Genomic DNA, 82,584 nt, shown 5'->3' with positions numbered 1-82,584 from the left:
ACTACTCGTGGCTGCGGGTCTGCCGATGGCTGCGGAAACACCACAAGGGCCTGTCGTGGAGAAAACTGCACCCACGGGCCTTCACCGGCTCGACCAAGTGGGAAATCAGGGCAGGAGAGGTCACCTTGTTCGACCCGACCTCGATACCGTCCAAGCGCTACCGGTACCGAGGCGCGAAAATCCCCACACCCTGGAGCAGCAACGCGGCGTGAACCAACGAGACGCTGTGGAGAGCCGGATGCGGGGAAACTCGCACGTCCGGTTCGGCGGGCGGGGCATGGAAACGTACCAGAAGCAATTCCGGCAACGCGCCATGCCCCGACCCACCCTAGCCTCAACCACAGAAGGCGGGGAAGGCGCGAGCACGGCCGGGGTTCCCGTGGGAGAGCAAAGAAGCCAAGGGGGAACGGTTACCGCGACTTACCTCACCAATAATCTTCAGCCTGGCGACGAGTTTCTGGTTGTGATATTGAACGCCAGGCAGATACCAGAGAGTGACTACAAGGGATAAATATGCTGATCATTCGAGTGCCGCTTATACCGGGTTTCTCTCAGATTTTCATCGGTGACGGTCGGACCGGCCCCGAGGCTGACGTGCCGGAGTGGGACAACGAGAGTGAGAATCGAGGCTATGCGGCCTCGCGTAGTACAGTGCTCGTAGCGACTGGGGACCGGTCCGATTACGTCGTGGTTGATGTACTGAATGAGGTACCGGCACCCGATGCCATCGTGCTGTTCACTGCAACCCTGCGACTGCGCACGCTCGTTGTGTCACCTCCTGACGAGGTTCCGACTCGACCGGTGCTGTTCCTTCCAGATGAGGCGGACTGGCGAACGGTGATTACCGTCGACAGCAGCGAAAGCGAGAACATCCGGCGGATCTTCGTACACCTTCCGGAACTCGCCGACCCGCGCCTGCCGGACGGTCTGTAACCAGAGTTTCATCACTCGGCCGACAGCGGCCCCGTACGGATCGGTAGTTCCCGTACGGGGCCGTCTGCGTAGTTGCGCGTGTTGCTGCCGCTGCCGATTGCCGACCACACTCGGCAGCGCACGGTCCAGACATAAGCGCGATGGGAGTCACGCGAGGGCCCAGTAGAGACCTCCGCCGACGAGGACATCGACCCCGCAGGACAGCGACGAGATCACTTGAAGTGAGAGGCGCCTGCGGAACGGGCGGCTTTTGCGGGAGGCGGGTGTGCCGCTCCTGCTCCGACTGATCGGCGGCCGCCTGCGTGGGGGCGGCGATGGCCGTACCCGCCAAAGTCGTTCCGACAAGGCTCGCGAGGTATGCGTTCCGCATTCTCATAGTGCGGATCGAACAATTCCGAACCTGCCGGGATAGCGCCGAGCGGCCTACGGGAAGCGAAAGTTTCGCAGTCGCCGGTCAGCTTCGGTGGGGAACGGCGGCCAGGGTATTGACCGCCATGTGCGGACTGGTCGCCTGATCTGGGGAGAACACCCCATCCCGACTTCCGCGTTCGGGTGATGGAAGGTGACGCGACGTCGACCTTGAGTGGCATCCGAGTGTCCCCCCGACGGTATCGCAGTCCACTCATTCGGGCAAAAGTTTCCGGCTATCGTCAGAAACGACCAAAGGAGGTCCAGGATGCCGTTCCGTTTCCCGAAACTGTTGCTCGCCACCGTGCTCGCCATGGCCGCGGCCGTAACGCCCGCGACAGCGGGCCACGCCACTCCCGCCGCCGATCCACACCGGGTCATCGCGTTCTACCAGACCCAGTTCGTCGCTGGCAGTCAAGGCAAGGTCTATGTGTCGCCGCTGAAGTTGAAGGGCAAGGCCACCCATATCGAGGTCGCGGCGCTGCATCTCAACGACGGCGGCAAAGTCACGCTCAACGACGATCCGCCGTCCGATGCCAAGTACGACCAGATGTGGAAAGACCTGGCCAAACTGCGGCAGGGACCCGATGCGGCGAAGGTCATCATGCTGCTCGGGGGCGCGGCCCAAGGCACCTACAAGCGGCTGCACGAGGATTTCGACCTCTATTACGGCGCGCTCAGGGACGTGTTGCGCGCCTACGACCTCGACGGCGTCGATATCGACATCGAGGAGGAGTTCTCGCTGGCCGACACCCAGAAACTGATCCGCACGCTGCGCGCCGACTTCGGGCCCGACTTCCTGATCACTCTGGTCCCGGTGGCCAGCGACCTCAGCGGAAAGACCAAGTTCTCCGGCGGGTTCGATTACCGGAAACTCGAAGAGACGACGGGCGCCGACATCGACTGGTACATCGGGCAGTTCTACTGCGGTTGGGGGACCCTGGCGAGCAGCACTGATTACCAGGCGGTCATCAACAACGGCTTCAAGCCCTCACGGGTGGTCGCCGGAACAGTGACGAACCCGGCGAACTGCGCGGGCTACGTCGCGATACCCAATCTGGTCCCGGTGCTCAAGAAACTCGTCGGGCAGTATTCCGACTTCGGCGGCGTCGCGGGCTGGGAATACTTCAACGCGGTCGGCGAAACGGGCAAAGGACCGGAATCGTGGTACGCCGCGGTGCGGGAGGCGATGAACTGACCCCGGCCTCAGCCTCGCGGGAAGCGGCCGATGCGGCGCATCCCCTCGGCGAGGTCGGCCTCGGCGGCGGCGAGGGAGACGCGGACGTAGCCCTCGCCGCCCGGGCCGAACGCGGTGCCCGGGGCGACCGCGACCTGTTCCTCGGCAGGCAGGCGCAGCGCGAAGTCGCGGGCGGCACCGGGCTCGGCGCGGCCGATGTCGAGCCAGCCGTGGAACGCGCCCGCCGGGGTGGGCATGGGGATGCCCGCGGCGTCCGCGTGCTTGGCCACCAGGCCCCGCCGGGCCCGGTAGCTCGCCAGCATGTCCGCGACGCAGTCCTGTGGCCCGGTCAGGGCGGCGTGCGCGGCGTGCTGCGCGGGGCGTTCACGCAGGCCACGATCGTCTCCTGGCACTTGGCCACCGCGGCGACGGCGTCGGGCGGCACGGCCAGGTAGCCGATGCGCCAGCCGGTCATGGCGTAGGTCTTGGAGAAGCCGTCCGCTCGGGGGCGAACACGGCGGGGCTGGTGCAGGGCAGGTCGAAGACGATCTCGTCGTAGCACTCGTCCGAGATCAGCCACAGGTCGTGGCGGCGGGCGAACTCGGCCAGCGCCGCGACGCGCTCCCGGTCTGCCACGGTCCCGATCGGTTTGACGGGGAGTTGACCACGAGCACCCGGGTGCGCGGCGTGACGCGCGCGCTCAGCGCGGCGACGTCCGGCAGGAACCGGGTTTCCGCGTTGAGCGGGTACAGCCGGGTCATCATCAGCAGGTTGGGCCACGCCGGGTCCGGAACCAGGACCTCGTCGCCCGACAGCGCGGCGAAGATGCCCTGGGTCGCGCCCTGCGTCACGACCATCCGGTCCGGTGTGAGCGGGAAACCGTTGCGGGCGGCGACTTTCTTCGCGAGCGCGGCCCGCAGGAACGGCAGGCCCGTGTTGGGCGGGTAGTGCGTCGCGCCGTCGGCCACCGCGCGGGCGGCGGCCTCGGCGATTGTGCGGCGGGGTGGGGAAGTCCGGGTCGCCGACCTCCAGCCGGATCACTGCCGGCCTGCCGAACGCGATGTCCATGACTTCCCGGATGCCCGATCGGGGCAGTGTTTCGGCGGCGGGGTTGGCGCGCATCATGTTCCTCCCAGGGCGGCACGGCGACGGATGGCGGGCCGCGTAGTCCACTGCGGACTGGACCAGCGCGGTCGCGCCGAACCCGGAGAACAGGTTCTGCCGGGCGGTGATCGCCCGCAGCGCGGCCAACGCCTGTTTCGGTATGTCGCAAACGACACTCCGTCGCCGCCCGCGCTGCGGCTGGGCTTGACCACGATCCGCCCGCCGAGCGCGCGGTGCCACGCGGCCAGTTCGGCGGCGTCCGCGGTCCGCGACTGCTGCCCGCGCAGCCCGGCCGCGGTCACCGCCTCGACCATCGCGGCCTTGTCGCGGCGCATGTGGCTGCGCGCGGTCCCGTTCGTCGGCACGCCCAGCGCCGCGCTGAGCACGTCGGCGAAGGCCACCCCGTACTCGCCCCCGGCGGGTCCGGCGCGCTCCGCACCCGCACGCACTCGGCTCCCGCCGCCGCGAACGGGCGCGATGTGCCGAGCGGTGGCCGAGACGAGCCTGTCGGTCGGCGGCCCCCTGGGCCACGAGAACTGCCCGCTGGTGCCCACTGTGGACGGTTGGTGGTCGATAGTTGGCGTCTTGCCGCAGGTCAGGGCGGTCTTCGGGGAAAGTGGCACGGAAGATTTCCGATGCGTTCCGGCGGAGCTTTCCCCGACCCGGTTCTCGCTTTTCTTTCTCGCGGGGCAGGATGGCGACTGCCCGTGTGGTGCTTCGGCGCCGTGCGGGCGGGTCGGGTCGGTCAATCCGCTGGTCGGACGGCCCCGACAGGCGACACGCGGACAAGGAATGACGAGACTTCCCAATCCATTCCGCGATAGAGTAACGGCCTGTCAACATTTGTCATTCGTATCGAACGCGTGAGTCTTTCATTCTGAATGTAGGACCGGCGTCGGGGAGAGGTGGGGTGAAGGGTGTCTCAAGAGGGCGCGACGGGGTCGACGGTGGCACGCCGCCAGTTGGGCCGCTACCTGCGGGATCTGCGGAGCAGGGGGCGGTTCTCGGTGCGGGCTTCGGCCACGCACTTCGAGTGGTCTGAGACCAAGATGTGGCGGATAGAGTCCGGGATGACGTCCATGCGCAGCCATGAGGTCAAGATGATGTGCGAGTACTACGGTGCTCCGGCGGAGACCACCGCCGCTCTCATGGCGCTGGCCAAGGAGACCAGGGCGAACAGTTGGTGGGTGAGCTACAGCGACGCCATCCCCGACTACTTGGATCTCTACATCGGTCTCGAAGACGCGGCGGTCAGCTTGGAGGGCTACTGGACGGAGTTGGTGCCGGGTCTGCTCCAGACCGAGCGCTATGCCCGCGCTGCGATCGAGGCTTGCACGGCCCCAGAGCGGGTCGAGTCGCAGGTGCAGCTTCGCATGGCCAGGCAAGTGCTGATGTCCCGGACACTGGGTCCACTGTGGGTGAAGATCGTGCTCAACGAGGCTGTCCTGCATCGCCCGGTCGGTGGAATCGAGGTGATGATCGAGCAGCTTCGGCATCTCGTCGTGATGAGCCAGCGCAACAACGTGGCAATTCGGGTGATGCCCTATTCCGCTGGTTTCCACCAGGGTGCCAGGACCGGCCCGTTCATCAAGCTGGACTTCCCGACCGTGGCGAACGGCGCTCCCTCCGAACCATCCACGGTCTACGTCGAGGGTTACACCGGGTCGCTCTTCCTGGAGCAGCCGCACGAGATCGAGCGCTACAGTGAGGCGTTCGCGGGCATCTGGGAAGCCTCGATGAGCGAGGTGGAGTCCGTGAACTACATCGCCAAAGTGGCAAGGGAGATGCAGCAACAATGAGCAGTGACAAGCTGGCCGACGCCCGCTGGTTCAAGAGCAGCCGGAGCGCCGGCGACGGTGAGTGCGTCGAGGTGGCCTTCCTGGGCGACGGCGAGATCGCGACCCGCGACAGCAAACTGGGCGGCACAGAATCGGTGCTGCTCTTCGGCACCCACCAGTGGGACACCTTCGTCCGCACCCTGAACGCCTGACTTCACCCGCGTAGACCCCGCCCGCACCGCCGACCGGGGTCTACGCGGCAATCCGGTAGTTCGGCAAGCCACCCAGGCTCACAGGACAGGCCAGCTTGCGATTAACCCAGCGACCAACCTTCCGGCAGCCCCCTAGCCCACCACGTCTCCGGCCCCATCAAGCTCACACCTTGCGGCGTTCACGGCGAGCCAGGGAACGCGCTCCGGTTGTGGCCCATTGGATGATGACGTCGCGTAGCTCGTCCAAGGGCATGATCGCCCCAGCCGGGAACTGGACTTGGCCCTCCTAGCTGAAGTAGGCGAGCGGCGGGCCCGGGACTGGCTCAGGCCGTAGCGCCAGCCAAGCCCAGTCCGCACCTTCGGGCCTGGTTTCGTCGGAAAAGAGCGCGCCACCGAACTCGCCGGAGAACCCCACCTGAAGCCATCGGCGCGGCGGCACCCCAGACCCATGCCGACCGGCCGATCCCAGACGTAGACGTTCACCCTGTTGTGCGGTCCGGTTGTCCCCGGGCTGCGTAGCGCGAGGTCGACCAGCATCTCGACCTGAGCAGGCTTGGCGGCGACGACATACGGAAACGCGACCCTGTCGCCCCGGGCCGTGGGCGCGGTAGATGCTGGCCAGGAATGTGCGAGCCGGGGGGCTCGGGCGATGGCAGGTCGGGATCACCTCGACCAGTGGTAGCGCGACGGCGAACTGGTCGCGGTGGTGCACTACCCGTACGGAATGGGCTTCGACTCGCTGCGCGTGGCAGCCGCCGGGTGCGCCGAACTCGGCTTGGAGCTCGACATCGACGCGCAGTGGGCGATCCACGCCTGCGACCAATGGACGATCGCCGTCGTGATCACCCGTACCGGCCTGGGCGATGTGCTGAACCCCGAACGCAGTACTCAGCCCGCCTCGTAACCGGCCCCGTTGCCTTTTGCCGCTCAGGCGTCGATGCCGACACGGCCCGCGAACGCCCGCAACCCAGGCAGTGCGGCTGTGGCCGGGTGGCGCAGCAGGGTGCCGGTGATCTGTTGGATGTGCCCGCGGTGGCGGACTTCGTCCGGTGTGGCGGCTTCGGCGGCGAGCAGGGCCCGGTAGCAGTGTTCGGGTTTGCCCCACTGGTGGTAGGCGCGGGCGACGTCGGTCCAGTACTGGCCGCGTCGCTCGATGGTGGGGATGGCGGCGGTGTTGATGCGGGCGGCGATGTCGATCGCGGTGCCGGGGTCGCCCAGGGCGCGGGCGATGCTGATGCGGTAGAGGTCGACGCCGGTGTGCCCGAACGCGATGCCGCGGTGGTTGGTGTCGCCACCGATGCGGCAGGCGGCGTCGGTGGCTTCGCCGATGAGGGTGTGCGCGGTGTCGCGGTCGCCGCTGGTGGCCGCGGTGTAAGCGGCGGTGGACAGCAGCGACCCGTAGACCGCCAGGTGCTCGGCGTTGTCGCGGCCGGATTCGGATTGCAGGTCCGCTGCGGTGTCGATGACGAGGCGGTGGGCGGTCTCGGCGCGGCCCGCGCGGCGCAGCACCATGCCCCAGGCGCGGCGGGCGGTCGCCGCGGTAAGAATGTCGCCGCTGGCGTAGGCGGCCTGCAGGGCCCGGTCGGCGGTGGTCCAGGCGAGATGGTCATGGCCGACCTTGACCAGCAGTTCGGTGCTCAGCGTGTAGAGCTCGGCGAGCTGCGCGGTGTGCTGCCCGCCGGGGCGGTGGGTGTGCGCGGCGATCGCGGTGGGCAGCAACCGCGGCAAGGCGGCGGCGACGCGGGCGTATCGGCCCTGCTGGAACACCTCACGGGCGGCGGCGACGTCGCGGCCCAGCCGCGCCAGAGCTTCGGGCACGGGGGCGGTGGGCGGCGGGTCGAGCAGGGTCGCTTCCAGCGCCGCGAGCGGGTCGGCGGCGGCCGCGGTGGGGGTGCCGAGGATGGTGGACCCGGCCAGTCCGCCCAAGCCAGCGAGCAGTGTGCGTCGGCGCATCGGGTCGGTCTCCTCGTCCGGCCGAAGGATGGCCCTGACCCTAGCGGCGGGTGACGGGATCGGCACGGTCCGCGCGCCCGTGTCGGCCAACCCCAGCAGATGGGCGGGGATGCCGAGGGCGTCGGCGAGGCTGCGCAGCACCTTCACGTCGCGCAGCGGCTGGCGCCCGGTCTCGAGCCGGGACACGGTGGAGGTGGAGTAGCCACAGCGGGCCCCGAGTTCGGCCAGGGTGAGGTGGTGGGCCTCGCGCACCGCGCGCACGATGGCCCCCAGATCGCCGGAGGCGAGCGCCGCTTGAACCGGGCCGCTGCGCCAAATCGGGTCCGTGACGTCGTCCATCGCCGTGTCCCTTGCTCAAGCGTGGGACCTGCCAGCGTAACCGGGTGAACACGCTGGGTGCGAGGGGTTTGCGGCCTTCGCAACCAGCTCCCGAAGGACGCAAACCTTGTGGTGTCAACACATCCGCTCCCAGGACCGTGATCATCGGCGGCACCAACCCGGAAGCCGCCGAAGGGAGGCGACGATGTCCACGGAGTTCACCGCGGCCGAACTGTTGGCGGCAGGCCTGCTGCACGCCGATGACGACGCCCGGATCAGCCCGCGAGCGGTGTTCGTGCCCGCCGACGAGGAAGGTGTGTCACGGCCGGTCCGGATCGGGGCGGGGGCGGTGATCGAGGCGTTCGCCGTGCTCCACGGCGGCACGACGATCGGTCAGGACGCACGGGTCGAGGCGCACGTGGTCGTGGGCAAGCCGGAACTCGGCTACGCCGTCGGCCAGACCTACCCGGGCGCGGGCGCGGCCACGACCATCGGCGATCAGGTGGTGCTGCGAGCCGGTGCGGTCGTCTACGCCGGGGTCGAGCTGGGTGCCCGGGTGCTGGTCGGGCACCACACGCTGCTGCGCAGCGCCGTCACGATCGGCGCGGGCAGCCTGCTCGGGCACCACCTCACCGTCGAGCGGGCCACCCGGATCGGGCGGGATGTGCGCTGCTCGCCCGGCTCGCACATCACCAGCTCCACCCTGATCGGCGACCGGGTGTTCCTCGGTGCAGGGGTGCGCACCATCAACGACAAGACGCTGACCTGGCGCGACCCGGACCGCGAGCCGGTGCTGGTGCCGCCGAGGTTCGAGGCGGGTGCCAAAGTCGGCACCGCGTGCGTGGTGCTCGGCGGGATCACCGTGGGCACCGGGGCGCTGGTCGGCGGCGGGTCGCTGATCACCCGCGACATCCCGGCCGGAGCGATCGCCTACGGCCACCCTGCCCGCGTCCACGGCCAGGTGGTGGCCCGGTGACCGGCGAGGCGATCGGGCTATGGCTGAACCCGCTGCGCGGTGTCCTCGACCCGGCAGGCACCGTCGACTGGACGCGACTCGATGAGCTGGACGCGGCACTCGACGATGTCCTCGCCGCCCACCCGGTCAGCCCAGATCTGCCACCTGGGCCCGAGCGCAGCCACCGGCTCCGCCAGGTCCGGCGCGTGCTGGTCGCCGAGGGCGGGTTCGGCGACCAGCCGCCGCTGTGGCAGCTTCTGGCCCAGTTTGTGTGCGGCTACCGCGACATCGACCTGCGTGACGCCACGGGCCTGGGCCACGCCAGGCTCATCGCCCGCCACGGCACCGCCCCGACCCGGGCCCGGTGGCTGCCCCGGCTGCTCGCCGGGGAACTGGCCGGGGTCGCGATCACCGAGCCGCACGGCGGCACCCGAGTCACCGAGACCCGCACCCACGCCGTGGCGGGCACCGACGGGTGGTGGCTGCTCAGCGGCCGCAAGTGCTGGATCAGCCGCCTGACCGAGGCCTTGGTGTTCGTCGTGTTCTTCCGCGACCCGCACGGCCGCTTGGCCGTGGCCGCTGTCGACGCCACCGACCCCGGGCTGCGGCGCACCCCGGTCCTGCCGTCCGGGCTGGCCGGGTGGAGCTGGGGTGTCCTCGACCTGCACCAGGTCCGCGTGCACCCCGACGACGTCCTGATCGGCGACGCGATGGCGTTGCTGCGCGAGCACTTCGCCGTCTACCGGCCGTGGGTGACCGCCACGGCGATCGGCGGCGCGTCCGCGGTGTTCGACACCGTCACCACCGCGCTGGCCGCCCGCGACATCGACCGGACCCGGGACAACGCGCTGATCACCATCGGCCGCGCCCACGCCCAACTCGCCACCGCGCTGATGGGCTGCGCTGTCGCCGAGCACCTCGCCGAACAAGGCCACCATGCCGCTGAAACCTGGGGTGCGGCAACGAAAGCGCACGGCGTCGACACCGCCCACGCCGCAGCCGCCGAGCTGGCCCTGCTGGTCGGTGCTGCCGGGTTCCGCCACGATTCGCCGATCGCGAAAACCCGCCGGGACCTGGCCGGGCTGCTGTTCGCCGACGGCATCCACGACAGCCTCTACCGCAGCGCCGGGCGACACCACACCACGACACCGGTCGCCGTCCCCGCCCCACGCCAAGACACACCGGAGGTGCAGACCGCCCCGGTCGAGGCCGCGGGCTGAGCCGGGTTCAGGCGACCCGGACGCCGTGCTCGCACAGGGCGGTCACGCCTTGGCGGGCCGCTTCGACCGCGACGGTGAGCCGGTCGGCGAGCAGCGGCTTCACCTTGGTCCTGGCCTGGTCGATCGTGTGGAACCCAGCGGAGACGATCTCCCCGTCGCCGAACACCAAACCGACCAGGTCGGTCTCGCCCAAGACGCCGCCGTCGAAGACGAACACCACACCCTCAGGCCGAGAATCCTGCGGGCGGACGTAATCGACCACCAACAACCTGCCCAACGGCCGGTCCAGCCCCAGCTCCTCGACCAACTCCCGGGACGCGGTCGCCCACGGCGACTCGTCGGCCTCCACCGCGCCGCCCGGGATCTCCCAGTTCGGCTTGTACGACGGCTCCAGCAGCAGCACCCGGTCCGCGCGGTCGCGGAACAAGATCCCGGCGGCCATCCGCTTGCGCGCCAGGGTGGCGACGTACTGCTCGACGGGCAGGACTTCGGCGTTGCTCGGAGATCCGGTCACCCAAAGCACCCTAGCCACCGGACTGGTGACCGGGGCACCGTCCACCCGTCGCCCTGCTGAGGTGGGAGTGCGGTCAAGCCTGGTCGAGTCACCAACGCACTCGCCAGTCGATGATCTTGACGATGTCGACCTGCCAGTGACTTCACCTTGCCCGCCGGTCTATTCCACATTCCGTGCCCGGTGGGATGAACCGCTATTCCCCCAACCGCCTGCGCCCGGCGAAGCCGAGGTCGGCCCGGTGGTACCAGCCCAGGTCCGGCTCACCCTCCAGCCAGCACAGCAGCACCGCCACCCCGTCGATCTCGCTGGGAAAGTCCACCAGCAGCGGCGCGAAGCCCTTGAGGTCCGCCCCGGTCCGCTGCACCAGCGTCATCAACTCGTCCAGCCGCGCCTGCGCCGCCTTGAACTCCGGCAGCCCACCCAACCCGCTCGGTCGCGCCCCCGGCTCCAACGCGGCGGCCAACTCCGCCGCGTCCGCCCGCACCGCCACGATCTCGGCCAGCACCGGCCGCAACCGCTCGAACTCGGCCTTGGCTTCGGCGACAGTGAACAGCATCTGCCCAGGATCTCACCGCCGCGCGGTTCTTCCCAGGACGACCCGGTTACCGGGCGGCAGCCAAGTCGGCGATCAGGTCCGGGAGCAGCAGTTCCTCCTCGACTTGGCGGCCCGCGTGGCTCATCGCCGGGGCCAGGTCGGGGTCCCAGCTGGCCGAAACGGGCCTGCCGGTCAGGATGCCTGCTCCCGGCACGCGCGCAAGCGCTTGCTGGTACGCGGGGGCGTCGAACCGCCAAGGCCGCCACGGGATGTGCCCGGCCAGGGTGTTGGCGATGCGCAGGCCGCCCCAGTCGAAGTCGCCGTGGTAGGTGAAACGGGCGCCTTCCTCGGCGAGAAAACCCAGGAGGCGGGTCACGGCCGTCGACGGTTGGCCGTTGAGGCAGACCAGCGGCGGGCAGCGCGGTCCCAGCTCGTCGGCCGCGGTGGCGACGACGATCGGGTTCTCGCAGAGCCACACCAGTCGGTCGCCGACGCCCAAGCCCGGTCGCAGCTGGCGCAGGGTCAGCAGGCTTGGTTCGCCCGCTTCCCCTGCCAGCGCGAGGATGCGCGCGGTGGCCGAGCCGGTTCCGCCCGGCAGGCCGACGCAGAGCACCGACGACGACAACTCGTCCAGGTGCACGCCGACAGCGGCCCACGCGGCACGGCGGTCCGCGGCGGTGCCGCCGCCGCCCGGGGCGGAGCCCATGAGCACCCGGGCCGCGGACAGGACGAGCGTCGCGAGCGGGCGGCCGTCATCGAGGGCGTGGGCGTCGCCGACGGCCGCGGCGGCGAGCCTGCCCAAGGCGAGCCCGGCGGCGGGCAGCGCGGCCAGCACGCGCGCCGCGTCCGCCAACAGGGACGCGGCGGCCGTCGGGTCCGCGGTTAACCTGCGCACCAGGCCGGTGCTGTCCAGCCACTCCCGCCACGGGCGCAACGCCGGGCGCTGGTCGACCAGCTCGTCAAGGGGCGCGTGCGCGGCGGACCACGCCGCCCTGGCCTGGGCCTGCCGTCCCGCGCGGTCCGGGATGTCGCCGAGGACGGCGCGGACGGCGTCGGCCAGGCCGGTGGGCGCGGCTCCGCTCTCCCGGAGCATGGTGTCGAGGTCGTCCAGGGAGACCGACACCGAGGTTCCCCGGCCCGCGCGCCTGCCCAGCAGCAGTTCGACCGCTCTGCGCTGGTCCGGCGTGGCCGTGGACAACGTGACCGTGCCTGCCAGCGGCTGGCCCAGTTCCAGGCGTCGGCGCAGGCGGGCGAGCAGCCAGGCGAGATCCGGCTTGCCCAGCAACCTGCGCAGGCGCTCGGTGTCGGTCACTCGAACAGCGTCCCGGTCGGCTCAGCCGGTGGCGCGGGAGGCAGCGGAACCGGCCGGGGCGCCTGGACCCGGTTCCGGCCGTCCCAGCGCCACGGGGTGACCAGCACGGCGTCGATGCCTTCCCGGCGGGCGAGCTGGGCGATCGCGAGGCCGGGGACCTGCGGGTAGCAGCCCCATTCCCGCTCACTGGTCATCACCACGTCCAGGTCGAACGACGCGAGCAGCCCGAGGCACTTGGCCCGCGAGTCGTCGTCGACCCCGGCGAACGCCTCGTCCAGCGCGATCAGCCGCGGCGCGTCCGGGTTGCCAGCGGAGCTGTAGAACGACGATGCGGCGGCGAACAGCGGCACCGACGCGGCCAGCACCCGTTCGCCGCCGGACGCGGGGCCCGCGGCGGGCCGCCACTGGCCGTCCTGGTGCCGCTGGATCGCGAACTCGTGCCAGGAGCGGTAGTCCAGCGCCCTGGTCAGCTGCTCGACCCAGCCGCCCCCGGCGTCGTCGGCGTGCTCGCGGCTGATCTGCTCCTGGAGGAACGCGCCGACCAGGGCGCGGTCGGCTGGGCTCCACGCGTCCGCGGTCTGGCGGAGCAGCCGGTCGCGCACCCGGTCGAGGCCGTCGGGCGCGGCCTTGGCGGTGCGCCAGTGCAGCCGCAGGCGCATCCCGGTTGAGGTGGGCCGCGCTTCCAGGTCGGCGTTGATGGCCTGGACCTGCTCTTCCGCGCCGGTGATCAACTCCTGGAGGGTGCCCGCGACCTCGTTGACGAGGTGGTTCTCCAGGATTTCCCGTTCCTTGGCGGACAGCAGCACGCCGCGCTGCTCGGTCTCGGCCGCGAGCGCGTCGACCAGGGTCGGGATGTCCTGGGTTCGGCCCTGGAACCGCACATCGACCACGATCACTCCATTGTGGACTGTCAGGCCGACGGAATGGCCGTGCCGGGACAGCGCGTCGGTGAGCAGCTTGTGCTCGCCGGACACCCGCTGCTGGATCAGCTCCCACGGGCGTTCTCCGGCGTCGACGTCATCGAGGGCGGCGTTGATCGCGCGAGCCAACGCCACCGCGGGGGTGGGCGCCCAGTCGACCCCCGGATCTGGAACGTCCACATCGGACAGAACGCCTGCCAGGGCGGTGCCGAGCAGGCCGGTGGCGGCGAAGGCGCGCAGGTCGGCGATGGCCCGGTCCCGCTCGCCCGTCACGACCGCGATCTCCGCGCGCAGGGTCTCCTGCCGCCCGATCGCCTTGCCCCGTTCCTCAGCCGCCCGGCTTTCCTCGGCCCGACCCCGTTTCTCCCGGGAGTCGCAGTCGGCCAGCTCCCCGTTCACGGCGTCGATTTCGGCGAACAACTGCTCGACGCCCGCGCCCGCGCTGTCCACCAGGACACTCAACCGCTCGGCGGCGACCATCGCCTTGCCGCTCGCCTCCTCGGCCTGCTCCTCGGCCGAGACGTGCGCTTCGGCCGCCACCGCGAGTTCGGCACGGGCCTCGCCCACCGCGGACTCGGCCCGCCACGCAGCCTTGGCCGCGGGCCACAGTTTCGCCAGGGTGACCCGGTATTCACCGAGCGCGGCGCGGATCTCGGCGAGTTCGCCTTGTTCCGCGGGCAATCCGACGTCGCCCGCGAACTCGTCGGCGCGTTCGCGGGCGGCGCGGGCGGCGTCCGCGCGGGCGCTCGCGGCGCTCACGGCCTCGGCCAACCGCAGGTCGACCCCGCGTTTGGCCTCGTGTTCGCCCGCGAGCCGGACATGGGCCTCCCGCACGCCGCTGTCCGTGGGCAGCGCCTGGCGTTCGGCGGCCAACTCGGCCAGCCGTGCCACCACGTCCGCCGCCGCCTCGGCCAGTTCTTCCGCGCGGGCGCGCAGCACGGCGTGTTCGGCGCGCAGTTCCGCGAGGCGGGCGCGGCGGGCGGCCTCGCGGGCGCCCTCGCCGATGTAGGCCGCGGTGTCCTTGCGCCACGCGCCGGTGAGCACGCCGATCGAGAAGCGGCCGTCGGCCTGGACCCAGGTCGCCGCGCCGGGTCCCAGTCCGATGGCGCGGAGCACCGCCGTAACCGCGTCGTCGGTGAGCGCGGCGGCCTGGTCGTCCGCCCGGTCGACCGCGGGCGCGAGCACCGAGGTCAGCCCGCCGCCGGGCGCGGTTTCCCTGGGCAGCACAAGCACGTCGCCGGTCACCGCGTCGCGCAGTTCGCCGTCGGGGGTGACCCAGGCGTCGAGCACGCCCGCCGCCTCCAGCGCCGCCTCCAGACCCGCCCTGTCCTGTTCGGACAGTCCGGGGACGAAGTCGACAACCCGCCACAGCGGAGCGCCGGGACGCCCTTGGCGCACCAGCGGATTCCGGGTGACCGGCAGTGGCGGCCCGTCGTGGCCACCGCTTTCCAGCCGGTCCATCTCGGCGGTGATCGCGTCGATCCGGGCCCCGGTGGCGGTCCGCTCGGCGTCGATTTCCGCCTGCCGCCTGCCCAAGTCCGCGGTCGCCCGCGACACCGCCTCGTCCACGGCGGCGGTGACCGGGTTGACTCCGTCGAGGGTGTCGACCCACCCCTCAAGCGTGGCCAGCACACCGTCCACATCGGACACGTCGAAGCGCGCGTCCGCCAGATACGCCGCGCACGCCGCCACGAGGTCACGCCCCGCTTCGGTGACCACGCGCTCGGCGTCGGTGATCCGCTCCACCGCGGCCTGCTGCTCGCCGGTGACCCGGTCGACGTGGTCACGGGCGACGCGGAGCGCGTCGTCGGCCTTGCCGACGGCGACAAGCAGGCGGTCGAGTTCGGATATCGCGCGGACCTGCCGGTCGGCCAGGTCCTCACCGGCGCGGGCAACCGCGGTGTACGGCGGCTCGGCCGCGTCGAACTCGACCATGACGCCCGCGTGTGCGCCGACGACCCGGGCATCGGCGGCGGCCCGCTCGGCGGCCCCCCGGGCCGACTCGAAGCCCGCCCGGTCGCTCTCGGCTTCCCGCTCGGCCGCGTGAAGCTGGGTTTCCCTGCGCCGCAACGAGGTCAGCGCGGTCAGCCGGTCCCGTTCCCTGGACTCGGCGAACCGCTTCAGCCGGTCGGCGTCCGCGCGGGCCTCGGCCAGTTTCTCGGCGTCGCGCATCCTCGGGCTGTCCTGTAGCGCCTGCCGCCGGGCCAGCAACCGCGTGCGCTCATCGGCGAGTTCGACCAAAGCCCGTTGCGCCGTGGTGAAAGCCTCGACCGCGGCCGCGTGGTCGACCTCGGCCGCGCCGAGTTCCGCGCTCAGCTTCTCGTACCGGCTGTGCGCGCGGCGCGGCGGCTCCGCCCAGCGCTTCGCCGCGATACGCGCGTAACGGCGGTAGTGGCCGAGAAAGGCTTCCGCGGCGGACTTCGCCTCGGTCAGCCCCCGCAGCGCTTCGCGTTCCTCGTCGAGCCCGCGGAACGCCTCGGCCACCGTGGCGACCAGCGCAGGGTCCAACGGCGGCAGCGCCTCGGTCAGCGCCCGCGACAGCAGCTTCTCGTCCGGGCGCTTGGACAACTGCGGCTGCCGCAACTGGATGAGCAGGTTCACCAACGCCTCGTACCGGTGCGTGCCCAACCCGAACAGCGCCTCGTCAACCGCCCGCCGGTACTCGGTCGCCGTGTCGTAGACCGTGCCGCGCCCGTCGACGGCGTCCCGCAGCCGTTCCCGGGTGAGCGCGACCCTGGTCGGGCTGATCAGCGACAGCTCGACGCCGACCCGTTGGGAGGTCACGAAAAACCAGTGGCGCGCGATGCCGCGTCCGGCGACCGCCTTGAGCCCGCAGCCCAGGGTCCGGTACTCGGCGGTCCCGTCGGCGCGCAGGCGCCCGAACTCCAGCCAGGTGTAGCCCAGCCGCTCGGTGTTCGGGTGCTTGCCGCCGAGCAGCAGGTTCCACTCCATCCGCTTGTTGCGGTCGCCGTCGGGTTCCACGCGGTGCGGCGCCAGTTCCCCGTCGAGCAGGAACGGCAGCGTCAAGGCGAGCACCTTGGACTTGCCGGTTCCGTTGTTGCCGCGCAACAGCAGCCTGCCGTCGTGGAAGTGGAACTCTTCGACGTCGTAGTAGAAGAGGTCGACCAGCCCCGCGCGCAGCGGCTGCCACCGGCGGGTTCGCGGCTCGACGGTTTGCTGGTGGGTCACCGGGGCTTGTCCTTCGCTCGGTCGCGGATCGTGGGCGGGTCGACGGCGTACCGGGCGATCGCGGGCCTCGGCGCGATCACCGGCGGCTCGCCGGGGGTGACGGTCACCAGCCGCAGGGCTCTCAGCTTCACCAGCGCGGTCTCCAGCAATTCGGCGTCCGCGCCCGGTTCGGTGACTCCCTTGCGCCAGTGCCCCTTGTGCTTGACCGCGAGGGTCCGCACGTGCGCGAGCAGGGCGTCGACCGTGACCGGGGCCGCTTTGCCCGCCAGGTACGCGGCGACCAGGAGGGTGAGGTGGCCGTCGGTGCCCTGCTCCGGCATCCGCACGTCGGTCAGCTCGTCGTCCGGGTCGACCATGGCGACGCCTTCCGCGCGCATCTCGGGAACCAGCCCGGTGGCCTCGGAAACGCGCCGGGTGATCGCGTGCCGCTGGCCGACGAGATAGGCGCGTTCGTCTTCGGAAAGCTCGTCGTAGTAGACCACCGGGTCATCGAGGAGCCTGCGCGTGAGCCGGTGGCGCAGGGCGCGGTTGCGCAGGTCGTCGGTGTCGGGCACCGGCTCTTCTGTCAGCGCCGCGAGCCGCCGCTCGAAACCGGTCGCCGTGACCGTCGACGGGCCGCGCTGCCCGGTGAGCAAGGCGGCGAGCACGCGGCGCCGCACGTCGTAGAGCACGTCGCCGGTGTCGGAGAGGTACGCGTTCTCCTCGCCCGCGACGCGGTCGAGCACGCCCCAGTCGAGCAGCAGGCGCACCACGGCGACCAGGTCGGACCGCTCGTCGCGGCGGCCGAGGGTGAACGAGACCCCCGCGTCTGCCAGGTCGGGCTCGGCGACGGCGTTGAGCACGCCCTCGGCCAGCCGCCCCAGGGTGATCTGGGCGTCCGCGCGTTCCAGGACCGCCAGCGCCAGGCACAGCAGCACATACCGGCGCCTGCCGAACGGCGGCTTGGCGCGGCCGTCCCGGGCGGGATGGGTGCCGTCGGTGTTCTCCGGCGCGGACTTGAACAGCCGAACGGAGTCGGTGTCGACCTGCAACCGCCACCCGGTCTCCTGGGCCAGCCAGTCACGCAGCTCAGGCGCGTGCTTGCGGACCAGCCGGATCGTCTCGTCGTCCGCGCCCGCGACCAGCAGCGGCTTGAGCAGCAAGGCGCGCAACGCTTTGCGCCGCTGCGCCACCGCCTCGGCGGACGTGGTCACCAGGCTCACGCGACCTCCCCGGGCGCGCCTAGGCCGGTCAGGTCAGTGATGTCGATGACGTGCTCCGGACCGCGCAGCACACCGTCCTCGGTGTCGATTTCGACGACGCCGCCGCCGGGGACCAGCGACAACCGGATCTCCATCGTGCCGTCGCTGGTGGTCGTCTTGACCTCGGTGTCACCAGGCCGCCGCGCGGAAAGCGCGTCGCCGAGCAGGCCGAGGAACAACCGGAAGGCGCGGCTGTCGAGCACATCGAGGTCGGACAGGCGAACCGGCCCCGCGGTGACCAGCCGCTGCCGCGCCAGCGCGACCTCCGCCGCTTCCCGCTCGGCGTGCGCGACCAGCAGCCGCCGCTGCTCCTGGCGGTCGGCGACCTGGTTGGGCTTGCCCCGGCGCTCATACGAGCCCGTCCGCTGAAGCTGCGGGCTGATGCGCACCGCTGGCGCGTCCCGCCACGGCGTGGCCGGGGAGGGCTCCTCGTCCTCCCACGCGGCAAGAGTGGGCTGGGTGACCGTCAGGTGCCGTGCCGGGGTGAGGCCGAACGCCACCCGCCAGAGCCGGTGCGCCGCGTCGTCGTCGGGCGTCTCGGCGAACCAGCGGGCCAGCGCCCGGAAGTCCGCGGACCGGTCCGAGCGGCCGGAACGGCGCTCGTTGAGCGCGGTCACGGTGTCGATGAGCTGGGTGATCGCGGTGACCGCCGCGCCGCGCAGCAGGCGTGCCTGCGACGGCCGGCCCGTGCCCGCGGAAATGAACCAGTCGTGCAGACCGCGCCACCGGTTGCGCCACCCGTCGAGCGCGGCGGCGAGCGTGCCCGCGTGGTCGTCGGCGCCGGGTTCGCCTGGCTGGTCGCCGCCCGGTTCGGGCAGGTCGGGCACCGCGTCGGCGGCCTCGCGGGCCGCGGCCGCCATCAGCAGCCGGTCGACGCCGAGTGCGTCGATCCGGCCGAGCAGCGTCGCGATCTCCGCCCCCCGGTTCGCCAGGTCGGCGATGAACCGGTTGATGTAGTCGATGAGCCGCTGCTTGTACGCGACGAACGCGGCCACGTCGCCGTCGGAGAAGTCGATCACCCGGCGCAGCGACGCCATGAACGCCTGCGCGTTGTCGGCCAGGCCGGTGAACCGGTCCGCCAGCCCGAGCAGCAGCAGGTGCAGCTTCGCCGGGTCCAGGTCGTCGGGGTCCGCGGCCGCGACCTCGGCCAGCGCCCGCAGCTGCCCGGCGATGTCGGCCAGCGCGACCGACTGGAGAACACCCCGCCTGCCGATGGCTTCCTCGTAGACCGCGATGGCCTCTTCCGCCGCCTGCCCAGCGACGGTGAGCTGGTAGAGGTACCGGGCCCGGTGGAAGTCCGCGACGGTGGTGACGCGGCCGGTGTCCGGGTCGGCACGCAGGTTGCCCCACCCGACAAGCTGGTCGAGCGCGGCGCCCACCTGCTCGGTGTCGCCGGGCCTGCCGAGGTCGGCCGCCACGTCCTCGGGACGCAGATGGACGATGAACCGGTCACGCGCGCGGGCGAACGTCGTGAGCACTTCCCGGTAAAGCGCCGCGTTGGGCGCGCTGAGGTGCGCGAACGGTTGCCGGGATTGGGCTTCCTGAGACGCGGGGCCCGTAATCATGGCGACCATTGTCGCTGCCCGCGCCGACCGGCCCGCCACCACCCGCCGCCATACCGCGATCTCTGAACCGACACCAGGATTTGAGTAGTGCTACGCATCAGCCCAGGGGTGTCCGTGGCCCATCCTTGGCCCATGTCAACGCAGGCAGATCCGCTCCTTCGGCTCGCCGGGGAAATAGACGAGTTGGGGCGCCGTCTCACGCGAGTCGGCGCCGAGTTGCGGGACCTGCGGGCCGACCAGGCCGCGCCCGCGCCGAACCCGCCCGGGTGGCAGGCCGCGCCGCTGCCGCCGGGCCAGCCCTTTCCGCAAGATCAACCCCAACCACCCCAAGGGTTTCCGCTTGCCCAGCCGGGGCCACAGGCGCCAACGCCGACCATGGGCCAGTGGCAGCCCATGGCCCCCGGCGGTGCGGGCCCGTCCCTGGTCGAGCGGCTCGGGCGGGAGGGCGCGGGCAGTAGGCTGCTCGCCTGGGTGGGCGCGGCGGTCACCCTGCTGGGCATCGTGCTGCTGCTCGTCCTCGCGGTGCAGCGCGGGTGGCTGGGGCCGCTGCCCCGGGTGCTCGGCGGCGCGGCGTTCGGGCTCGCGCTGGTCGGGACCGGGATGTGGCTGCACCGCTCCCCCTCGGGTCGGACGGGGGCGCTCGCGCTCGCCGCGACCGGGATCGCGACGCTGTATCTGGCCGTGGTCGCGGCGACGACGCTGTACGGGTTTCTACCGACAGCCCTCGGGTTGGGGTTCGGGTTGGCCGTCGCCGTCGGGGGGCTGTGGCTGGCCGCGCGGTGGGATTCGGAGACGCTCGGCGCGGCCGTGGTGGTGGGCTGCGCGGTGTGCGCGCCGATGATCACCCGCGGGTTCACCCCGGAGCTGGTGACGTTCCTGCTGGCTGTCCAGGTGGCCACGGCGCCAGCGCAGGCGCGGCGCGGCTGGACGGCGGTCGCGATCTCGGCGGGGGTGCCGCCGCTGTTCGCCTCGGTGGTGTGCACGGCGCTGACCCAGGGCGACTGGCCCGCGACCTTCACCGCGCTCGGCGCGGGCGCGGTGGGGATCGCCCTGGCGCTGGTCCAGCTGCGCCGACGGGTCGACGAACCGGCCGTGCTCGCCCTGCTGGCCGCGGCGGCGGCGCCCGCGCTGTTCGCGGCGCTGTTCCTCGCGAAGCCCTCGTCCGTCCTGGTCGCGGGCGGGGTGGCGGTCCCGCTGCTGGGCCTGTGGGCGGCGGGACGACTGCTGCCCGGCCACGCGGGCGACGTCGCCGCCGCGGTGGGTCTGGTCGCGGTCCTGGAAGCGACGCTGACCTGGTTCGACGGGCGGGCCGTGGCGACGGTGCTGCTCGGTGAGGCGATCGCGCTCGCGCTGGTCGCGCTGTGGACGACCGGCAGGCGCGTCGGGTTGGCCGGGGCGATCGGGTTCGGCGCCATCGGCTGCGGCTTCGCGCTCGCCCGCGACCTGCCGCCCGCGCTGCTGCTGCGGTTCGACACGCATTCCCCTGCCGACCTCGCGGGCGGCGCCGTGGTGGCCGTGCTGATCCTCGGGTTCGCGATCACGCTGGCCTGGGTCGCCGTTCGGCTCGGGGTGTTTCCCGCGCCGTCGAAGAACCTGGCGCCCTGGGTGGCCGCGGGGGTGGCCGCTCTGTACGGGGCGGCCGGGGCGCTGCTGTGCTGCGCGCTGCTGCTCCTGCCCGACCGGACCGGCTTCCTGGCCGGGCACGCGGCAGTCACCGTGTCCTGGGCGGTCGCGGCGCTGGTGCTGCTGATCCGCGGCATCCGCCGCGTCACTGTGGCCGCGCAGATGACCGGTCTGGTGCTGGTCGGCGCGGCGGTGCTCAAGCTGGTGCTGTTCGACCTGGCCACACTGGACGGCATGGCCAGGGTGACGGCGTTCCTCGGCGCCGGTCTCATCCTGCTGGCCGCCGGGACCCGCTACGCGCGCCTGGTCACCACCCGTCAGGACAGTGCCGAACCGGCCGGTGTGCGGCAGAAGTGACCTGATGGCAACAAACGGGAACGCCGAGCACTTTCGAGCGGAACCACCGTGCGGAAAGATCGACACTGCCGAAGACCGACACCGCCGCCCGGACCATCCCGGGCGCCGTGGCACGGGCACGATCGGGTGGTCGGCGCGTCCGGCCGGGCCGGTCGCCGCCCGCGGCGCGGGCCACCCCGGACGGGGGGTGGCCCGCGTTGGCCGCACCCGGCCGCAGTGGCAGGATCGGCTGCTTGCAGGCCCGGTCGAGGAGGGTGATGGACGACAGCGACGAGTCCGAACTCGACGTCCCAGCCGAGGTGCACACGGTGTGCCAGTACTGCGGGGGCGGTGGCATGGTCGCCGACCCGAAACTGGCGATCATCGGCGGCGCGCCCCGCACCGTCGACAATGGCCGTCCCTGCCCGCACTGCGAGACGGTGGGCCACTTCCCCGGGATCGTCCCCCCGGTCTGACCAGGATCTCCACCGGACGTCCACCACCGCCAGCGCCCCGCGCGCCAGGGTTGCGCCATGCCCTACACGCTGTCCCACGCCGCGGCCGTGCTGCCGTTCGTCCGGCGGCCGCTGGTCGGGTCCGCGCTCGTCTTCGGGTCCATGTCCCCGGACCTGCTGTACTTCGTGGCCCTGCGCCCCGGAGTGGACGAGCGGACGCACACCTGGTGGGGCCTGGTCGTGATCGACCTGCCGGTGGCGCTGGCGCTGCTCGCGGTGTTCCACGCCTTCGTGGTCCCCGCCGCGCTCCCCCTGGCCCCCGCCTGGGCACGGGCCCGCCTCGTGCCGTTCGCCACACCGCCGCGGCTGGGGGTCGCGACGGTGGCGTCGGTGCTGGTGGGTGGCGCGACCCACCTGGTGTGGGACGCGTGCACCCACCACGACGGCTGGATCGTGCGGCAGGTCCCCGCGCTGCGGGAGTGGCTGTGGGTCGGGATGCCGCGCTACCACTTCCTCCAACTGCTGAGCAGCGTGCTCGGCATCGCGCTCATCGTGTGGTGGTCGGCGCGCGCCCTGCGCCGGGCGACCCCCGCCGAGACCGTCCCGCCTGAGTACGCCCCGCCGAAGCGCCCGTGGGTGGTGGTGTGCGCGGTGCTCGGCACGGGCGTGGTCCTGGCCGCGGTCAACGCCCTGACCACCATGGCCGGAGTGGCCGACCAGACGGTGCTGACCATGGCGCACACCATGGCGGCCGGGACAGCCCCGAGCGAGACGCAGGTGACGGTGGGCATGGTCAGGGCGTCGATCGGGATCGTGACCGGCGTGTTCGTGGCCCTGGTCGGCTACGGCCTGCTGCGCCGGGCACGCGGGTGAGGCTTATACCCGATCTCGCCCGGCAGGCGGCGGCGGTTATCCACATAGCCCGCGTTCGTCCACAGGTTCAGCGCGCCTCTTTAACTCGCTGACCTGCGTCGATAGACATGAAGCATGACCAAGACCCGTGCGCTTCCACGCCCCCTGCCCACCCTCGAAACCACACCGACCCGTCCGCTCGCGGGCACCCACGGCACACCGAGAACAGCTGGCTCGCCCAGGGGGAGGACCACTGCCGGGTCCGCGCGAGCACCCGGCCCGCGCACCCGCACCGTCCTCATCAGCGCCGCGGCCGGTGCGACGCGCTGTCGAAGCCGTCCGACGGCTGGCACCGGCCCTCTCCCACTTCCGGGTGAGGGTTCTCCCGCCGCACGGACCTTTTCCCGCCGCCGGGCAGGCCGTCCCTTGCCGCCGAACGGGTCTTTCTTCGCCGCCGTACGGCACCTTCTTCAGGCGGGCTTCCTCCGGGCAGGTACGGCTTTCCCCTGGGCGGCTATCAGGGCGGCGAGGCCGGAGGCGTCTGGGGGCTTCCCCCGGGGGAGTAGGACTTCGCCCTCCGGTCGAACCTTGCCCCGCCATCGAACCGCACTTCCGGGAGGTTGGCTCTCCTCACCGAACCCAGCTTCCCGGCCGCCGAAACCCGACCGAGTGGACGCCCCGCCACGGCAACAGGACTTCCCCACCACTGGACGGGTCGTCCCCCGCACTCCCCGCCGGGCTGGTGAAGGTCTCATACCGCCGAACGGAGCCTCCCCCGCGCGGGTGAGCCTCCCCCGTGTGGGTGGGTTTTCCGGGTCGGTGCGGGTTCCGTTGTGGTCAGGGAGCGGGGTGGTCGCTGGTGGGCGGCTCGGCGAGGCGGACCTGGTCGCGGCCGCCGCTCTTGGCCTCGTAGACCGCGGCGTCGGCCCAGCGCAGCAGCGTCTCCAGTTCCGCTGTGCTGCCGGGGCCCGCGGCGACGCCGATCGACGTCGTGCGGCCGGTGATCAGTACCGGTTGGCCGCGCTTGTCGGTGGCGGCCACGTTCATCGCCGCGACGCCCATGCGGACGCGTTCGGCGACCACGGTGGCTTGGGCGGCGTCGGTGTCGGGGAGCAGCAGGACGAACTCCTCGCCGCCGAAGCGGCCGACGACGTCGCCCTTTCGGGTCGTCTCGCGCAGGACCGCGCCGACAGCGCGCAGCACGGCGTCGCCTGCCGGGTGTCCCCAGGTGTCGTTGACCTGTTTGAAGTAGTCCAGGTCGAGCACCGCCACCGCCAGCATGGAGTGCTGGCGGCGGGCGCGGGCGATCTCGCGGCCCGCCTGCTCGTGCCAGCCGCGGGAGTTCAGCAGCTGGGTCTTGTGGTCGGTGCGGGCGTCGCCGCGCAGGTTCTCGATTTGCAGGGCGCCCCAGTCCAGCGCGCACAGCAGCGGCACCAGGAACAGCGGCGCCAGCCAGGCGTGCGCGATGGCGATGGCGGCCAGCGCGCCGAGGCACACGGTGAGCGCGGCCATCGCGTTGTCGCGGCGGGTGCCCGCGACCGCGGTCCAGGTCGGCTGCGGGGTGGACAGGGCGATGACGCCGCCGATGGCGATCGCGTTGACCAAGAAGTACGTCATTCCGGCCAACGCGAGGACCAAGGCCTCACGCGCGCCGAAAGCGGCGGTGACGTCGACCCCGGATACCCGAATTATCCACAGCGAAGCCAATGCGGCGAGCAGGATGCCCGCCGTTCCGAAGGTGTAACGATAAAGCGGCCTGCGGGCGACCAGATAAAGCTGGACGCGCAAGAGCAGCATTGACGCCACCGCCATCCAGGCGGGCAGCAGCACCATGGCGGGCAGGATCCAGACAACACTGGTATCCATATGCGGGCCTGGCCCGCTGTCGCGCCTGGTTTCCTCCGTGCGCCGGGACAACCACAGATGCACCGCGCCCGCGCCGACGAGGACCGCGAGCCTGCGCCAATCCATCGCCGCGGCGGGCGGGTCGGTGAACGCGGTCAACACGACCGCGACCACCGTGATCGCCTCGAAGGCGATCACATACCGTCGCGCCGGACGGGGAAGCGTCCAGAGTCCCCAACGTCGTACGGAGAACAACGAAGGGTGTTCACTGCGCAGTGAGTCCGTCACACTGAGCCGTGACCGGAGCCGCCGCAATCCTCGCCCGCGAACGTCCCCACCGTGGGTCCGGGCGTGCGCGGCATCGGGATGCGTGCTGTCGCGAGGAGGTGTTCCCGGTGCAGGGCCATGATTGGCTTCTCCCTTGCTCGAATCCGCGCCCTGGCCGTGACCTTCGGCGGACTCGCACGTTTCGTCCAGTGTGGAACTTGTCGGTGACGTGCCGGACGCGTGGCCCGCGCCGATGAGCGGCACCGCGGCCTTATCCACTTCGACCGAAGGAGCAGTCGATGCGCTCTCGCGCCTGGTGACCTTTTTACGCGCCACATCCCTATCAACACCTGGCGCCCCCATTGCGTTCCCGCCAGTGTCGCCGCCGGAACAACCCGCTTCCCCCGCGCTCATTGGAGCCCCCCATGCGCTCTCGCGACTGGTAACTGACGAGTCCACAGCATCCACACCCACCACAGGAGCCCGCCATGCGCTCACGCGACTGGTGACCCCCACATCCACCACTTCCCCCACTGCCAAAGGAATGCCCCATGCGCAGCCGCGACTGGTGACCCCCGCCCGACCCGATTCCCCTTCACCTTCAGGAGAACCCGATGTCACGCGACTGGTGACCCCAACGCCCACACCATCCTCATCGTCCACAACGACAACAGGAGCTTCACATGCGTTCCCGCGACTGGTGATCCCCGCACCACCCACATCCCCTTCGACCACAGGAGAGACCAATGCGTTCCCGCGACTGGTGACCCCAACCAAAACCCCTTCCCCCACAACCAAAGGAGCCCCCAATGCGCAGCCGCGACTGGTAACCCCCGAACCACCCACCACCCCGACAACCCCAGGAGAACCCAATGCGCTCACGCGACTGGTAACCCCGAACCCCACACCGTCCACACCCACCACAGGAGCCCCACATGCGCTCACGCGACTGGTGACCCCCACCCCACCCACATCCCCTTCGACCACAGGAGAGACCAATGCGTTCCCGCGACTGGTGACCCCAACCAAAACCCCTTCCCCCACAACCAAAGGAGCCCCCAATGCGCAGCCGCGACTGGTAACCCCCGAACCACCCACCACCCCGACAACCCCAGGAGAACCCAATGCGCTCACGCGACTGGTAACCCCCGACGCCGCGTCCCCACGAACAGAAGGAGCGCCACATGCGATCCCGCGACTGGTGAAACCCGAACCCACCACTCCCACAGCCTCAGGAGAACTCGATGTCCCGCGACTGGTGACCACGAAGCCGACCTCGTCCCCCACAACCCCAGGAGAACCCGATGCGCTCCCGCGACTGGTGACCGCGATCCCGACCCCGTCCACCTCGACACAAGGAGAGCCCGATGCGCAGCCGCGACTGGTGACCCCCGAGCCCACGACAACCGGGTCCACCGCCCCCACGACCACAGGAGAGTCCGATGTCCCGCGACTGGTGACCGAAACCCCCGCCCCGTCCACCCCAACACAAGGAGAGCCCGATGCGCAGCCGCGACTGGTGACCCCCGCACCCCCGGCAACCACAGGAGCGGCACAAGTGATCTCACAACCTGTGGAACCCGAACCCACGCCGACCGAAGGAGCCCCCCATGCGTTCACGCGACTGGTGACCCCCGACTCCACCGCCCCGACGACCACAGGAGAGCCCGATGTCCCGCGACTGGTGACCACAGCGTCCGCACTGTCCACATCGACCGAAGGAGTGTCCATTGCGTTCCCGCGACTGGTGACCTCGACCCCACTGTCCACCTTGACCGTCCTGACCGGAGGGATTCCAGATGTGCAGCCGTGACTGGTGAAGCGCGTGTCGTCCTCACCCGCCCGTGTCCTACCCGGAGGTGCTTTCCGTGCGTTCCCGCGATTGGTGAAACCCAACGGTGCGACCTCCCCTTCTCCGTTCGGTGGCGCCCGCGAGGGGTGCCTGTCGCGCCGGGAAGGGTGCTGGCCCCCGCCGACTTGGTTTCCTGTTCAACGATCTGCTGCCCGTGACATCGTCGCCCGTGTGGGCCGCGTGTCACGTCCGATCGCCGACGGCTCGCCGTCCGACGATTCCACGTTACGGCCTGCGCCGACAGTAGTGGTCCCACTACGCCAAGCAGCGCCCGAATGGAGCAGGACCTTAGTCGGACACCGATCCGGAGAAACACCCTCTTTCGACGCATACCCGCGACGCGGCGGGCGCGAAACCGGACATCACCCGATCCCGCGCCCCCGGCAGGCGTCGGCGCTCAGGCGGTGCGGACCGGCGTGAGCCACTTGCGCACGCGCGGCGGGAGCCGCTTCTCCAACCCGTAGGGCTCCAGGTGCCCGCCCAGGATCTCGCTGAACGCGGTGGCGACCGCGTCGACGTCCCAGTGGTCCCGGGCCAGGATGGGCGCCTTGAAGTACGGCTGGCCGACGATGTGCAGGTCAGGGCCCGTGCACCGGATCACCTGCCCGGTGATGCCCGCCGACCGGTCGCCGAGGAGGAAGTGCACCAGCGGCGCGACCAGGTCGGGGGTCTGCTCGGGCGGGGTCTGCCGGGACGCGCGCTCGGAAGTCCACACCATTCGGGTGTAGGCCCTGGGGCAGATCGCGTTGACGCGGATGCCGCAGTCCTCCAGGTCGAGCGCCCACGAGTAGGTCAGCGACGACACCGCGCCCTTGCTGGCCGCGTAGGCCCCGATGGTGCGCTGGCCCAGCGACGCCCCCGAGGACACGTTGACGATCGAGCCGCCGCCCGCCGCCCGCATCCGCCGGATCGCGGCCATGCCGGTGTAGATGACGCCGAGGACGTTCACCTCGACCAGTTCCCGCACCCGGGCGGGGTCGTCCTCCCACGGCAGCGCCTCGTAGTTCAGGCCCGCGTTGTTGACCAGGCCGTCGACGGCCCCGAACTCGGCGACGCACAAGTCGACGATGGCCGCCGCCTGCTCCGGGTCGGCCACCGAGTGCGTGCTCGCCACGACCGCGCCGCCGTCGGCGCGGAGTCGCGCGGCCACGGCCAGCGCCTGCTCGGCGTCCACGTCGTTGACCACCACCGCGGCCCCGGCCTTGGCCAGGTGCGCCGCGAACGCCGCGCCCAGCCCGCGGCCCGCTCCGGTCACCACTATCGCTTTGCCGTCTACCGTGTTCATGTCGCCTCCCACCGCCGGCCCCGATCCCGCGCCGGGCACGCCCGGACGCGGCGGCGGTCGTCGGACCACCACCGGCTGTGGTCAGTGTTGGCCCGCGGCGGCCGCCCCGGAGGTCGGTCTCGGCGAGTGGTGGCGGGGCTGCGCCGAGCGTGGTGGGCCTTTCAGCCCGCCGGTAAGCACCGACTGATCGGACCCGCTGCGCCGGACGGACGCACGGGAGCGTTTCGCGGGCTCACCGAACGCGATCCAGCGGCCGGATACCGGTACTCTGTGCAACGCCGTGATAACCGAGCGGCAGTACGCCGAGGTCCACCGCGCCGCCACCAGGGCGCGGCGGACGACAGCAGCCGCGCGGGCCACCCGCCCGCCGGGGGGAGCGTAGATGGGCCGAACAGCGCCGAAAATGTCCGCGGTTCTCGCCGACCGGGAGTTCCGCGCTCTCTGGTTCGCCGAGGCCGTCTCAGTCGGCGGCGACCAGTTGACCCGGGTGGCGCTGGCCATCCTGGTCTATCAGCGGACGGGCTCCGCGTTCTATGCGGCGAGCATCTACGCGCTGACTTTCCTTCCCGCGTTGGCGGGCGGCCTGGGCCTGTCCCAACTCGCTGACCGGTACCGCCGCCGGACACTCATGGTGGTGTGCTCGGCGATCCAGGCGGTCGTCGTCGGGGTGATGGCGATCCCGCACATGCCGCTGTGGGTGCTGTTCGTGTTGGTGATCATAATCCCGATGGTCCAGTCCCCCGCCATGGCCGCCCAGAACGCCACCACCCGCGAGGTCTTCACCGACGACGACCTCTATCTGCGCAGCCAGGACCTCCGCGGAATCACCACCAACACGATGATGCTGCTGGGCCTGGGCGGCGGCGGCCTCCTGGTGGGGGCCATCGGCACCAGCTGGGCACTGATCATCGACGCGATCACCTTCGCCCTCGCCGCGGCATTGATCCAGTACAGCGTCCGCAACCGCCCCACCGCGGGCTCCAAGGAAGACGCCTGGTTCGCGGGCGCCAAGTGGGTCTTCGGCGACCGCAGGCTGCGCGTCCTGCTGACCCTGTCCTGGCTGGTCGGCCTGGCGGTGATCCCCGAAGGCCTGGCCGCCCCCCTGGCCAAGGAGGCAGGCGCCCCGGAACAAGCGGTCGGCTGGCTCTTGGCAGCGGACCCACTCGGCTTCATCGTGGGCACCTTCCTGATCTCCCACTTCATCCCGGCGAAGCACCGCCCCAAGCTGATCGGCGTCCTGGCGACGGCCTCGGTGGGCGTGCTGGTCCTCTTCTTCCTCAAACCCGGCCTGGTCTGGGCCCTGATCCTGCTGGCCCTGGCGGGCGCGGTCGGCGCCTACCAGATCACCGTGATGGGCGTGTTCAACTCGATCGTCCCCAACGAGATCCGCGGCGGCGCCTTCGGCACAGCCCGCACCGGCCTCCGCGTCTCCCAGGGCCTGGGCATGGCCGCGGGCGGCGCCGTGGCGGAACTGACCGGCTCGACCATGAACACCATCGCCATGGCAGGCCTCCTGGGCGTCCTGATCGCGGTCCCCGCCACCATCACCTGGTCACGCATCCACGACCAGGACGAGACCAAAAGCCCCACCGCCGTAACCCCATCCGCCGCCGACCACCAAGACGCCGCCTAACCCCCGTTCAGGCGACCGGAAAGCGGAGTGGGCCTGCCCCCGAACAAGCCACTCCCCCCATCGAGCCAACCCACCAAACCAGCCATCAAGCAGCGAACGCGGCCAAGAGCGCACGCACATGCGCCCCCTCCGGCACCCCCAACCGCTCGAACACCGGCAACGCGGCCTGCCAATCCGCCAACGCTCCAGTCCGGTCCCCGGACACCTGCCGAACCAGCGCCCGCACATGCCGAGCCCGCGCCTCAGCCAGCCGTTGCCCGGTCCGCCCGGCGATGGCCATTCCCTGTTCGATCTGGTCGGCGGCCGACTCGGAGTCTCCGCTGTCCAGGTATGCGTGCGCGAGTTCGGTCAGGGCCCGCGCCTCCAGCAGCCGCATTCCGGTGTCCCGCATCAGCGCCAGGGCCCCGGTGCCGTGATCGATGGCGGCCCGGGGGTCCCCGGTGCGCCGGTAAAGCGCGCACATGCCGGTCAGGATCGACGCTTCCCCGTAGCCGAACCGGATCTCTCTGGCCAGTCCCAGAGCACGCGCGTAGTGCATGGCCGCCGACGACCACTCCCCGGTGCGCTGTTGGATCGACGCGAGGATGTCCAGGCCGCTCACTTCGTGTCTGCGTTCGCCGAGTTGGCGGCCTGCCTCCATCGCCTGGCGGACTTGGGCCGCGGCCGCCGCGTAGTCGCCCGCGTCGCAGCCTGTCTCCGCGAGGCAGATGAGCATACTGACTTCGCCGTGGCGGTAGCCGTAGCGGCGGCAGATGGCCAACGCCTCGCGGTAGCGCTGGGCGGCGCGGGGTAGGTCGCCCATTGCCCAGAGGGCCAGGCCCAGGCCCTGGCAGGCGGCGGCCTGGACGTGCCGGTGGCCGATGCGGGTGCTCAGCTCCAGCGCGTTGGTGTGCCGTTCGATCGCGTCCTGCGGCCTGCCCAGGGACAGCGCGGCGCCGCCCAGATAGTGCAGCGCCCCCGCTTCGCCGAACCGGTTGCCGATCATGCGGTTGAGCTCCAGCGCCTGCTCGTAGAACGCCGAGGCCTGCGCGGGCTGGCCGAGTTGGGAGTGGGCGCGGCCGAGGTTGTGCAGGGCGGACGCCTCGACGATGCGGTTGCCGGTGCCCTGGGCCAACTCCAGCGCCCAGCGGTGGTGCTCGATGGCCGTGACGTAGTCGCTGAGGTTGGTGTGGATCGCGCCGAGCAGGTCGCGCACCGACGCCTCGGCGTCGACGTCGTCGGCTCCCCTGGCCGCGGCGAGGGCGGCCTGGCCGACGGCGATGCCCTCTGCGCCGTGGCCGCGGTTCCAGAAGTACGGCCGCAGCGCCTCGGCGAAACGCCACGAGTAGCGGTGCAGGCCCAGGCCGGGGGCGGCGACCGCGGCGGCGACCAGGTTGGCCCGCTCCGCGTCGAGCCAGGCGATGGCCCGGTCTTCCGCGCCCGGCTCCGGGGCGGCCGCGCCGACCCGCCACAGGATCGCGCTGTGCGTCTCGATCTCGCGCAGGTAGTGGTCGAACAGGGCGACCACGGCGGCGACCCGGTCGGCTTCGGTGTCCTCGGCGGCGGCGCGGTCGGAGGCGTATTCGCGGAGCAGGTCGTGGAAGGTGTAGCGGCCGCGGGAGTGCTCGCGGATGAGGTTGCCGTGGTCGAGCACGCGCAGCAGCCGCGCGGCGTCGGTGGGCGGCAGGCCGCTCAGCGCGGCCGCGGCCGCGGCGTCGACGTCGGTGCCGGGCAGCGCGCCGAGCAGCCGGAACAGCCTGCGCGCGGCCGGGGTGAGCTTCTCGTAGGACAGGTCGAAGGCGGCCCGCACCGCGCCGGACTCGTCGCCCGCGACGGCGAGCCCGGCGATGCGCCCGCGTTCGCGCAGCTCACGGGTGTAGTCGGCGATGCTGATCAGCGGCCGGATCGCCAGGTTGGCCCCGGCGATGCGCAGCGCCAGCGGCAGGTGCCCGCAGATGGCGGCCATCTCGGCCGCGGCGTCCGGCTCGCGGCGCATCCGGCCGACGCCGACGAGCCTGCCGAGCAGGTCGACGGCCTCGTCGGCGTCGAGGACGTCGAGCGGGAGCTGGTGGGCGCCGTCCTGGGCGGTGAGGCCGGTGAGCCGGTCGCGGCTGGTGACCAGCACCAGGCAGCCGGACGAGCCGGGCAGCAGCGGGCGGACCTGCTCGGCGGTGGCTGCGTTGTCCAGCAGCACCAGGACGCGTTTGCCGGTGAGCAGGGTCCGGTAGAGCCCGGCGGCCTCGTCGGTGTCGGCCGGGACGCGTTCCGGGGCGACGCCGAGCGCGTGCAGGAAGCGGACCAGCACCTCGTGCGTGGTCAGCGGGGTGCTGCCGGAGGCGTAGCCGTGCAGGTTGACGCTGAGCTGGCCGTCGGGGAACCGCTCGCGCGCGCGGTGCGCCCAGCGCAGCGCCAGGGCGGTCTTGCCGACGCCCGCGGTGCCCGAGAGCGCCACGATCACCACGCCCGGGTGCCCGTCGAGCCGGTCGAGCAGCTTGTCCAGGCCCGCCAGCGGGGCGGCGCGGCCGACGAACCCGGGGGTCTCCGCTGGCAGCTGCGCGGGTGGGCGGGCGGCGATCGGCTCGGGCGCGGCGGGGGCGGCCGGGCGGTCGCGCAGCACCCGCAGGTGCGCGTCCTGGATCTCCAGGCCGGGCTCGACGCCGAGTTCCTCGTCCAGGCGGGTGCGGATGTCGGAGAACACGCGCAGCGCCTCGGCCTGCTCGCCGGTCCCGGCCAGGCCGAGCATCAGGCGGGCGTGCAGGCCCTCGTGCAGCGGCTCCTCGTGGGCGAGGCCGCGGATGTTGGCGACCACCCGCGCGTGCCTGCCCAGGGCCAGGGCGATGTCGGCGTGGGCGAGGGCGGCCTCGCGCCTGCGGGCGGCGACGGCCACCGCGGTCGGGTGCCTGCGCAGCCTGCCGGGCAGGTCGGCCAGGACCGGGCCGCGCCAGCAGGCCAGGGCCTCGTCGAGCAGGTCGGCCGCGGCGTCGGGGTCGGTCGCGCGGATCTCGCGGGCGCGGGCGGCGAGGCCGTCGAACCGCACCAGGTCCAACTGGTCGGCCTTGACCGTGAGCCGGTAGCCGTTCGGGGTGGACACGATGACCCCGGCGTGGCGTCGGCTGGCCGACACCAGGGCTCGGCGCAACCGGGACGCGTAGGTGTGGACCAGGCCGAGGCAGCTGTCCGGCGGGCTCTCGCCCCACAGGACGTCGATGATCTCCTCGCGGCCCACCGGCCGGTTCGGGTGCAGCGCGAGCAGGGCCAGCAGGGACCGCTGCTTGAGGGCGCCGACCTCAAGGGCGCGCTCGCCGTGGGCGACGGTGAACGGGCCCAGGACGCTGAGCCGAAGCTGCGGGGCGCCACTGGGCCGCGCCCGCGGCGGGCCCGACTGGGCCAGGGTCTCCGGCTCGACGCCCAGCGCCTCGGCGAGCCTGCGGACCGAGTCCGCCCGGGGCATCCCCACCTCGCCGCGCTCGATATAGCGCAGCGCGCGGATGCTCACCCCGGAGCGCTCGGCGAGCTGCTGCTGGGTCAGCCCCACCCTGCTCCGGTGCGAGCGCAGATTCTCGCCGAACGAGCCGGGCGGGACGAGCATCTGGCCCCCTTCCCCGGCCGAGCGTGGCCGGGCGACTTGCCGCCTTCTCGGTACAGACTTGCCGGTTGTGCATCTTAATGCAAATGGCCCAGTCATAGGCCCAGGTGGGGGCCGCTTCGGCACCGCCGGAAGACTGCCGCGAGGAGTACAGGCCTGCTGCCAGTACCAGCCCGTAACGTGTCCACTCGGGGGGCAATGGGGGGGATCGAACCGGGGGGCTCGATCGTGGCGCGGCGTCCTGGGGGTACGCCGTGCCACGCCCCCCGGTTCTCCGATCCCAAGCGGTCAGTCACCGTCCGGTCACCGGTAGCCTTCCCCGGGTGGGGGCAGAAGTGCGGGCGATGGCCTTTGCCGGATGAAGTCGAAGTCTTCGTCGTCGCGGCTGTCGCGAACTGAAGTGGACCGGTCGTGGAGCCGGGTCCGACTGCGCGGCAGGCTCGGCTGGCTGGCGCTGGTGGTGCTGGCCGCGGCCGGGTACGGGGTCGTCGCGTCCCGCTCGCCCGAGCCGCCTGAGCGCGCGCCGACCGGATCGGTCGCCCAGGCCGCCGCCGCGATCGACGCGCTGCTCGACCCGCGCGCGGGCCGCGACCCGATCACCGCCCTGCCCGCGGACTTCACCCAGGTCACCGGTGTCGTACCCGGCCGGGTGACGGCGCCGGACGGGACGACGCGCGCGGTGCACGCCGACGGCGGCTGCTCCACCCCGTGGGGCGACGACGACACCCGCTGGGACTACTCGGCCGGGTGCAAGGCGCACGACCTGGGCTACGACCTGCTCCGCTACGCCTCGGCCAAGGGGCAGCCGCTGGGCGCGGAGCCCCGGCGCAAGCTCGACGAGCGGCTCTCCCACGACATGCGCGCGCAGTGCGAGATCAACCCGCGCGGGTCGGCTGGCACCTGCCGGATGGTGGCCTCGCTGTTCTCCGCGGGCCTGGTGGCCAACTCGTGGCACCAGCGCTGGGGCCCGCCGCGGCCGGAGCCGATCGGGACCTGGGCGGTGGCGCTGCTGGTGGTGGTCGTGCTGCTCGCGGTGCGGGTGCCCGCGTTCGCCCGGCGGCGCCCCGGCGTTCCCCGCGCGGCGCCGTTGGATCTGCCCGAGCGGGACGGCGACCGGGCCGCCTATCTGGGTTTCCTGCGGGTGGTGAGCCTCGGCGGGGTGGTGCTGGCCGAGTCGGCGCTGGCGCTCGCGCCGCTGCTGGCCGTGCCCGCGTCGACGCTGTGGCCGCTGACCTGGCTGCTGCAACTGGTGCCGCTGTTCTTCTTCGCGGGCGGCAACTCGAACCTGCTGGCCTGGCAGGCCGCGCGGGCGCGGGGCACCGGCTACGGCGGCTACCTGGCTGGCCGGGTGTGCTGGCTGATCCGGCCGGTGCTGGCGTTCGTCACCGCGTGGCTGGTGGTGCCGCTGTCGCTGGACCTGCTCGATGCCTCCGACGCGGCCGTGGACACCTTCGGCAGGCTGGTCGCCCAGCCGTTGTGGCTGCTCGGGCTGTACCTGCTGGTGGTGGGCGCGACACCGGTCCTGCACTGGCTGCACCGGCACGCGCCGGTGGCCACGCCGGTCGCCCAGGCGGCCGCCATCGCCGGGCTGGGGCTGTTCGGCTCCGGGTCGGCCGCGGCCTACGCAGGCGGGATCATGCTCGCGGCGCTGTTCGGGCAGCTCGCGTTCCACTACGCCGACGGGACGTTCGACCGGCTGCCGCGCCCGCTGCTGGCATCGGTGGCCGCCGCGGCGCTGACGTGCCTGGTGCTGCTGGCCGCGGTCGCGGGCCACTCCCGGGAGCTGATCGCCGAGCCTGCCGGGACGCCGAGTTTCGTGCCGTCCGCGCTGGGGGTGCTGCTCATCGGCCTCGTCCAGGTGTGCCTGGTGGCGCTGCCCGGACCGGCGGGCCTGCGGGCGGTCGCCCGCGGCCGGGCGGCGCGGGCGGTGCGGTTCGTACGGTCCGCCCCGATGACGGTCTACCTCGTCTACCTGCTCGCGATGCTGCTGGTGGCCGGGCTGATCGGCGCGGCGCGCAGCGCGGGCCTGCCGAGCACGGCGGCGGTCGACTGGCTGGCCCGGCCGAGCACCCTGCTGGCGCTGTCGCTGCTGGGGGTGCCGACCGCGTTGGCGTTCCTGCTGTTCGAGTGGCGCTCGACGGTCGAGCCGGGCGCCCTCGCCGCGGGCGGGCAGCGCGGGCGGCTCGACTCGGTGGCCGCGGCGCTGGGCACCGGGTACGGGGCGGCGGGGATCGTCGGGTTCGCCGTCACCGGGCTCACCGGCGGCGCCGCGGGCGTGGTGCTGCTCGGCGTGCCGCTCGACCCGATGGCCAGCATCATCCACCTGCTGCTGGGCTGGTACCTGCTGCACTCGGTGCGGATCGGGACCGCGGCCACGCCGTGGCCGTGGCTGCTGACCGCGGTGGCCTGCGTGCCGCCGATGATCACCACGGTCAGTGGGACGGCGGTCACCGCGCACGGCGCGACCATCGCCGTCGCGGTGGTCGCCGCGGTCGCCTGCGCGGTGCCGCTCCGGTGGTATCCGCGCAGGTCACCGGTGCCCGCACCGGCCGGGGAGAGCCCCGGCGGCTGACCCGGCGGGGTCGGCGGACAGCTGCGTGGCAGCCGTCGATCCGGCATATGCCAGTCTAGGAAACAACCTGAAAGCGGTCACCGGCGTCTCTATCGTGTCGGGAAGTGGTGCGCCGCCCGTGGAGACATCCGCACCCGACAGGGAGGAGCAGGCGTGGAGTACCGGCCGCCGGAGCCAGGCAGGCGCGGCGGGCAGGGCAGGCCGGGCGACCGGAACGCGCCCCGGCCCGACCGCGACGTGCCGCGCCCCCAGCGCCCCGAGGCTCCCCGTCCGCCGCGCCCGGCTCGCCCCGACCGGGAGGTCCCCCGGCCGAACCGGGCCGACCCCGCCCGGCTGGACCCGCGCCGCGCCGACCCCAACCGGATCGACCCCAAGCGCGACCCCAAGCGCGCCGATCCGCGCCGCGCCGACCCCCGCGCCGAAGCCCGGCGGGACCCGCGCGCCGATCCCCGACGGGCAGGCGCAGCCGCTCCCGGCAGGTCCGCCCGCCGGGACCGCGACGCCCCGCTTCCGCCCGCCGCCCGGCCCGCCCGCGCCGAGGCCCCGGCGGGGACACGCGACCCGGTCCGCCGTCCCCGGCCCGAGCGCGGCGCCGCGCGTCCCCGGGCCGCCGCGGCCGCCCCCACCGAACGGGTCGCGCCCCGCGCGCGGCCCGCGGCCCGGCCGCGGCCCGTCCCGGAGGAACGCAAAGGAACCGGTCGGAAGGTCTTCGTGAGCCTGCTGTCCGCGACGGTCCTGGCGACCACCGGGTACTACTGGCGCCTCGCCGACTCGTTCGCCAACGACCTCACCACCGCCGACGTCCTGGCGCCGCTGAACGAGCGCCCCGCCGACGGCGCCATCGACATCCTCATGGTCGGGATGGACAGCCGCACCGACGCGCAGGGCAACCCGCTGTCGAAGGAGCAGCTCGCGATGCTCAACGCGGGCAAGTTCGACGGCGAGGTCAACACCGACACGCTGATCATGATCAGAATCCCGAACGACGGCGGCAAGGCGGTCGGCATCTCCATCCCGCGCGACTCCTACGTGGACATCCCCGGGCAGGGCAAGCACAAAATCAACTCCGCGTACGGCAGGGCCAAGCTGGACGCGCGCGCCCGGCTGCAGAAGGAAGGCGTGAGCGACGAGCGCAAGCTCGAAGTGGAGTCCAACAAGGAGGGCGCCAAGAGCCTGGTCGCCACCATCAGCAAGCTCACCGGCGCCTCCATCGACCACTACGCCGAGGTCAACCTGCTCGGCTTCTTCGACATCACCAACGCCATCGGCGGCATCGACGTCTGCCTGAACAAGGCGGTCAAGGACACCTACTCCGGGGCGAACTTCCCCGCCGGCCCGCAGAACCTGCAGGGCGCGGCCGCGCTGGCCTTCGTCCGGCAGCGGCACGGGCTGACCAACGGCGACATCGACCGTATCGTGCGCCAGCAGGTGTTCATGGGCGCGATGGCCAAGAAGGTGTTCTCCCAGGACGTGCTCACCCCCGGGTCGGCGACGCTGGGCAAGCTCCAGGAGGCGATCAAGAAATCGGTCGTGCTGGACGACCAGTGGGACATCATGCGGTTCGCCCAGCAGATGATGAGCGTGACCGGCGGCAACATCGCCTTCAAGACCATCCCGCACGGCACCATCGACCTCGACACCCCCAGCGACGGCAAGGCCGTGCAGATCGACCCGCAGCAGGTCCGCTCGTTCATGCAGGGCCTGCTCGGCGGCAGCGCCCCGCCCCCCGCCCCGTCCTCGGGAACCACCCCGCCTTCGTCGGAAGCGTCCGCGGGCAAGCCGACCGTGACCGTCCTCAACGCCTCCGGCCGCACCGGCCTCGCCGCGGAGGTCGCCGACTCCCTGACCGCGCAGGGCTTCAAAACCGGGGAGACCGGCAACGCGACGACCCGCGCCAAGTCCGTCGTCCGCTACGCGACCGGCGAGAAGTCCAGCGCGGACTCGGTCGCCAAGGCCCTCGGCGACGACATCACCGTCGAACCGGACACCAAGCTCACCAAGGGCACCGTCACCGTCCTACTCGGCAAGGACTTCACCACGACCAGCCAGGGCGACCGTCTCGCGCGCACACCCGCACTGGACCTCGGCGCGCCCGCCCGCGCCCAGCAGCCCGGCCCGGTGTGCGTCAACTGACCCCGAAGTCGCACCAATCTGCCTGAGTTCAGCCCGCGACATCACCCTATCGGAGCAATTCGGCACCAACTCGCGTAAGAGCGGGCGGGTTAGTTGCTTCCTCCTGTGTGGGCACTGGCCAGCGGCCGAGTTGCCGGTCGAGAGGGGCGAGCGTGCGGATCGATGTGTCGAACTACCAGCGGATTCTCGGAGACGAGATCCGACGGTTGCGCAAACAGCGGGGGTGGACTCGCAAGGAGTTGAACGGCAGGCTGCAAAGCGACATCTCGCTGCAGACCCTGGCAACGTATGAGTTGGGAACCCGACAGTGCTCTGTCGTCCGGTTCGTGGAAATCTGCGTCGCCCTCGACGCGCTGCCCCACGACCTCATGGCGAGGGTGCACGACCGGGCGTTCGCGGGCACCTCGATCGGCCGGGTGCGGGTCAACCTGCACCGGGCCGTGCGAGACCCGAGACCGGAGCTGTTGCCATTGCGACGGTGGGCGGCTGAGCGGCTGTTGGAACACGATCCTCAACAGGGGCCAGCGGATGTCCACTTGGATATCGCTGCGCTTGAACAGCTCGCGGCGCTGTGCGGGATGGAGACGATCGACTTGATCAGCCGGTTGCGTGAGTTAGCTGGGTCTGAGCTGGACTGAGGGCTCTTGGCCCGTCGCTGGTGGCGGCGGGCCTTGTGCTCTGGCTGGGCTGGCTCTGCGCTGGCTGCGCTGGCTGTCGGGGGTTGCTGGCAGGGGCCGTGCGGCCTGGCAAGTGCTCGGGTTTGCTGTCCCGCACCCATCGAACACCTGGCAGGCCCAGGCTTTGCGGGGGCGGGGTGCCCTGTCCCGCTCCCCGCAAAGCCTGGCAGGGCCGGGTGTGGTTGGCAGGTGAGTGGGGGGTGCTGTCCTGCTCCATGTGGCACCGGGCAGGGCCGGGGCGGTTGCTAGGAGGGCAGGTGTGCTCTGAACAGCCCCGCCCTGACCTGTTTCGCCGCCCCCACCGCCCCCCACCGCAAAGCCCACCCTCCCTGGGGGACCATCCCTGATCCATCCTATCGCCGCAGGTCAGCGCAGGGAAGAGAGTGCGCCGGGCCTGTGGATAACTCGCGATCACTGGCGCCTCGGGGGAGCTTGGCGGGCAGGCCTGGGCAGCCCGGGGCACCGTGGGGGTGGTCAGGCGGGGACGGGGACGCGGGTGCGGGTGATGAGCTCGAAGTCCGCCGGGTCGACCTTGCGGGTCTGGAGCCAGTAGCGCCAGGTGAAGCCGGGCCAGATGGTGCGGTTGACGCCCTGGGAGTCGAGGTACCAGCTCATGCAGCCGCCCTGGGTCCACACTCCGTCGGCGAGTTTGCGCTGGATGTCGGCGTTGAAGCGGTCTTGGGCCGCGCGGCGGACGTCGAGGGCTGCCGCGCCGTGGTGGTCGACCAGGCGCAGGGCGCTGGCGATGTAGCGGATCTGGGACTCGATCATGAAGACGACCGAGTTGTGGCCCAGGCCGGTGTTGGGCCCTAGGAGGAAGAACAGGTTGGGGAAGCCCTCGACATTGATGCCCATGTGGGTGTTGATGCCGTTGTCGCGCCATTCCTTGGCCAGGTCGCGGCCGTCGCGGCCGGTGATGTCCAGGTAGTCGAACGAGTCGGTGACGTGGAAGCCGGTGCCGTAGATGATCGCGTCGACCTCGTGGACTCGGCCGTCCTTGCCGACGACGCTGTTTTCCCGCACTTCGGCGACGCCGTCGGTGTCGAGGTGGACGTTGGGGCGGTTGAACGTCGGGTAGTAGTCGTTGGAGATCAGGACGCGTTTGCAGCCCATGACGTAGTCGGGGGTCAGCTTCGCGGCCAGGGCCGGGTCCTTGACCGAGCGCTTGATGTTCCACTCGGCCAGCTTGGAGGCGTACTTGAGGATGCCCTGGTGGCCGTTGAAGCCGACGGCGCGCATCTCGTTGATCCAGTACAGCAGGTGCCGGTAGCCGCGCTGGGCGCCGGGGATCTTGGCGAAGACCTTCTGCGACCACGGGGGCATCGGGTGGTCCGGCTTGGGCATGACCCACGGCGCGGTCCGCTGGAACAGGGTCAACTCGGCGACCTTGGGGGCGATCTGGGGCACGAACTGGATCGCGCTGGCTCCGGTGCCGATGACGGCGACGCGCTTGCCGGTCAGGTCGAAGTCGTGGTTCCACTGTGCCGAGTGGAACGCGGCGCCCTGGAACTTCTCGATGCCGGGCAGTTCCGGAATGGACGGCAGGTGCAGCGCGCCGACGCCTGCCACGAGGAACTGGGCGACGTAGGTGTCGCCGGTCCCGGTGGCCACGTGCCAGCGGTTCTCCTCCTCGTCCCAGCGGGCGCCGGTCACCTCGGTGCCGAAGCGGGTGTAGCGGGCCAGGCCCCACTTGGCTGCCACGTCGCGCATGTACTGCCAGATCTCGGGCTGCGGGGCGTAGGAGCGGGACCAGTCGGGCTTCTGCTCGAAGGAGAAGGAGTACATGTGGGACTGGATGTCGCAGGCGCACCCGGGGTAGGTGTTGTCCCGCCAGGTGCCGCCGAAGTCCTGGGCCTTCTCCAGGATGACGAAGTCGTCGCGGTGTTCCCGACGCAGCTGGATGGCCATGCCCATGCCGGAAAACCCGGTACCGACGACCACCACACCGGTGTGGATGAGCTTGCCCATCGCGGTTCCTCCATGCCCTAGTTTGGTGTTACCCGGAGTCAACCTTACCGCGAGTAGGTTACTTCCGGTAGACTCATTTCGTGACAACAACCGAGGACGCGAGGGACAAGGTCGAGCGCAAACGCCGAATGCCGCGCGCCGAGCGGGAGCGGCAGATGGTGGCCGTCGCCGAGGAGATCTTCGCCGAACGGGGCTACCTCGCCGCGTCCATGGACGAGATCGCCGAGCGCTGCGGGGTCTCCAAGCCGATGATCTACGAGTACTTCGGCTCGAAGGAAGGGCTCCTCATCGCCTGCATCCGACAGGCGCGCACGGAGCTTGTCAATTCGATCAGCCAGTCGGTGGTCGGCGCGGAAGAAGCGGAGGACGCCCTGCGCCGCGCCGCGCGGGCGTTCTTCGAGTTCACCGACGGCCACCGGCGCGCGTGGTCGCTGCTGCTGATCAACGAGGCCGCCGTCGCCGGGCCCGCCGCCCTCGACGAGATCGAGGCGGTCCGCCAGGAGCAGGTCGAGTTGGACATCGCGCTGTTCTCGGCGTTCCTGCCCGACACCCCGCGCCGCGACCTTGAGGTCGCGGCCCAGATCGTCGTCGGGGCCTGCGAGCGACTGTCCCTCTGGTACGTCGCGCAAGAGGACGTCAGCGCCGAAGAGGCGGCGGACTACCTGATGCGGATGCTCTGGTCCGGCGTGGCCGCGATGGTCCACCCGCGGGAAACCCCCGGCGACACTCGCCCGCACGGGTGAGTTTCGCTCACGTGACCCTGGCCATCAGCCGAAATGGCGACACGCTTGCACCAGTGCCGTCATGGACAGCAGGCACTGGCGTCGCTCATTCGGAGGACACCAGAGCACTAAGGGGCGCGTGATGTTTGAACTGATCTCGGCCGACTACACCCACAAGGGCGACGACTGGAAGGTCACCGTCAGCGGCAAGGACAAGACCCTGACCGCCTCGGCGGAGGGTCTGATCGCCGCCCGCGACCGCGTCGACCAACTCGTGGAAGAACTCGCTCCCGGCGAGCACCCGCGCACCGTGGTGCACATGATCGAGGGCGACGCGGTCGGCTTCACCGCCGCCTACCTCACCGCCCGCCTCGCGAGGCCCGCCCCGGAAGCCCCCACGCCGACCGCTCCCCAGAAGGCGGAAGCCCGCGAACCCGCCGGGGTCGCCGAGGCCACCGCCAAGAGGACCACCGAGCCCGCTCCCAAACCCGCCGAGGCCACCGAGGCCGCCGGCAAGACAGCCGAGGCCCAGGAGCCGGAGAAGGCCACCCCGTCCGCATGACCCTGGCCCGGTGGCGGACCTCCGGGCCAGGGCGCGGGAGCGGCTAGCGGAACAGGCCGCGCACGACCAGCAGGCCGACCAGCGCGCCGACGCCGAGCAACGCCAGCTTCACCTTCGGGTCGTCCAGCTTGGACTTGGCGCTGACCTTGGCGTTGTCGACCAGCCGCTTGGGGCTCGCCTTGGTGCCGAGCTGGTCCAGGGTCGCGGCCAGCGCGTCACGGGCCTGCTCGATCTCGCGCTGAATGGTGTCTGGGTCGCGAGCCACGTGTCCTCCTAGGAAACAAGCCGTCGGCGGGGACAACGGTAGATCACCGCCCGCACGACCCGCGCACGGGCCACGCCGTTACGCTGTCCGGTGTCCTACGGGGGCCGTAGCCCAATTGGCAGAGGCACACGGTTTAGGTCCGTGCCAGTGAGAGTTCGAGTCTCTCCGGCCCCACAGTTCGAGATCGACCAGCCACGGCGCTGGTCAACCACCGAGTCCGCTCCGTCTTCCCGGAGCGACCGGGGAGCCTCGCTACCGACCGCGAACACCGCTTCTCGGCCCGCGGTCGGCCAAGGTCGAACCCGCGCTCCGACCGGCTCGACGCCGGGTTGCCGTCAGCAGGCTCTCTCCTGCGCCTGCGCGGGCCGTCGTCGGGAGAGGGCCCAGCCGCCGAGGACCGCGGCGCCGACGGGGATCTCGATCGTGTAAGTCCAGAAGCCGAACAGGAGCGCGGCGACCGTGGCGGCGGCGGTGTCGACCCCGAACGCCGAGAGCAGCAGCACGACGCCGCCCTCCATCAGGCCCGCGCCGCTGGGGGTGATCACCGCCATGGTGAGGACCCGCGACAGCGCGAAGACCGCGACGGACTGCGCCGCGCCGGGGTACGCGTCCGCGGCCCACAGGCAGCAGAGCAGCACCAGCCATTGCGCGCCGAGGAAGCCGACCATGCCCGTGGAGAGGCCGAGCCACCGGGTCCGCACGATGCCCGCGGTGTCCTCGCGCAGCCGCGCCAGCGCCGCGGACGCGCGAACCCGCAGGCGGGTCAGCCGGGCCAGGGCGTCCAGGACGCGGCCGAGGCGGGTGGCCGCGGCGTCCCAGTAGAGCGCGGCCGCGACCACGGCGACCAGCAGCAGGATCGACAGCGCGCTCACCCAGCCCGCCTTCGCCACGGCCGGGTCGATGGCGTGGCCCGCGGCCAGCAGCGCGATGACGCCGACCGCGGGGAGCAGGAACCGGAACATCGTGTTCCAGACCCCGCTGACCACCGTCATCACCACGATGGGCCTGCCGGTGAACCCCCAGCTTCTGGCCATCGCGAAGGTCAGCGCCGCCCCCGCCGCGCCGCCGAAGGGCAGCAAATTGCTGACCGCGCTGCCCGCCGCGTTGAGCGCGAGCGCCCGCGCCGTGCTCAGGCCGGGCAGCGAGTTGGTCAGCACGCGGGTGTAGGCGAGCAGGCTGGCCAACCACGCGGCGGCGGTCAGCGCGACCAGGTCGGGGCGCAGGTCGGCGAACCGCGCGCCGATCTCCGACCACGAGACGTCCTTCCCCGTCAGGGCGTGGGCGATCCACGGCAGGCACACCACGAGAGTCAAGGCCAGGCCGAGCGAGACCCCGGACAGCCAGACCCGCCGCCACCTGCTCCGCGCGCGGCTCATGGCGGCTCGTCGAAGGGGTGGCGCAGCCGGACACCGGGCGGGAGGTCGCGGCGGACGTACCACTCGGTGCCGAAGGCGAACCGGTACAGCGGGCGCGGCAGCCTCAGCAGCAGCGCCAGGGTCCGGGTGTCCGCGCCGCCCGCCTGCGACGCGTGCGCCGCCATGCTCGCGCGCTTGCGCTTGGCGAACCGCGCGACGTTCACCCGGTGGGTGATCCGCCTGCCCGGGGTGTAGGCGCGCTCGAACACCGCGAGATCGAACTCGGGCGGGAACCGGTAGACCCTGCCGAGCAGGCGCAGCGCCCGGAGCAGGAGATCGCGGTCGACGGTGGCTTCCAACACGATCGGCGTCCCCGCGATCCGCGCGGCCAGCGCGCCCACGAGATGCACCCGCACGTGATCGGGATGCCCGTAGCCGCCCGCCGGGTCGTAGATCGTCAGCAGGTCGGCGCTCTCTTCGGCCAGCACCGCCGCCAGCGCCTCGGCGGCCGTCTCGATGTCGACGTCGACGAAGGCCGGACCCGGCCGCGCGGCCGTCGTCTCCGGGCTCAGCCCGGAGTCGCCGTAGCCGAGGCAGACCACGCGCGCGCACCCGAGCACCGCGGCGGACCGGGCCAGTTCGGTCATCCGGAGCGCGCCGAGCGCGGCCCCCCGCGCGGTGTCGGCCAGGCCGCTTTCCCCCGCGGTGGCGACGACCAGCACGACGCGGTGGCCCTCGGCCGCGAGCATCGCCATCGTTCCCGCGGTCAGGAGGGCCTCGTCGTCCGGGTGAGCGTGGAAGAACACCGCGACCCGTTGCTGCACCCGATCAGCGTAATCACCCACGGCCACACCGGGCGGCTTTTCGATCGCGAACAGCGATCACCGTGTCGCGTTCGGTTCGGGAAGCGCCCGAATGCCTGGTCAAATTAGGCTGAATGGGTGCAGATCCTCCACGTGACTGACTGCTACGCGCCCCGGCTCGGGGGCATCGAGGTGCAGGTGTCGGACCTGGTCGCGGCGCAGCGCGCGGCGGGCCACCGCGTCGAGGTGGCCACCGCGACCATCGGCGACGACCTGCACGGGGTGCACCGGCTCGGCGCCCGGATGCCGTTCGCCCTGCCCGTCCACCCACGCGGCGGCGGCAGGCTCGCCGAGCTGCTGGCACTCCGCAGACCCGACGTGGTGCACGTCCACGTCGGCGCGGTCTCGCCGTTCGCGTGGACGGGGCTGCGCGCGGCGCTGCGGGCGGGCCTGGCGGTCGTGGTGACCGTGCACAGCATGTGGGACCCGGCCACGCACGGGATCTACACGGCGCTGAAGATGGCCTTCGACTGGCCGAAGTGGGGCGTGGTCGCCACCGCGGTCAGCACCGCGGCAGCGGCGTCGGTCCAGGCGGTGGCCGGGCTCGCCATGCCCGTGCACGTGGTCCCCAACGGCCTGGACGTCGCGGGCTGGCGGCCCGCCGTCCGGCCGGACGGGGACGCCGATGGGGTGCACGTGGTGGCCGTGGGCCGCCTCGCCCCGCGCAAGCAGCCGGTGCGGCTGCTCCGAATCCTGCTGGCCGCCCGCGCGCTGGTCCCGGCGGCCGTCCCGATCCGCGCCACGATCGTCGGCGACGGCCCGGCCCGCGGCGCGATGGACCGGTTCGCCGCCGCCAACGGCATGACGTCCTGGGTCTCGATGCCCGGCCGCCGCACCCGCGAGCAGGTCGCCCAGGTCCTGGCCACCGGCGACGTCTTCGTCGCGCCCGCGCCCCGGGAGTCCTTCGGCATCGCCGCGCTGGAGGCCCGCGCGGTCGGGCTGCCGATCGTGGCCCGCGCGCGCAGCGGCGTCGGCGACTTCGTCCGCCACGGCGTGGAAGGCCTGCTCGCGGACACCTTCGAGGACATGATCACCGCTGTCACCCGGCTGATCACCGACCACCGGCTGCGCCAGTCCATCGCCCGACACAACCACGCCGTCCCACCGGCGGTGGGCGCCTGGCCCTCGGTCCTCGACCACCTTGAGCGGTGCTACCGGCAGGCGCAGGGCCAACCGTCCGTCGTCTCCAGCGGCTGACCGCGCCCGCCCCGATCCGGGGGCGGGCGCACCCGGCCCCGTCAGCCGCAGAACACCTCGTCGATGACCTCGTTCATGCCATCGAACGTCCCCCCGGCCACCGGCGCGATCGTCGCGGACAGCTCCAGGCGGGTCTTGGTGTCCCGGGTGCTGACCGCGACGGTGAGGTAGCCGGGGACGCCGCCGAGGTGCCCCCACACCGTCTTGCCGCAGGACAGCGAAGTCTCCCCGAGGCCAAGGCCGTAGCCGCCGGTGAACGGCAGCGGCTTGGTCATCTCGGCGAGCTGGGCCGGGGCCAGCAGCTCGCCGTCGAGCAGCGCGTCGAGGAAGGTGTCGAGGTCGTCGGTCGTGGACACCATGCCCCCGGCGGCCCCGAACAGCGACGGGCTGGACTCGGAGATGTCCACCGGCTGCCCGTTGATCAGGGCGTACCCGTGCGCGTGCGGCTTCGGCAGCGTCAGGTCGCGGTCGCGGTCGGGGACGCTGGTGTCCCGCAGGCGCAGCGGGCGCAGGATCCGGTCCTCGACGGCCTGCTCGTAGGACTGCCCGGTGACCTTCTCGATCAGCATCCCGGCGACGACGTAGTTGGTGTTGGAGTACCCCCACGCGGTGCCCGGCGCGAAGTCCAGCGGCTCCCGCACGGACATCGCGACCAGCTCTTCCGGCTCGAAGTGCCGCTGCCGGACCGACTCGAACCCCGCCGGGTCCTGCGGCAGCGCCCGGTCGTAGCTGTAGAGCCCGCTGGTGTGCTGCAACAGCATCCGCACCGTGATCCGCTCACCGTCGGGAAGCAGCCCCGGAAGGTAGTCGGCAACCGGCGCGTCCAGCCCGACCCGCCCCTCCCCCACCAGTCGCAGCACCACGGTCGAGACGAACACCTTGGTGACACTGCCGATCCGGAACCGTCCCCGCGTCGACACCGGCTTCTGCCCACCCCACTCGGCGACTCCCGCCCGTGCGGTGAACCGGTCCCACCCGTGGACGACCCGCGCCTGCACCCCCGCCGCCCCCGTCCGGGCGAGCGCGTCCAGCCCCGCCTGCACCACCTGCCGGTCGATCCGGTGGCCAAGCCCCGGCTGGTCGACCACCGGCGACGCCCCCGCACTCGCCGTCCCGGCCCCCGCCAGCGCCAGCGTGGCCACCACGCCGACAACCCCGAGTCTGCTCCCCTTGCCCATCTTGATTCCCCTCGTCGCGAACCCCAGTGGCCGCCCGAGTCTCGCGTCCGCGCCGCTCCGCTCGCCTCCTCCCCCGGTATCAGCCGAGATCCATCCCAAAGTGGGACGGCCGGTGGGATAGCGTCGCGACCATGCAGCGGGACCGTTCCACGATCGCCACCAACCGGCGGGCGCGGCACGACTACGCGGTGCTGGACACCGTGGAGGCAGGCGTCGTGCTGGTGGGAACCGAGGTCAAAAGCCTGCGCCTGGGCCGGGCGTCCCTGGTCGACTCCTTCGCCACCATTGATGACGGCGAGGTCTGGCTGCGCGGCCTGCACATCGCCGAGTACGCCCTGGGCACCTGGACCAACCACACCCCAAGACGCGTCCGCAAACTGCTCCTCCACCGCCGGGAGATCGACAAACTCGACATCCGGGTCCGCGAGAGCGGCCTGTCCCTGGTCCCGTTGTCGATGTACTTCGTCGAGGGCAGAGTCAAGGTCGAACTAGGCCTGGTACGCGGCAAGAAGACCTGGGACAAACGCCAGTCCCTCGCCACCCGAGACGCCCAACGCGAGATCGAACGAGCCTTCTCCCGCCACATCAAGGGCCAGCGCCGCACCCGATGACTGGCCCCACCCCCACCCCCCATGGCACCATCCCCCGGTGCGCCTCCCCCGGCCATTCACCGCCCTCCTGAGCTTGGTCGACAAGTTCGAGGAACGCGGCGTCTACGTCCCCGGCGAGGACAACGGCGCCCTCTCCCCCTGGCGAGACTTCGGCTGGCTCATAGCCGCCTGGCTGGTAGCGATCGGCGTCTTCATCCTCTTCTTCGCACTAGCGGCCTGACCGACCCCACCCCACCCAGGCAAGGACCCACCCGCCTTCCTGCCGACCGCACCCATCGAGCAACCCCAGCCGAACCACCGAGCAGGCCCGGGAACACTCGTGCAATTCCACAGATGCAACCAGCGCCGAGTGGCCCCCATCACCACCAGCGCACCGCTGATCACGGCTCGGCCACAGTGCGACACCAGCTCCGACTCGACGCCCGGTTGGAGGCCGCGTCTAAGCCGTCCGGCCGTCACTGTGGAGGCGTACCCACACGTGACGAAGAGAGGTAACCGCCCGTGAAGACCGTCGGACTGGCGGCCGCGACCAGCGCGCTCGTGGTGGTCCTCACCACCTCCGCGTGCGGCGGCGGACCCGCGACGGCCCAGGCGGGCGCCTCCACGACCACCGGTGAGAAGATCGCCAGGTCCGCCGGTCCGCTCTCCCGCGCCACTGACCGCACCGACTTGGGCAACGGCATCAGCATCGTCATCTCGGCCCCCAAGTCCTTCGTTCCCACCGCCTCGGCGTCTCCTGTCGTCCCGCGGGGGGTCGGCTTCGATATGACCCTGGAGAACAACGGCACCACCCCGTACCGGCCCACGCTGCTGTCCCTGTCGGCGAGCGCGAACGGGACGAGCATCCAGCAGGTCGTGGACTCCACCCAGGGCTACAGCGGCGTCCTCGGCCAGGACGAGATCCTGCCTGGGCGCAGCGCCCGGTTCTCGGTGGCGTTCGCGGTTCCCGCGGAGAAGGCGGCCGTGCGGGTCGACGCGCAGCCGGACCCGGGGCACGGCGCCACTGTGACCGTGTTCGACGGGGTGGCGTGAGGGGCCGCTAGCGTCAGCGGCATGAGTGAGCAGAAGCGCCTGTCCGCTGGCGATCAGGCCCCCGACTTCACCCTGCCCGACAGCGAGGGCAATCCGGTGTCGCTGGCCGACTTCCGCGGCAAGTCCGTGGTCGTGTACTTCTACCCTGCCGCGGCGACTCCGGGTTGCACGAAGCAGGCGTGCGACTTCCGGGACAACCTCGCCGAACTGAACGACTCGGGTTTCGCCGTGCTCGGCGTCTCCCCGGACAAGCCCGCGAAGCTGGCGAAGTTCGTCGCCGACGAGGGCCTGACGTTCCCGCTGCTGTCCGACGCCGACCGCGCGGTGATGACCGAGTGGGGCGCGTACGGCCAGAAGCAGCTTTACGGCAAGACCGTGACGGGTGTGATCCGGTCCACGTTCGTGATCGACCCGGAGGGCACGGTGACGCACGCGCTCTACAACGTCCGGGCCACCGGGCACGTCGCCAAGCTGCGCAAAGACCTCAAGATCTGACTGTTTCCGCCAGTCGGCCCCGGCGGGGCAACCGATGGGGCGGATGCGCCGTAACGGCGCGTTGAGCGGAGAAGTTGACCCACGATCGGGTCAACTTTCCCCGCCGGGTGGGCGTGTTTTCCGACATGCGCCACCACCGGTCCGGGGCTTCGCTGGCATTGCTGATCCTGTTCGCCGTCGCGGCCACCGGCTGCGCGAGCCCGCCGCGAACCGTCGCGCTGCCCGCGACGCCTGCCCTGGAGTCGATCGTGGAGTCACCCACCACCTCGCCCACTCCGGAACCGGAGCCGTCCCAGCCACCCACCCCGCCGCCGACCCGGGCGCCGGGCAAGCCGCCGAAGACCGCCAGGCCGGACGCGCTCACCGCGGCCGTCCGCGCCGTGCAAGGCTCGGCGACCGTGGGCGCGCTGGTGATCGACCGGGAGAGCGGCGGCGAGGTGCTGGCCGTCCAGCCGGACCGCGGGTTCCGGTCGGCGTCGCTGGTGAAGCTGCTCATGGCGATCGACGCGCTCGGTCGCGGGGCGGACACGCGCACCCGGGAGCGGATCGAGGTCATGCTCCGGTTGTCCGACGACGACGTCGCCGACGCCCTGTGGGTCCAGGGCGGCGGCGCGGCGCTGGTCACCCGGACCGCGCGGGCGATCGGCCTTACCGGCGCCCGCCCGCCCGCGATCCCGGGCCGCTGGGGCGACGTCCTGCTCACCCCGCGCGACATCGGCCGGATCTACCTGCACGTGCTGAACCGGCTGCCCGCGGCGGACCGCGACCTGATCGTGGCCGCGCTCGCCGCCGCCCCACGCCAGGCAGCCGACGGTTTCGACCAGCACTTCGGCATCCCGGACGGCGTCACCGCGCAGTGGGCGGTCAAACAGGGCTGGTCGAACAGCAAGAGCGACATCGTCTTGCACAGCACCGGATTGGTCGGGCCGCGGTGGCGATACGTGGTGGTGCTGCTGACCGAGCACCCCTTGTCGGTGCGCTGGAAGACCGCCGCGCACTCGGTAACCGCGGGCGCGGAAACCCTGAATCGCCTGTTTACCTGATCTTTGCACGCATCGCCGAACTCTCCCGGCTGATCTTGCGTTGATGCCGGTATGCGCAGTCGACCGGCTCGGCTCGCGGCGACGGGGGCGGTCGCGATCACCGTGTCGTTCGTCTTGGTGGCCTCATCGGCCGCCGCCCCACCCGCGGCGAGCGCCAGTTCACCGGCGGCCCCACTGGCCCGCCCAGCGGCGCCGCCCCCGCTCGCCGCGGTCAGCGTCGACCCCGCCGCCGTCGCGGCGGCCGTCACCGCGGCGGTGCGCGGGGTGTCGAAACGCGCCGACGTCGGCCTGATCGTGTGGGACCGCGCCCTGGCCGCGCCCCTGGTGTCCGTGGAAGCCGACCGACGGTTCCGGTCCGCGTCCCTGGTCAAGCTGCTCATCGCGATCCAAGCCGCCCCCGACCCCACCCGCCGCGCCCGCGTCGAGCGAATGCTGCGCGACAGCAACGACGACGACGCCAGCATCCTCTGGGGCCTGCACGGCGGCGACGCCCTACCGGCCGCGGCCGCCGCCACCCTCGGCCGGACCGGCCCCACCGCCCCCGACATCCCCGGCCGGTGGGGCAACACCCCGCTCACCCCGGACGACGTCCTGGCCGCCTGCCAGCACCTGCTGACCACCCTGCCCACCCTGGTCGACCCCATGCGCGCCGCCCCCCGCCGCGCCGCGGACGGTTTCGACCAGCACTTCGGCATCCCGTCGGCCTTCCCGGCCCCCTGGGCGGTGAAACAGTCCTGGGGCAGCGCCGCCGACCACGTCGCCGTCCACTCCACCGGCACCCTCGGCGCGGGCGACCGCTACATCGTGGTGCTGATGACCAACCACCCCCCAGGCACCCCGTTCCGATCAGCCACGGCGGCCGTCACCGCGGGCGCCCAAGCCCTCGCGAGCACCCTCACCCTGACCTGACCACGTTGTTCAGCACCGCCCAGGACCGGGAACAGCCCCGCGTGCGCGGGGAGGACGGCGGGGTGCCTGCTACTCCGCAGCCTCCCCAGGGAACAGCCCCGCGTGCGCGGGGAGGACGCCGCGATCCGCGCCCACTCGGTGTCGGTGAGTTGGAACAGCCCCGCGTGCGCGGGGAGGACCCCCGCCGCTGGCTGATTCTCTCCCCAGCACGAGGAACAGCCCCGCGTGCGCGGGGAGGACCATCGCGGTGTAGTGCAACAGGATCGCGATGCCGGAACAGCCCCGCGTGCGCGGGGAGGACACTTGTCGACCTGCGGGTTTAGGAATCGGAACAATGTTTTACATTCACTTTTGGTCGAGCCTAGAGCCTGTGGACCACTCGGGCGACGCCCGTGCCGGAATCGAGCCCGGTGCGTCCCCGCGCCGTGGCAGCCTCCGCCAGAACCCACCCCTAACCAGGGAAAACCGACTTTGGCTCACGGCGGGACGCGGGTCAGTCCTCGACCCATTCGAGCAGGTCGCCGGGCTGGCAGCCGAGGACTCGGCACATGGCTTCGAGGGTGCTGAACCGGACGGCCTTGGCGCGGCCGTTCTTGAGGACCGCCACGTTCGCCGGGGTGAGGCCGACGCGTTCGGCGAACTCGCCGACGCTCATCTTGCGTTTGGCCAGTTCGACGTCGATGCGCACGACGATCGGCATCAGATCACCGCTTCCATGTCGGTCCGCAGCGTGGTGGCCTGCCGCAGCAGGGCACGCATGACGACCATCAAGAGCCCCAGCACGGTCAGTCCCACCGACAGCAGGAACAGCAGCATCGGCACGCCGGGGTCGTCCGCGTTGACCGTGACGTAGGCCGACACGCCCACGAGCACCACCCACGCCGCGCCGATGGCCCAGACAATCCCGTCCACCCACCGCATCGACGCCTGGCTGAAGATGCGGTCGTTCTTGACCAGGGTGAGCAACTGCCAGGTGCACACGACGACCACTTGGACGCACAGCACCCAGAACACCGCCACCGCCGTCATCGGCCACCGCAGGTACGCCTGGTCCGGGGATTCGTGGGCCATGTGCGCGAACTGCCCGGGCAGCGACAAGGTCTGGAACACGACCAGGATCCCGAACAGCACCACCAAGAAGACTCTGAGCAGGGCAACAGCCCGACGCGTAGTGATCATACATCGAGTATCGCTAGCTACCTATCGAAAGTCAATCGACAGTTATCGCTCCGCGATCTAGGTGCGGCAGCAGCATCCGCAGCGCCCGAGCCCGGTGGGACAGCGCGTCCTTCTCCTCGGGGGCGAGTTCGGCCGAGGTCCGGTCGTGCCCGTCGGGAACGAAGATCGGGTCGTACCCGAAGCCGTTGCCCCCACGCGGCTCCCGAACCAGCCTGCCCCGCCACTCGGCGCGCAGGACGGTCTCGCCGCCGTCCGGCACGACATACGCCACCGTGCACACGAAGGCCGCGCCGCGCCGGTCGTCGGGAACGTCGGTGAGCTGCCCCAGGACCAGGTCCAGGTTGGCCTGGTCGTCGCCGTGGCGCCCCGCCCAGCGGGCGGAGAGGACGCCCGGCATCCCGTTGAGCGCGTCGACAGCCAGGCCGGAGTCGTCGGCGATGGACGGCAGGCCGGTCTCCCGGGCGGCGTCCCGCGCCTTGGCGAGGGCGTTCTCCTCGAACGTCGCCCCGGTCTCGGGGGCGTCGGGGAACTCCGGGACGTCGGCCAGGCCGACGATCTCGACCCCGGAGACGTTCGCCGCGGCCAGGATGCGGCGCAGCTCGGTGAGCTTCTTGGCGTTGCGGGTGGCGAGCAGGACGCGGGTCACTTGGCCGCCTTCGGCTCGGGAAGCTCCTTGGGGTACGGCAGGGCCAGCGCCTCGGCCTGCACGCGGTTGAGCTCGGCGCACCCGGCCAGGGCCATGTCCAGCATCCGGTCCAGAGTGGACCGGGCGAAGGTGGCGCCCTCGCCGGTGCCCTGGACCTCGATCAGCGTGCCCGCGTCGGTGGCGACCACGTTCATGTCGACCTCGGCGCGGACGTCTTCCTCGTACGGCAGGTCCAGCCGGACCCGGCCGCCGACGACGCCGACGCTGACCGCGGACACCGCGCACGACAGCGGCTGCGGGTCGGCCAGGCGGCCAGCGGCGGCGAGCCAGGTGACCGCGTCGGCCAGCGCCACGTAGGCCCCGGTGATGGCCGCGGTGCGGGTGCCGCCGTCGGCCTGGATGACGTCGCAGTCGAGGTGGATGGTGTTCTCGCCGAGGGCGGCCAGGTCGATGCACGCGCGCAGCGACCGGCCGATGAGCCTGCTGATCTCGTGCGTGCGGCCGCCGATGCGGCCCTTCACCGACTCGCGGTCGCCGCGGGTGTTGGTGGCCGAGGGCAGCATGGCGTACTCGGCGGTCACCCAGCCCAGCCCCGAGCCCTTGCGCCACCGGGGAACGCCCTCGGTCACGCTGGCCGCGCACAGCACCCGGGTGCCGCCGAACTCCACCATCACCGAGCCCGCGGGCCACAGCTGGTAGCCGCGGGTGATCTTGATGTCCCTGAGCTGGTCGTCGTTCCTGCCATCGCTTCTCACCACGACGGCCAGCCTAGATGTCGACCTCAGATCTCGTAGCGAGCGCCCTGCTCCACGCGGATCGTCTCCCCGCTGAACGCGGCCTCCGCCTCGGCCATGACGGCGTCGGCGTCGGTCCACGGCGGGATGTGGGTGACCAGCAGCCGCCGCGCGCCCGCGCTCTCGGCGAGCTCGCCCGCCTCGCGGCCGGACAGGTGCAGGTCGGGGATGACCGCTGCGCCGTGCGTCCAGGACGCCTCGGCCATCACCACGTCGGCGCCCTCGGCGAGCGCGGTGACCCCGGCGCTGACGCCCGTGTCACCGGTGTAGACGAAGGTGCGGCCAGCGTGGGTGATGCGGAAGCTGAACGACTCGCACGGGTGCGCGGCGGACGCGGCGACGACCTCGAACGGGCCGATGTGGAACTTCCCCACGGCGAGCGCGTGGTAGTCGTACACATCGGACAGGTCGGTGATCCGCCGGTCGGCCTCGTCGGTGGCGTAGGCGTTGATGAACCGCTGCGGCGCCTCGTGCGGGGCGTAGACCGGCAGCTTGTGCACCCGGGGGTCGCGCGGCGGCCGCGGGTGGTAGCGCCGGTACACGCTCAGCCCGGCGAAGTCCGCGCAGTGGTCGGCGTGCAGGTGCGAGAACAGCAGGGCGTCCAGCTCGAACGGGTCGCGGATCGCCTGCAGCGCGGCGAAGGTGCCGTTGCCGAGTTCGATGCCGAGCAGGAAGCCCTCGGCCTCCAGCAGATAGCCGGACGCGGGGGCGTTGGGTCCGGGGACACTCCCGGAGCAGCCGAGGACGGTCAGCAACACGGGGACAGACTGTCACAGCCGAGCCCGGAGCACGATCACCGATCTGCCGACGACGTCACGCTCGCCAGCTCAGGGCCGAGGAACCGGCGGGCGAGCCGGTGGAACGGCTCGGCCGCCCCGGTGGCGACGAACTCGTGCTTGGGCTCGGCTTCGGACTCGGCGAGCAAGCCGTTCTCGGTGAGCACCCGGAAGACGTCCTTGGCGCACTCTTCCGCGCTGGACACCAGGGTGGTCTCCGGCCCCATGACGACCTGCAGAACCCCTGTGAGCAGCGGATAGTGCGTGCAGCCGAGCACGACGGTGTCGACGTCGGCCTGTTGCAGCGGCTCAAGGTAGGTCTGCGCGAGACCCAGGATCTGCCGCCCTGAGGTGACCCCGCGCTCGACGAAATCGACGAACCTCGGGCACGCCGAACCGGTCACCGTGACCCCCGGCGCGGCGGCGAACGCGTCCTCATAGGCCCGCGACCGAATCGTTCCCGTGGTTCCGATCACGCCGACCCGCCCTGTCCGCGTTGCGGACACCGCACGCCGTACGGCAGGCACCACGACCTCCACGACGGGGATGTCGTACCGCTCCCGCGCGTCGCGCAGGCAGGCAGCCGACGCGGTGTTGCAGGCGATCACGAGCATCTTGACCCCACCGGCGACAAGATCGTCGGCGATGCCCAGCGCGTGCGCCCGGACCTCGGCGATCGGCAGCGGGCCGTACGGGCTGTTGCGGGTGTCGCCGACGTAGCGCAGCCGCTCGCGCGGAAGCTGGTCGAGGATCGACCGGGCGACGGTCAGCCCGCCGACCCCGGAGTCGAAGATCCCGATCGGGGCGTCAGGGTTCACGCGGCGAACCCGCCGGGCGCGGGTTTGGCCACCCGTTTGTCGCTCAGCGCCACCAGCCAGGCCGCGAGGACCCCGCCGAGCGCCCCGAACAGGTGCCCCTGCCAGGAGATGCGCGGGTCGCCCGGCAGCACGCTGAACAGCATCGTGCCCCAGTACAGCAGCAGCACGGCTGCGACGCCGAGTTGCCGCAGGCTGCGGTTGAACACGCCCCGGACCAGCAGGAACAGCAGCCAGCCGAAGCACAGCCCGGACGCGCCGACGGTCACCGCGCCACCGGAGCCGGTCAGCCAGACCCCGACCCCGCTCACCACCCAGATGGTCGCGGTGACGGCCGCCCACTGCCCGATCCCGTTGGCCATGGCCAGAAACGCGAACACCAGCAGCGGCACGGTGTTGGACACCAGGTGCCCCCACCCGTCGTGCAGCAGCGGCGCCCACAGAATCCCGTCGAGCCCGGCCACCGCACGCGGCAAGATCCCGTTCTGGTCCAGGCTGGCGGGCACGACGACGTCGACTAGCTCGACCAGGTACAGCAGCACGGCGAACACGCCGACCACCACCGCGGCCTGCCCCGGATTCGGCGGCAAGACCCGGCCACCACCGGGTTTGACGGGCGAGATGCTCACAGTGTCGAGGTTACGTGGGTTCGGCGGGCAGGGGGATCGGGCGAAACCCGGAGATCCCCCTTACTCGGCCAGGTCACCCGGCGCGGGGCAGGTCGTCGCCGAGGGCGACGTCGACCGCCAGTTGGGCGTGGAGGCGGGTGGTGGGAAAGACGGGGACGGGGCTGTCGGGCTGGGTGATGAGCAGTTCGATCTCGGTGCAGCCGAGGATGACGCCTTCCGCGCCGCGGTCGACCAGGCGGGCTATCACCTCGCGGTAGGACTGGCGGGAGGGTTCGCGGGTGACGCCGAGGACCAGTTCGTCGTAGATGACGCGGTGGACCAGGGCGCGGTCGTCGGGGTCGGGGACGAGGACGTCGAGGCCGTGCGCGGCGAGGCGGCCGGTGTAGAAGTCCTGCTCCATGGTGAACGCCGTGCCCAGCAGGCCGACGCGGGTCAGGCCCGCGCGTCGGACGGCGGTGGCGGTGGTGTCGGCCAGGTGCAGCAGGGGGACGCCGAGGTCGTCGGCGACCTTGTGCATGGTGTTGGTGCACAGCACGATCACCTCCGCGCCCGCGCGCACCAGAGCCTGGGCGGCGGCGCGCAGCACGGCGGCTGCCTCGTCCCACCGGCCGTCGGACTGCATCCGCTCGATCTCGGCGAAGTCGACCGAGTACAGCACGCAGTGCGCCGAGTGCGGCCCGCCCAGCCGCTCGCGGACGCGCTCGTTGACCACCCGGTAGTACTCGATGGACGATTCCCAGCTCATGCCGCCGAGCAGCCCGATCACCTTCACGCCGCGATCGTGCCGCAGCGGATGCGCCATGGTCATCCCTATTACATGATCGGCCCATGGACGTGGCGGTGCGCGTGGAAGCGGTGCTCGGCGAGGGGCCGACCTGGGACGTGCTTACCGGCACGCTGGTCTGGGTCGACATTCTCTCCTCAGAAGCACACCGCTACGACCCGGTGACCGGTAAGGACGAGGTCTTGGCGCTACCGCAGCACGTAGGCGCCGTGAAACCGCGGGCGGGCGGCGGGCTGGTGGCCAATCTGCGCGACGGTGTGGCGCTGCTGGAGCGGGACGGGTCACGGCGCTGGCTGGTCTACTGGGGCCGCGACGGCTACCGGGGCAACGACGCGGGCATCGACCCAGCCGGACGCCTCTGGGCGGGCACGACGGCGTACGGGACGGGCTCGGCGGCGGGCTGGCTGGCGTGTGTTGAACCGTCCGGCGCGGCCCGCGTCGCGCTTGACGACGTCCAGGTAAGCAACGGCATCGGCTGGAGCCCGGACGGCACGCGCCTCTACTTCATCGACTCCCCCACCAACCGCGTCGACGTCTTCGACTACGACGTGGCTACCGGCGACGCGGTAAACCGACGTCCTCTCTGCGCGGTAGCGGGGCCAGGCTCCCCCGACGGCCTCTGCGTGGACGCCGACGGCTGTGTCTGGGTCGCTCTATGGGACGGCAGCGCTATCCGCCGCTACACCCCCACCGGCGACCTGGACCGCGAGATCCAGGCGCCGGTGTCCCGCCCGACCGCGTGCTGCTTCGGCGGCCCCGACCTGACCGACCTCTACGTCACCACGGCCCGCCGGGGTCTTACCGAGGCCCAGCTATCCGAGCAGCCGTTAGCGGGTTCGGTTCTGGTCTTCCCCGGCGCGGGCACCGGCCATCCCACTACCGCGTTCGCGGGGTGATCACGCCTTCCTGAACAGGCTGTCAAGTGAGAACGGAAGCACGCAGCACCACGTCCACCCGGTAGTTCAGCTCCCGCACCGACGGCATGTCCCGATACCGCCGTCCGGCGATCCGCAACTGCCGCAGGGTCTCGGATATCCGGTCCGAACGCACAAGACCCAACGAGTCCAGTGCCTCATTCCCCAGGGCAACGGCGCGTTCAGGGTCGTCTCTGGCCATGGTGCAGTGGGCAAGGTTGGCCATGGCCAGGGTCTTACCCCGAGATCGCTTCTGTGGATAGCGTTCGATCGCGGCGCTGAGGCGTGCCTGCGCCCGGATGTGGTCGCCGCCGTTCACCGCGAGGTGCGACAGCGCCCGCCCGAGGTCGCGTTCCAGGTGAGCGGCCGTGTAATAGGAGATCCATTCCGGCTCGTCCCCGTTTCCAGCGGCGAAGTGGTCCTCGGCTTGCTGGACGGCAGCCAGACAGTCGGACTCGCGGCGCTTGCCGCTGAGGCCAAGCGCTCGGGCATGGCGGGTATGCATCACCGCTCGGGTGACGGGGGTCAGGCGGTCAGCCCGCACCAACGCCATCTCCGCCATGCTGAGAGCGTCGTCGGACCGCCCCTGGTGCACCGCCAGGTTGGCCAGGCCGGAGAGCCCCTTGGCGCGCATCGCCCAGTCGCCCGCCTCGGTGGCACAGCCGACCGCGAAACGAAAACAGCGCTCGGCCTGCGCGGCGGCACCCGCGTCGAAGCACATGCCCCCCGCGACGTCGGCGAGTTCGGCGACCGCCGAGAAAAGCTCGCACCGCACCGCGTCCAGGGAGAATCGGCCGTCAAGCAGGTCCGCCGAGGTGGAGAGCTGGGCGACCACGGCCTCGGACGACAGACCACCCACGAACCCGTTGTCCTGCTGAGCGAACGTGCGGGCGAGGGAGCGCACTTGGTCGACCTCCGCTTGACCGACGCGCCCTTGGGCGCTCCTGGCCGCGAAGTCGTTCAAGGGATCACTGAAAGCGAGGCCTGCGACCGAACCCGCCAAGACGCGCAGGAAGGCTTTGCGTTCCACGTCATCCCCTCCATCCACATGCCGAGGACCGCGCTCCACGGTAGCGGCCCTGGAACGGGTGCTGAAGAAGCCGAGTTCGGCGTCGGACTGGCGACGCAGCGCCAGGCGCAGCGCAGCGCGGTACTGCCGATTGGGCCACCGGTGCACTCCCCGTTCCAACTTGCCGATGTAGTCGGCATCCATCGCCCCCGGTTTGCCAGTCGCCTGCTCAACCCGGGTGTTGGCGGACTCGGCGAGCTGCCCCTGAGTCATCCCGACGGCTTCGCGGGCCGTCCGCAACAGACGATTGGGCTCCGGTGACACAGCTTCCCTCCGTGCAGGTTCAGTTTCGGAGAGTAGCGCTTGATGTGGATGTATCCGACCGTTGAGTGCCAATTCTCCGCACAAACCTCCGGGTTGACCCCTGACTCGCTGCCGTGACAAGCGACGTCTTGATCCACGCCTTGGCCTCTGTTCCGGCAATGGGCCGCCAGGACCAGGCTCGATCCCAAGACCATGAAGCCAAACCAGGAGTGGACCGGATGCCGCACGACACCATTGCCCAAGCCGATGCCCTGTCTTGTTTTCCCGAACTCAATGACCTTCCCGCCAACGGGAACCGGTGGGGTTTCCACTCGCTCAGCGAGCCAGGCGCCGTGTTCGGTGTCGCGGCCAGTCGCGCCCATCCGGACTACACCGACGCGGTCTTCGTCTTCGAGCATCGGCACGTGCTCGGAATACGGGTGGCGCCGGGCAGGGGTGGCGGGATCGTGTGGATGCGGCACGGCGATGGCATCGCCGAGATCGCCCGGGAGTTGGTGGAGGTTCCCGCGCCGGGCGAGCCGGGGGCACCGGGCTCGATCCTGCCCGTGGACGCGCTGATCGGCGACTACACCATCCTCGACCGTTGACCGGTCACGCCCAGAGGTGGTCGTCCAACCGCTCGGACGCCTCGTCAAGGGAACCGCTGTACGCGCCGGTCGACGTGTCTTCCAGCCCCTCGTCGGCCACGACGAAGAGTAGCCGGTAAGACTGCCCATTCAGAGCTATCTGAACCGGACCGTTTCGTCGTCCCATCCGATCAGCATCCTTTATCGACTGGGGAACGGCGGAAGGTTCACGATGGCGACCAGGACGAACTCCGGGCTCGGCTTCATCCTCAAAATCCTGGTGGCTGCCGCGCTGGCGTTCCTCGTGCTCAACGTGTTCGCACCGGGCTGCGGCGCGAAGTTCGGCTGCGGCCCGTCGTCCTGGCTGCCCAGCGCGCAGGCCGCCGATGAGCACTGCCCGTCCAGCGTCAAGGTAGCCGCCAGTGACAACCAGTGGGCAGCGGCACGATACGAGACGATCAAGGATCGGAAGCGCACCACCGGGCTGTCCTACGACGAGGACGGCACCGAGCACGTGTTCACCAGCGGGATAGACGGCGACGCGGAGAAAGCAGCCGCCATCCTCCAGAGCCAGGGGGCGCCAGCGGCCAAGGATGGTACCCATCCCGTTGCCACACACGTCGAGGTCAAGGTCGCCGCACGGATGCGCGACGGCAACGCCAAGGAAGCCGTCCTGATCACCAACAACACCGGAGGGACATGCTCCTACCAGCCGGGACAAGGCTTCGGGTGTCGCCAGGCATTGCCCATGGTGTTGCCGGGTGGAGCCGAACTGCACGTGTGGGATCCCGGAACCCGTAAGTTCGAGACGTTCGTCGGCAAGTAGAGGAGTAGTTACCGGATGACCGACCACATCGTCACTGGTCACGGCGGCTATAGCGCGGACCCGTTCATCGTGGCAACCCACGAAGCGCAGCGGCGCGCGCTGGTAGACGCGATGCTGCGCGATCCCGGGCTTGACGGTGTCGACGCCCGCAACCACTCGACGGCCTTCTTCTATGTCGCCGACCGGCCGATGTGGATCGTGGATGGGCCACCCGTGCGGAGGTGGCTCCGCGTCGGCTTCTACTACAAGTTCGGAGGCGCGGTGTTCGTTGACGAAACCGTGCCGGACGGCGCGGACTGGAGTTGGGCGGCGCTGCGGCCGAACCCGATCGAGGACCCGCCACCGATCTACTACGACCAGGAGACCGACACCTGGTTCCCCCCGGCCTCGGTCATGCCTCTGCGCGAACTGCACGACGTCGTCTTGGAATGGGTCGACACCGGCAAGCGGCCGACGTCTGTCGACTGGATGCCGATCAACCGCACCGCGTGGAGCCTGGACGGCAACGGCCAGATCGCCTGCGGGTGATGCGGCTGCCTGCGGATTCGTACCACGACGGTGGTGTTCAGGCCGTCTCCCAGACTGACGCGGGTGGGGCCACCGCGTGCTGTTTCGGCGGCCCCGACCTCTACGTCACCACGGCCCGCCGGGGTCTTGCCGAGGCCCAGCTATCCGAGCAGCCGTTAGCCGGTTCTGTCCTGGTCTTCCCCGGCGCGGGCGCAGGCCATCCCACTACCGCGTTCGCGGGGTGATCACGCCCAGAGGTGGCCGTCCAGGCGCTCGGACGCCTCGTCCAGGGAGCCGCTGTACGCGCCGGTCGACAGGTACTTCCAGCCCGCGTCGGCGACCACGAAGACCACGTCGCCCGATTCTCCGGTGCCCGCGACCTTCTCGGCGACCGCGAGGGCCGCGTGCAGGATGGCGCCGGTGGAGATGCCCGCGAAGATGCCTTCGGTCTCCAGCAGCTGCCGGGTCCTGCGCAGTGCGTCGTAAGAGCCGACCGAGTATCGGCCGGTGAGCACTTCCGGGTCGTACAGCTCCGGAACGAAGCCCTCGTCGAGGTTGCGCAGGCCGTAGACCAGTTCGCCGTAGCGGGGCTCCGCCGCGATGATCTGGATGTCCGGCTTCTGCTCACGCAGGTAGCGGCCCACGCCTACCAGGGTGCCGGTAGTGCCAAGGCCCGCCACGAAGTGCGTGATCGTGGGCAGGTCGCGCAGGATTTCCGGGCCGGTGCCGGTGTAGTGCGCCCTGGCGTTGTCCGGGTTGCCGTACTGGTAGAGCATCACCCAGTCCGGGTTCTGCTCGGCCAGCTCCTTGGCCCGGCGGACGGCCTCGTTCGAGCCGCCCGCCGCCGGGGAGAACACGATGCGCGCCCCGTAGGCCTGCAGAAGCTGCCTGCGTTCCTCGGAGGTGTTCTCCGGCATCACGCAGACCAGGCCGTAGCCCTTGAGCTTGGCGGCCATGGCCAGCGCGATCCCGGTGTTGCCCGAGGTGGGTTCCAGGATGGTCGCGCCCGGCATCAGCCGCCCGTCGCGCTCGGCGGCCTCGACCATGGCCAGCGCGGGCCGGTCCTTGATCGAGCCGGTCGGGTTGCGGTCCTCCAGCTTGGCCCACAGCCGGACGTTCTCCGATGGGGACAGCCTCGGCAGCCCCACCAGGGGGGTGTCGCCGAGCGCGTCCAAGAGCGAGTCGTACCGAGCCACGGGGCGGCCCTCCAAAGGGGGTTTTAGCGGGCGCCGCCTGCGACAGCGGGGAGGATGGTCACGTTGTCGCCGTCGGCGACCTTGGCGTCCAGGCCGCCCGCGAAGCGCACGTCCTCGTCGTTGACGTAGATGTTGACGAAGCGGTGCAGGGAGCCCTCCTTGACCAGGCGCGACTTGATGCCGCCGTGGTTGGCCTCCAGGTCGTCGATGATCTCGGCGACGGTGCTGCCCGCTGCGGGGACGCTCTTCTCGCCACCGGTGTGGGTGCGCAGGATGGTCGGGATGGAAACGGTGACGGCCATGGTGAACCTCCGGGTGTGCCAGTTCTACAGGGGTTGACGTGCGCGGGGACGCCGCTTATTCCGCCCCGCGCGGAAACTCACTGCTCGGGGACGTCGTCCGGGCCGGTGTGGGCGAACCGGTAGGACTCGACCACCTCGATGGGCTCTTCGGTGATGACGCCGTCGACGATCCCGAACGACCGGATCTCGTGCTTCTCGGGGTCGCGAGTGGACACCAGCACGTAGTGCGCGTTCGGCTCGGAGGCGTAAGAGACGTCCGTGCGCGACGGGTACGCCTCGGTGGCGGTGTGCGAGTGGTAGATGACCACCGGCACCTCGTCGTTGGCGTCCATCTCGCGGTAGAGCTTGAGCAGGTCGGCTGAGTCGAACTCGTAGAACGTGGGCGAGCGCGCCGCGTTCAGCATGGGGATGAACCGCTCCGGGCGGTCGGACCCCTCGGGGCCCGCGATCACGCCGCACGCCTCGTCGGGGTGGTCACGGCGGGCGTGGGCCACCATCGCGTCCACGAGGTCCCGGCGGATCTTCAGCACGGAACCCATCCTACTGGGTGGTTAGCGACCTCCCAGTAGGTGAGAGACCGCATGTGGGAGGCCGGTCACGCCCAGAAGTCGCGATACGCGCGCAGGCCGCCGACGGTGGTCGCGGCGAGCACGCCCCGCGCGACCGCCCTGGCGAAGACGTCCGCGGCAGCAGCGTAGAGGTCGTCCAGGTCGGCCGCCCCGGTGACCGGGTGGACCCCGGTGGCAGCGGCGAAGACGGTGTCGCCGTCGAACAGGGAGTGGGCGGGCCGGAGCGCGCGGGCCAGGCCGTCCTGGGCGGCCATGGCGAGGCGGCGGCACTCGGCCTTGTCCAGCGCGGCGTCCACGGCGACGACGCCGACGGTGGTGTTCAGGTCGGATCTGAGGGGGACATCGATGTCGGCGGCGTATCCGGCGGCGGGCGGGAACTCGTCGGCCAGGCCGATGTCCGCGGCCCACAGCCCGCCGGTGGACAGGTCGACCGCTTCCCCGCGCGCGTTGACCACGGCCAACGCGCCCAAGGTGACGGGTCCCACCCGGATGCTGGCGGTGCCGACCCCGCCCTTGAGCGATCCGGCGCGGGCGCCCGCCCCGGCCCCGACGCTGCCCTCGTCTACCGGTCCGTCGGTAGCCCTCTCGCAGGCGAGGTAGCCGAACTCCGCGTCCGGCCGGTTGCCCCAAGAGCTGCGCGGTAAGTCGAAGACGACGGCGGCGGGCACGATCGGCACGACCTCGTGCGGCTCGTCGCCCACCCGGAAACCGCGGCCGCGCTCGCCGAGCCAGCGGGTGACCCCGTCGGCCGCCGCGAGCCCGTAAGCGCTGCCACCGGACAGGCAGACGGCGTCGACCCTGCGCACCAGGTTCTCCGGGGCGAGCAGGTCGGTCTCCCGGGTGCCCGGCGCCCCGCCACGGCCTTCGACCCCGCCTACCGTGCCCTCGGGAAGCAGGACCACGGTCGTCCCGGTGGCCCAGCCGTCGCCGAGACGGTGGTGGTGCCCGACCCGGACGCCCGCGACGTCCGTGATGGCGTTATGCGTCATCCCCGCGCGTCATTCCCGTGCGCCTCTATTCCGCGGTAAGCGCTTGGACCATCGACTCTTGCACCCAGGTCAGCCAGTGGTAAACCGCCAGGTGGGGGCTGCGCGGGTCGTCCTCGGGCAGCTCGTCGGGCATGTCCTCGGTGACCTCGATCGCGGTCCCGAGCGCGAGCCGCACGTCGTTGAGCGCGGACAGCCACGCCTCGGCCTGCTCCAGCGACAGCCGGATGCCGCCGCCGTACATCGGGCAGGTCTCCATGACCACGCCCGCCACCCCGGTCTTGAGGTCGAGCAGGGTGGGCTCGTGCAGCGAGCGCAGCACCGCGGCCGAGTCGAGGTCGGCCTTGCTGGGGTTGTCGTCGTCAAGCCGGTGGAAGTCGGGCAGCAGCCGCGACAGGATCGGGTCGTCCGGCGAGGTCGACGGCCCGGTGCGGATGCCGGTCAGCTCGGCCAGCTCGTCCTGCGGAGCCTCTTCGATGCGGGCGCGCAGCATGTCGTCGATCTGCGACACCAGACCGCGTAACACCGCGGCCTCCTGCCTATCGATGTCGGCGTAGACCTTGTCGCCCTTGCGCTTCCACGGTTTCACGAGGTGTGTTCCATCGTCGCCCAGAGGCCTGCCGCGTGCAGCTTCGCGACATCCGCCTCCACCTTCTCCTTGGAGCCCGACGACACGATGGCCTTGCCCTCGTGATGGACGTCGAGCATGAGCTTGGTCGCCTTGTCGCGGCTGTATCCGAACAGCTTCTGGAAGACGTAGGTCACGTACGACATCAGGTTGACCGGGTCGTTCCAGACGACCGTCTGCCACGGTCTGTCCTCGGACACGATCTCGGCACCGGCAGGGGTGGCCTGCGTCTGCTCCATGTCGACGGCTGCGGTCATGTGTCAATGGTGGCATGACCGGATTCGACCGGTACGGCGGATCTTCATTCGTTCGGAGTACGACTTTCCCCGATCGCGCCGCCGAGTGGTCAAGAGCCGCCGCCTAGGCTCACCGACCATGGCCGTGAACCTCTCCAGCGCCGCGCCGACGCCGAGCACCGCGCTGCTGACCGACCACTACGAACTGACGATGCTGGCAGCGGCCCTGAGCGACGGCACAGGCGAGCGCTCGTGCGTGTTCGAGACCTTCACCAGGCGGCTGCCCGACGGCAGGCGCTACGGGGTGGTCGGCGGGACACAGCGGGTACTCGACGCGATCGCGGAGTTCCGGTTCGGCGCCGCCGAGATCCACCACTTGCGCGACACCCGAGTGGTGGACGAGGCCACGCTGTCCTGGTTGGCCGACTACCGGTTCCAGGGCGACGTAGACGGCTACCCGGAAGGCGAGCTGTACTTCCCCGGGTCCCCGGTCCTGACCGTGCGCGGCACGTTCGCCGACGCGGTGGTCTTGGAGACCCTGGTGCTGTCGATCCTCAACCACGACAGCGCGATCGTCTCGGCGGGCGCGCGGATGGCGAGCGCGGCCAACGGCCGCCCGATCATCGAGATGGGCTCCCGCCGCACGCACGAGCGCGCCGCGGTCGCCTCGGCGCGGGCCGCTTACCTGGCCGGGTTCGCCACGACGTCCAATCTGGAGTCCGGCCGCACGTTCGCCATCCCCACCGCGGGCACCTGCGCGCACGCGTTCACCCTGCTGCACGACAGCGAGCGGGCCGCGTTCGAGGCGCAGGTGGCCGCTCTCGGCCCGGACACGACGCTGCTGGTCGACACCTACGACATCACCCACGGCATCGAGACCGCCATCGAGGTCGCGGGCACCGGGCTCGGCGCGATCCGCATCGACTCCGGCGACGTTGGCGTGCTCGCCCGCCAGGCCCGCGAGCAGCTCGACAAGCTCGGCGCGATCCAGACCCGGATCGTGGTGTCCGGCGACCTCGACGAGTACGCCATCGCCGCGCTGCGCGCCGAGCCGGTCGACGCGTACGGGGTGGGGACGTCGCTGGTGACCGGCTCGGGCGCGCCTACCGCGGGCATGGTCTACAAGCTCGTGGAGGTCGACGGGCGCCCGGTGGCCAAGCGCAGCTCGCACAAGGAGTCCCGCGGCGGGCGGAAGCTGGCGCTGCGCAGGCACAAGCCGACCGGCACCGCTCTCGAAGAGGTGGTCTACCTGGCCGACGCGCCCGCCCCTGAGCGCGGAGAGCATGACCGGGAGCTGCAAATCCCTCTTATGCGTAAGGGGCAACCTGTGTCCGGGCTGCCCAATCTGGAGGAAAGTAGGCAGCGGGTCCGTCAGGGCCTGGTAAGCCTGCCGTGGGAGGGACTCAAGCTCTCCGCGGGCGAGCCCGCCATCCCGACCGTCTACCCGCACCAGGAGCAGGCATGACCAACCGGACCGCGTTAATCGTGGTGGACGTCCAAGTCGACTTCTGCGAGGGCGGCTCGCTGGCCGTCACCGGCGGCGCCAAGGTCGCGGCCGCGATCAGCGAGCACATGGCCGCGACCCGGTACGACCACGTGGTCGCCACCCGCGACTTCCACATCGACCCCGGCCCGCACTTCAGCGACACCCCGGACTACGTCGACTCCTGGCCCGTGCACTGCGTGGTCGACACGGCGGGCGCCGCGTTCCACCCGGCGCTGGACGTGGCCCCGATCGGCGCGGTGTTCTCCAAGGGCGCCTACACCGCGGCCTACTCCGGCTTCGAGGGCGTCGGCCCCGACGGGCTGTCGCTGGCCGACTGGCTGCGCGCCCGCGACGTCGCCAAGGTCGACGTCGCGGGAATCGCCACCGATCACTGCGTGCGGGCCACCGCGTTCGACGCCGCCGCGGCCGGGTTCGCCACGACCGTGCTGCTCGACCTGACCGCCGGGGTGTCCGCGCCCACGGTGGAGACCGCGCTGGCGCGGCTGCGGGAGGCCGAGGTCGCGCTGGTCGGCACGCCGAACGTGGGCTGACGCAGCAGCCGCTCCAGGGCCGCGCACACCCGCTGGGCGGCGCGGCCGTCGCCGAACGGGTTGCGGTCGGCGGGCACCCGCATTCCCGAGGTGAGCACCCGCTCGGCCGCGTCGAGCAGGCGGGCGGCGTCGGTGCCCACCAGCCACGCGCAGCCCGCCCGCACCGCCTCCATCCGCTCGGTGGTCTCGCGGGCCACCAGCACCGGCACGCCGAAGCTGGGGGCTTCCTCCTGGATGCCGCCGGAGTCGGTGACGACCAGCGCGGCCTGGCGCAACGCGCGCACCAGGTCGGAGTAGTCCAGCGGCTCGGTGATCGCGATCCGGGGGTGGCCGCCGAGCGCCCGGACGACCTGGCCCTGGACGTCCGGGTTCGGGTGCGCGGGCAGCAAGACCAGCACGTCCAGGTACCGGTCGGCCACGGCGCGCACCGCCCGCAGCACCTCGTCCAGCGGCGCGCCCCACGACTCCCTGCGGTGCACGGTGACCAGGACGAGCCTGCCGCCGCCTGCCTCGACGGTCCGCTCTGCCGCGGCCAGCGCCGGGCTCACCGGGGGCAGTCCCGCCGCGGCGATGTGCAGCACCGCGTCCACGACGGTGTTGCCGGTGACGGCGATGGCCTCGTCCGGCACCGCCTCCGCCCGCAGCGCGGCCGCCGCGGCGGGCGTCGGGGCCAGGTGCAGCGCCGCCACCCGGGCGACCATCTGCCGGTTGCCCTCTTCCGGGAACGGGGCCGTCAGGTCGCCGGTGCGCAGCCCGGCCTCCAGGTGCGCAACCGGGATGCCCCGCCAGAACGCGGCGAGCGCGCCCGCCAGCGTCGTCGTGGTGTCGCCCTGGACGAGGACCGCGCGTGGCGCCCGTCGCTCCAGGACGGCGTCGAGGGCGGGCAGCAAGGCGGACACGAACTCCGCCTGGCCGCCCGCGTGGCGGCGCACCGACAGCGTCTCCCGCGGCGCCAGCCCGAACGGGGCCAGCGCCTGCTCGACCATCCCCGGGTGCTGTCCGCTGTGGACGATCACCGGCCGCAGCGTGGGGTGCCCGGCGAGGGCGAGCGCGACCGGAGCCGCCTTGACCGCCTCCGGCCTGGTGCCTACCAGCATGAGGACTTCGTCGTGCACAGCCGCCTCTCCCAACATAAGAGCTTTCGTTCCGCGTGGTTGTCGGGCGTGTCCTATTCGGCGCGCGGCAGTCCGCGCCCGCGCCTGCTCGCGTGCAGCAGCAGGGCCCCGGCGATGAGCAGCGCGATGGCCAGCGCCACCCACCACCCGATGTCGGAACCGGTCGCCGCGAGGCCCGCGCCGCCGCCGATCGCTCCCCCTGTCGGCTGTCGGTACATCTCAGACCACCGCCCGGTGGCGCCTGCGGACGACGACGCCGACCGGCACCGCCGCGAGCGTGAGCAGACCGAGCCCGAGCCAGAGCCCCAGGCCGCTCGCCAGCGGGATCGGCGGGCAGGGCAGGCCGCAGGTGGCGCGGCCCAGGATGATGTCGCCCGAGCCGAGTTCCGGCGTGAGCCGCAGGTGGACGCCGTTGATGGTGAGGCTGCCGTCGTCGTTGTGGATCTGCTCGTTGAACACGACCGACACCAGCGACGCCGGGATCGGGCCGGGCGGCGCGGCGAGCGTGGTGTTCGGTTCGGGGTTCGCCGCGACGGACACGCCGGGGAGCGCGACGTGCGTCAGGGACGTCGCGCCGGTCGTGCCGGACTGGGTGGCGTCGCAGACGACCTTGACCGCGCCGATCTTGCCGAGCTGGCCCAGGATGAGGCGCACGTCGGTCAGGCTCGCCTCGGCGTGCACCGCCCCGGTGGCGTCGTCGCGGGCGGCCCCGCTGCTTACCAGCCCGGTGGTGAGCACGCCGGGAGCCGTGACCGTCGCGTGCCGGGCGGTGACCGGGCCGTCCGCGGCGCTGGCGGCCAGCGGGCCGAGGTCGAGCGAGGGTCCATGATGGACTCGCACGCTGACGTCCGCCGCGTACGCCGACGAGTCTCCTGGCTCGGCGGACGCGGGCACGGCACCGGTCACCAACGCGGTGGCCACGACGACGCCGCCGAGGCAGACATGGCGCACCCATCGCTTACGCATAGGTTCCTCCAAACGAATCAGCACTGCCCCCGACCGTTGACCAGCTTGGGGGCACGCGCGCCGAACCGCTCCCGATCCGGGCGCTGACACGGAACTCTTAACCGATCGTGTCGATTGGACTGTCGAAACTGGAGTGTCACGGGCGGCGCTCTGACCGCCCGCGCCCGGACGGCAGGGCGAAGACCACCCCATTCAGCGATCGCGCGCATTGCCGGTCCCGCCGATGATCCTGCTGGACTGGCGGACTGAGGGAGGCGACGGTGGTGTCAGCCGAATCGCCGTCCCGGACCACGGCGAGCACCCGGCTCCTGGTCGGCGCGCTCGCCGCGCTCGCTGTGGCGCTGGTTATCGGGAACCGGGTCTACCGGGCCGCGGAGATGTTCCTGGCCAGCGCGATCTTGCGGCTGATGACCTCGTCGGGAGTGCACCTGGCCGCCGAGCGCCAGTCCGTCTACTTCGGACTGGGGACCGACCACGCGTTCGGGCTGCGGATGAGCCCCGAGTGCACCTCGGCGTTCCTCATGCTGCCGATGCTCGTCGTCGGCGCCGCGATGATCACGCTGCGGCCTCGGGTCAGCAAGCGGGTGCTGACGGCCCTGGCTTTCGCAGGCCTCGCCGTGATCGTGGTGAACCAGCTCCGCATCCTCACCCTGGTCGGCCTGGTGGGCTGGCTGGGCGCGGACCGCGGCTACTACTGGGGCCACACGCTGCTCGGGTCGATGGTCAGCGTGCTCGGCGGCGCCGCGGCGCTGGTGTCGTTCGTGTGGCTGTCCACCCGCGACCCTAAGGCGGTCCCGTGAACGAGCTTGCGAGCGAACAGTCGACACAGCGCGTGGGCGCGCGAGGCCACCGGCCATGCGAGGTGGGCTGGTGAGGCTGTCGCTGCTGATGGGGTTCACCCAGGCGCTCGCGCTCACCATGAGCGTCGCCTTCCTGACCTACGTCTGCCTGATCGTGGTGCCCTACCTGCGCCGCCGCCGAGCCGAACCGGGCGACCCGGACCGGTTCGACTGGCACTTCTTCGTGCCATGCCGCGACGAGGAAGCCGTCATCGGCGGCACGGTCCGCTACCTGCGCGAGCACTTCCCGCGCGCCCACGTGTGGGTGATCGACGACGCCTCCGAGGACGGCACCGCCAGCGTCGTCACGGGGCTGCGCGGCCCCCGCCACGGCGGCGACCGCCGCCTGCACCTGATCAGCCGCCGCAGGCCGGACGCGCGCACCGGCAAGGGCGAGGCGCTGAACTCGGCCTACCGCGCGCTGAAGGAGTGGCTGGGCAGGCACACCGATCCCAGCCGTGTGGTCGTGGTCGTGGTCGACGCCGACGGCAGACCCGCGCCTGACTGCCTGTCGGTCTGCGCCGCCGACCACCTCTTCGGTGATCCGCGCATCGGCGCGGTGCAGATCGACGTGCGGATGATCAACCGGGGCGTCCCGCCGCCCGGGGGCGGCCGCGTGCGGCGCGCGTTCGGCTTGGCCATGGTCCGGATGCAGGACCTGGAGTTCCGCGGGGCCATCGCGGCCATCCAGCTCTCCCGCGGCCACACGGGCACGATCGCGATGGGCGGCAACGGCCAGTTCACCCGCCTGTCCGCGCTGGACTCCATCGCCGAGGCCCGCGGCCCGTGGCGCGGGGCGCTGCTGGAGGACTTCGAGCTGGGCGTCCACCTGCTCACCGAGGGCTGGAAGACCGGTTTCACCATGGACACCCACGTCGACCAGGAAGGGCTCTACAGCCTGCGGCGGTTCCTGGCCCAGCGCACCCGCTGGGGGCAGGGCACCATGCAGTGCTCCCGGTACCTCCGCCGCATCTGGGACTCCCGCTACCTGTCCACTCTCGGCGCCGCCGAGATGCTCTATTACCTGGCGCAGCCCTGGATGCAGCTACTCGGCACCGTGGTCTACCCGATGCCGTTCATCCTGCTGGCGTTCCGCACCGCGACCGAGCCCGGTGAGGTGTGCACCTGGTTCTTCACCGACGGCGCCTGGGTCCTGTTCGTCGTGTACGGATCGTTCGGCCTGCTCCCGTTCGTCATCTGGGGGCCGATCTACCGGAAACGGTGCGAGCCTTCCACCAGCTTCCCGCGCGCGCTCGCATACGGATTCGCCTACGCGCTCTACATCTACACCTTCTACATAACCTCTTGGCGGGCCGCGATCCGGCTTCTCCGCGGCCACAACGGGTGGACGAAGACCCGGAGAAACACCGAACCCGCCTTCTGAGCCCCGCCTACCGTCCACCTGACAGCCGACACGGCCGACCGCTGGGCCGGGCTGACGGACCCCACCGGTACCGTCTTCGCTGTGCCGGACACCCTCCCTTCGCTGCGCGACCTGCTCGCCACCGCGGTCGCCGCGGTGGGCGGGGCGGAGCGGCCGGGCCAGGTCGAGATGGCCGAGGCGGTGCACGACGCCATCCGCACCGGCGATCACCTGGCCGTCCAGGCGGGCACCGGCACCGGGAAGTCGCTGGCCTACCTGGTCCCGGCGGTGCGGCACGCGGTGGAGAAGAACAAGACGGTGGTCATCTCCACGGCCACGATCGCGCTGCAACGGCAGCTGGTCGACCGCGACCTGCCCCGGCTGGCGAAAGCGCTTGCCAAGTCGCTGCGCCGCACCCCGACGTTCGCCATCCTCAAGGGCAGGCGCAACTACCTGTGCCTGCACAGGCTCGACGGCGGCCCCCAAGAGGACCCCGACGACCAGGTCTTGTTCGACCCGTTCGCGGTGTCCCGGCTCGGCCGCGAGGTCACCCGCCTGCGCGAGTGGGCGAGCGACACCGAGGCGGGCGACCGGGACGAACTGGTGCCCGGCGTGTCCGACCAGTCGTGGCGGCAGGTGTCGGTCTCGGCCCGCGAGTGCCTGGGGGTTTCCCGCTGCCCGGTCGGCACCGACTGCTTCGCCGAGCGCGCCAGGGCGGAGGCGGGCCGCGCGGACGTCGTGGTCACCAACCACGCGCTGCTGGCCATCGACGCCCTCGGCAGCGCCCAGGTGCTGCCCGAGCACGACGTGGTGATCATCGACGAGGCGCACGACCTGGTCGACCGGGTCACCTCGGCTGCCACCGACGAGCTTTCCGCGACCTCGGTGGCCATCGCCGCGCGCCGGGTCGGCCGGATCATCGAGGAAGACACCGCCGACCGGCTCACCGAAGCGGGCGAAGGCCTGGCGATGGTGCTGGAGGACGTGCAGGCGGGCAGGCTCGACACGCTGCCCGAGCCGATCCGGATCACCCTGACCGCGATCCGCGACGCCGCCCACAACTGCGTCAGCGCCCTCGGTCCCGAGCGCCAGGGCGACATCGAGGCCGCGACCGCGCGCAAGCTCGCGATCTCGGTCCTCGAAGAGGTCCACGACACGGCCGTGCGGGTGCTGGAGTCGTTCGGGTCCGACGTCGCCGCCCGCCGCGACGTCGTGTGGGTCACCGGCGACTACGGCTCAGGCACCCCGCGCCCGCCGACGCTGCGGGTGGCCCCGCTGGGCGTGGCCGGGCTGCTGCGCGAGCGCCTGTTCGGCGCGAACACGACGGTCCTGACCTCGGCGACGCTCACCCTGGGCGGCACGTTCGACGCGCTGGCCAAGCAGTGGGGTCTGCCCGGCAGCCAGCGCGCCGGGGTGAAGGCCGACGGCGCGGCCACCGACAAGGAGGCGCCGTCCGACGACGACACCATCCGGTGGCGCGGCCTCGACGTCGGCTCCCCGTTCGACCACGGCCGCGCGGGCATCCTCTACACCGCCCCCCACTTGCCGCCCCCAGGTCGGGATGGCCTGCCCTCGGCCTATTTGGACGAGCTGCGCGAGCTGGTCGAGGCGGCGGGCGGCCGGACACTGGGCCTGTTCTCCTCGATGCGCGCGGCCAAGCAGGCCACCGCGGCGCTGCGGGAAAAGCTGGACCAGGAAATCCTGTGCCAGGGCGAGGACTCGACGTCGCTGCTGGTCAAGAAGTTCGCCGAGAACCCGGCGACGTGCCTGTTCGGCACCCTGTCGCTGTGGCAGGGGGTGGATGTGCCCGGCCCGGCGCTGTCGCTGGTGATCATGGACCGCATCCCGTTCCCCCGCCCGGACGACCCGCTCGCCTCCGCCCGCCAACGCGCCGTCGAGGCCCGCGGCGGCAACGGCTTCCTCACCGTGGCCGCCACCCACGCGGCCCTCCTGCTCGCCCAAGGCGCGGGCAGGCTCCTGCGGTCGACCAACGACCGCGGCGTCGTGGCCATCCTCGACCCCCGGCTGGCCACCGCCCGCTACGGCGGTTTCCTGCGCGCCTCACTGCCGCCCTTCTGGCCGACGACGGACCCCGAAGTGGTCCGCGCCGCCCTCCGCAGACTCGACGCCGCCGCCACACCCTGAGCATCCCCCCAGTTGAACGGTTCCACCCACGGAGGTCGCGTGTCAGGCAATTCCGGCATCACAGTCGACGACGACGGCGTCCGGCGCCTCCTGGCTGACGGCAACGAGGAAACCGTGTCCTGGGCTGACCTGGCCGAAGTCGCCATCCGGACCACCCCGGAAGGACCGTGGAAAGAGGACGTGTTCTTCCTGCTGATGAAGCAGGGCGGCGGCGGCTGCGCCGTCCCGGCTGGCGACCCTTCCGCCGATGAGCTGATGGCTCGGCTCCAGTCTCTGCCCAACTTCGACAACGACGCGTTTGTCGAAGCCATGACCACCACCGAGGACGGCCTCTTCGTCGTCTGGCAGCGCTGACTCTGGGGTTTGCTCGGTGGGGTGGCTGGCTTAGGTCTGTCTGCTCGATGGGGTGGAGTGCCCGGCAACGTTAGGTGCGGTTGGCAGGAGGGCTGAGTTTCTTCGGCTTGTCCAGGTTCAGGGCCACTGGGCGAGGATGGTGACCGTTCCGGGGGCGACCTCGGTGAAACCCGCGTCGCGGACCGCGACCACGGTGTGGGTGCGCCAGGCCAGGTCGGGGTCGGCGCCGGGGTGCAGGGCAGCCCACCGCTCGGCCGTGGGAGTGCGGACAGCGCAGCGGAAGTCGCGGGTGGACCAAGCGCGCAAGCGGTCGTGTTGGCCGGAAGCGTGCAAGAGGGCCGCCAAGAGCATGGTGGCGTGACCGACTTGGGCCGCCGCCTTCCCTGCCGTCATCGGGACGTGGGGATTGCACCAGAGCACCGGGGTGTCGGCGGGAACAGGGCCGGGTTCGTCGTCGGGAAGCTCGCTGCCGGAGATCTGGAGCCGGGAGACCTCGCGGGGAGCGGCGGCCACGCGGCCGGGGACCAGGGCGCGGGCGGCGGCTCCGTCGACCTCGACTGTCACGCCGGGCAGCTCCTGGACCGCCGCCCAGTGCGCGCCCCTGGCGCGGCGGGAGACCTTGCGGATACGGCCGCGCACCCAGGTGTCCACCTCCTCGTGCCATGGGCCCTCGGGTTCGGCTCTCGGGTCCAGGCAGACCGCGATCGCCGCGGCGGCCGCGGCTTCCAGCAGTGGGGTCCGCGCGGGAAGTGGATCGCGGTCTATGCGCAGAACGACCGGCATCGCGCGGACGTTCTCCGGGTCTTCGCCCGCTGTGTCGTTAGTGGCTTCCGGGGGGAGGCTCAGCCAGGTGGCGTAGCGGGCCGCCAACGGGTCCAGGATGCTCACAGGCGTTCCAGCTCCATGCCGTCGGCCGCGTCGGCTGCCTCCACTTCGGCGCGGGTGACGCCGAGGACGAACAGGACGACGTCGAGGTAGGGGTGGGACAGGGCGGTGTCGGCCACCTCGCGGAGGGCGGGTTTGGCGTTGAAGGCGATGCCCAGGCCCGCGGTGGAGAGCATGTCGATGTCGTTCGCGCCGTCGCCGACGGCTACGCACTGGGCCAGGGGGATCTCGTAGTCGTCGGCGAAGCGGCGGAGGGCGACGGCCTTGCCCTCGCGGTCCACGACGTCGCCGATGACGCGGCCGGTGAGGACGCCGTCGATGACTTCCAGGGTGTTCGCGGCGTGGAAGTCGAGGCCGAGTTCGTCCACCAGGCGGTCGATGACCGTGGTGAAGCCGCCGGAGACGACGCCGCAGCGGAAGCCGAGGCGCTTGAGGGTGCGGACCGTGGTGCGGGCACCGGGGGTGAGTTCCAGCGCGTCGGCGACCTCGTCGAGCACCGTCGCGGGCAGACCGGCGAGTTGCTTGACGCGGCGGTGCAGGGACTCGGTGAAGTCGATCTCGCCGCGCATGGCGGCCTCGGTGATCTCGCGGACCTGCTGCTCGCAGCCCGCCTTGGCCGCCAGCATCTCGATGACCTCGCCCTGGATCAGAGTCGAGTCGACGTCGAAGACGATGAGGCGCTTCGCGCGCCGGGACAGCGAGTCGCGCTCCACGGCGATGTCGAGGCCGACCCTTACCGACAGCTCGGCCAGCGCGGACCGCAGGGCCGCGTCGGCGACGGGGGTGTCCTGCGGCACGGAAACCCGCAGCTCCAGCCCGGTCACCGGGTAGTCGGCGACGCGGCGGATGGCGTCGATGTTCACCTCAAGCGCGGCGAGCCTGCGGGCGACCTCGCCGAACGCGCGGGCGGTGACCGGCCTGCCGAGGACCACGAGCACGTGCGACGACCCGGTCCTGGTCTGCTGCGGGTCGACACCGACCTCCACGTCCACCCGCATGGACACCGTCGCCATGGCCTGCTCGACGGTCTCCTGGAGTTCCTCCGCGTCGTGGTCGGTGGCGACGAGCGCCCCGAGCACAAGCTGCCCCCGGATGACGACCTGCTCGACGTCGAGGATCTCGACGCCGTGCCGGGTCAGCACCGCGAACAGCACCGACGACACCCCGGGCTTGTCCGGGCCGGTCACGGTGATCAGGACGGGCGTGTGCTGGGCGCCAGGTGTTGCGGACACGATCCGATGTCTCCCAGGACAGGGCAGACCCGTGACCGCGAGGTCCGAGGCTGCGTTGGGGTGGCAGGCGGTGAGCGTCCCCAAGTCGGCCTGGGGATCGTCAAGGGCGCAGCGTCGAGCCCGGACAGCGGACTGCGGGTGGCGCGAAGGCCGTCACCGGTCTCCGATCCACCCGCAGTCGTTCTCGCGTTCAATACCGACCAATCAGGTCAGTTGGGCAACTTGGGGTCGCCCTTGGAGATCTCGTCGGGGTTCATCTTCTCGGCGAGGATCTCCGACGGGGCGGGCGGCTGGCCGTGGCTGCCGCCCATCAGGCCGACGTACTTGTCCGCGTGTCCCTGTTCGACCATGTGCGGATAGTGCAGGTCGAAGGCGGGGCGCTCGGACCGGATGCGCGGCAGCTCGGTGAAGTTGTGCCGCGGCGGGGGCGAACTCGTGGCCCACTCCAGCGAGTTGCCGTAACCCCACGGGTCGTCGGCGGTGACGATCTCGCCGTAGCGGTAGCTCTTGAACACGTTCCAGATGAACGGCAGCGTCGACGCGCCCAGGATGTAGGCACCGATGGTGGAGACCATGTTCAGCTCGGTGAAGCCGTCGCTGGCCAGGTAGTCGGCGTAGCGGCGGGGCATCCCCTCGTTGCCCAGCCAGTGCTGGACGAGGAACGTGCCGTGGAAGCCGATGAACGTGGTCCAGAAGTGCAGCTTGCCCAGCGGCTCGTCCAGGAACCGGCCGGTGATCTTCGGGAACCAGAAGTAGATGCCAGCGAACGTCGCGAACACGATCGTGCCGTAGAGCACGTAGTGGAAGTGCGCGACGACGAAGTACGTGTCGGACACGTGGAAGTCGATCGCGGGCGCGGCGAGCAGCACGCCGGTCAGGCCGCCGAAGAGGAACGTGACCAGGAAGCCGACGCTGAACAGCATCGGCGTCTCGAAGGTCAGCTGCCCCTTCCACATGGTGCCGATCCAGTTGAAGAACTTCACACCGGTCGGGACCGCGATGAGGAAGGTCATGAAGGAGAAGAACGGCAGCAGCACCGCGCCGGTGGCGTACATGTGGTGCGCCCACACCGTCACCGACAGCGCGGCGATGCCCAGGGTCGCGTAGATCAGGCCGCGGTAGCCGAACAGCGGTTTGCGGCTGAACACCGGGAAGATCTCCGACACGATGCCGAAGAACGGCAGCGCGACGATGTAGACCTCGGGGTGCCCGAAGAACCAGAACAGGTGCTGCCAGAGGATGACGCCGCCGTTGGCGGGGTCGAACACGTGCGCCCCGAGCTGGCGGTCGGCGAGCAGGCCGAACAGCGCCGCGGTGAGGATCGGGAACGCGAGCAGCACCAGCAGGCTGGTGATGAGGATGTTCCAGGTGAAGATCGGCATCCGGAACATGGTCATGCCGGGCGCGCGCAGGCACACGATCGTGGTGAGCATGTTGACCGCGCCCAGGATGGTGCCCAGACCACCGACAGCCAGGCCCGTGATCCACAGATCCGCGCCGACGCCCGGAGAGTGGATCTTGTCCGACAGCGGCGTGTAGGCGAACCAGCCGAAGTCGGCCGCGCCGCCCGGGGTGAGGAACCCGGTCATCACGATGATGCCGCCGAACAGGTACAGCCAGTACGAGAAGGCGTTGAGGCGCGGGAACGCCACGTCCGGCGAGCCGATCTGCAGCGGCAGGATGAAGTTCGCGAAGCCGAACAGGATCGGCGTCGCGTACAGCAGCAGCATGACCGTGCCGTGCATGGTGAACAGCTGGTTGTACTGCTCCTGCGACAGGAACTGCTGCCCGGGGACGGCCAGCTCGCTGCGGATCAGCATGGCCATCGCGCCGCCCACCATGAAGAAGGCGAACGACGTGACCAGGTACATGATGCCGATTTGCTTGTGGTCCGTCGTGCGGAACAGCCGCAGCAGGTACGAACCCTTGGCCGTCTCGCGGGCCGGATACGGCCGCGTGGCGATCGGCTGCGGGGCTACTGCCGTCACTCCTGCCTCCTGCACTCCGTCGTGGTGGGATGACTCGGGTCAAACGTGAGTCGATTGCCCGACTCACGGGGGATCGTAGCCCGCCCAAACCGGCGTGGCGCGGGTGGGCGGGGTGTGCTGTGGATAACTCGCTCCGCGGCGGTTGCGCAGCTCACACCGGCAGCACCGCGTATTGACGAAGGCACAAATCCGTGAACGTGACCGGACCGCGGGGACCGGGCACCCGGTCGATGTTGATGCCCGTCTCGGGCACTCCGAGCAGCTTGAACCCGTCGAGCAGGCGGGTCGGGGCGTTCCAGAACACGCCGGTGCCGGTGTAGGCGGAGATGAATTCCTCCGCGGCGGCTTTGTCCTCGGTGACAATTCCGGCGGCGAGTCCGGAGGTCTCCTTGTTGGCAATCCGCGCGGCGTGCCGCAAATCCTCGACCGGCGCGATGGTGACGGTCGACTCGCGTTCGGCGTCGAGCGCCCACTCGTAGCCGATGGGGTGCTCGTGCGGGGGCAGCGATGCGCGCACGCCGACCGCGTCGAGGGCCGCTTGGACCCCGGGCAGCGCGGTGTCGTAGACGTCACGGTGGATGAGCAGGAGGTTGAGCCGGTTGCACACGCCGAGCCGGTCGAGGCTGCGGCGGATGAGGTCGGCGGCGAACTCGGGGTCGGCCTTGGCGTCGTAGTACAGGACTCCCCCGCCGTCGGCGTGCGCGAGCGTGCGGACCCCCACGGCCGCGGCGCGGCGGCCCAGCTCGCGGGTGCTCTCGCCGCTGCCGCGCAGGATGACCAGCGGCACCAGGTCGGGCAGCTCCACCAGCGCCCCGGCGGCCGCGCGGTCGGCGCTGGGGACGAGCTGGACGGCGTCGGGGTCGAGGTCGGCGTCGGACAGGGCGGGCGCGACGACGTGCCGCAGCAGGGCGGTGGCCGAGCGCAGGGCCGCTGAGCCGGTGCGCAGGACGCCCGCGTTGCGCGACTTGACCAGCTGGGAGGCCACGTCGACGGTCACGTTCGGGCGCGCCTCGTAGTTGGCGCCGATGACGCCGACCGGCCTGCGCAGCTCCACCAGCCGCAGGCCGCCGTCGAGGGTGCCGATCTGGGCCGACCGGGCCGGGTGCGGGACCGAGGCGAGCAGCCGAAGCTGCTCTGCCATGCCCTCCAGGCGCTCTTCGGTGATGCGCAGCCGGTCGAGCAGGCCGCTGCTCATCCCGGACTCCTCGGCCGCGGCGATGTCCTCGGCGTTGGCGGCGAGGATCTTCGCGCGCGAGGAGGACAGCCGGGCGGCCATCTCGCCGATCGCGTTGTCGATGGTCTCGTCGGCGGCGCCCGCCAGCGACGGCGCGGCCGAGGACGCCTTGGCCGCGCACGCGGCGACGAGGTCGCCGATCTCGCCGGGGGTCTGCTCGTCGGACACGGTGGATCCCTTCGTCCTGCCTGGTCGGAGGATCAAAGTGTGCCTCATTGACGTCCGTGGTCCGATGGCGGCGTGACCCCGCACCGCGCCCTGCTCGACCTGCTGGCCGAGCCACCCGCCACCCCCGACACCGCGCACGGCTACCTGGACCTCCTGGGAGAGGCCGACCAGGCGGGGCCGCCGACCGGTCTGGCGCAGCGGCTTATGCGCACCGGTCTTGTCCCGACGGTCTACGAGCGCTGGTGGCGGCCCGCTCTCGGGCGGGTCGCCAAGGGGCAGGCCGGGCCGAGCATGGCGGACGAGCGCTCCTTGGCCGTGCGGCTGCTCGGGTTGGCGCCCGGTAGCACTGTCCTCGACGTCGCGTGCGGAACCGGCGGCTTTACCCGGCACTTCGGTGACGCGGTCGGCCCGGACGGTCTCGCGGTGGGCCTCGACGCGTCCGTGCCGATGCTCGAGAAGGCCGTCGCCGCCACACCGCGGACCGCGCCGGTGGCCTACCTGCGCGCCGACGCCGTCCGACCGCCCCTGCGCGACGCGTCCGTGGACGCGGTGTGCTGCTTCGCGGCGCTGCACATGTTCGCCGAGCCCGCGGTGGCGCTGTCGTCGTTCGCCCGGGTGCTGCGCCCCGGCGGGCGCGTGGCCCTGCTGACCACGGCCCGGCACCCCTGGCAGCCCGCCCGCGCTGCGGACACCGTGCTGGGCGCGCTGTCCGGCCAGCGGATGTTCGACCGGGACGAGATCGCGAACCTGCTCGTCGAACGCGGCTTCACCGAGGTCGAGACCCGGTTCGCGGGGGTGACCCAGTTCGTCGGCGCCACCCTGGCCTGAACAAGAGGCCTGGATAAGAGGCCTGGATAATGAGGCCTGCGGTCAGAGCAAGAGCCAGCCGCAAGCGAGGACAAGAGCGCCGAGGTTGATCAGCGCGAACGAGCCCACCCAGAAGAAGCCGGGCGCCCCGGTGAGGCGGGCCAGCTGGTCGGCGTCGGAGTCACGGGCGTGCCCGCGCCTGCGCTTGGACTGGAGCTCCGCGACCGGCCGGACCCCGCCGAGCAGCAGGAACCAGGCGATCAGGTAGGCGAACGCGGCCTGGACCTCGTCGGTGGCGAACCACGACACGGCGAACAGCACCGCGCCGGTGGCGACGATCGACAGCACCCCGTAGGCGTTGCGGATCATGACCAGGACCGCGAACAGCAGCAGCGCGCAGATCACCAGCACGGCCGAGACCCGGTCGGCGCCCAGCAGCGCGGCGAAGGCGAGCCCGAGCAGCGACGGCGCGATATAGCCCGCGAGCGCGGTGCACACCATCCCCGGCCCCTCCGGTTTGCCGCGCGAGACGGTGACCCCGGAGGTGTCCGAGTGCAGGCGGATGCCGGACAGCCGCCTGCCCGCGAGCACGGCGACCAGGGCGTGCCCGGCCTCGTGCACGATGGTGATCACGTTGCGGGCGGGCCGCCACAGGACGTTGACGGTGACCACGACGATCGCGAACGCGGCGGTGACCAGCACCATCGTCGCGGGCGGCTGCCACTGGTCGCCGAAGATCTGCTGCCAGAGGTCGGGTTGGGAGAGGCGCACACCCCGAGTTTCCCCTAGGTCCTGCCTCGGGCAGGGCCTAGGTCGGCGGACGCCAGTCGAGCAAGGGCGCGGTGGAGCGGCGGAGCAGCGCGTCCGGCAGCAGGCGCAGAGCGGTGTCACGCAGCGCGGCGGCGGGCCGGTTGGCCACGTGGTTGAGCTTTCCGGCCATCCGCGAGCGGGCCGAGACCCACTGGCTGCGCGGCCTGCGCAGTTCGTCGTACCGGCGCAGCCCGTCCTCGGTGCCGGCCAGGGCGGCGAGGGTGACCGCGTCCTCCAGCGCCTGGCACGCGCCCTGCCCGAGGTTGGGCGACATGGCGTGGGCCGCGTCGCCGACCAGTGCTACCGGGCCGTGGACATAAGAGGGCAACGGCGGCAGGTAGTACAGGTCGTGGCGCAACACGGCGTCTTCCGCGACGGCGGCAAGCAGCGACGGGATCGGCTCCGGCCAGCCCGCGAACCGGCGGCGCAACTCGGCCCGCTCGCTGTTCAGGCGGGTGTTCGCGGGGAGCACCGCCGCCGCGTAGCAGTAGATCTGGTCCGCGCCCATCGGGAACGCGCCGAAGATGTCTCCTGCGCCCCAGGTCTCGCTGCCGTCGAACGGCTCGATCCCGGCGGCCGGAAGCACCATCCGCCACGCGGTGTGGCCGGTGTAGACGGGGCCGGGCGCGTCCGGCCAGAACGCGCGCCGGACAGCGCTGTGCATACCGTCCGCGCCGATAAGGAGATCCACGGTTTCCTCACCGATCACGGCCCTGCCGCCCTCGACGCGGAAGTCCTGCCGCCGCTCACCGGGGCGCAGGGCCTCGGCGGGAACGGCGCCGAGCAGAATGCGCAGCAGGTCGGCGCGGTGCACCATGACCAGGTCGCCGGGTTCGCCAGACCCGCGCAAGATCCAGTGGCCGCGCCGGTTCCGGAAGCCGCCCCGCCCAGGACGCGCGCCGGCGTCGCGCACCGCGTCCCCGACTCCGAGCACGTCCAGCGCCCGCAGCGCGTTGCCCCAGATCGAGATTCCGGCCCCCACCTCGCCGAACGCCGCCGCCTGCTCGTGCACCCGCACCGCCCAGCCCCGTCGCGCGAGTCCCGCCGCGACCGCGAGCCCGCCGATACCGCCACCAATCACCGCCGCTGTCCGCATGGCGCGCCTCCTCTACATCCGTAGAGCCACTCTACGCTTGTAGAGACCCGGGGAGGAAGCCCGTGACAGACCGCCGCGACCAGATAACCGACGCCGCGATAACCACCCTCGCCCGTGACGGCCTACGCGGGCTCACCCACCGCGCTGTCGACCGCGCGGCAGGGCTGCCGGAGGGCTCCAGCTCGTACTACTTCCGCACCCGGCAGGCCCTGCTGGCGGCGACGGTGGACCGGCTGGCGACGCTGGACACGGCGGACCTGACCCCGATCACGCCGATCCCCGATCGGGTGGACGCCGCCCAGCTGGCGGCGATCATCGCGGCGATGGTCGACCGCGCGGCGACGGTGAACCGGGACCGGATGGTGGCCCGGTACGAGCTGTCCCTGGAAGCCACCCGCCGCCCGGAACTGCGCGCCGCGTTGGTCGCGGTCGGCGAGCGCTACCGGGAACTGGCCGCGGCCCTGCTGTCCGCGGCTGGCGCGACCGCGCCGGAGCGCCAGGGCCGCGCCCTGGTGGCCTTCCTCGACGGGGCGATCTTCGACCGGATCGCGGGCGCGGGCCGGGTCACGCTGAGCGGCGAGCAGACACGGGACTCCTTCGACGAACTGCTCGCCGGGATGCTCGCGGAGTAAGAGTGCCCCGCTTACCGCGCCGCATCCCGTTTTTCCCATTCGTCGGGGTGTGCAGGCGTTGCGGACAGAAGTCGAGCACGTGACGGCAGCCAGGGGCAAGCGACGTTGACATCGAATCACCCGAACACCACGTGAACCGGCAAGGGAGCAGGACCTGCCGACATGCTCGTCCGACTACCCGCGCCTGCTGCGCCGACCCCGGCGCGGCGCGGCCGAATGCCACGGCGCCGCTGCCGCCGTTCGGCTCTGTGACCGTTGGGGGTGCTGGATTCCCGGCGTGCCCACCTCCGCGTGAAGGTGGTCGCGGAGCCTCGCCCCAGACCCCGTGTTGTGGTTGACTGACAGTGGTCGCTCGCTTCGCCACCGTGTTCGCGCGGTGGCGGTTCGGCCCTCCACCACCGGTGGTGACCGGTGTCCGCAGCAGCGGTCACCGCAAGCAGGACGTCTAGGAGATAAGCATGGCCCAGGGCACCGTCAAGTGGTTCAACTCGGAGAAGGGCTTCGGGTTCATCGCCCCCGATGACGGCAGCTCCGACGTGTTCGTGCACTACTCGGAGATCCAGTCGAGCGGCTTCCGGACTCTGGAGGAAAACCAGAA

80 protein-coding genes, 1 tRNA gene, 3 pseudogenes and 1 CRISPR repeat array (1 of these 85 only partly in view) are annotated in these 82,584 nt (G+C 71.4%); of the genes and pseudogenes, 40 read left to right on the top strand and 44 right to left on the bottom strand.

Annotation, left to right across the window (positions count from 1 at the left end):
• From BLS56_RS32570 to BLS56_RS26035, 4 genes are all read left to right on the top strand, one after another.
• Window positions 1–212, top strand: a 212-nt coding sequence (locus BLS56_RS32570) for a hypothetical protein (RefSeq protein WP_228771942.1), incomplete at its 5' end; no start/stop codon positions are given.
• 26 nt (window positions 213–238) lie between these two features.
• The gene (locus BLS56_RS33125; protein WP_407640553.1) at window positions 239–511 is read left to right on the top strand and encodes a NucA/NucB deoxyribonuclease domain-containing protein; all 273 of its coding nucleotides are present in this window, start codon (window positions 239–241) and stop codon (window positions 509–511) included.
• 2 nt (window positions 512–513) lie between these two features.
• Window positions 514–933 (top strand): hypothetical protein, encoded by a 420-nt coding sequence (locus BLS56_RS30970; protein WP_139191004.1) that lies wholly within the window; start codon window positions 514–516, stop codon window positions 931–933.
• A 676-nt stretch (window positions 934–1,609) separates the two neighbouring features.
• The gene (locus tag BLS56_RS26035; RefSeq protein ID WP_091456024.1) at window positions 1,610–2,539 is read left to right on the top strand and encodes a glycosyl hydrolase family 18 protein; all 930 of its coding nucleotides are present in this window, start codon (window positions 1,610–1,612) and stop codon (window positions 2,537–2,539) included.
• 8 nt (window positions 2,540–2,547) lie between these two features.
• Here the strand turns inward: BLS56_RS26035 and BLS56_RS26030 are convergent, their stop codons facing one another.
• From BLS56_RS26030 to BLS56_RS32565, 4 genes and pseudogenes are all read right to left on the bottom strand, one after another.
• Window positions 2,548–2,841, bottom strand: a complete 294-nt coding sequence (locus BLS56_RS26030; protein ID WP_091456022.1) for an aminotransferase class I/II-fold pyridoxal phosphate-dependent enzyme — start codon at window positions 2,839–2,841, stop codon at window positions 2,548–2,550.
• 26 nt (window positions 2,842–2,867) lie between these two features.
• Window positions 2,868–2,993, bottom strand: coding sequence for a hypothetical protein (locus BLS56_RS32835; RefSeq protein WP_267463947.1), 126 nt, complete (start codon window positions 2,991–2,993; stop codon window positions 2,868–2,870).
• Window positions 2,990–3,486 (bottom strand): annotated as a pseudogene (locus tag BLS56_RS26025) (pyridoxal phosphate-dependent aminotransferase). The gene BLS56_RS32835 and the pseudogene BLS56_RS26025 overlap by 4 nt, the downstream one beginning before the upstream one ends.
• A gap of 153 nt (window positions 3,487–3,639) precedes the next feature.
• Window positions 3,640–4,245 (bottom strand): hypothetical protein, encoded by a 606-nt coding sequence (locus tag BLS56_RS32565; protein WP_228771940.1) that lies wholly within the window; start codon window positions 4,243–4,245, stop codon window positions 3,640–3,642.
• 294 nt (window positions 4,246–4,539) lie between these two features.
• On the opposite strand from BLS56_RS32565, the gene BLS56_RS26015 reads away from it, so the two are divergent.
• The 3 genes from BLS56_RS26015 (at window position 4,540) to BLS56_RS26005 (ending at window position 6,516) form a co-directional block, all read left to right on the top strand.
• Complete coding sequence (locus tag BLS56_RS26015; RefSeq protein WP_228771939.1) at window positions 4,540–5,421, top strand: helix-turn-helix domain-containing protein; 882 nt, start codon at window positions 4,540–4,542, stop codon at window positions 5,419–5,421.
• Window positions 5,418–5,612, top strand: a complete 195-nt coding sequence (locus BLS56_RS26010; RefSeq protein WP_091456016.1) for a DUF397 domain-containing protein — start codon at window positions 5,418–5,420, stop codon at window positions 5,610–5,612. Before BLS56_RS26015 ends, BLS56_RS26010 begins: the two co-directional genes overlap by 4 nt.
• Before the next feature lie 703 nt (window positions 5,613–6,315).
• The gene (locus BLS56_RS26005) at window positions 6,316–6,516 is read left to right on the top strand and encodes a hypothetical protein (protein WP_091456014.1); all 201 of its coding nucleotides are present in this window, start codon (window positions 6,316–6,318) and stop codon (window positions 6,514–6,516) included.
• A 23-nt stretch (window positions 6,517–6,539) separates the two neighbouring features.
• On the opposite strand, the gene BLS56_RS26000 is transcribed toward BLS56_RS26005, so the two are convergent.
• The gene (locus BLS56_RS26000; protein WP_091456011.1) at window positions 6,540–7,904 is read right to left on the bottom strand and encodes a helix-turn-helix domain-containing protein; all 1,365 of its coding nucleotides are present in this window, start codon (window positions 7,902–7,904) and stop codon (window positions 6,540–6,542) included.
• A gap of 184 nt (window positions 7,905–8,088) precedes the next feature.
• On the opposite strand from BLS56_RS26000, the gene BLS56_RS25995 reads away from it, so the two are divergent.
• Together BLS56_RS25995 and BLS56_RS25990 are read left to right on the top strand one after the other, a co-directional pair.
• Window positions 8,089–8,859, top strand: coding sequence for a DapH/DapD/GlmU-related protein (locus BLS56_RS25995; protein ID WP_091456010.1), 771 nt, complete (start codon window positions 8,089–8,091; stop codon window positions 8,857–8,859).
• Window positions 8,856–10,058 carry an acyl-CoA dehydrogenase family protein gene (locus BLS56_RS25990; protein ID WP_091456007.1) on the top strand — a complete coding sequence of 401 codons (1,203 nt, stop codon included), beginning with the start codon at window positions 8,856–8,858 and terminating at the stop codon, window positions 10,056–10,058. The genes BLS56_RS25995 and BLS56_RS25990 overlap by 4 nt, the downstream gene beginning before the upstream one ends.
• A 7-nt stretch (window positions 10,059–10,065) precedes the next feature.
• Here the strand turns inward: BLS56_RS25990 and BLS56_RS25985 are convergent, their stop codons facing one another.
• From BLS56_RS25985 to BLS56_RS25960, 6 genes are all read right to left on the bottom strand, one after another.
• Complete coding sequence (locus BLS56_RS25985) at window positions 10,066–10,572, bottom strand: NUDIX domain-containing protein (RefSeq protein WP_228771938.1); 507 nt, start codon at window positions 10,570–10,572, stop codon at window positions 10,066–10,068.
• A gap of 193 nt (window positions 10,573–10,765) precedes the next feature.
• Entirely contained in the window at window positions 10,766–11,128 is a 363-nt protein-coding gene (locus tag BLS56_RS25980; RefSeq protein ID WP_091456005.1) for a DUF2203 domain-containing protein, read from the bottom strand.
• A gap of 46 nt (window positions 11,129–11,174) precedes the next feature.
• The gene (locus tag BLS56_RS25975; RefSeq protein ID WP_091456003.1) at window positions 11,175–12,419 is read right to left on the bottom strand and encodes a TIGR02679 family protein; all 1,245 of its coding nucleotides are present in this window, start codon (window positions 12,417–12,419) and stop codon (window positions 11,175–11,177) included.
• A complete protein-coding gene (locus tag BLS56_RS25970; RefSeq protein WP_091456000.1) occupies window positions 12,416–16,528 on the bottom strand; it encodes a TIGR02680 family protein in 4,113 nt (1,370 codons plus the stop codon). Before BLS56_RS25970 ends, BLS56_RS25975 begins: the two co-directional genes overlap by 4 nt.
• Window positions 16,525–17,730 carry a TIGR02678 family protein gene (locus BLS56_RS25965; protein ID WP_228771937.1) on the bottom strand — a complete coding sequence of 402 codons (1,206 nt, stop codon included), beginning with the start codon at window positions 17,728–17,730 and terminating at the stop codon, window positions 16,525–16,527. The genes BLS56_RS25970 and BLS56_RS25965 overlap by 4 nt, the downstream gene beginning before the upstream one ends.
• The gene (locus BLS56_RS25960) at window positions 17,727–19,334 is read right to left on the bottom strand and encodes a TIGR02677 family protein (RefSeq protein WP_091456068.1); all 1,608 of its coding nucleotides are present in this window, start codon (window positions 19,332–19,334) and stop codon (window positions 17,727–17,729) included. The genes BLS56_RS25965 and BLS56_RS25960 overlap by 4 nt, the downstream gene beginning before the upstream one ends.
• A 132-nt stretch (window positions 19,335–19,466) precedes the next feature.
• Between BLS56_RS25960 and BLS56_RS25955 the strand changes: the two genes are divergently transcribed.
• The 3 genes from BLS56_RS25955 to BLS56_RS25945 all read left to right on the top strand — a co-directional run bounded on the left by BLS56_RS25955 (window position 19,467) and on the right by BLS56_RS25945 (window position 22,621).
• Window positions 19,467–21,314: a DUF2339 domain-containing protein gene (locus BLS56_RS25955; RefSeq protein WP_091455999.1), complete on the top strand. Its 1,848-nt coding sequence runs from the start codon at window positions 19,467–19,469 to the stop codon at window positions 21,312–21,314.
• A gap of 257 nt (window positions 21,315–21,571) precedes the next feature.
• Window positions 21,572–21,769, top strand: a complete 198-nt coding sequence (locus BLS56_RS25950) for a hypothetical protein (RefSeq protein WP_091455996.1) — start codon at window positions 21,572–21,574, stop codon at window positions 21,767–21,769.
• Between the two features lie 57 nt (window positions 21,770–21,826).
• The gene (locus tag BLS56_RS25945) at window positions 21,827–22,621 is read left to right on the top strand and encodes a DUF4184 family protein (protein ID WP_091455993.1); all 795 of its coding nucleotides are present in this window, start codon (window positions 21,827–21,829) and stop codon (window positions 22,619–22,621) included.
• Between the two features lie 816 nt (window positions 22,622–23,437).
• Here BLS56_RS25945 and BLS56_RS31795 read toward each other — a convergent pair.
• A complete protein-coding gene (locus BLS56_RS31795; protein WP_175483048.1) occupies window positions 23,438–24,643 on the bottom strand; it encodes a GGDEF domain-containing protein in 1,206 nt (401 codons plus the stop codon).
• A gap of 2,318 nt (window positions 24,644–26,961) precedes the next feature.
• Window positions 26,962–27,849, bottom strand: a complete 888-nt coding sequence (locus BLS56_RS25935; protein ID WP_091455988.1) for an SDR family NAD(P)-dependent oxidoreductase — start codon at window positions 27,847–27,849, stop codon at window positions 26,962–26,964.
• A 403-nt stretch (window positions 27,850–28,252) separates the two neighbouring features.
• Between BLS56_RS25935 and BLS56_RS25930 the strand changes: the two genes are divergently transcribed.
• Window positions 28,253–29,482 (top strand): MFS transporter, encoded by a 1,230-nt coding sequence (locus BLS56_RS25930; protein ID WP_091455986.1) that lies wholly within the window; start codon window positions 28,253–28,255, stop codon window positions 29,480–29,482.
• 85 nt (window positions 29,483–29,567) lie between these two features.
• Here BLS56_RS25930 and BLS56_RS25925 read toward each other — a convergent pair whose 3' ends face one another.
• The gene (locus BLS56_RS25925) at window positions 29,568–33,050 is read right to left on the bottom strand and encodes a BTAD domain-containing putative transcriptional regulator (RefSeq protein WP_194957335.1); all 3,483 of its coding nucleotides are present in this window, start codon (window positions 33,048–33,050) and stop codon (window positions 29,568–29,570) included.
• A 355-nt stretch (window positions 33,051–33,405) separates the two neighbouring features.
• Here BLS56_RS25925 and BLS56_RS25920 point away from each other — a divergent pair, with 355 nt between their 5' ends.
• The 3 genes from BLS56_RS25920 to BLS56_RS25910 all read left to right on the top strand — a co-directional run bounded on the left by BLS56_RS25920 (window position 33,406) and on the right by BLS56_RS25910 (window position 38,390).
• The gene (locus BLS56_RS25920) at window positions 33,406–35,619 is read left to right on the top strand and encodes a phospholipase A2 (protein ID WP_139191002.1); all 2,214 of its coding nucleotides are present in this window, start codon (window positions 33,406–33,408) and stop codon (window positions 35,617–35,619) included.
• 153 nt (window positions 35,620–35,772) lie between these two features.
• The gene (locus BLS56_RS25915; protein WP_091455978.1) at window positions 35,773–37,752 is read left to right on the top strand and encodes an LCP family protein; all 1,980 of its coding nucleotides are present in this window, start codon (window positions 35,773–35,775) and stop codon (window positions 37,750–37,752) included.
• A gap of 152 nt (window positions 37,753–37,904) precedes the next feature.
• Window positions 37,905–38,390 carry a helix-turn-helix domain-containing protein gene (locus BLS56_RS25910; protein ID WP_091455976.1) on the top strand — a complete coding sequence of 162 codons (486 nt, stop codon included), beginning with the start codon at window positions 37,905–37,907 and terminating at the stop codon, window positions 38,388–38,390.
• A gap of 513 nt (window positions 38,391–38,903) precedes the next feature.
• Here the strand turns inward: BLS56_RS25910 and BLS56_RS25905 are convergent.
• Window positions 38,904–40,397, bottom strand: a complete 1,494-nt coding sequence (locus BLS56_RS25905) for a flavin-containing monooxygenase (protein ID WP_091455973.1) — start codon at window positions 40,395–40,397, stop codon at window positions 38,904–38,906.
• 80 nt (window positions 40,398–40,477) lie between these two features.
• Here BLS56_RS25905 and BLS56_RS25900 point away from each other — a divergent pair, with 80 nt between their 5' ends.
• Together BLS56_RS25900 and BLS56_RS25895 are read left to right on the top strand one after the other, a co-directional pair.
• Complete coding sequence (locus BLS56_RS25900; protein ID WP_324187539.1) at window positions 40,478–41,140, top strand: TetR/AcrR family transcriptional regulator; 663 nt, start codon at window positions 40,478–40,480, stop codon at window positions 41,138–41,140.
• A gap of 121 nt (window positions 41,141–41,261) precedes the next feature.
• The gene (locus BLS56_RS25895) at window positions 41,262–41,681 is read left to right on the top strand and encodes a hypothetical protein (RefSeq protein ID WP_228771936.1); all 420 of its coding nucleotides are present in this window, start codon (window positions 41,262–41,264) and stop codon (window positions 41,679–41,681) included.
• A 43-nt stretch (window positions 41,682–41,724) separates the two neighbouring features.
• On the opposite strand, the gene BLS56_RS25890 is transcribed toward BLS56_RS25895, so the two are convergent.
• Window positions 41,725–41,946, bottom strand: a complete 222-nt coding sequence (locus BLS56_RS25890) for a DUF3618 domain-containing protein (protein WP_091455966.1) — start codon at window positions 41,944–41,946, stop codon at window positions 41,725–41,727.
• A 100-nt stretch (window positions 41,947–42,046) separates the two neighbouring features.
• Between BLS56_RS25890 and BLS56_RS25885 the strand changes: the two genes are divergently transcribed.
• Window positions 42,047–42,120 (top strand) — tRNA-Leu (locus BLS56_RS25885).
• 161 nt (window positions 42,121–42,281) lie between these two features.
• Here the strand turns inward: BLS56_RS25885 and BLS56_RS25880 are convergent.
• Both BLS56_RS25880 and BLS56_RS25875 read right to left on the bottom strand, forming a co-directional pair.
• Window positions 42,282–43,322, bottom strand: a complete 1,041-nt coding sequence (locus BLS56_RS25880; protein ID WP_091455965.1) for a lysylphosphatidylglycerol synthase domain-containing protein — start codon at window positions 43,320–43,322, stop codon at window positions 42,282–42,284.
• Window positions 43,319–44,125, bottom strand: a complete 807-nt coding sequence (locus BLS56_RS25875; protein WP_228771935.1) for a PIG-L deacetylase family protein — start codon at window positions 44,123–44,125, stop codon at window positions 43,319–43,321. The genes BLS56_RS25880 and BLS56_RS25875 overlap by 4 nt, the downstream gene beginning before the upstream one ends.
• A gap of 117 nt (window positions 44,126–44,242) precedes the next feature.
• Between BLS56_RS25875 and BLS56_RS25870 the strand changes: the two genes are divergently transcribed.
• Window positions 44,243–45,361: a glycosyltransferase family 4 protein gene (locus tag BLS56_RS25870; RefSeq protein WP_091455962.1), complete on the top strand. Its 1,119-nt coding sequence runs from the start codon at window positions 44,243–44,245 to the stop codon at window positions 45,359–45,361.
• 41 nt (window positions 45,362–45,402) lie between these two features.
• On the opposite strand, the gene BLS56_RS25865 is transcribed toward BLS56_RS25870, so the two are convergent.
• Window positions 45,403–46,539 (bottom strand): serine hydrolase domain-containing protein, encoded by a 1,137-nt coding sequence (locus BLS56_RS25865; protein ID WP_091455961.1) that lies wholly within the window; start codon window positions 46,537–46,539, stop codon window positions 45,403–45,405.
• A 131-nt stretch (window positions 46,540–46,670) separates the two neighbouring features.
• Between BLS56_RS25865 and smpB the strand changes: the two genes are divergently transcribed.
• The 6 genes from smpB to BLS56_RS25835 all read left to right on the top strand — a co-directional run bounded on the left by smpB (window position 46,671) and on the right by BLS56_RS25835 (window position 50,629).
• Complete coding sequence (gene smpB / locus BLS56_RS25860; RefSeq protein ID WP_091455958.1) at window positions 46,671–47,150, top strand: SsrA-binding protein SmpB; 480 nt, start codon at window positions 46,671–46,673, stop codon at window positions 47,148–47,150.
• A gap of 37 nt (window positions 47,151–47,187) precedes the next feature.
• Window positions 47,188–47,370 carry a hypothetical protein gene (locus BLS56_RS25855; RefSeq protein WP_091455955.1) on the top strand — a complete coding sequence of 61 codons (183 nt, stop codon included), beginning with the start codon at window positions 47,188–47,190 and terminating at the stop codon, window positions 47,368–47,370.
• Between the two features lie 281 nt (window positions 47,371–47,651).
• Window positions 47,652–48,182 carry a hypothetical protein gene (locus BLS56_RS25850; protein ID WP_091455954.1) on the top strand — a complete coding sequence of 177 codons (531 nt, stop codon included), beginning with the start codon at window positions 47,652–47,654 and terminating at the stop codon, window positions 48,180–48,182.
• A 21-nt stretch (window positions 48,183–48,203) separates the two neighbouring features.
• Window positions 48,204–48,677, top strand: coding sequence for a thioredoxin-dependent thiol peroxidase (bcp, locus tag BLS56_RS25845; RefSeq protein ID WP_091455951.1), 474 nt, complete (start codon window positions 48,204–48,206; stop codon window positions 48,675–48,677).
• Window positions 48,678–48,751: 74 nt separating this feature from the next.
• Window positions 48,752–49,720 (top strand): serine hydrolase, encoded by a 969-nt coding sequence (locus tag BLS56_RS25840; protein ID WP_139191001.1) that lies wholly within the window; start codon window positions 48,752–48,754, stop codon window positions 49,718–49,720.
• A 51-nt stretch (window positions 49,721–49,771) separates the two neighbouring features.
• Window positions 49,772–50,629, top strand: a complete 858-nt coding sequence (locus tag BLS56_RS25835) for a hypothetical protein (RefSeq protein ID WP_091455947.1) — start codon at window positions 49,772–49,774, stop codon at window positions 50,627–50,629.
• A gap of 28 nt (window positions 50,630–50,657) precedes the next feature.
• A CRISPR array of direct repeats spans window positions 50,658–50,930; the repeat unit is 28 nt; unit sequence GGAACAGCCCCGCGTGCGCGGGGAGGAC.
• Window positions 50,931–51,122: 192 nt separating this feature from the next.
• Here the strand turns inward: BLS56_RS25835 and BLS56_RS25830 are convergent.
• From BLS56_RS25830 to BLS56_RS25795, 8 genes are all read right to left on the bottom strand, one after another.
• Entirely contained in the window at window positions 51,123–51,329 is a 207-nt protein-coding gene (locus tag BLS56_RS25830; RefSeq protein WP_088985077.1) for a helix-turn-helix domain-containing protein, read from the bottom strand.
• Window positions 51,329–51,808 (bottom strand): DUF2975 domain-containing protein, encoded by a 480-nt coding sequence (locus BLS56_RS25825; RefSeq protein WP_091455944.1) that lies wholly within the window; start codon window positions 51,806–51,808, stop codon window positions 51,329–51,331. The genes BLS56_RS25830 and BLS56_RS25825 overlap by 1 nt, the downstream gene beginning before the upstream one ends.
• 31 nt (window positions 51,809–51,839) lie before the next feature.
• A complete protein-coding gene (rdgB, locus tag BLS56_RS25820) occupies window positions 51,840–52,454 on the bottom strand; it encodes an RdgB/HAM1 family non-canonical purine NTP pyrophosphatase (RefSeq protein ID WP_091455942.1) in 615 nt (204 codons plus the stop codon).
• On the bottom strand, window positions 52,451–53,212 hold the full coding sequence (gene rph / locus BLS56_RS25815; protein WP_091455940.1) for a ribonuclease PH: 762 nt from the start codon (window positions 53,210–53,212) through the stop codon (window positions 52,451–52,453). Before rph ends, rdgB begins: the two co-directional genes overlap by 4 nt.
• Before the next feature lie 23 nt (window positions 53,213–53,235).
• Window positions 53,236–54,006, bottom strand: coding sequence for an MBL fold metallo-hydrolase (locus BLS56_RS25810; RefSeq protein WP_091455938.1), 771 nt, complete (start codon window positions 54,004–54,006; stop codon window positions 53,236–53,238).
• A gap of 35 nt (window positions 54,007–54,041) precedes the next feature.
• Window positions 54,042–54,842: a glutamate racemase gene (gene murI / locus BLS56_RS25805; RefSeq protein ID WP_091455935.1), complete on the bottom strand. Its 801-nt coding sequence runs from the start codon at window positions 54,840–54,842 to the stop codon at window positions 54,042–54,044.
• Window positions 54,839–55,468, bottom strand: coding sequence for a rhomboid family intramembrane serine protease (locus BLS56_RS25800; protein WP_091455933.1), 630 nt, complete (start codon window positions 55,466–55,468; stop codon window positions 54,839–54,841). The genes murI and BLS56_RS25800 overlap by 4 nt, the downstream gene beginning before the upstream one ends.
• A 73-nt stretch (window positions 55,469–55,541) precedes the next feature.
• Window positions 55,542–56,240 carry an aspartate/glutamate racemase family protein gene (locus BLS56_RS25795; protein ID WP_091456063.1) on the bottom strand — a complete coding sequence of 233 codons (699 nt, stop codon included), beginning with the start codon at window positions 56,238–56,240 and terminating at the stop codon, window positions 55,542–55,544.
• A 56-nt stretch (window positions 56,241–56,296) separates the two neighbouring features.
• Between BLS56_RS25795 and BLS56_RS25790 the strand changes: the two genes are divergently transcribed.
• Window positions 56,297–57,148, top strand: a complete 852-nt coding sequence (locus tag BLS56_RS25790; protein ID WP_091455931.1) for an SMP-30/gluconolactonase/LRE family protein — start codon at window positions 56,297–56,299, stop codon at window positions 57,146–57,148.
• A gap of 22 nt (window positions 57,149–57,170) precedes the next feature.
• Here the strand turns inward: BLS56_RS25790 and BLS56_RS25785 are convergent, their stop codons facing one another.
• Window positions 57,171–58,448: a hypothetical protein gene (locus BLS56_RS25785; RefSeq protein WP_091455928.1), complete on the bottom strand. Its 1,278-nt coding sequence runs from the start codon at window positions 58,446–58,448 to the stop codon at window positions 57,171–57,173.
• 269 nt (window positions 58,449–58,717) lie between these two features.
• On the opposite strand from BLS56_RS25785, the gene BLS56_RS25780 reads away from it, so the two are divergent.
• On the top strand, window positions 58,718–59,086 hold the full coding sequence (locus tag BLS56_RS25780) for a hypothetical protein (protein ID WP_139191000.1): 369 nt from the start codon (window positions 58,718–58,720) through the stop codon (window positions 59,084–59,086).
• A 4-nt stretch (window positions 59,087–59,090) separates the two neighbouring features.
• Here BLS56_RS25780 and cysM read toward each other — a convergent pair.
• Window positions 59,091–59,192, bottom strand: a pseudogene (cysM, locus tag BLS56_RS30960) (cysteine synthase B); the annotation flags it as partial.
• A gap of 105 nt (window positions 59,193–59,297) precedes the next feature.
• Between cysM and BLS56_RS25775 the strand changes: the two are divergent.
• The 3 genes from BLS56_RS25775 to BLS56_RS25765 are packed head-to-tail and all read left to right on the top strand — an operon-like array spanning window position 59,298 to window position 60,643.
• Entirely contained in the window at window positions 59,298–59,891 is a 594-nt protein-coding gene (locus BLS56_RS25775; RefSeq protein WP_091455922.1) for a DddA-like double-stranded DNA deaminase toxin, read from the top strand.
• Between the two features lie 15 nt (window positions 59,892–59,906).
• Window positions 59,907–60,419, top strand: coding sequence for an Imm1 family immunity protein (locus BLS56_RS25770; protein WP_091455920.1), 513 nt, complete (start codon window positions 59,907–59,909; stop codon window positions 60,417–60,419).
• Window positions 60,419–60,643 carry a hypothetical protein gene (locus tag BLS56_RS25765; protein WP_228771934.1) on the top strand — a complete coding sequence of 75 codons (225 nt, stop codon included), beginning with the start codon at window positions 60,419–60,421 and terminating at the stop codon, window positions 60,641–60,643. Before BLS56_RS25770 ends, BLS56_RS25765 begins: the two co-directional genes overlap by 1 nt.
• Here the strand turns inward: BLS56_RS25765 and BLS56_RS25760 are convergent, their stop codons facing one another.
• The 6 genes from BLS56_RS25760 to clpS all read right to left on the bottom strand — a co-directional run bounded on the left by BLS56_RS25760 (window position 60,644) and on the right by clpS (window position 64,336).
• Window positions 60,644–61,594 carry a PLP-dependent cysteine synthase family protein gene (locus BLS56_RS25760; protein ID WP_091455917.1) on the bottom strand — a complete coding sequence of 317 codons (951 nt, stop codon included), beginning with the start codon at window positions 61,592–61,594 and terminating at the stop codon, window positions 60,644–60,646.
• A 23-nt stretch (window positions 61,595–61,617) separates the two neighbouring features.
• Window positions 61,618–61,896, bottom strand: a complete 279-nt coding sequence (locus BLS56_RS25755; RefSeq protein WP_091455914.1) for a MoaD/ThiS family protein — start codon at window positions 61,894–61,896, stop codon at window positions 61,618–61,620.
• Window positions 61,897–61,973: 77 nt separating this feature from the next.
• Entirely contained in the window at window positions 61,974–62,435 is a 462-nt protein-coding gene (locus tag BLS56_RS25750) for a Mov34/MPN/PAD-1 family protein (RefSeq protein WP_091455912.1), read from the bottom strand.
• 56 nt (window positions 62,436–62,491) lie between these two features.
• Window positions 62,492–63,454 (bottom strand): P1 family peptidase, encoded by a 963-nt coding sequence (locus BLS56_RS25745; protein WP_091455909.1) that lies wholly within the window; start codon window positions 63,452–63,454, stop codon window positions 62,492–62,494.
• 25 nt (window positions 63,455–63,479) lie between these two features.
• Complete coding sequence (locus tag BLS56_RS25740) at window positions 63,480–64,040, bottom strand: DUF2017 domain-containing protein (protein ID WP_091455907.1); 561 nt, start codon at window positions 64,038–64,040, stop codon at window positions 63,480–63,482.
• Window positions 64,037–64,336 carry an ATP-dependent Clp protease adapter ClpS gene (clpS, locus tag BLS56_RS25735; protein WP_091455904.1) on the bottom strand — a complete coding sequence of 100 codons (300 nt, stop codon included), beginning with the start codon at window positions 64,334–64,336 and terminating at the stop codon, window positions 64,037–64,039. The genes BLS56_RS25740 and clpS overlap by 4 nt, the downstream gene beginning before the upstream one ends.
• Before the next feature lie 118 nt (window positions 64,337–64,454).
• On the opposite strand from clpS, the gene BLS56_RS25730 reads away from it, so the two are divergent.
• Entirely contained in the window at window positions 64,455–65,780 is a 1,326-nt protein-coding gene (locus BLS56_RS25730) for a nicotinate phosphoribosyltransferase (RefSeq protein ID WP_091455903.1), read from the top strand.
• Window positions 65,777–66,352: an isochorismatase family protein gene (locus BLS56_RS32560; protein ID WP_091455900.1), complete on the top strand. Its 576-nt coding sequence runs from the start codon at window positions 65,777–65,779 to the stop codon at window positions 66,350–66,352. Before BLS56_RS25730 ends, BLS56_RS32560 begins: the two co-directional genes overlap by 4 nt.
• 2 nt (window positions 66,353–66,354) lie before the next feature.
• Here the strand turns inward: BLS56_RS32560 and wecB are convergent.
• The 3 genes and pseudogenes from wecB to BLS56_RS25715 form a co-directional block, all read right to left on the bottom strand.
• Window positions 66,355–67,485: pseudogene (gene wecB / locus BLS56_RS25720) on the bottom strand (non-hydrolyzing UDP-N-acetylglucosamine 2-epimerase); the annotation flags it as partial.
• Between the two features lie 35 nt (window positions 67,486–67,520).
• The gene (locus BLS56_RS30955) at window positions 67,521–67,685 is read right to left on the bottom strand and encodes an LPXTG cell wall anchor domain-containing protein (protein ID WP_139190999.1); all 165 of its coding nucleotides are present in this window, start codon (window positions 67,683–67,685) and stop codon (window positions 67,521–67,523) included.
• A gap of 1 nt (window position 67,686) precedes the next feature.
• Window positions 67,687–68,433 (bottom strand): choice-of-anchor P family protein, encoded by a 747-nt coding sequence (locus tag BLS56_RS25715; protein WP_139190998.1) that lies wholly within the window; start codon window positions 68,431–68,433, stop codon window positions 67,687–67,689.
• Window positions 68,434–68,693: 260 nt separating this feature from the next.
• Between BLS56_RS25715 and xrtP the strand changes: the two genes are divergently transcribed.
• The 4 genes from xrtP (at window position 68,694) to BLS56_RS25695 (ending at window position 73,134) form a co-directional block, all read left to right on the top strand.
• Window positions 68,694–69,233: an exosortase P gene (xrtP, locus tag BLS56_RS25710; protein ID WP_228771933.1), complete on the top strand. Its 540-nt coding sequence runs from the start codon at window positions 68,694–68,696 to the stop codon at window positions 69,231–69,233.
• A 55-nt stretch (window positions 69,234–69,288) separates the two neighbouring features.
• Entirely contained in the window at window positions 69,289–70,656 is a 1,368-nt protein-coding gene (locus BLS56_RS25705; protein WP_175483047.1) for a glycosyltransferase family 2 protein, read from the top strand.
• A gap of 81 nt (window positions 70,657–70,737) precedes the next feature.
• Window positions 70,738–72,780, top strand: a complete 2,043-nt coding sequence (locus tag BLS56_RS25700) for an ATP-dependent DNA helicase (protein WP_175483046.1) — start codon at window positions 70,738–70,740, stop codon at window positions 72,778–72,780.
• 39 nt (window positions 72,781–72,819) lie between these two features.
• Window positions 72,820–73,134 (top strand): hypothetical protein, encoded by a 315-nt coding sequence (locus tag BLS56_RS25695; RefSeq protein WP_091455893.1) that lies wholly within the window; start codon window positions 72,820–72,822, stop codon window positions 73,132–73,134.
• Between the two features lie 117 nt (window positions 73,135–73,251).
• Here the strand turns inward: BLS56_RS25695 and BLS56_RS25690 are convergent, their stop codons facing one another.
• The 4 genes from BLS56_RS25690 to BLS56_RS25675 all read right to left on the bottom strand — a co-directional run bounded on the left by BLS56_RS25690 (window position 73,252) and on the right by BLS56_RS25675 (window position 78,641).
• Complete coding sequence (locus BLS56_RS25690; protein WP_091455892.1) at window positions 73,252–74,022, bottom strand: peptidyl-tRNA hydrolase; 771 nt, start codon at window positions 74,020–74,022, stop codon at window positions 73,252–73,254.
• Entirely contained in the window at window positions 74,019–75,251 is a 1,233-nt protein-coding gene (gene serB / locus BLS56_RS25685) for a phosphoserine phosphatase SerB (protein ID WP_091455890.1), read from the bottom strand. The genes BLS56_RS25690 and serB overlap by 4 nt, the downstream gene beginning before the upstream one ends.
• Window positions 75,252–75,460: 209 nt before the next feature.
• A complete protein-coding gene (gene ctaD, locus BLS56_RS25680) occupies window positions 75,461–77,239 on the bottom strand; it encodes an aa3-type cytochrome oxidase subunit I (RefSeq protein WP_091455888.1) in 1,779 nt (592 codons plus the stop codon).
• A gap of 151 nt (window positions 77,240–77,390) precedes the next feature.
• Window positions 77,391–78,641 carry an aldehyde dehydrogenase family protein gene (locus tag BLS56_RS25675; RefSeq protein ID WP_228771932.1) on the bottom strand — a complete coding sequence of 417 codons (1,251 nt, stop codon included), beginning with the start codon at window positions 78,639–78,641 and terminating at the stop codon, window positions 77,391–77,393.
• A 72-nt stretch (window positions 78,642–78,713) separates the two neighbouring features.
• Between BLS56_RS25675 and BLS56_RS25670 the strand changes: the two genes are divergently transcribed.
• Entirely contained in the window at window positions 78,714–79,469 is a 756-nt protein-coding gene (locus tag BLS56_RS25670; protein ID WP_091455886.1) for a class I SAM-dependent methyltransferase, read from the top strand.
• A gap of 42 nt (window positions 79,470–79,511) precedes the next feature.
• Here BLS56_RS25670 and BLS56_RS25665 read toward each other — a convergent pair whose 3' ends face one another.
• Window positions 79,512–80,153 (bottom strand): M50 family metallopeptidase, encoded by a 642-nt coding sequence (locus BLS56_RS25665; protein ID WP_091456052.1) that lies wholly within the window; start codon window positions 80,151–80,153, stop codon window positions 79,512–79,514.
• Window positions 80,154–80,256: 103 nt separating this feature from the next.
• A complete protein-coding gene (locus BLS56_RS25660; RefSeq protein ID WP_091455883.1) occupies window positions 80,257–81,354 on the bottom strand; it encodes an FAD-dependent monooxygenase in 1,098 nt (365 codons plus the stop codon).
• Between the two features lie 62 nt (window positions 81,355–81,416).
• On the opposite strand from BLS56_RS25660, the gene BLS56_RS25655 reads away from it, so the two are divergent.
• The gene (locus BLS56_RS25655; protein WP_091455881.1) at window positions 81,417–81,986 is read left to right on the top strand and encodes a TetR/AcrR family transcriptional regulator; all 570 of its coding nucleotides are present in this window, start codon (window positions 81,417–81,419) and stop codon (window positions 81,984–81,986) included.
• 458 nt (window positions 81,987–82,444) lie between these two features.
• A protein-coding gene (locus BLS56_RS25650; protein WP_091455878.1) for a cold-shock protein crosses the window boundary here: on the top strand, window positions 82,445–82,584 show its 5' portion. It continues 64 nt past the right edge of the window; only the first 140 of its 204 coding nucleotides appear in the window; its start codon is at window positions 82,445–82,447; its stop codon lies off the right edge, out of view.

Source organism: Actinokineospora iranica (assembly GCF_900101685.1).
Taxonomy (GTDB): domain Bacteria; phylum Actinomycetota; class Actinomycetes; order Mycobacteriales; family Pseudonocardiaceae; genus Actinokineospora; species Actinokineospora iranica.
The sequence above is the reverse complement of the archived record's forward strand: the minus strand, read 5'-3'. Positions and strand labels throughout refer to the sequence as shown.

Coding starts and splice junctions, on each gene's coding strand:
- BLS56_RS33125 (WP_407640553.1), top strand. CDS start 239: ATGCGGGGAAACTCGCACGTCCGGTTCGGCGGGCGGGGCATGGAAACG.
- BLS56_RS30970 (WP_139191004.1), top strand. CDS start 514: ATGCTGATCATTCGAGTGCCGCTTATACCGGGTTTCTCTCAGATTTTC.
- BLS56_RS26035 (WP_091456024.1), top strand. CDS start 1,610: ATGCCGTTCCGTTTCCCGAAACTGTTGCTCGCCACCGTGCTCGCCATG.
- BLS56_RS26030 (WP_091456022.1), bottom strand. CDS start 2,841: ATGCTGGCGAGCTACCGGGCCCGGCGGGGCCTGGTGGCCAAGCACGCG.
- BLS56_RS32835 (WP_267463947.1), bottom strand. CDS start 2,993: ATGACCGGCTGGCGCATCGGCTACCTGGCCGTGCCGCCCGACGCCGTC.
- BLS56_RS26010 (WP_091456016.1), top strand. CDS start 5,418: ATGAGCAGTGACAAGCTGGCCGACGCCCGCTGGTTCAAGAGCAGCCGG.
- BLS56_RS26000 (WP_091456011.1), bottom strand. CDS start 7,904: ATGGACGACGTCACGGACCCGATTTGGCGCAGCGGCCCGGTTCAAGCG.
- BLS56_RS25995 (WP_091456010.1), top strand. CDS start 8,089: ATGTCCACGGAGTTCACCGCGGCCGAACTGTTGGCGGCAGGCCTGCTG.
- BLS56_RS25980 (WP_091456005.1), bottom strand. CDS start 11,128: ATGCTGTTCACTGTCGCCGAAGCCAAGGCCGAGTTCGAGCGGTTGCGG.
- BLS56_RS25960 (WP_091456068.1), bottom strand. CDS start 19,334: ATGATTACGGGCCCCGCGTCTCAGGAAGCCCAATCCCGGCAACCGTTC.
- BLS56_RS25955 (WP_091455999.1), top strand. CDS start 19,467: ATGTCAACGCAGGCAGATCCGCTCCTTCGGCTCGCCGGGGAAATAGAC.
- BLS56_RS25950 (WP_091455996.1), top strand. CDS start 21,572: ATGGACGACAGCGACGAGTCCGAACTCGACGTCCCAGCCGAGGTGCAC.
- BLS56_RS25945 (WP_091455993.1), top strand. CDS start 21,827: ATGCCCTACACGCTGTCCCACGCCGCGGCCGTGCTGCCGTTCGTCCGG.
- BLS56_RS25935 (WP_091455988.1), bottom strand. CDS start 27,849: ATGAACACGGTAGACGGCAAAGCGATAGTGGTGACCGGAGCGGGCCGC.
- BLS56_RS25930 (WP_091455986.1), top strand. CDS start 28,253: ATGTCCGCGGTTCTCGCCGACCGGGAGTTCCGCGCTCTCTGGTTCGCC.
- BLS56_RS25925 (WP_194957335.1), bottom strand. CDS start 33,050: ATGCTCGTCCCGCCCGGCTCGTTCGGCGAGAATCTGCGCTCGCACCGG.
- BLS56_RS25920 (WP_139191002.1), top strand. CDS start 33,406: ATGAAGTCGAAGTCTTCGTCGTCGCGGCTGTCGCGAACTGAAGTGGAC.
- BLS56_RS25905 (WP_091455973.1), bottom strand. CDS start 40,397: ATGGGCAAGCTCATCCACACCGGTGTGGTGGTCGTCGGTACCGGGTTT.
- BLS56_RS25895 (WP_228771936.1), top strand. CDS start 41,262: ATGTTTGAACTGATCTCGGCCGACTACACCCACAAGGGCGACGACTGG.
- BLS56_RS25880 (WP_091455965.1), bottom strand. CDS start 43,322: ATGAGCCGCGCGCGGAGCAGGTGGCGGCGGGTCTGGCTGTCCGGGGTC.
- BLS56_RS25865 (WP_091455961.1), bottom strand. CDS start 46,539: ATGGGCAAGGGGAGCAGACTCGGGGTTGTCGGCGTGGTGGCCACGCTG.
- smpB (WP_091455958.1), top strand. CDS start 46,671: ATGCAGCGGGACCGTTCCACGATCGCCACCAACCGGCGGGCGCGGCAC.
- bcp (WP_091455951.1), top strand. CDS start 48,204: ATGAGTGAGCAGAAGCGCCTGTCCGCTGGCGATCAGGCCCCCGACTTC.
- BLS56_RS25835 (WP_091455947.1), top strand. CDS start 49,772: ATGCGCAGTCGACCGGCTCGGCTCGCGGCGACGGGGGCGGTCGCGATC.
- BLS56_RS25830 (WP_088985077.1), bottom strand. CDS start 51,329: ATGCCGATCGTCGTGCGCATCGACGTCGAACTGGCCAAACGCAAGATG.
- BLS56_RS25825 (WP_091455944.1), bottom strand. CDS start 51,808: ATGATCACTACGCGTCGGGCTGTTGCCCTGCTCAGAGTCTTCTTGGTG.
- BLS56_RS25790 (WP_091455931.1), top strand. CDS start 56,297: ATGGACGTGGCGGTGCGCGTGGAAGCGGTGCTCGGCGAGGGGCCGACC.
- BLS56_RS25785 (WP_091455928.1), bottom strand. CDS start 58,448: ATGACTCAGGGGCAGCTCGCCGAGTCCGCCAACACCCGGGTTGAGCAG.
- BLS56_RS25780 (WP_139191000.1), top strand. CDS start 58,718: ATGCCGCACGACACCATTGCCCAAGCCGATGCCCTGTCTTGTTTTCCC.
- BLS56_RS25775 (WP_091455922.1), top strand. CDS start 59,298: ATGGCGACCAGGACGAACTCCGGGCTCGGCTTCATCCTCAAAATCCTG.
- BLS56_RS25770 (WP_091455920.1), top strand. CDS start 59,907: ATGACCGACCACATCGTCACTGGTCACGGCGGCTATAGCGCGGACCCG.
- BLS56_RS25765 (WP_228771934.1), top strand. CDS start 60,419: ATGCGGCTGCCTGCGGATTCGTACCACGACGGTGGTGTTCAGGCCGTC.
- BLS56_RS25755 (WP_091455914.1), bottom strand. CDS start 61,896: ATGGCCGTCACCGTTTCCATCCCGACCATCCTGCGCACCCACACCGGT.
- BLS56_RS25750 (WP_091455912.1), bottom strand. CDS start 62,435: ATGGGTTCCGTGCTGAAGATCCGCCGGGACCTCGTGGACGCGATGGTG.
- BLS56_RS25745 (WP_091455909.1), bottom strand. CDS start 63,454: ATGACGCATAACGCCATCACGGACGTCGCGGGCGTCCGGGTCGGGCAC.
- clpS (WP_091455904.1), bottom strand. CDS start 64,336: ATGACCGCAGCCGTCGACATGGAGCAGACGCAGGCCACCCCTGCCGGT.
- BLS56_RS25730 (WP_091455903.1), top strand. CDS start 64,455: ATGGCCGTGAACCTCTCCAGCGCCGCGCCGACGCCGAGCACCGCGCTG.
- BLS56_RS32560 (WP_091455900.1), top strand. CDS start 65,777: ATGACCAACCGGACCGCGTTAATCGTGGTGGACGTCCAAGTCGACTTC.
- BLS56_RS30955 (WP_139190999.1), bottom strand. CDS start 67,685: ATGTACCGACAGCCGACAGGGGGAGCGATCGGCGGCGGCGCGGGCCTC.
- BLS56_RS25715 (WP_139190998.1), bottom strand. CDS start 68,433: ATGCGTAAGCGATGGGTGCGCCATGTCTGCCTCGGCGGCGTCGTCGTG.
- BLS56_RS25705 (WP_175483047.1), top strand. CDS start 69,289: ATGCGAGGTGGGCTGGTGAGGCTGTCGCTGCTGATGGGGTTCACCCAG.
- BLS56_RS25665 (WP_091456052.1), bottom strand. CDS start 80,153: ATGGTGCTGGTCACCGCCGCGTTCGCGATCGTCGTGGTCACCGTCAAC.
- BLS56_RS25660 (WP_091455883.1), bottom strand. CDS start 81,354: ATGCGGACAGCGGCGGTGATTGGTGGCGGTATCGGCGGGCTCGCGGTC.